Genomic DNA, 115,343 nt, shown 5'->3' with positions numbered 1-115,343 from the left:
GTTCTCTATTTTGCAAGAGACTGATGAGCACTTTACTGCAGAGCAGGCTCAACGGATCCATGACAAGCTTAGCCATATGCTGAACTACAGACCCCGTGTGGGGATCTTTGGCAAAACAGGTGCCGGCAAATCATCATTATGCAATGCATTGTTTGGCAGAGAAATTTGTCAGGTTTCAGATATCGAAGCTTGTACTCGCGCTCCGCAGGAAGTCATGTTGAATCTCGATAATGCCAAAGGCATTATCCTGATTGATGTGCCAGGAGTAGGCGAGGATCAGCAACGGGATGATGAATATGCCGCACTCTATCAGAGCCTGCTGCCTGAGCTTGATCTGGTGATATGGGTACTCAAGGCTGATGATCGTGCCTATTCGGTCGACATGGACTTTTATCATAACTTGGTCAAGCCGCACTTGGATCAAGGCAAACCCTTTATTCTGGCGTTGAACCAAGTCGACAAGATTGAGCCTTCTCGGCATTGGGATTGCCTGAATAAGGTCCCAAGCTCAGCACAGGCGGAAAATATCGACTTGAAAATTGCCGGAGTGGCGCAGAGTTTTTCCCTCAAGCGCTCAGCCGTAATTCCAGTCTCGGCTGATGAGGGATATGGCCTGTCGAAGCTGGTGGATGAAATTATTTTCTCCCTGCCGGATGAGAAAAAACTCTCAGTTGCCAAAGAGGTCCCAGCAAAAAACCTCTCAAAACAAGCAAAGCAAGAAGTCGAAATCTCGGTTTTGCGAGTGCTCACTCGGACGCTCGCCGGCGCAGCCAGTGGCGCGGCGCTAGGCGCTAAATATGGAGGCAAGCCTGGTGCAGTGATTGGCAGCATTGTGGGTGGTATTGGTGGATTTTTTGGAATTTGGTGATTATGTCTAGATTACGGTGTTTGGTAAACGTTACTCGCGATGTGTTGGAGTTGGTTCATAACAGAAAAGCATTCGCATTTTTGATCGATCGCCAGCCATTACTGTCGACGGCCTCAATATGGCAGCGTGATAATGGCAATTCTCATGATGTCCAGGTGATTGCTATTGGCAAGACGGGCTATGGTAAATCGACAACCCTGAATCAGTTGGTGGGTGAAGAGGTATTTGAAACCAATGACATTCATGGTTGCACCCGAGCCATGCAGTCTGCCGAATACCGATTTCAAACCGCCAAGGGGCAATGTTACTTCTCGCTGGCAGATCTGCCCGGCATAGGTGAAAAACCTGAACTGGATAAACGGTACATCGCCCTGTACCGACAGGCAATACAAAAGGCTCACCTTGCCATCTATTTCTTAAGGGCCGACCAGCGAGATTACTCCATTGATCTATTGGCATTTTCTGAATTATTTAAAACAGCATCCGAAAGGCGCAAGGTTATCTTAGTTATTAATGCTGTCGATAAAATTGAGCCGCTTAATAGATGCTTGTCCTTCGAATTGTCATGGGAGCAGGTGCAAAGCCTTGAGTTGAAATTGACTCAAGTCAGTGCAAAATTCGATGTGCCAGAAGATCGCATCGTGGCAGTGTCTGCCATAGAGCAATTCAACTTGGATAAACTGATACACAAAATAGCCGAGCATTTACTGCCATTCCTGCAAATTGCTTAGCAAGTGCAGGAATGGCACGCTGCGGAATATTTTGAGGATCTGTAATTTAGAAAAATGCATTTGGCTGGTAACTCGACATCCAGGAGCACAAGCCTGGTTAGTCAGCCGAGTGTGTAAAAGATTAACGCACGGTTGGAAAGTGGTCATCTTTTGACAAGCCTCATGCAACTCCCCTATTAGGACATATAATTGTGCAGGACGAGTCCGATGAGACAATTACAGTAATACCTGCTAACAACCATAGTTTGCCAAGACCGCTCATGGGGCTCAAGCAATGATATCACCACAAAACAGGTTCAGCGCTAGCATAGGCTGAAAGCTGGCGATGCGAGAGAGCATTATAGCTCCAAGCCTCAATTCATTTTTCATCTAACAACTGCCTGTATGAAAATCTTGATTGTAAAATATCAATCAATAACTTAGTGTTAGCACTACTTGGGTACATCGGAATATGCAATTTATAACGCGTGTGCCCATATCAGGTATCGTCTAGGATAGATGCAACGGCATGCAAAAAAATAACTCAACGTCCCCGCAGACAAACTTGTCAACCAACACCAGTTTCAATCCCAGGTTATATTTCGATATCAGCTAATTCGGCTTAGCTCAAAGTAATAAAAATCACAGAATGCACAAGGAAGTCACCAATTGAAATCATTGAAGCGGCATCGTAATCCCCAGTTAGCACCAAAGTATCGTCTTCAGACCTCAGTCTATTTATTGTCACCGGTCAAAATCCATATTCTCTTTCCCTTTATGTCGCAGGTGTTGATTGTTGGAGCCGCCTCACAAAAACGGATTTGAAAGAATTATTAACCTCACTTCATAAAAGGAATAAGACATGTATGTCTATCTATTCGAAGCCAAGTCGATACAAACATATTTGTTTCGAAGCGGCAGGCTTAAGGATGTTATTTCGGCCAGTGAGAGGCTGGACCGTCTAGTCGATGACAACTCCGGAAGTGTCCTTGCACTAGTATTACACTCGGCTGGACTCAAAAGTGATTTGCTAGAACCTGTATTAGTTAGCGGCCAAGTTATCGGTTTCACTCGCTGCAAAGGAGGAGCCTTTTACGCCTATTGTGAACAACAAGAACCTCTGCTCACTTTACGCAGCCTCTGGACTCTGACGGTTCAACAGCTTTTCCCAGGACTGGAGTTTGCCGATGCCCTTACCCAAGGCGAAACGTTGGCTGAAGCCATGGATGCGGGCCACCCGGCACTGGCTGCCAGTCGAAATTGCCCAACCGTCAAATTCCCTTTGGCTACGGCACCTTGTGATCACGCCCCTCGTACAGGCCTTGCAGCCGTACCACTTTCAGCTGCCGCCAAAACAGAAGTCAAGTCCAGTGAAAAAGATGAACGCATCGATCTTGATACCGAGCTTCACCGTCAAGGTTACAGGCTACTTCGGTTACGGCAAGAACCACTGCTACACAAATTTATCACCAGTATCGAAGGTGATAAGCAATTACCTGATGGTCTTAACTTCCCTCTTAATATGGAAGACTTTCCGGCGTTCAATGACCCGGATGAAGGACATTCTGTTGTTAAAGATTTGGCGCTGATCCATATTGATGGTAACGGGCTTGGTCTGTTGCTGCGTTCGCTGCAAGGGGCATTAAAAGGTATTGGTAATCAGGAGTATGGCAGAGCATTCAGAACTTTCTCTTCTGCATTGGCTAGGGCTACACAGCAGGCAGCCTTCCAAGCCAGTTATTGGCTTTATCAGGAACAAAAGCGCGGACTTGACGAAGGATGTGAGCCAGATATGCTCGCCATACGGCCCATCGTTCTCGGTGGTGATGATATCACGCTCTTTTGCCAAGCAGATCTGGCTCTTGGTTATGCAGAAACCTTTTGCATTGCCTTTAAAAGCTGTTCCGAAAGAGAACTCGCCCCTTTATATAATGACTACTTGCAAGGAACGCAACTCAAGCCATATCTCACAGCAAGTGGTGGCATCCTTTATCACAAAGCGACTCATCCTTTTGCGACCTGCCACAACCTAGTCGAGGGGTTGTGTAAAGAAGCCAAGCAACTGACACAATCTCAGGACAGTAATGTGGGGCCTGCTGCCATTTCTTTCTATCGTTTGTCACATGCTTTGGCTGAAGACATAGATACTTTCCGCACTCAAAGCCAACAATTTTTGATCGAAGACCGTCAACTGCTTACCTCTATTGGGGGTTACCTTGTCGAGGGTGAATCTCAAAATAACGTTCAGAAAGCCACTGCTTACACCCCGACCCTTAGCAAACTCAAGCTGGCGATAACTTTGTTACGTGATAAACGTTCTAGTCTTTCTATTGCCAAGTTCCGGCAGATGGCAACAGAACTGGCGCGTGGCGACATGGCTGAAGCAGAGCGCATCTACCAGCGTGCCTGCGAACAACTAAGTCCGTCAACCTTAAAAGAGTGGCAATTAATTTTAGCGTCCCTCAGCCCTAAAGCCGATACACCAAACTGGTACTGGAATAATCAGAGCTGGCTTTCTGATTTGCTTACCATCGCTCACTTTCTGCCTCAAAGTACACCTGCCACGCAAGGATCTAAGAAATGATAAAAAGTATACAAGTGATGCTGACATTCGATCTTAGAAGCGAATGGCATCTGGGTTCAGGCCGCGAAGGCGGAGCCTACGCCGATAATCTGGTGCAAAAAAGTCCAGATGGGTTGCCCATCATTAATGGAAAAACGATCAAAGGCTTGTTACGCCATGCTTTCAATGAATCGAACAAATACCAGTGGCTGCCTGATGCTGATGTCGACACTATCGAACACCTCTTTGGTCGCGAAGGCACCGACCTCATGGCCTCTGGGGCACTAAAGTGTGAAAGTGCCACCTTAAACTTGGCCGAGCAACATTATTTCAAAGAAAATCCATCGGCAATCGACCATCTTTACCGGGTACGTCATGCCACAGCCATAGACCCGCTAACTGGGACCGCCCAAGACGGTTCCCTACGGGCTATGGAGGTTGTGATCCCCATGGCAATGCAATCGCGACTGACATTGACCACTGATAACCCCAAGATCTTAATACAGTTCTCCAAGTGGCTAGATCTATCACTGCCACTGTTATGTTCGCTGGGTGGTAAGCGGCGCCGAGGATTAGGTGAGGTCATTGTTACAGCAACTTGTCAGGAGAATTGCTGATGCGCCTTTATTTTAGCCTAACGAATCTCGAACCTTTGGTCATTAGCCAATCGAGTGCTTCCACTAATAGCCATCAGTGTCTGGACCACATTCCTGGGAGCGCTATTCTAGGGGCAATAGCAAGTAAGCTCTATTCATCACTCAGTGACGAACAGAGCTTTGCCCTGTTCCATTCGGGAGCTTGCCGATTTGGCCCTGCATACCCCATGCATCATGATGAAATAGCCATGCCCATTCCGGCCTCATGGTACAAAATCAAAAACGATGGCCACACACTCTACAATCACGCCGCTGCGAACTTTAGCCGTGATAAGGAAAAACAATACCAACAGTGCCGTAACGGCTATATCACCTCTAAGAATATTGATGTGTTGGTTAAGCAAGGGCTTACCACTCGAACTGCCATTGATGAACAAACTCAAAGAGCCAGTGATGGCCAATTATACTCTTACGCCTTTATTGAGGCTGGGCAACATTTTGGCGCATGGGTCGACGTAAACGACTCATCTCTGTTAGCCATTCTGCGTCCATTGCTAAATGGTGAACTCAGCATAGGCCGTTCTCGTTCTAGCGAATTTGGTCGAGTACAACTGCACTGTCCAACCCAGCAACCTGCGACTAAACAAGCTTGTAAACTGGAGAAAAAACTGGTTATTTGGTGCTTGAGTGATGCAGAGTGTCGTGATGCGTGGGGTATGCCAACCGTCACTCCCCGAGCTGAAGATCTGCATCCAGCATTAAAAGGTGAGCTTGATACAACGCGCAGCTTTATTCGTAGCCACAAAGTTCGCCGTTTCAACCGAGCCCGCAATGGCTTTGACACTGAACAGCAACTGATCTCCCGCGGCAGCATATTGACCTTTACTCTGCAAGAAACCGCCAGTGATGACATTCTTACAGAAATGGCCAGTCAAGGGATAGGTTGTAACCGCCAACAAGGACTCGGGTGGGTCAGCGCTAACCCTCAATGGGCCAGTATGGCGCAACCGAATAGCCTTGCAATTTTTGATGCCATCACACTCACTCCCCCGCCAAAGCAAGAAACTAGCGGGGCACAAACTGAAACTCCATTACTGCGATGGATTCGAGTGAAACAGCAAGAGTCACACACCGATAAAAAGCAAAGCACCGACATTAAAGCGTTACATAAGGAAATTTTTGCTGCTTATCGCAATGCACGTCATTACCGCAATGTTCCCCGTAATTACCAAGCCGGTCCGTCATCTAGTCAGTGGCATCGACTCACTGATTTAGTGCGCAGTCGTCAAGATGAAAGCTGGTTCAAGGTGGCCTTTGTCGGCGATGCGGCAATCTGTAAGAGCAATAATGATCCAGATGGCTGGGGCATCGACTGGCAGGAACAGGGCGTCTTATTAACTTTCTCGGAAAAAATGAAAAAAATATTCGATGGAGCTGACATTCTCCTTATGCGGCAAATACTTGAAATTTTGTGTCGTTATGACCTTTCCACCAGCGATGGTCTACAACGCTTTCATAAAAACCACCTAGAGCCACATGAAGGAGGGGAATAGTCATGAGTCAAATGTATCTAACTCGCTTACTTATAGAGACTACAGCGCCTTTAGCCATCAACAGCAGTGGACGAGAAACCGGCTTTGACAGCCAGCTTGCAAGAGATGCCAATCAACTACCCTATATACCAGCCACCAGTCTGGCTGGTGTTTGGCGTCATTTAGTTCATTCATGTGTAGGGGCGGATGCCTCAAAGCACTGGTTTGGTTGTGTAGAAGATAATGGTGAAAGTTCACGATTATTTGTTCAGGACGGCCTATTGCTCGACAGCCAAGGCCACATAGTACAAGGACTGGTTGAAGCTGAACGCATTGCGGCAGACCCATTATTACAACGTCTGCAACAAACTCGACCCCATCACAGGGAAAGGGTTCGCATCAATGACCGCGGTGTCGCCAGTGACATGGGGAAATTTGATCAGATCATACTGCCAACAGGTATACGATTTTGTATCGATATTCGCTGGATGAGTGATGACATATCAGAAAGTGATCGACAAGAATGGCAACAGTTACTTAGCTACTTTGCCCACCCTGCTTTTGCCTTGGGCTCTTCGACCCGCAATGGTTTGGGACGTTTCAAGATTATTGCTGACGAACAAAACATACTCACTCTGACCAATAATCCAAGTGCTGGCGCTGCGCTGCGCAAGTTTGTCAAAAGGGAAAGCCTGCCCACCAAAGTGTCCAGTATCGCCAACGACCATCGCCCGTTCGCCCGACTAGAGATAACGGCACTCGATAGTTGGCGCTGTGGTCAAGGAAGCCGACCGTTGGGGGACAAAACAGATCAGCATACCGACAGCTTTACCTACAGTGAGCCCACCGTCCGCTGGCATAAAGGTAAAGCTCACTGGAATGATCACCCCCAAGCAATACTCTGCGGCAGTGGTATCAAAGGCATCCTGGCGCACAGGTTAGCCTACCATTATCGTCGTAGAAAGGGAGCCTATGCCGAAATCATGGCAGAAGCTTCTCACCAAGAATGGGACAGCAGACCACAGGAACTGGGCCAACTGCTGGGAAGTAGCAGAGAAAAGAATTGTGCAGGAAGCAGTGAGAAGGAAGTCGCTGGGCAGCTGTTTGTTGATGATGCTGTTATCGTTTGCGACAAGACACTTATCCGTACCCATAACAGTATCGATCGTTTTACCGGTGGCGTCCGTCAAGGAGCCCTTTTCAGCGAAGAGTTACTCTGGCAACCGAAAATAGCGCTCACCTTGCGCTTAGCGAGCAATGCCAAAATTAGCCAGACACTGGCTGATGCACTGGCCGACACGCTCGAAGATCTTAAACTCGGCCTACTTCCGCTAGGTGCAGGAAGCGGAAGAGGTAACTCTTTGGTTGAACATCAAACTGGGCAAATCTGGGATATTGACTGGGCCCAACTCACTATTCTGGCGCAGGAGTAACCTATGTCAAACTCAGAAACAATAACTATATACAACACGTTGGCGAGCAAAAGTTACACCGAACCTGAATTGCTAGGTTGTGCTTTACCTACCTTGTATGGCGGACGGATAGAGGCGCAACATCAAATCTGCAACCGGGATGAACTCAAGCTAATACTGGCCCGATGGCAAGATGCTGAAGGCTGGTATCAAAGTAGAGCCGACGTCGGCCTTGGTATGCCGGTCAATCTAAACGAACTGCTCGAAGGTCAATGGCATAGGGCAGACCAAAGCTTACATTTAGAACTTCGCAGCGAGCAGACTTACAGCCTCACCCTGTTCATTCAACATGAGGAGTCACAGGAACAATTGGTCCGTCAATGTTATAGCGATCAGCTTATCTTCCTGCGCCCCTCACTTAAGAGTCAAAATCAAACCCTGCGTTATCGCATCTGGTGGCAACAAGCTGAAACAGGACCGAACGAAGGTGGTTGGCGCCCACTATTGCAACAATTTCTTGGTCTATCTCAACATAAGGAGCAATAAGATGAGCTCACAAGTCCATGCCCCGTATCACTTCGCGCCACTGTCTAGCTGGGTTTATATGCCTGAATGGGCACATCTGGTAAGCCATGATCATCCCTTCGAAGACGGGCTCAGCGGTACCATAGAATATGAGTTAACCAACAAAACCCCTTTGCTGGTGGGTGGCGAGCAGCAAAGGGCTGATAACCAGCCCAGCAAAATCCTTTGGTCCCGAGACCCCGACGGTAAGCCAGTAATCCCAGGTTCCAGCGTAAAAGGTATGCTGCGCAGTGTGCTGGAAATTGCCTCATTCGCCAAGTTTTCCATGGTAGATGATAACCATTTTGGCTTCAGGGACATCTCCAACAGTGATTCTCGTTATGCGCAGAAAGTCCTCGATAGCGAGACTCAGGCATATTGGCTCAAATATGATGCGGATACATGCCAGTGGATGTTGCGTAAATGCCAGCACACAGTGTTATTCACCGATGACTTTAACCAATTCAGCGGACTCAGATTTCATAACCAATCATTCAAATTACCCGCCCAAGAAAAATACGATCAGTGGCCACTGAACAAACCCGCCCTTCTTTTCGAGCTAGGAGCTCGCACTATGATGGGGACCAAAGGTAAACTGGTCACAGTCACCTGCGCCCAGCAACTAGGAACAGGCAAGCTAGCAGGGGTTCCAGTCTTTACCGGCTCTCGACCAGGCAAGAATGAAGTCAAAGAACAGAGACTCAATTTCAATTACCTATTTTACGCACCTGCTGCTGAAGCGTTGCCGTTGGAAAATGGTGCTGCCAAAGTCACTAAGATGTTTGCGGCTCATGATGAGGACTTAGTCAGCCATCTCAAAAAATATGGCCACCCCGAATTAGGCATGCCCATATTTGCTAAAGAAAAACAAGGCAAAATCATCGCCATGGGCTTTGCCAAGATGCCCAAGGTGCTCTATGACAACTCCATTGGTGATATCGCCCACAAGCAACAAAAAGCCCTCAACAGTCAGTCAGTATTTGATATGCCTGGGCTGATTTTTGGCACTCTGGCTGAGTCCGGTTTTTCATTGAAAAGCCGGGTGGCATTTTCTGATGCTAGTTGCAGTCATAATGCAGGAATCGCACTGTCCAAGCCGGTGATCTTGGGGCAACCTAAGGCCAGCTATCTCAATGCCTACCTGGAGCAAAATGCCCAGAGTGATAGAGTGCGGGGTGAACTCAGCCAATATGAGAACAACAGCAAGTTGGCAGGCTGGAAACGCTACCCAGTCCAGAGTGGATTTAATGCGCCTGCCGATCTAGCCAGAAAAACATCAGTGCAAAGTCAACTGGAACTGATGAACCCCGGTAGTCGCTTCAACGGCAAACTGGTATTCCATAACCTCAAGCCGGTAGAACTCGGCGCCCTGCTGTGGGTACTGAACCCAGATGGCGACACGCGGGTATTCCATCATGCCTTGGGACACGGTAAATCCCTCGGTGCTGGCGCCGTTCAATTCAACGCCAAAATCACGATTGCCCATAGCGACCTGACTCCTGAGCTCAACGAACTGCGCAGCTTGTTTGTCGAACACATGAATACTGTCTACCCCAGCAGCCAGCCAATAGCAGATTGCTGGCTGCTAAGTCCACAAATCCGCCATCTACTTGCCTTTGGGGACAGAGGGGATAACCAAGATAAAGACCTCAGCTATATGCCGCTCAACAGCAAAGATAGCCAAGAAACAACCTATACCTCCTCGGCAAAAGGCCGGGAGAAACAATTTTTACCGGCCTTTTGCCATCAAGGGGAAGCTCTTAGCCGCAACGAGCAGCTGAAACAATCCGCCCCACTGCTGGGACGCGGACGGCTAAACCAACTGCTCGAACAGCTTGAAAAAACAGACAACATCAGTGAATTCGAGCGGGAACAGCTGGAACAGTCGAAACAGGCTACCGAGCAAGCAGCCAAAAATGCATTGTTAGCACAAGCATCGCCTCAATACAGAGAATATCTGAACATTATTGATGAGCTGACGCCTTATCGAAGCAAAAGAAGCGTCGATGCAGATAACAAACGCCAGGGCATGCGGGGACGAATCGATTCCTTGCTGGCAAATTGTTTATCGAATGAAAACGAGGCGAATGAAACAGAATTGCAGCAAATTTGTCGCTTCGCTTTCGACTTCCCCTTCTCTGGCTATATCGATCCCAGCATAAAACGCAAAGACCTCAGCAAAAAAGCTAAGGAAAAATTCGATGAGCGTAAAGCCTTGCTCGACGCCGTGCTAGGCAAATGCAAGCTTGAGGCAGCGGACATATGACACCACCGACCGTACTGCTTGATCTTGCCGAGCAATTCGAGATCCTGCACCTGCGTTGTAACTTGATACTGCAGGCAGATGGTGTACTGCCCGCATTCAAGGGCTCCCTTTGGCATGGCTGGCTGGGCCATGCCATAAAAGGCCTAGATGAACCCTTGTATCAGCTCCTTTATGGCAGTCACGCTGAACAGCAACCCAAGCCTTACCTCATTAAGGCTGGGGCTGACCACAAACAACAATGGCGAGCAGGAGAAATGTTGGAGTTTGACATTATTCTCCTAGGCAGCGCTTGCCAGTTAGGACAGCGTTTGGTCAGCGCCTTACTCTCTGGTCAGCGTCTGGGATTGGGCACAAATCGAATCCCCTTTCGAATACAAAGCCTGACTTCAGTCCTACCAATGCGACAAACTCCCGGGCTGCATGTTGCCAGACTCATCGACTGGTTGATGCCTATGGATGTGGGATTGGATTGCGAAATCGCCCTGCAACTGCACAGCCCGCTGCGCCTCAAACAGAATGGGAACATAATCAAATCTGCCACACCAGCATTGCCAGAGTTAATCAAACAGATCAGCCGGCGCATGGCACTGTTGACGCTTTTCTGGGTCAATGAAGACCCCTGTTTACAGGCTGCACTATTTAAAACATTGCCTATCCTTGGCGACTATCAGTCCGATGGCAGTCATGTCTGGTTCGAAGATTGGCAACGATTCTCCACTCGCCAACACGAACAACTGCCGTTTGGCGGACTGAAAGGTCAACTCTGCTATCGGGGCGATCTCAGTGCCGCCATTCCCTGGTTGCAATTAGGAGAGTTGTTACATATGGGTGGAAAAACAACTTTTGGTTTAGGACAATACCGGCTCATTTATTAATTTGACACAAGCTTGTCTGCCCGGCGTTTTACCACAAACACGGCATCATAAGGACAATGTCGAACAACAAGGAATAATGATGAAAACCATACATATCAATTTAGTCTCTGAGCAGTTAATCCCGAATCTCATCCCCACCTTAGGAGATCAAGACTGCATTGGGGTGGTCTTAGTGTTGGGCGATAGCAAATTTGCAGATAAAGCTGACAGGCTCGAAAATTTGTACCTGCGCAACAATATCCCAGTACTCTGGCGCAGCCAGGGCATGAGCAGCACCCGACTGTCAAAGCTGCAAGAGCAGGCCAATGCGCTTATTGACCATCTGGCTACCAACCACAGCAATTGTCACTGGGTTCTCAACGCCACTTGTGGCACTAAACCTATGGCACTGGCCTTTGCCAATGCCTTCAATCAACAGGACAAGCAACAGGCGCTGGTCATTTATACCGACACAGAGCACAAGGAAATCCCACTACTTAATCCAGGGGTAGAATTTACGCTGCCGTTTAAGTCGGTACTGAGTCTAGATGACTACCTACTGGCAAACGGCTTCGAATATGAGCAAGCCTTCAACCGCGACAATGACCAAGAGATCCATCAGCGTGCAACCCTTACCCGCTATCTAACTAAACAGCTGGCCGACAAATGTCACAAAATGATGAGCCCCTTACAGGTCATGGCAACCAATGCATCCATCGACTTTCCGCTTAGCCAAATGCAAACCATGCCAAGCGTCCCCCATGGCGATTATGCCAAGCTTTACCAACGCCTGAGCGACGAGGGCTTGCTGAGCTGGGATGGCCAAAGCATGCAGATCACTTTCCAAAGCGAGGATGCCTGCCGTTATTTAGCTGGACGCTGGTTGGAAGAGTTTACTTATCTCACCGCCCTCGATTGTGGCGCCCAGGAAGTCGCCATGAATGTCACCGGCCGCTGGCTGCAAGACAGTCGTCACTTTGACAGTGATAATATCACCAATGAATTCGACGTGCTGGTACTGCACAACAACCAGCTACTGACCATAGAATGCAAGGCCAGCAACTGGTTAAAGCAGGAAGAACATGGCAGCAAGAATCAAGATATCATCCACAAGCTCGATACACTGAGTAAAAATCTCGGCGGCCTGTTTGGCTCACCCATGCTGGTGACTGCCCAGCAACTCAGCGATGCCGCCCGCAGTCGCATCACCCATAACCGTTTTCTGTGCTGCGAACAAGCCACAGAAAAAAAACTGCAACAAGCCCTTAAGTCATGGTTGGCCATGGTGGGGTAATTAGCTCCCAGCACTAACCTAAGTACGCCGAATGGGCTTGAAGTAAAAACCGCGATCCAACTACATATTCAACCGTTTAGCATGATGGGATTGCAATTAATAGCCCTATATATGGCAACTCACTCGCTCAATATGCGTTGAGATAACACTCAATTCTTGACAATTAAAATGACCAAGACAAATTGGAATGATGAAAAATGATGGAACAAACATCAGCAATCCGCAAGAAGCACATTTTACTGGCCGTCACAGGTTCAAGCCCTCAGGTGGTAACAGAGACTCTTTATGCCATCCACAAACAAGGTCTCCCCTGGCCGGATGAAATCCAAATTATCACCACCAGCTATGGCAAAGAACAGGCCAGACTCGGCCTACTTAATAGGGATATAGGTAAGGTGTCGGTGCTGGAGCAGCTCTGTAAAGACTATCAACGCCCTTTGCCAGCTTTTAGTGTCGATAAAATCTTGGTTGTTCCTGACGCCAATGGGAAAGAAGTCGATGATGCGCGCACTAAAGAAGACCAAGAAGCGTTAGCAGATTTTATTGTTCAGCATGTAGCGCAACTGTGCAACGATGGATCTTGTCAGATCCACGCCTCCTTGGCTGGCGGGCGTAAAACCATGACCTTCTACCTAGGTTATGCCATGACCTTATTTGCCCGGCCAGAAGACAGACTCAGCCATGTGCTTATTAGCCCACAGCAATACGAAGGGCTAACCGACTTTTACTATCCGACACCATGCTCACAGGCAATAAAGGGCAAAAATGAATCCCAGCTACTGGACAGTAGTGAGGTTTCAGTATCCGTTGAGTTGTCTGAAATCCCGTTTATTCGCCACCGTAATCAAATTGAAAAATCATTACTGACCCAGTTCTCCAATGCTCATGACAAAATCAGCTATCGTCAGCTGGTCGAGTACCAAAATTTGGCGGCAGACCCCAAATGTCAGCAAGAACTGTCTCTGGAGTTTGAGCTCAAGAAATCTAGCGTCACCCTAATGCGTTCAGGCCATATACAGACTGTGATTAACTTCCAAGAAAATCCATTGGAATTAGCATTCTATGCCATGATAGCTCGCCACAATACCTGCGTTAACCCCGTTAAATTTCACCGACAAGCGGTAGCAGAATTAGAACAGCGAAATGCGGATTTATTTTTCCAAGAACTCGAACGCATGCACGGTCTGACTCCTTGCCTTGAAACCGATGCCGCGGGTTATGGCGAACGTATGCAACACAGAGATGAACGTTTTTTTAAAGACTTTTCAAAAACCATTCAAGGATTGAAAACTACGAACGGTTACATTGGCTTAAGTGATACTTTTATCGACCAACGAAAAAATACCTTGAAGAAAATTCTCTCGAAACAGTTCCCCAAAGTAATGGTTGACATCCTGCTACCTGATAGCGTGTTTATCAACGAGGATAAGGAAACAAAACCGCCCATCTATATCCTACGAACAAGCGCATCGAGTTCCAAGCAAACCGCCGCCATGGGATTGAAAGTCCGGAGTAACCTGAGCCAATAGCCTATTGCAGTCCTTCGTGACCGGCCATTGAAAACATGCAATGCCTAATTGGCATTGCATGTTTTATCGCTGAATAACACCTGCCACAACCCAACCAACAGACAAACTTGTATTACCGTCAGCCGACGGTTATCCCCATTAACATAAGCCTCATTCAAGTTGCTTCGTACGCAGAAGCGCTATTCAACATGAGGTTCATTATGAAAACACGTGTGCTGACCCGCGAAAGTGCCATGCGTCACTACCTCGAACAGGTATGGCAATTGCTACAGGACAGTTATGCCGATGTCCCCGGTGGACTGCATTTTGCTTCACGCCAGCAACTGCTGGAAACCACGGTACGCTGGAAGCTAGTGCTGCAAGACAAGCAACTGCTGGCTGTCACTGTTTACAAGGCAAAGAAGGGACTCAAGCTGGTGGCCATGGGCATCAACCAAGGCCTGCAAGCCCTAGGTAAAGCGGCATTGATCCTGATTATCAAGCAAGATCTGCCTAACTGCTGGATGGAGTTATCGGAAAAAGCCGAACGCTTTGTACTCAAATATTGCGATGGCCACAAGTACATCATCCACAGTAGCTTAGTGGCGCAATTACTGGGCAAACCCATTACACCGCACGATGCCGACAGCTACCACTATTGCCGTTTTGTGCAGCAATTGATGAAAGTCAAAATCGCTTTAGGTTCACCGCAGTTGACTCCCGCGTTAAGGGCATAAGTCACCATAGGAGTGTATAGCAAGCCGAACGACTCAAAACACAAAGCCGTTCAAACGCGCATCATCATGCACGATTACCCACTCATCCTTTTTCCCCAGATGAAAACTCTGTCCATTGGGCATAAAAGGCAACCACAACAACTTATCTTGCTCAGCATCTATCATGGCCACCAGTTTCTGCGACCATTCCTGACGCTCATTAGGTAAAGCAGCCAATACAAATACCGACTTCTGTAATCCCCATCCTTTACTGGCACAAAACTTGTGTACCCGCCGCAGGCGTTTAGTGCAGGCGATATCATAGCTGACTAACCACAATGGTTTATTCGTCATAGGCTAGCCTCACGCGCTATAGTGCGGCGTACGATACGGGCAATTCGCTTAACCCGCACCTCATGGCTAGCTGCAAACTGATGCCACGCCGGATAGAAAATGATCTGCCCCGCCGGCGTTAATCGACAGCCTGCCTCGCTGACGCTGAACAGTTCGGCACTCATAATTGCCGACAGAAACAACTTAGCCACCCACACCTCCACCCATACTCGGGTCAGTTCCTTGGTATCACAGATCAGGCTCTGACGGCGATAACCAACAGCATGATGGACACTAAGACTAATATCTAAACCCTCAGCCAATAATGCTTTACAATGCAGACCATCCTCCATAACTGACGCCAATGACAGCAGCGCATTGAGCGGATCTTTGGGCGGTCGTCGGTTTCGACCGCGAAAGCCAAACGGGCCGAATTTCAGCGACCACTGTTGCCAATACAGGTGCGACAACCTTGCCTCCTGTAACATCAAATTTTCTGACTCTACCAGCACGCTAACCTGTTTATCCCAACCTGTTGGTAACCCTAACCCCAGTTGTTGCAATGCCCATTGCTGCTGTTGTGCCTTAATGCTCACCAACTTCCGGCAAAGCTTGTCCCTGACCTCAACATGATCACAAACCCGATATTGTCTAAGGCGAATATCACTGGCAGGTGGACGCAGCCCTACCAGACAGGCCGGATGCTGCCCTTTTCCATCGATAAATATTACCGGGATCTCATGCTCGGCCAAGGCAAGCAGCACATCTGAACTCAGCTTGACCTGCCTCCCTATTAAGATTTGGGTCAGCGCCCCCCAGGGCAAACTCTTATGCCCCTTCTGTGGGTGGTCACACAACAGCATGCCGTCACGTACCGACAAGTTGTAATCTTTCTCATCCAAAATCATCAGGCTCATATCCACTCCTTTACGTTCCAACGGTATTCATCAACATGAGTGTGCTACCAATGGCGATAAAAAAGTCGCCAAACAAGTTTGTCTGCCTGCCATGACGAGCAGAACCAGGCGAAAATATGTCGGAAGTTGAAATATCAGCCTATAAAATCTAACCAGAGATAAGATATTGATAATACAGAGGGGGTTTTCTTTATGGCCCAATTTATGCTTAAATTGTCAAATGTGAGGTTGTTTAAAACACCTGTTTCAGGCAATATTTGCCTTCGTAAAAACAATGAGTTAATATTTCTTCTTGTCTAACGACACCCGCCCTGCACAAAGGGATTAAGACACAGTGCCTAAAGTGTCTAGCTCAACACTTTTACGTCTAACGACACCCGCCCTGCACAAAGGGATTAAGACGGTGCCCATTTTAATGTTTGATGTTGCGATTTTAAGTCTAACGACACCCGCCCTGCACAAAGGGATTAAGACAAATCTGCGCAGTGAATGGATCAGTAGGTGTTGGGTCTAACGACACCCGCCCTGCACAAAGGGATTAAGACCCGTTGGAACTAAACGAATTATCCCAGTTGCCATGTCTAACGACACCCGCCCTGCACAAAGGGATTAAGACTTTCAATGTACGCGCCATCGGGGAATCCCTTTAAGTCTAACGACACCCGCCCTGCACAAAGGGATTAAGACCCACCCAGAATAAGGATTTTTCGTGACATGGTTTGTCTAACGACACCCGCCCTGCACAAAGGGATTAAGACTAAAGCCGGATACCGCGTGGGTCTTTATAGTCTGGTCTAACGACACCCGCCCTGCACAAAGGGATTAAGACTAATGTTAACTAACTCGTCTGGTATACTTACGACGTCTAACGACACCCGCCCTGCACAAAGGGATTAAGACCTTCTACAGCATTGAAGAAATGGGGACATTCTAGTCTAACGACACCCGCCCTGCACAAAGGGATTAAGACATGCTAGCTGTAAGGCTTAGGATGTTTGAGCTAAGTCTAACGACACCCGCCCTGCACAAAGGGATTAAGACTAAGAAGTAATCTGCCATATCACCCATACGTCCCCGTCTAACGACACCCGCCCTGCACAAAGGGATTAAGACCTGGTGACGATGACTGAGTAAATGTATCCAATGTGGTCTAACGACACCCGCCCTGCACAAAGGGATTAAGACACGATACTACCCAGCTAAGCGTTTCTACGGCTGCGTCTAACGACACCCGCCCTGCACAAAGGGATTAAGACCTAAAGCAGACAGGAACGATTGGAACTGTTCTTGTCTAACGACACCCGCCCTGCACAAAGGGATTAAGACATAACGATCAGCATTAATTTGTGTGTGTGTTGCTGTCTAACGACACCCGCCCTGCACAAAGGGATTAAGACCATACAGAGCTAACAGAACTGTGTAGTGCATTGAGTCTAACGACACCCGCCCTGCACAAAGGGATTAAGACATTCCAAGAACCGAACGACATGACGCAAGTAACGCGTCTAACGACACCCGCCCTGCACAAAGGGATTAAGACTTGTGCTTCAGTTACTGTTTCTTCTTCTGCACGGGTCTAACGACACCCGCCCTGCACAAAGGGATTAAGACGTGTGGATCAACGCTTGCATGTGTTTCGTTACCAGTCTAACGACACCCGCCCTGCACAAAGGGATTAAGACCTTCACGTACGGTGTTAGGAAAGCGTTCTTGATGTCTAACGACACCCGCCCTGCACAAAGGGATTAAGACATGACGTCGTCCGCTTCGTATCCAGGAATTTCAGTCTAACGACACCCGCCCTGCACAAAGGGATTAAGACGAGTGCGGCTTAATGCTTCACCTGAACCATTGCTGTCTAACGACACCCGCCCTGCACAAAGGGATTAAGACTACAAACGGAGGGCCTTCTCGATGAAGAAGCCGGTCTAACGACACCCGCCCTGCACAAAGGGATTAAGACACCGCTGGGGATTTGATTTTAAGATCATTCTTAAGTCTAACGACACCCGCCCTGCACAAAGGGATTAAGACGCCTTAATCACAGCATCATTCTGGGCGGTAAGGGGTCTAACGACACCCGCCCTGCACAAAGGGATTAAGACGTATACCTTAGGTGATCTACGTTCTTGCTGATGTGTCTAACGACACCCGCCCTGCACAAAGGGATTAAGACGCATGTGATTGAGTGTGTGCGTTTGGGTTATAAGGTCTAACGACACCAGCCCTGCACAAAGGGATTAAGACTTTACAGTTTTAGCACAGTGGTTGGCCATTGTTGTCTAACGACACCAGCCCTGCACAAAGGGATTAAGACCTAGCATATCTGTGTCTTCAGCAAGAATTATTAGTCTAACGACACCCGCCCTGCACAAAAGGATTTAACTGCAGAAAACCAGCACGGCCATAGCAACAAATGGCCTTAGTTTGATTAACCCAGCCCTGCTTACCCCTGACTTCCCCTGTGCCACGACAGCTATGCTCACCGCCAAAGCCCATGTTCTCTGCCCACACCAGACAAGTTTGTTTGAGCCTTCACCTGTAAATCTATAGGTTAATATCCTTCCTATCGCAGCCACTCAATAGAATCGAGTGACAAGAAGCTGGCAAGGTGATGATTCTGGTATACGCCATCGAGTTCATCACCCGGAAAAACCAGACAAGTTTGTCTGAGCCATAGCTTCTACATCTAGAGGTTAATATCCTCACCATCGACGCAGACACAGAGGTAAGCCACATGATAACACCCAATTACAGCAGTCAGTTCAGCACCCCGATGTTTTGGTCAAGTCTAGCCAAATATATGAAGCGCCTCGGGCGCAAATCATTACTGCTGGCGTTGAAGCTTTATTATGCAGCGGCGGATGCCTCGACCCCAGCCTGGGCCAAGGGCGTGATTTATTCAGCCTTGGGCTACCTGATTTGCCCTATCGATGCCATCCCGGACATGCTCCCCGTCATCGGACTGACCGATGATCTGGCGGTACTCTCCGCCGCGCTGGCTACGGTTGCTGCCCATGTGACAGAAAGCCACCGCCTCAAAGCAGAAGCAAGTCTGCAGGCCATGTTTGGCTAGGCTAGACTGGCCCGCAGCCGCAGGCCAACTCGCAAGGAAAACCCTTTTTATATTTGAAACGAGGAAGACAAGATGAATAACATTTTTGAGATTTTTCGAGACGTGGACACCCATTTTACCCCAGAGCAAGCCGAGCGGATCCGGGAGAAATTTACCAGCATGCTTAACTACCGGCCAAGGATTGGAGTCTTCGGTAAGACAGGTGTCGGCAAGTCTTCGCTGTGCAATGCACTCTTTGGCAAATACATCTGTGCGGTCTCAGATATCGAAGCTTGCACCCGGGATCCCCAGGAAGTGATGCTGAAAATGGATAACGGCAAGGGTATCATCTTGCTGGATGTGCCCGGTGTCGGCGAAAACTTGCAACGGGATGAAGAATATTCCGAGCTCTATCGCAAGCTATTACCTGAGCTGGATGTGGTTCTTTGGGTACTGAAGGCCGATGACCGCGCCTATTCGGTAGACATAGATTTTTATACCCATGTGGTCAAACCGCACCTAGAACAAGACAAGCCCTTTATTTTGGTGCTTAATCAGGTTGATAAGATTGAGCCATTTCGTGAATGGGATGGTGAAAATCGTCTTCCTGGCCCAACTCAGGCAAAGAACATAGAACTGAAAGCCGCCAATGTTGCGACCCACTTCCAGGTTAAACGTTCACTAGTGATACCTGTGTCGGCCGATGAGAAGTTCGGCCTGACAAAGCTGGTGGATGAGATTATTTTCTCCCTGCCGGATGAGAAAAAAGTCTCGGTTGCCAAAGAGGTGCCTGCAGAAAATCTCTCAACCAAGTCAAAAACAGAGGTGAAAAGCTCGCTGTCACGGGTTCTCACCCGCACGCTCACAGGTGCGGCCAATGGTGCGGCACTGGGCAGTAAAGTAGCGGGCAAGGTTGGCGCTGTGGTTGGCGGCGTTATCGGTGGTATTGGTGGACTTTTGGGGCTTTGGTGATGACGATGACTTTACGCTGTACGATTAAAATGGAGCCACTCAACCGCAGCCAGCCCTTTGCGCTGACAACGGCGCAGCACCACAGCCTGCGGCTCAAACGGCACTCTGTTTACCAGCAGTTTGCCGTCTGCGAAAACCAAATCGTGACGCAGGCCACCGAGCAACACAACTTGGACGGACTGGTCAATAGGCTAGCCGTCGTTTTGCGGCCTTTCCGGAGCCAAGCTGGCACTCCACTGGCATATCAAGCTAATTGGACTTCACCTGTTAATGGAGCAAACTATTGAATAAGCGTATTTGGCTGGTGAGCCGCCATCCGGGGGCACAGACTTGGTTAAATCAACAAGGATTTCAGGGACAGCAGATCGCCCACCTTGATATAGATGCCATCGCAGCTGGCGATATCATCATCGGCAGCTTGCCGATCCATATGGTGGTCGCACTCACGCTGAAAAGTGCCGAATACTGGCATCTTAGCATGACAATTCCCGAATGCTGGCGAGGCACAGAGCTGACGCCGGAACAAATGCAGCTTTGTCAGATTAAGCTGCAAAAGATCACGGCTCAGGCCGAAGATTGTAGTGGCACACTAATTTTGGCCACGGCTTTAAAATCTAACCAAAATCTTCGCTCTGATTCATTTGGGCTCAATGCAGTTGTCAACTAAAAACGATAAATGACGATAAAAAATGCTAATGTAACAACTGTTCCATCAGAGTTTCGTTGACATAAACCTCAAAAAAGATCTACATCAATAGCTCAAAATAAGCAGCAAATGTAAAAAACTGAATATGCTTTGATGTCTTTGTATTCGCTTATATGAATTGTTAACTACGGCTATCTCTAGAAACCCATTACCATCATGCTTGCCTAAATAAAGCCCTTCACTCTCACTAGCAACGACAAATTTAGTGTCACTGAAACCATGTTCGATAAGCGTCTTCTTCCATCTAGCCTGGATAATATTAGACTTTTCAGGGGTTAGGTTTGCATTATGATAGCGAAAATTTAAATGCCTGGCTTTTAAATCCAACAATTGACATAGGCGGATAAACATTCTTGAAATATTTGCGTCTGGACAGCGTAAGGCGTAATTTTTACCGGGAACCGCATACCGCAAAATTTCTACCCCTAGGCGAATATTTTCTAAGGTCAATGAACCTTCACCAATGTTGTTATCCAATTTATTACATAAAAAGATAAACACACGTGTTGAATTAGCTAAATGTTTATTTTGTTGGATGTTAACAACTGAAACGTCTATACGCGGAAACTTAGGGATTAAGGGTAAGTGCCTACCTCTGCGAGGATAATTCTTATGAATAGTCTCGGCATTACTGAGTAACTTTTGTAATTGCTCTAATGGAACCACATAGTGCGCGGCAACTTCGATGGTGGATGATGTATGTAACGCATTTAATGCTTTGGCCCAAGTTAAACTACTGATAGTTAAGTCTGTTTTTATATTGACAGAGAAGTTCGCTAAACTTGGCATCACTAGGCTGACTGTTTGTTGAGCTGGTTTAATGGCAAGTTTGTGCATTACGTCCTGAGTGTAGTACGTTATGCGTTCAGCTAGACTCAATCCTGGTTCAAGAGGTTGCAGTGTCACACGACCCACGCACTCTGATGTAAAGTATTTTGTCAGTTCAAAGCGCGAATTGTGCTGCAGGTAATACAGTAGGTCTTTTAAATGAAGATAACTATTTAGCGTCGATTGCACGTCTTTATGGCCCATCATATGAGACAGAATAAACATTTTCTTGCGGGTGTTATCACTATAGCAAAGACGAGTTTGCAACCTTTTTAGATACTTTTCATCAAAAAACTCATCATTGAACAAGGTCAAATGTCGCCTGCCCGTATCTATGATGCTGGCATTCAAACGACACCAGGTCCAATTAGCAAAACTGTGTCGTAAATGATGTACACGTAAACTTTGATCTTGGGTGTAATGACGCATTAAGTCTGTTATTAAGTCATAAGCCTGATTCACTCTTCTCTGATTATCAAATAGTAAGGTGCTATTCTTAGCCCCTGCTCCATGGATGATTCGATAAGTGTATCGCAACTTACTCAATGCCGTTTTCGGCCACAAAGCGTCTAAAGGTAACTCTCTTCTGGCGGAGGTCGTTTTTAATGTCCTATGTTTATTAGGTCTCACTGAAAGCTGAACATAATCAAAGTCGTTATGGGTTGGTTCAGTCAGAGAGAATGTAAAATCCCCCCAGGTTAACTTGGCGGCTTCATTTCGACGTAATCCACTGTAAAAACAGAAACACAAAAGAAAATAGGCATCGTGGTGCGCCGGACAATGTGCCGATTGATGATCTAAATAGGACAACATGACTTGCACATGCTCATGGGAAATCAGGTTGCTATCTACCTCACTGGAGCTCCCAAACACCTCAATATCAGATAAACATAAATCTCGAACAAAGCCTGAATCACTCAGAAACTGCGCAAAATAGTAGATATATTTTTTTCGCTGTGCCGAAGAAAAATGGTCAGCAGCATCATTTAATTTCTCAGCCCAATCCTCACCAGACAATAAGTAAATATCGCTTGTGCAAAAAATGATTAGAAATGGCCGGCTTAAACTTTTGACATAATCAATAGTTGTCGAGACTTTTAGCCGCCGCTTGTGCGTACCACCTGTCTTTAGTAACGAATACAGCCATGCACATAAAATCCAAAAGTATGGATTACTCTTAGATGATTGTTGATCCAGAATGATTGCTATAGCCCCAAGACAATCGGCTCGAGGTTTGTTGCTATCTACAAGTTTACAGAGCTCGGTATATACCTTATCTAATTGTTCGAGGGTCTTTTCCATCGACACAAAAGAAGTTTTCTCGTTCGTGACAACGGACCAATCACGAAAAGCCTTGGTTTTATCAGAAATGGCTTCTGAAAGGTACGGTTCGGCGTTTGCATAAACTTTTCCTGTCAGGATACGTACAAACGCATGTGTGGGCAATGGCTGGCAAACGCCAGGTAACATGTACATACGATATTGAACCGGGCCATAACGGAGGACGTTATCAATTCGTCGCAGCACCCTTAGCTTCAATAGTGATATATCTGACCAATCGAAATACGATCCGTAATTAAGATAATGTACTAAAGCAGCTTTGAACTGACTGGGCTTTATTGCGAAAGACGCGCTATGGTGCACATTATGCCATTGCTGTAAAGCCATGACAGCCATATCACTTAGCACATACCGTGGCGAATTTATTTTGATATTTTGGCATTGCCAATAACAAATTCCTCCCACGTAGAATATGTCCTGTGGGTATTCAACCATAAGCTGTAAATGTTCAGTTTTCTCTATGTTCACTGTGTAATATAAGACGAGTAATAGTCTCCCCGACGTAGCCTTGTCATCTAAATCTCTATGAGGCGCTATCAACTCCCTGCTTAATTGAGTGTTAATGAGCTCGACTATGGGTAATTTTGTCAAATCTACCGGGGTCAACATCGGTTTATCACGTTTTAACGTGATGATTGAAGGAATGTTTGGCGAGTCTATGTCTAAGAACTTTTTGGCATAGTTGAGTATAGATTGCAGTATGAGAAGTTGTGCTTGTTTGCTTAGCACTTCAGGCTTCAATGCGGCAAGCATGTTTTCTAACTCTTCTGGTAAAAAAGCGTTATCAGAAAGTTTAATCTCCTTTTTTAGATGCCCGAGCAGATTGTGATAGGATGCAAAAAATTCGTTTTCAATTTTTTCTGACTTTTTATTTTTTACAGCAATAGATGGCGATATGCTGTTTAAAAATGCGGTGCGGCATTCTATGTATAATGGATGTAGCTTCCCCTCTTTTGATAGCTGGATTATGAAAGCACTGACTTTAGTGGTTGCCATCCTACCTCCCTGAATAACTTATCTAAGATAGGCACTAATTCATTAATGGCTTCGATATGGCTTAACGCTGAGTAATTTCCTATTGGTACTTCACCAGCTTGCCAATGACCCATTTGAAAGTTGATTAACTCAGGATCGACTCCTTGATCTAATAAACTACTTTTTAACCAGTGACGACCTGCATTGGCTGGTATAGAGTTTTTTTCCTTTAGTACGCTAATTAATTGTGAAGGAGACAAGCTGCGGGTAACAATTCCTGACTTTTGCTTTTGAAAGAAAAAAAATGGACCATGTTGACTTCGGGAGTTTCTTATCTTTGTATACCAAGCTGAGGCTTGTAAATTGTCATAGCTTAATACTTGCCGATCAACATCGATTATATTGTCTAGTTCGCTGCATAATTGTGGCATTAATAGCCGCAACAATCCGCGCAAACAGCCAAGGTGCCTTCGATATTCGACTAATTGAGCCGTTAACACTGATGGGATTGCGACAATACGTGAATGAGTAAAGTCGCTATCGTCTTTGTCGCTTATTCCCATCAAATTAAAAGAAGGTAGAAACAAAGCCAAGGTAGGTAATGGATTCCAAGCCGCACGATAGCCGGTACCAAACAGCAACATCCATGCAGTGTAAGCTACAAATGCATTATGATAGGCTAAAATATCTTCTAACCTGTGTTGAGGTGTTGGGAATAACGCCTTTGTTTGCAAAGATAAATGGATTATCAATTGCTGAATAGTGGCTTGTGTAGGAGTAAATGTCGAGCCCAAATATTGCTCGTCTTGCTGCCAGTATCTCAACTCAAATAAGCTGACTGTAAGTGGGTTACCACTGTAAACGGAGATCCCCTTTTCAACATCGTTCCAAAAATGCAATAACTGCTCACAGCGTTTTTGATCTCGAACACTTGAATAACTGCGGGCGACTCGAGTTGTATACATATTAACTGCATAACTAAAATCGATATAAATGGGATCTATCACATTTGTAGAGTTGATGTAATTGCATACAAAGTTGGTTAATCTTTTAAGACTTAAACGCCCACCACCGGAGTTGTCAGAAATTTTCGCCAGCTTTTGGGCCAATTTAGACTCAATTTTTTCAACGTCAACGTCCTCAATAAGATTGCCGACTAAACGTGCTCCCATGTGAATGGTGATTAATTTAACCAAAAAGTTTGGACACGCAGTAAAGACATCTTCAACCGTTTTTCTTAGCCCTATTTGGTTCAGACGAGGTCCTGTTGAGTGCGATAGAGGAAAACACCACCATCCATTTCCGCTAGGATCGATATAAAGACCTTGTTTTTTAGATGACAAATCACGAAACACACACAGATTTTTGACCTCTGAAACCGATTTACTGAGAATCAGCATAGTCCATAGAATTATTGCGGTTTCTCGAGTTGATCCGCGACGGCCATAAACCAATAATTTTTTAGCGAGCAGGTAGAGTTCGGCAGGCATCAATAACTGAGTATTTTGCATGCCGATGTTATGAGATCGTCTTACTCGGTTAGTAACATCAATTTCAGTCCGGTGCTTAACCATTGGATTAAAATTAATTGCAACGTCAAGCAACGCCGTTCTGTCTCGCTTTTCCGACATATCAGCATTAGCCATCACAAATGATTGCGACGGGTAGAAATCATCTTCGTCCAGACCTTCGCTATCTGGAATCATATTATCTTGTGGCAATATCGCAGATAAACCATCATCAGTCCCCACTATGGGGTCGGTAACCGGATCTCCATATCTCTTGGGTCCTCTATCTTTATCGCCATGTCCACGAGTACGGCTAATGGCGGGACACCAACTATTGCGAAAAAAATGGCGCAGAACTCTAACATGGGACGTCGGATAAATATTAAGTTTGCTATATTTTCCAGCAAAAATGCTATCGAGATTAGCTGCTATTGATTCTGGGCTATCAAGATGAGAATTCAATATGTGTACTCGACTAGCGTCGAACGTCTTATCTCCTAATTCCATCATTAATCGAAAATTACTGCATGCTTCCTCTTCTCTTGATGTCGTTTTAGTGGCAAATTCAGGATCAGTCAGCGAGTCAAGGGTATCAAAATACTGCTTGATGAAGGCGGCAAGTAACGCACAGGAATGGTAATCAACCTTATATTTCCAAGAACAGATCAAAAGCACATAAAATGGGCGTTCATGACACCATCCCTTACGATACGTGTTTCGATAAAACTCTTTGTTTATTGATAAATCGTTCACTACCATTTGGTGTGCATGGAAGGCATTATAAATGTAAGGCGCAAGACACAGCATTTTTTGAATAAAATTCGCTACTTCAGTAGAAACATTATTCACACGAGTAATTAACACAATTAATTGGAAAAAAGCGCTCAGATCATCAGGCGCATTGACCCGTTCTAAAAACTCATGGAGATCAGCTAAAATGGTCTCGGCATCGATCTCTATAGCGTTTATCTTACAATAGCCTTCTATGTGTTTTAGGACTTTTTGTTCAAGTATTGTCATTTTAACTTCACCGATTTAGTACTGATATGTAGCCATCGACATAGTTCAGTCTTTGTTTTAATCGACGGGAATAATGACTGCCATTCGGGGGAAAAAAATACTGATTGCTGATCTACACTCGTAAACAAATGGGGCAATGTATAGTTAATTGTATCGGCGCTAATATCCACAAATTCTTTTAACAGCGGCCTCACTACATCGTTCATTAAAATTAATCGTCTCAGTTGCGCCTTGGGTCTTCGAGACAGGATTAAACAAGGGACGCTTGAATCCACATTTTTAGCATATTTGGCCTTGCATAACTTCTGAAAAGTTAATAAACCTGATAACACCCGATAATGTCCTGCTTCGGTTTTATAAACCAAAAAGGGGGACTGGTAGGCATCGAGTAAAATTGTCGCTGGCGATTCGAATGAATCATCTGAGCATGGTTTCAATGAGCTAATTAAATTAAAGCTCTTAGCAAATTCCTCCACATCTTTATCAAGAGTGGTCAACTTCAAGTCGACTCTCTCTAATTGAACACCTTCAAGAAGCTTTTCCAATTCGCGCCGTATGGTTTCAACTTGATGATTCATCTGCAAACCTACCCTTTGATGGAATAGTGGTCAAAAATGACATTTACAGATTGTGCCTAAAGTGTGCCGAAATCAAGTAAATAAATGCTTGAAAATACGCCAAAGCACCTAGCAAAGTGAGTTTTAATTTGAATTTTAGCCATATAAAACATATATTTATTGAAACAATGCTAAAGTGGCTTTTATCTAATTAATGAATATTAACGTCTTGACATGGTAGGGGTCGGTGGTTCGAGTCCACTCGGGTGTACCATTTCTTATTCTGCATTTGATCTATTCGCCTGGTTAGTAATCCAATTATCAATAAAAAATTAAATCAAACCGTCTTTAAAACACATAGTCATGTCCTCCATTGCCTCTATACTTTTGATTTAGTTAAATAAACTCCAGAACATCTACACTATTCAACATCCAAAACGTAATACCCCCTACTAAACCCAATATTGGCAGCAGAATTGTTACGCCCTCTCCAATCCTTTTAAGCTAGCCGCCTAAAAATCTCTGACTAAGTACGGCATCGAACAGACACTCGAAGGTCAATGTCGCAGAATCATGCATTCATCGTCTGTTCGTTAAAAATAGCGTTAAGACAATCACCTGCAATTATCATAGTCGCTCAATAGTGAGCGATCCCATCAGCATTTAGCGAGGAACTCCCAATGTCGAATGAAGGCTTTCATGAATCCATCACTGAACTCACAGATAAAACCAAGGACATGCACAGAGCACTTACATCACTGATGGAAGAGCTCGAAGCGGTAGACTGGTATAACCAAAGAGTTGATGCGTGCAAGAATAATGAGTTGAGAGAGATACTTGAACATAATCGAGACGAAGAGAAAGAACATGCTGCAATGCTACAGGAATGGATAAGGAGACAAGACCAAAGCTTTGATAAACAGCTAAAACATTACTTATTTACAGATACACCTATTGCTCACAAATAAGCATTCAATCTGGTTGTTTGTGCGAGCGATTTGCACGAGTAAACGTCTTTAGTTACTAGGCTGCCGTTGTTGTAATACCCATTTCTGCATGTATTATTTCGCCATTTAGCTCACTTCGTACAACCTTGCTGAATACTCGCGTGCAAAGTGTATCACTACGGGCTTAGTGACTTTTATCATTATCGTAAGGACGACGCCTTAACAAGCGATCTCACGTGTAAAGTTATTTAGCAGTATGGGACATTTCAATGCCAGTATCGCGAGCACTGCTGTGCTAGAAAAACGAGCGATGCCAGTCATGTCTAAACGACTAAAAACATCACTCATTATTTGTTTACATTGAAATGACGACTCAATATTGAGGTATCACATCACTTAGGGTTTATAACTCAAATTTTACCGAGTAGAAGGAGTATAACGAGGATAAATACCACCAAACCTAATCCACCGCTTGGTCCGTACCCCCAGCTTTTACTGTGTGGCCACGTCGGTACCGCACCGATCAGCATCAGAATCAAAACAACCAATAATATTGTTCCTACCGTCATGAGAGTCTCCTAGACATTATGGATATCACTCGAACCAGAAATCTTAATCAATATGACTTGAGCACTACAGACTAAGACCCTTTTAAAAAATCACATAAAGTAGTCATACCTTATGCTTAAGGTGCTTACTTAATCGTAAAGCCTCTTACATCAACTATGTTTGTCGACATCCTTAGCCGCTTCTTTTACATTACCCATTGTTTTTTGAGTTTTACCTTTTATCTGCTTCTGAACACCTTTCACCTGTTGTTTGGGGTTTCCAACTATCTCACCTATTTTTTGCTGCGCTTTGCCTGCAGCATCTTTTATTGAACCTTCTACCAAGTCTTTGTTCATGGTCAATTTCCTTTTGAAGTGGTTGATATATTGTTTAAATAACAAATGCTCATAATCAGCTCGGAGCCAGGGTTGATTTTTAGTGAATATCTTAATGAGCAAATGCATTAGTAAAACTAGGTTAAAGGAAAGTAATATCGATTTATTAGTGTAAGATTTCACTGGCAATGCTTTACATCAAGCACATAGTATCAATTTTGATATTAATAATGATGCAAAATGAAAATAAATTCTAATATAGGAATGATTTATTGCCATATTGAACTTTATCTTGCGCGAATATCTTTGAGCGTGCTCCATTGTGAGCATGTTACCGTGAATTTAAAATTCATTACGAATTACTTTTATTATCAAACTATTTGTAACTGTGGACTAATGCTGTAGCCGAGTCACATTCACAAAGCATTAGATTAAATAACCGCAGCCATATTGGTTTATGTAAATCTTGCTAGTTGAAGATATATCAATCTAAACCTATAGCTAAACTTATACTTTCTTTAAAAGTGCGTCTGTGCGATAGCGTACAAACTGTATCAATGTAGTCGCTCACAAATCTCAAAAATAATAAATCACACTAAATCAACAAAATAAATGCACTTGATATGACTAACGTTAAATATCAATTCTCACTAGATTTCAATATGGCTTTTAACGCATCTAGTTCTATTATATAGCTAATCCCGCTATATATCAGTTTACCATCAACGCTTGAGATGAGTTAATTTCTTAACTACTGAATAAATACAGAGCCTGCTCGAACTGTAGATGCTATAAATCGTCAATTTGTTTCATGTTACGTGCCAGCAACCGCTTTTCAGCTTCTTCAAGTGATAGTATATTGCGAAGAAATTCAGTTACGGAAGGTGCAGAACTGCAATTTTGTAGATATTCAAACAGTCCAACAATATTTTTATGATATTCAAGTGTGGCTATTGCTATTTCATCCGTATCCATCTTTTCAAACGGATGCTCACCTGTTAAATGAATAGGTATGGCCGTTTTTTCATAGAAATGTCGACAATAAGTGTTAAGTGCATTGCTATTGCCATTATCTTCGAACTGTCTGATGACCCGTGCCATTTTCTGCTCGTGCGATGAAATATATTCCAGCAGTAATTCGCTACGTTCGCTATCATTTTCCAGTGCGCAATGTGCCGCAAACACATGCAGCTGTTGGTGGATATTTTTAGTCCATTGCATAACATCATAAAGCGTTTCAATTTGCATATTTATCCTCAGCATAAGGTTATTAATGATGAGTATACCCGTTTTTATTCATTGACTCTGTTCGTTGCCGCACTGATTGCGAACAGTATAATGCCTGCAAAAAATAGGGAGAAACTGCTAACCTAATGTGTTGCCCTTCCATGACTTGGTTGAACCACATCATTCTTTCACTTTCACTTTCACTTTCAACCGATAACTGTATTTTGGTACGAAGCAAAGGTTGGCTTAGTCCAACATCTATAGATGTCAGTGCTGAGTCGTTAATACGAACTAGCTCGAGCAATCAAAACATTAGCAATAATAGAATATGCAGGAGAAGTAGCCGATCACTCGGCTACCCTGTTTAGCGGAAAACTTAAAAGCGGTAATTAAAACTCAAGGTCACATTACGTGGCGTGCCATAGTGATACACGCTATAAGCTTCGGACATTGAGGATGAGGCTGACATATAAGCGTAGTATTTCTCGTCTAATAAATTCTCCACGTTAAGTTGCAGATCCATATTATCGGCGAGGTTATAACGGGCCATCAGGTTAACGAGGGAGTAAGCCTCCTGATCTATTTTTACTGTGCCGCCTTCAGAGTAACTGTCACTTTGCCAATTAATACCACCACCCACGGTTAACTCAGGCAGATAATCGACAAACTGATACGTGGTAAATAGCTTAAACTGTTTACGTGGGCTTGTGGTTGCCATGCTGTTTCCTTCCACATCTTCTGCGGTAAACTGAGAATAGCCAGCTGTGATATTCCAACCATCAATAAACTCACCCACCACTTCTAACTCGAAACCTGTACTTTCAGTACCTTGAGCAGCTTTGTAATTAGTAACGGGTTTGCCATCAATTATGACTATTCCATTTGGCGTTGCTAGGTTGTCTTGATCAATTTTAAATAGCGCGACAGTTGTGTGCAGACGATCGTCAAGATAAGCACTCTTCAGACCAATTTCATAAGCTTTACCTTTTAATGGGTCGAGATACTCTCCATAAGCATTAGTCACATTTTGCGGATTAAATATTTCGGTATAACTCGCGTAGGCACGATGTTGCTCACTAATGTCATATAAGGCACCGACATAAGGTACAAACACCCCATCATCACCAAAGTTGGTATCAGTGCCGTAGCTCACTCCTTCACGATTCCAGCTGGAAATCCGGCCGCCAGCAATGATTTTTAAGGCTTCAGTAATGGTGAAACGGGTTGCAGCGTAAAAACCTTTCTGCTCAGTGTCCATTTTAAGCTGACGATTGGCGTCCGTTGACCATTCAGGCTCTGCAAATGCATTGTTTTGCCATTCGTAAAAGTTATCTACGGGCTTGTTATCGTAACCGCTCATGTTATCGCGAATGGGTTCGAAAGTATCCGTATAGGATTTTTGTTTACTGTATAAGGCACCGACGACAAACTCATGTTCACGATTAAACAGTTGATAATCCCCTTTCAGCTGCAAATCGAAATTATCAGAGTTGCTCTCACCGTGGCTGTGATAACGCTGACCACTTAATCCTGCCCCCGTTTCTTTATCAAGCAAACCAGACATGTAGATCATTTTAGTGGTGGTTTCATACTCCATACGGTTGTAGTTCGCCACCAATTGCCAGCCATTGTTGAAATAATGATTGAGGTTTGCAAAGTAGTTTAGGTTGGTGGTTTCCCAGCGACTCCAATCTGCTGCCGTTGTAGCTGAAACATCCCAATCGGTAGGAGTGCCATCGCTGTATACGGCTTGCAATGCTCCCCACATGGCGCCTTTAGGGTTATTGTTGTTGTAACTACCCCCCACGCGCAACATAGTGTTATCTGTGATATCAGTATCGATAACACCGTAAAGAATGGTTTTGCGGTCTTGATAAAGCTCTTGGTATGAATCGCTATTGACGTATTTAGCGACCATGCGACCACGTACACTATCACTGTCATTGAGGCCATTGGAGACATCTGCGGTGATCTGTTTTTTATCCCAACTGCCCGTTGCTACATCGACATAACCCTTCAGGTCGTTGCTATCGGCATGTTTGCGTACCAAATTAATCGAAGCAGACGGATCTCCGGCACCTGTGAGTAGGCCTGTTGCCCCTCGCACCACTTCAACTCGTTCATAAAGGGATACATCAGAAACGGTTTCGCCGGCATCCCCCCCTAAACTCCAAGATAAAGGTACACCGTCAATCTGGTAATTTTGCACTGAAAATCCGCGAGCATTGAAACCATTACGCACGTTGTCAGTTTTAGATGACGATAAACCGACAGCATTATTAACGACATCAACGACGGTATTAAGCGCCTGATCTTGAATTCGCTCAGCCGTTAAAATCGACACTGACTGCGGCGTTTCCATCAACGACAATCCAAGCCCAGTGGCGGTATCGATAGTTTTGCTGACAGTGTATTTACCCATTACAGTGATTTTTTCAATATTCTGGTCTTGGAGATCAGGAGTTGACTGCTCCTCGGCTAAAACCAGTAAAGGGTTTAAGGCCAAAGCAACAGCCGCCGCAAGAGGAAGTAAATTAAATTGCATAGTTAGTTGGATAGTTTATTTAGAGTGGCAATACGGTAACACTATTGCGAATCACTTTCATTTGTATTTTAGTGATTCGGATAACATATTTGCTATTGACTCATGAAGGACAACGCAACTTGGTGTTTCATGCAATTGAAACTTGCCATTTAAGAGAAAGCTCACAGCAAGAAAAGTGATTTTTTAGCCGTATTTAAGCCCAGATGCTTAACCTTTAAAAAACACCCCCTTAGCTTGTCACTCTAAGAGGTCGTCTTTGCTGTCTGGGCTTTAGGTTTTAAACTTGTTTTAAGGTGATTTGTACTACTGCACGAGTATATCAGCGGGCAGTGGCCATTTTCCGACTTGCCACTCACCTTGCCAATTCTCTATCGAAATCCACAGACTGTCGGCCGAGGTTAACTTTTCAGATGCGATGGCGTGCACATGTTGGCCATGCTTGTTACCGTGTAAAATGCCATTCTCACTGCGTTGTAAGTCTGCTATCGGCAGAGCCTGAGTTCCAATGTTAGCGTAGCCTTGACGTATATTAGCTTTTTCACCTTTTTCAAAAACCAACATAAAATCTTTTACATAATCATCATGATGCACATAAGGTGCGTTAAGATTTAAGGGTAAAGGCGCAATGGTAAACTCGCCCAACTGCTGAGCCTTCCATGCAGGCGGAAATGTGGGTGTTAACGACTGATATAGAAATAATATCGGTAGGAGTAGAATTAACCCACTGAGTTTATATTTGTTTTTTAGCCAGAAGCTTGAGTTAGTAACAGCCATTAACATCCCTCCTCTAGGACTTCAGTTGCTGTGTTTTGAGCGCTTGCATTTTTAAATGCTCGCAGATTGCGCAATCCCCACATCATAAATCCTGTAATCGACATACCCGATAGAATTAATCCAAAAATAAACCAAATGATTTTTGTCCAAATACCGCCTAAGGTGCCGTAATGTAGAGGATCGGCAATATGCATTAGGGTTTGCATGCCCGTCATCGTCTCGGGTGATGTGGCACTGGCAACCTCCCCTGTCCAAGGATTAATACTGAGGTTGTATGAATACTGATCGTAGAAAATATGATCGCCGCTACCGCTCAGGTGATACATGTCTCGATTGTGTTCTGGTTGCATCACATAACTTGGCTGAAAATCGGGAAAACGTCTTTGCGCTAGCGTTAAGGCTTGTGCAAATGACACGCTCGGAGCCAGCTTCCCTTCATTTTCATGGACGTAGGGCAATTGTTCTACGCCGACCAATGGCGCATGGGGTTCTATATCAATATCCGCATGCCAAAAAATGGCTTGGGTTAAATACCATAACCCCGTCACGGCCATGATGGCGATAAACCAAATAGACCAGACGCCAGACAATTTATGTAAATCTGCTAATAACGTCTTTTTTCCTTGATTGAGACGTAACTTAGGAGCAAAAAAACTTCGCCAAAAACGTTTGTAAACAATCAGGCCAGTAATCAAAGATGCGAGCATGAACAGCGCCATCGAACAAACGAGGTAATAGCCCAAGCTGTAACTACTTTGCCAAGGAAATAATAACCACGCATGTAACGATCTGATGAAACCGACAAATGTCATGCCTTCATTGATCTGTTGGATTTCACCTGTGTATTGATTCACATAGGCCATGGCATAGGGTTTATCCACGTCACTGAACATCACCACATTCACCAAATATGGCTCTAAAGTCATAGCGCCAGTAACTGCCGCACTTGGGTAGGCTTTCTCAACAATCGTCATTAGCTCGCTGACTGGTTTTTCCGGTAAATCATTAGGATTCAATGCTCTGGATGCAGGATTAGTGAGCCAAGTGATCTCATGACTTAATACCGCAATCGTGCCCGTCAAACAGATAAAACAAAATAACAACCATATTGGGAGCGACACCCAACCGTGCAACATAAACCAGAACCGGTTACTGATCTTCGCCATTTGTGACTTTCCTAACACTTATCTAATACCGAGAGTGTAAAGGTAATGCAAATTGTTATCAATACGATGTACCGGTAATTGTTTTCAATTAGAATGCCGGTCACAAAATACTATGATGGGGAATCATGATGCATAAAACGTTATTAGCTACACTCATTTCAGGCCTGTTATTTGCCTCGAGTTTGTACGCTGAAGAGACAGAATCCGACGCAAATATTGAAGTGATCAGTATTAAAGGAAGTCGTTTAGATAAAGCAGCGACTGCAACGGGATTGCCTTTAACACTGCGAGATACACCCCAGTCGGTTACGATTATAGATCAAGAGTTTATTCAGAGTTTTTCACTTAACAATGTCGCCGACTTAATGTTTTTAACACCGGGTATTTCGGCTCAAAAAATAGAAACTAATCGGTACTTTTTTAGTGCCCGCGGTAATCCTATCACTAACTTTCAATTTGATGGCGTGCCAGTTAACTACTCAAGTTTCTTTAATGATGCTTCGACCGATACCGTTATCTTCGATCGCGTTGAAGTGGTGCGGGGCGCAACGGGATTATTAACCGGAGCAGGTGAACCCTCTGCCGCCATCAACCTCATTCGTAAACGTCCAAAGTCTTCACCTGGTGGTTATCTCAGTGCCAAACTAGGTTCATGGGACAGTTACCGTGTTGAAGGCGACAGTTCAGTCGACATAACAGATGATGGTGACGTTCAAGCGAGATTTGCAGCTGCCTATGAGAAATCTGACAGTTTTACCGATCTTGCTGAGGATGAAAACCTGCAAATATATGGCGTTGTTACTGCACGATTAAGTGACAGTACTTTATTCACTTTAGGAGCGGATTATAGTGACCGCGATCCTAAAGGCTCCACTTGGGGTGCGCTGCCACTCTTTTATGCCGATGGCAGTCTAGCCAATGACTTACCCCGCTCAACGACCACTGCGGCATCTTGGTCCAGTTGGAAGCGTCATGGCACGAACGTTTTCTCTACTTTAGAACACGGCTTCGATAATAATTGGGATATCAAACTCGACATTGAACATCGCGAAGACAAAATGGATGGCCACTTGTTATTTTTGTATGGCGCCCCAGATAAAACCACAGGTTTAGGTATGAGTGCATCGCCCATGATCTACCAGTCAAGCCGTAAGCAGGATGCCGCGCGATTATTTGCTTCAGGTCCATTCGAATTATTTGGTCGAGAACATAAACTGACAACCGGCCTACTCTATTCAAAACAAGATATTAGCGCTGACTCTTATTACACCACAGATACCTTGAGCGTTGGTAACTTCTTCGAGTGGGATGGCTCGATTGCAGAACCAAACTACCCATTAACCCCCACTACTCAAGAGACTGAAGAGATCCAGAAAGGCGCCTATATCGCCACTCAACTCAGTCTGCATGATCAGCTGACTCTATTACTGGGGAGTCGTATTAGCCAATACAGAATCGACCCAGGTTATGAGCACAATGATGTCATCACCCCTTATGCGGGACTCGTGTATGACATCACTAACAGCGTCTCAATCTATACCAGTTACACCGAAATCTTTCAGCCCCAAGACGCAAAAGATGCCAATAATAAACGCCTAGATCCGACAACCGGCAATAATATTGAGCTTGGTAGTAAAGCTGATTTCTTCGACGAAAGACTCACCGCCAGTGTGGCAGTATTTAAAGTTCAAAAAGAAAATGTGGCAGAAAGAGATCCTAATTTTAAAGATCCACTTCCAGATGGCAGCTTTCCAATGCGCGCAGTGGATGGCACCAGCAACCGTGGTTTTGAAATGGAGTTAACCGGAAGGCCGACGGAAGATTGGGATCTGTACTTCAGTTACACCTACAGTGAGTCTGAAAAAGCCAATGGTGAAGCCTTTGGTACGCATTTGCCTAAAAACTTAGTACGATTATCTACGCTTTATCATTTTAATGGTGCTCTCGAAGATCTCACATTGGGTGGTAACTTAAGCTGGCAGAGCAAGATTTATGTAGAAAATGCAGGTCCTAACGGCGCAAGCTCTGAACAAGACAGTTACTTCATTACTAACCTGATGGCGAGTTATCAAATTACTGACGATGCGATTGTCCGCTTGAATATTAGAAACGTGTTTGATGAAAAGTACTACTCCAGTATCGATTTCTACGATCAAGGCTTCTTCGGCGAACCGAGAAATGTCGAACTTAGTCTGAGCTACAATTTCTGATCATCTTACTCATTAGGGATACCGCGCATCGCTTTTATGCGCGACATCCCTAGGTTAGCACTATCATGTGTTAAAACATCATCCGGTAAACGACAGAGGATTAAGCCTTTGGGCTCAGGGAGATATCCATTACAATGAAGGTCATTTTGAGTCCGTGAAACAGATATTCAGCCTATGCCTAAGTCTCATACCCACATGCACCAACATTTGCAGATGCCGCATTCGCGAGTCGAACTGCACACTTTGGCGCGCGAACTTGCCTTCGAGCAAGTGACCATTATTGGGAATGCTTCTGGCAATTGGCAGCCAGCTACTACTGGCACGACATTTATCTTCAACGGCACTCAATGGAATGAGAAAAGTAACCCAAATAATCAGATAGTGAATATCGCTAATGGCGGTTTTGCCGAATCAAAATATGCTTTTGTGGTACAAGGTCACCCGCAAAATGATTTACTTACCCAAGCTTTGACACAAGTTGCGATTGAATTAACGCCTCAGCTTGGCTGCTGGCCTTCATCTGGCTTAACCACAATCGTATTGATGCAGCAGTTGTCTCAGCATGTACAAGTGCAGCGTATGTCGCTGTTTCCGAGTTTAGCAAGGCCCAATGATTTACCACTTGAAGACCACTTACCTTGTATGGTGCATAACTGGCTAGGCGAGCGGCGGATTGCGCAGACGTTCGCGCCCGCACTCGACTGGCCGGAGTTCACTCTGTCACCGGTTTTTTTAGCAAACTTAGCTACAACAGACAAAGAGAGTTCATCCCAAGCTTCGCTTATGATGAACACGGGCAATCCCTTTGATTTACTTGCGCGTTTACAAGAATCAAGCCCATCGGCAGATATGCCACATTCCGCAAAACACATGCAACTTGATTGGCTGATTGCACTGGCTCATACGCCTATCGACGTTTGGCTGCAGTTTGCGGATTCGATACAAGTCATCAATGCCGAGGCATTATTTTTTAATCACATGCCAGAATCAAAACCCAGCTATTGGTATTTAATGGATACTCAGGCGTCCCAATATCTCGATGCTATCCGCCACAGTTTGGCCTATTGCTGGCAAACACTTTCGACTAAGCAAAACGGCACGACTCACACCATCACTTATCGTTAATTCGTTAATTCGTTAATTCAGGTTTGAATTTGTCGACTTGCCAACTAAGCTCGTACTCGCATCACACTACCATTTACCGTATTTTTATCGTACTTTCAAAAGTTTAAAATCAGCCAAGTGGATGTTTACTTAATGCCATCCCTAACGGCTCGAAGTAATTGATCAAAGCTTTAAAAATCACTTTTCTGTGGGCTTCATCGGGATAAGCACCCTCCTTTGCCATTGCTGAAAAGCGTGTCCCTGACACTAAATACGGATTAGAAATATCATCATAGGATTCAATACAGGCTTCAAATGCCCGCGCCATCATTTCAGTTGGCCGTGCGAAGTAATGCATTCCATGTTTTTTATCTAAGGCAATCGCTCGGCGCACATAATTATGGGGCTCATCGCCATTACCACTCAAAAATGTCACCTTGAAGATCTCCGATAACCGTGCATTCAGTGGATGTTCTATGATGGGCAGATCCGATAACCAAAGATCGCTCGCGCATTGAAACCGCTTAGACGAAGATTTGAAGGACTTTGCGGCAATATAGTGGTCAAACGCGTGCCAAAATTCGTGGGCCAAAGCGCCAGCGCCGGCATTTTTAGCCAAGGCCAATTCCCGAGTCGCGGGCGCATAATGGGCCTGAACGCCTTTTTGACCGCCATGACCAAAAGCCAGACTCACGGTTTCGCGCAGCCCTAACGTCAAAGGTGGCAACTTTAAGATAAAGGCCAGATCGGCGAGCGAATCAAACACCAGATCCGCAGCAAGGCGCGATTCATCCCGCGTAACCCAGCGGCCAACACGTACATGACTAAAACCAAAGGTTTGTTTAACATCAAGAAATGTCACCTGCTCACCAAATCGGTAATCGGGTCCATGGCGGATATATTGCTGATTGATTAACACAGTTTCCCTTGAGTACTAATGCACTGAATGTCGAATGCTTTGTTTAGCTGGGCTTGTGGCGAGGTAACATCACCTCGTCCCATATTACCGCACGATTCCGCCCGAGGGTTTTAGCGTGATAGAGTGCTTTATCGGCCTCGGCCACCAGCTTTTCAGCATCCGAGCGACACTGACTTCCGGTTCCCACGGGCAATCCAACCTGCTCCACATCTGCAATATCAGCACTGTTATCGATTCCATGGTGAATAATCACAGGGGTTAATGCGCTAACCCCTGCTGAAAATTGATATTGAAAATCAGCCACGATTGCAGAAATATCTTCATTGGCAAGGCATGACATCATCCGCGTCACGATTTTCTGGGCCGCATCAACTGTGGTTTCTGGCAGTAACAGTGCAAACTCTTCACCGCCCAAGCGGCCAAAAATATCGTAGGGACGGGTTCGGCTGCTGATAAATTGGGTAAAATGCTGCAAGATTTTGTCACCGACTTGATGGCCATAGCGATCATTGACGAGTTTAAAGTTATCGATGTCCATCATCACTAGGCATAATGGCAACTGTAAGCGACTCAAGCGTTTGATTTCGTGCTCTAACTGCTGAAAAAAGTGCCGCCGATTGGCTATCCCCGTTAACTCATCGGTGAGCGCGAGGCGATTTAACTCCGTTTGCGCATTCCTGAGGGCAAACTCGACCTGTTTTAACTGGGTGATATCCGTGCAAACAATCACCATATCGCCATTGTGATAAACCTGCTCCGAGAGTTGCAACCAGCGACCGTCGACCAGATCCACTTCAAAACGTCTAAAAGCCGATTTACGTTGATGCGCATGAATAAGCTCGAGCCATTCCTCTATGGTTTCATGCTCAATTTTCGGTCCCTGTTTATGGGTAAAGGCAAAGCGCATCATGTCGTCAAAATGCTTGCCGACCATGTCTTGATCAACAAAACCAAACATTTTCGCAAAGGTATTATTATAAAAGATAAAATAATTATGCTTGTCTAACACCGCTAGACCATTCTCGCTCAGCCGCAAAGCTTCCGTTAAAAATGGGTAAACCAATTCAAGGGGTTTCTTATCCATCGGCATTCCTAGCAGTGACACATTTAAATAAGAACTTAGGTATGTTTAGCGTAGCAGTGTTCTGCGCGGATCACAGCGCTTCTACCATAGATTACACATTAACTGCAAAGATATTTGCAGTATTTCAGTACCAATTGGATGAAGTCAGAAAATCATATTTCTATATAACATTCAATATGTTGATGATTTACTCTTTTACCGCTAATTTGCTGAGAAAGACTTCGGCACTAAAAGGTTTCTGCATGAAATGCACCTCAGGAAACGACGCTAACTCGGGAATATCATCGCAGTCATTCGCGGAGAGCAAAAAGAAACGACAGCGATGTTCAATAGGGCTATCACTCACCAAGTTTTGTAATACTTGCTGCATCTGCCTGACCAGTTGTAAACCGTTCATTTCTTGTAAACGATAATCCACAATGACAATCTGTGGCAAATGGTTAACCAACATCTTCAGTGCTTGCTCTGTATTATCAGTACTGAAGGTTTGAAAATGATAGTGCTCCAGCATGGCGCGACAAATTTCAAGATTAAACAGATTGTCATCTACTATCAGCACCTTTTGTTGATCATATTGAAGTGTTAATCGTTCTTTCACTGCGCTGAGCTGACAGGGGAAATGCAGTAACACTGTGGTGCCTTTGCCCTTTTGACTGCGCAGCCTAAACCGACCGCCAATCTGCTCAAGCAATCGATTACACGTATAGAGCCCGAGTCCCATACCCGATGTCGCGGCAATAGGTGAGTTAGCGGCGTGCATAAAGGGATCGACTAAAGCGCGCTGCGCTTCCTTTGACATACCATCGCCAAAATCGCGGATCAGCACCCTAAGCACAGGGCGCTGATTTTTAGCATTCGCTTTAAGGTGTAAATCCATATAGCAATGCACTTCGCTACCCGTACTGTATTTGAACGCATTATTGATAATGTTGGTCATGAGTTGGAATAACTTAGTCCCATCGAGTTCGATAAACTGCGGCAAAGACTCACTTACTACAATGTGTAAACGTTTGCCGGAGGTTGCACTAAATGCACGATAATAGTCCTGAATATTGCCCACATACTCGTGTAAGTTCACCGAATGTAAATTCAGTTTTAACTGCCCAGCTTCTGCCTTACTGTAATTTAAGGTATTTTCGGCAACCGAATAGAGTAAGTTGGCAGACCAGGCCATTTTATCGACGATTTTATCCAGTTCCTGTGGTTGTGAGAGGGCTTTTTTTAGCATGCGACTATAGCCAAGAATGGCATTGATTGGGGTGCGGATCTCATGATTAATGCTCGAAAGCACGGCTAATTTAGCGCGATTGTCGAGCTTAATTTGCTCAACAACCTGCTGATTTTTAGACTTAAAGTACAAAAGGAAGGACAAAACTATGCCAAGGGCTGCAATCAGTAGGATGATCACGATAAGCTCGATAATTTCTTTTTGCGGCACTTGATATTGTACCTGTAAACTCACTCGGGTTTGATATTCAGGGATAGCTAAGGTTTGGCTATCAGAGTAATTAAATAATGAAAATAGGCCGCTGGCTAACTTAAGATTACAGAATGAGTTTTGCAGTAACGACTGCTCAAATGACTGTTCAAATTGATAGGTAATGCAAACGCCCTGCTCTTGTTCGATTCGCGCGAGTATCCGCTGATGAGAAACGGCATAAACGAGATAAGGCATATTAGGCTTATCAATGGCCACCACAGCCAAAGTGTAATTGGCAAGGCTCGCCTTAAGCTCCCCTTTAGGCTCCTTGACTAGCTCAAACTGTTTAAGCTCAGTAGCCATAGTCTGATCTGAGATATAGGCCAGTTCAAGACTGGGGGTCAGCGTAAAAGCGACGGCAGATTTGATCTTAAGTAAATCCTTGGCAAAAATCTCAAACTCCTCTGACGTCACCTTACTCGACGCGTGGAAAAAAGATTTCAGCGCATCCAACATGATCTTATGTTGTAGGAACATATCCCGCGAGGAAGTAAAAACCGCCTGCGCCTTTTTATCGTAAATAGCGTCAAACTCATACAGCGAGTGGGACAAGGTTAGCCACAGCACTAATATTGTGACCCATAAGCCACTGAACATATTGATGCAAGCACTGTATTTAACGCTCATTGGCGTAATCCATTACGGTATTAAGTAAATCGTTTAGCTGATGATTAAACTGTTCTCGCTCGCAAGAATTAGCCATAGGCACGGTATTCTTAAGCTGCAAATAGCGAGCAATCCCCACGAATTGATGTGTTATGGCCTCGATACTGTCATTGGACTTACATTTTTCTAGCTCGAGTCGCATACGCTGCAACTCTGCGATAAGTGTTGATCGCAGTCGCGATTGCTGTTCTTGGCTGTATTGCTCAAAAAATGTCGATAAGGCCAGTGTTAACTCATTATTAATTATTGACTTAGTATCCATGGGTTAGGCATTCCCTATTGTATTGCGCTATCCAATCAATAAGATAACGACCTTCAATTGGCGGGCTATATAAATAGCCTTGGGCAACATCACAGCCTAGTTCAGAGAGAATGGCTTCTATTGCACTTGTCTCAACGCCTTCGGCAACCACCTTTACGTGCATCTTCTGCGCAAGTGCTATGGTGGACTCCACAATGAGATAATGTTGGTGATTAATATCCATATCGGAGACAAAACTTTTATCAATTTTAATTTCTTTAAAGGGAATGGCATCGAGGCGATCATAAGTGGAATAACTTTTACCGAAATCATCGAGGGAAATATCAATATTGTTGATAATCAGCCGTGCAATTGAGTTAAGCACTCTATCTTGATTGATGATCTCTTGCGATTCAGTGAGCTCTAAAATCACATGGATGTGTTTATGCTCACGGCCACATTCGATGATGAATTCAATCAGTTCATCGCAGGTCAGATCGTCGGCGGTAATGTTAATCGACAGCGCAAACGCCGTCAGTAAAGGTTGACGCGACCAACATTGCAACGCCTGGGAAATGACCATCCGCGAGAACAGGCTATTCAGCCCCTGTTGATTAACCAGTGGCAAAAAAACGTCGGGATAAATATAGCCATTGGATTGATCGCAAAGCCGCGACAGCACTTCAAAACCTATGATTTCCTTGGTCTTGAGGTTGATCTTAGGTTGATAGCAGAGAATTAATTGTTCATCTTTAAGCAATTGCCGCACATTGATATTGGCCGCCCTGTTTTGCACGATCGATTGATGTTGATGCGCATGATGTCTATCCGTGGATGCTTCTAACAATGGCGTTAAAATATCATTCACGTTGATAGGCTTAGCAAATACCCCCAGCAAGTTGAGCCTCAGCACTGTGATGATATTGTCCACCAGCTCTAAAGTCCGTTTATCCGAAGAGCTGATCACCGCAATCGGAATCGCGGCAAAACGGGGCTCGGAGGCCAACATATTGATGACTGCGATTCCATCTCCTTGGTCCATCTTGAGATCTATGATGATCAAATCAAGCACCACTTCGATGTCAATAATCAGTTCTATGCCTTGATTACCATTACAGGCCTCATAGATCTGCACATTATCGTCAACCAAGAACTTATGGATATCGGCTTTCATGGTTTCTCGAATAAAGCGCTGATCATCTATGATGAGAATATTCATATAGGGGTCTCTAACTGCATGAAGAAAATGGGATCGATCGTTTGGGATTTTGATGAAGGAATGACGGAAAGCTTGAGTAGATTACGATTTGCCATCACCTCTGTGCGACTGGAAAAAAACGAATAGTTTTTTATCGGTTTGCAGCAACTTTCTATCGTTCTCACTTTGAAAATGGGTAACTTAAATTGCGTTAACTTTCGTTTTAATGACTCATCACAGATATTAAAACTTAAAAACTTGAGTGAGCGACTCGCAGCCAATTCATTGAGATAAACAGACATCATGTAGTTTTCAATATAGGGAGTCACACCAAAAGATGAGAACACCATCAAGGTATCTGGTAAGGCTTGGCTGTTATGGTTAATCACCTCGAATAAGTCCACCTCATCATTCATAAATTCGAGGGCGATTTTGCCCTGAGTGCGACAAAACAGACTATGTCCGACTATCTGATCGCCCGAGCTAAACGCAACAACTAATGACAGACCATGGAAAAACGGTTGAGATAAGTTACGGCTCACAAAGGATAAACGCGGATTACTTTCATAAACCAAACTGAGTTGCAGTAACGCCATGAAGTTATGATGGTGGCTCTCGATAAATTCGACACGATAAGGCGTATTGCGGTAGTACGGATGGTCACTGCGTTCTATGTTGGACTCAAAAAGGTTAATCAGGGCTAAGCCTTCGTTGATAAACTTTTTATCCTCCCGATAAATATCAAAGAGTTCAGAGCCAAATATTTCAACAATTTCAGACTGTTTAGCAAGGGATGGGATGTTAACCCCTCGCTCCCAACGGCTAATCGTGATGGAATCTAAGGTATCGAACAGACAACTTTTTTGCCTGAGCAAACCACATAAATCTTCTTGGGAAAGGTTATTCTCTGTGCGGGTGTGTTTTAAGAAATTGGAGAATGTCTGTGCACTTGTTTTGTTTTGATAGGAGATAGGTGTACAAATCATATCGCGTTCCATCTGTATTTTTTACTTTATCTAGCAGCTCCATATATGTCGTATGGTCGATGTCATCTATTGGCTCTGGATGTCTATATGTATAAGTAATCCAAATGCGCTTAAGTCCCTCGATGAAATAAAGTCCAGTGATATTTTCGTCACTCACCACTTAGTTGCTCCATTTCAGCTTAATGTTCACCACGTTTTTGCAATAGGAAAGTGAGTATAAATGGCATTGTTTATCTGAGACCATGGCACAGTTAAAATAGCGACAATAAAAAAGTGTCTAGGGTCTGTTGATCTTTCGAGAGTGATTTTTAGACAGCATGGCAAGACGTTATAATTTGCTTCGCCAAAAGTAACCATAACCTCAAGCCATGCCAAGACTTATGCTAACCGATGCACGCTGGGAAAAGCTATTTCATTTAATGAAAAGCACAGGCCGTGTTTATGACAAACCTGAACATAGACAAACATTCGAAGGTATTCTTTACCGGCTTAGAACAGGTATCCCTTGGCGAGATTTACCTAAAGAGTTCGGTCATTGGAGCACGGTCTTTAGACGGTTTCATTTATGGTCTAAGAAAGGCGTTCTAGCACATTTATTCAAGGCCTTAGCCAACCTTGCTGATATAGAATGGGTCTTTATTGATGGCTCGATAGTGCGGGCTCACCAGCACAGTGCAGGTGCAGCGACGCTAAATAATGAGAGTATTGGTAAAAGTCGAGGCGGTAATTCAACCAAAATTCACTTAGCCGTCGACAGCGGAGGATTACCGATTTATTTCGAATTATCAGAAGGCCAAAAACACGATATTACACACGCCCCCAGCTTAATTGAACACCTGAAGCAGGTTGATACCGTCATTGCAGATAAAGGTTATGACAGCGATGCATTTCGTGAACTTATCGCAAATAAAGGCGGGAAATCTGTTATTCCAAGGCGCCGCTATAAGAATACACCTCAAGAAAGAGTCGATTGGTGCTTATATCGGTATCGACATTTAGTGGAGAATGCTTTTGGAAGAATTAAACATTATCGAGCAATATCAACAAGGTATGACAAGCTAGCAAGAAATTACGCCAGTATGGTGTCACTGGCGTTTATGTTAATGTGGCTGCCGATGTATTGCTGAACACCATTTGTACAGCAAAGATCAACAGACCCTAGTCATTCATCCGGTAAAATCATTACCATCATCACTCGCCACTCACTCAGCGGAATCACAGTTCAGCCAGCATAACGCTTATGAGCCTTGCGCAATAACCATTAATGGTGAAATTGATTGGTTATGCGTTAAATATTCAATTATTAACATATAATGCCGACAAATTTCTCACCTAACTTCACTTTTAAGGCATAAAAATTCACGCTTTGAATAAATAAAAACAAAAAATACGCTTGAAAATGCAGACAGGACATCTTGTTACTCGCTTATGACTTAAGCCAGCCAACTGCGAAAATAGGTGGGTAATTGGCCCGTCCAGCGTTTAAAAGAACGCCTGAAATTACTGGCGTCGCTGAAGGATAATGAGTTGGCAATTGTGTGGGCGTCCTGCGAAGGTGTGGCTAAAAAATACAGGGCTTTGATTAAACGGTTTTCATCGACGAGTTGGCCAAAGCTTAAATCCATTTCAGCCAAGCGGCGCTTTAAGGTCGCTGGGCTCATCGATAGTTTTTCTGCCATCTCTGGCAAACTTAAGTTATCCCGCATCAGCGACAAACGAGTACCCGCCGCCAACCCGAGCCTATATTCACTGGCAAAAATGTATAACGGAGCGATTGAAATAGCCCTTGGCGCGGAATGACAGAATGAAAAGTAGAATGAGTCACAACGTGAGGTGCGGGTTGTGATTCAAAGCTACCGATGTTGAAGGGATTTCACTCTACCAAGGTGCGAGCATTCACGGCAAACAACAAGATTTGCTGGTGGTATCCAGTCAAGGCAATAACAGTTATCTGCTTTATCAAGCAAGCGCGCCTTACGCACAGGTGGGACGTTTCCGCATTGGCGTGAACTTGAACGGGATGGAAAACGGCCGCGAAACCAGCATCGACGGCAGCGCCGAAACCGATGGGCTAGCCGTCACGCATTTGCCCGTCGGCAGCGGTGTGTGGCAACAGGGTATGCTGGTAGTGCAGGATGGTCACAACCACTTACCCGATGCCAACCAAGCTTTTAAATGGTTACCTTGGAGCAGCATAGTCAAACAACTCAACATCCACTAAGGTCAGTTTGCTGACAAAATGGCACAGCGCAAAAAGCATCAAGTGACAAGTGACAAGAATTGACAAATGAAAAGTGTAGAAAAGGCTTTTGTGCTTTGGATGAAAGGTTTGAACTAAACCTTGGGAGCTGTACTTAGCATGAGCTTTGGCATTCGCGTTTAAAGCAAGTTTTAGGGCTGATTTCGTAAGTGAGTTATTTGAACTTGGCGTAATAGTGAGCGACTAGCGCTATCTGGCTGTAAATTGAGGTATTCACTCATTATGCGCTAGATATGCAAATCGAAAACTATAAACCCCGTAAATTTTCTAACCATCATGCAATAAATTGAATAGTTAATCATAAAAAAGAGGTTGGTCGTATTCTACGGCTAACCTCTTTTCTTTCAGTCAGGCGATAAATCAGACGTTTTATCAAACAACCAGACTCATGACTATAAACCGGCCCTTCAAAAAGCCAATCCATAGAAAAAAATCAACTCAGTGACTAAAGTCTACTCATGTAAAAGCTAACTCATACCAGAGCGACCTTAATACAACACTCATTCCTTACTAGCATGAAACAGCAAGCCGTAGAAACAACGGCAAATCGCATGCGTGAAAATAGCGAGTGCAAAACTAACGCCAGCTAAAAGCCATGTCCGCTAAATTTGGCAGACATGGGATTAGGATTAGCTGCGTTTAGTGCCCCACGGATCGTTATCATCCGTCGACGGGCCAGGTCCTGAACGCTCTGTCAGTTTTGAATCATTTCTTTGCTCGTTTCTGGGTTCGCTTCGGCGCTGGGAGCTGCTATTCGATGAACCATAGCTAGAACCTGTTCCGCGTCCACCCGCAGGTTTTTTGCCTGCGCTTTTACCCGAGCTATATCCAGAGTTTGGACGGCGGTTACCCGCTTCGTACTCGGCGCTGGCTTTGGCCTGCATTTCAGCGATAGAGGCTAATGTCAGTTCCATCGGTTTACGCGGCGCGATACCTGAGGCAAAACCTCGCTCACGTGGCTTGAGATCAAACTGCTCACCGACGGCTTTAGGCATACGCTTAAATCGGTACAGGTAGAAGTTTTCCACTTTCTCCCGCGCCCATTCGGTTTTTTTGAGGAAAATGACACTGGCCTCAATGGTCGGGTTGGTGTTAAAGCAGCCTAGCTTTAATGCCGCGAATAAAATTTTCCAACCGTAAAAATCGACTAACTCAGTGATCATTGTCTCGAGTTTGAGGCCGTGTAATGGGTTGTTTTGTTGCTCTTCTATCATGGGAATTCCAAATTCAGCCCAATTGGCTGATTTTACTGTATTAGTTTACGGTATTGAGTTATCAAATTAGTTACTGAATTCGCGACTAAACGGGCTATGACAGCTATAACATTATTTAATTAAGCCATTAAAATCACTTAAGTCATTTAAGCCATCTAGGCGAATGATGGCACTCGCTCAGCTATTCGTTTCGTTAAGTGACGGCACTAGCATGCAGCGTTATATGCTTGAATCGTTAATCTTACTAGACCCAAAACTTGCATATAGAGCAGTTAACTATTAGCCGCATAGCCGCAAAATCTGCTTTCTCAGCAAAACTGTGGGAATAATAACGGTAAATAAGCTAAACGCCTCCTTTTATTTGTTCTGGCAGGGTTTGGCATCGGCTTTAGTGCGGGGAATACGCCGCAACTCAAGTCGCCATGAAGGCTTGAATCTACCATCGGCACCTATCATTAATAGAGAGCACTACATACTTAATAGATGTCACTTCATAGATAGGCATTTTATATAGAGACTTCATAGGTAGACGCTTAGATAAGAGATACTTAACAGACCTTCACTCAGTAGCAAGCTCAAACCTGTCCCAATTTTTGCCGATAAACCGCTTACGCCTTCGCTCATCCTCAAAATAAACGCAACTGAAACGGCTCGATTTATAGCTGCGCATCACATACTTGCTCGCATCTTTAGCCCTTAGTCTGTATACTCCGCGACCTTATTATCCCAACTTTAATGTTTTGGCTTAGAGTGGGTGAAGCGCATGTTTCATTTTGAGGCTTGTTTGTCACAATCCCTGTTAGCAAATACCTAGGAAAGCTCCTTTGATCTCTACCGCGAACATCACGATGCAGTTTGGCCCTGAGCCATTGTTTGAAAACATTTCAGCGAAATTTGGCAATGGTCACCGCTATGGTTTGATCGGCGCGAATGGCTGTGGCAAATCGACCTTTATGAAGATCCTCAGCGGAGCTTTAGCGCCAACCTCTGGCAATGTGTCCATCACGCCCGGCTTAAAAGTCGGTACCCTAAGCCAAGATCAGTTCGCGTTTGAACAATACAGTGTGATCGATGCGGTGATCATGGGGGATGTTGCCCTGTGGAAAGTCAAACAGGAACGTGATGCCATTTACGCCAATCCGAATATGACTGAAGAAGATGGCATGCGCGTTGGCGATCTTGAAAGTGAATTTGCCGAAATGGATGGCTACAGCGCAGAAAGCCGCGCCGGTGAAATCCTGCTCGAAGCGGGTATTGAAGAATCTTTCCATTACGGCCTAATGCAACAAGTGGCACCGGGCTGGAAACTACGGGTGCTGTTGGCACAAGCGTTATTTGCCAATCCAGATATTCTGCTGCTCGACGAACCAACCAACAACTTGGACATCCATACCATTAGCTGGTTAGAAGCCGAGTTGAACAAACGTAAATGCACCATGATCATTATTTCCCATGATAGGCATTTCTTGAATGCTGTCTGTACCCACATGGCCGATATCGATTATGGCGAACTGCGCATTTACCCAGGTAACTACGAATACTTCCTCGCCCAATCCTCTTTGATCCGCGAGCAATTATTGTCGGGCAACGCCAAGAAAAGCGCTGAAATCGAAGAACTGCAAGACTTCGTTAACCGCTTTGGTGCCAACGCTTCTAAAGCGAAGCAAGCTAGCTCGCGTGCTAAGAAGATGGATAAGATCAAACTCGATGATGTCAAATCATCTAGCCGTATCCACCCTTCTATTCGTTTTGATGCCGGCAAAAAAATGCATCGCCAAGCGCTGATCCTCGAAGATCTCGCCCACGGGTTTGATGGCGAACAGTTATTCCAAGGCGGCGACTTGATCCTCGAAGCTGGTGCAAAATTAGCGATTATCGGCGAGAACGGCGTGGGTAAAACCACCTTCCTACGTTGCTTAGTTAATGATTTAGAACACAATAAAGGCGTGATCAAGTGGTCAGAAAACGCATCAATCGGCTACTGCCCGCAAGACAGCAGTGACGAATTTGATAATGACTACACGCTAATGGATTGGATGTCACAGTGGCGCCAACCCAAGCATAACGATCTGATGGTACGCGCCATGTTAGGCCGTCTGCTGTTCACCGAAGACGACGCTAACAAGAAGGCCCGTAATTGCTCAGGCGGAGAGAAAAACCGCTTGTTATTCGGCAAGTTAATGATGCAAGACATCAACGTGCTGATCATGGACGAACCGACCAACCACATGGACATGGAAGCCATCGAAGCATTAAATAATGCGTTGAAAGATTTTGAAGGCACTTTGATATTTGTCAGCCATGACCGTGAGTTTGTATCGTCACTCGCTACACGTATCATTGATATTAAAGATAAAAAAATAATTAACTTCCAAGGTACCTTCGATGAGTACCTTTCAAGCCAAGCTGAAATGGAAGCGAGAAAAAGCGCATAGTATTATTCGGCTAACTTACGCCAATTAACCCAGCGTTATCGTATTAAAGAGTCGTCATTGGTTATCCAGTGACGACTTTTTTATTGGGCTAAATAATGATTTAAAAACCTGAAGAGAGTCATGGCTTGCCCTGCAAACAACGTTGCATAATTTGATAAGCAATCGCATTCACTTGCTCTTGAGTGAATATAGCGGCATTCATCTTAGGAAGCGTAATAGCGACTTGCTTATGATTAATGATAGGAAACGGTGGTTTAGTTTGTGACTTCACCATCCACCCGGGAAATACGAGTACAGGCATTACCGGAATAGATTGGCCTACAGCCTTTGTGAGCCATTCACTCACCCACTTAGCTTGACGTTGAGCTTGTTCAATCGGTGCCGTTTCAGTCCAAGACGGAAACACCAATTTCCCATCACGGTAAAACAACTCATGTGCCTTATGTTGCCCTCCATTTGACTCATTCTTCTTATCACTGTACCACTTATGCCGCCCCTTAGTTTCAATGGCAAACACACCATTAATCCCCACGACTAAGTGATCAATGTTAAAACCATCGGCTTGAATATCATGGAAAACTTGATAACCCAATCCCTGCAAACGCATTAGTTCGGCTGCGGTCGCTAATTCGGCCGTATGCCCCAAACGTAACTTAGTCAATCGAGTCATACTACGATAGGTTTTGGCCACAAAATAAATTGGGCCGAGTACAATGAATCCAATAAATGCCAAAGGAAATGTTCCTTTGTCGAGGTATCCCCTTAATCCTTCAAATGCAAACGGAATGGTGACAACGATGACCGACATGAGCATTGCGCTCAAAATATCAAATTGCAGCTCTTGGATCTGTTTTTGAATGCCAAAACCAGGCAATCTGTTCAACTTTTCCCTATCAATAGGCAGCTTTACCGTTCTGTCTCTATGCCGTATAACAAAAAACATAGGGACTAAAATCGCTCCCATACCCAACAAAATAAGTGAAACTGAAAAAATCCCTTTTAGTAACTCTGTCATACCTTTCCTTTAAAAATTAGATAATTAAGATTCTGAGACTGAATAAACGCTACTTACTTCTTTGTTTCTAAATTGCTGTGCTCGATAAGTCATTATCTATCGCGTTAAAAGGCACTAAGGTTTTTTTATCGAGCCAGAGTGGTGAGCGATTTTGCCCTGCAAGCTGATAGGCCCAAGTGGTGATGGCTTCGGAGCGATCACTTTCACAGACGAAATATCGGCTGAGTTCAGAATGTAACGCTTGGCCATGCTGGATAATGTTTTGCTCATACCAGTTATCTTTGTGACGCTGTGCGGCAAGATGATCGCGTTTATTGTTATTGCAACTGCTATGAGCGAGGACAAAATTATGCCCTAAATCATTAGGATATCGTGCCCAAGGAATAAAGTGATCCACTTCGCCAGTTTCTTTTAATGACTTATGGCAATAGAAGCATTGGCCCTTTTGGATATCAAGCAGCACAGGTCTAGCGTGAGTGATCGTCTGTCGGTCACTGCCAAATAGAAACTCGCTTAAATTGCCTTTACTGCCAATAACGACCTGATTTGCGGGAAACTCGGCGACTTTCTGCACCCATTGTGTGCGAGCTAATGACACCACTAAATCATGAAATCGCCTGAAGCAGAATGCGATACCCGGATTCAACTCGATATAATTTTTAGTTTTATCATGGGGATAAAGAAAACAATCTGCGTTTCGAGACAAAATTTGTAAGCGCCATAACGGGCCCTCTTTAACGGTGCCGCGCGTTTTACTCAATAGAGCAGGATAACTAAGATGCGCTTTTAACTGGGATAAACTGTTAACGCCTTGATTACGTAGCTCAATCAAACTGTTGATTAAGGCTGATTGCTTTCCATTATTTTGAAGTAGAACAAAATGCGCATTAACAGCACCAAAAGGTAAAGAGTGTTGCCAATAGAGTTCAATAAACTTCTCTACTAGCTCATCAATACTGATTAGGGTTTTCTGTTCAGGATCGGCATTGAGTATTAATGGCCGTTCGATGCAGACATCTGCGATCGCATGCAGTAAGGCAAATTTGTATGTTGCAACAAAATCCCCTTCAACCAACAGACGTTGTAAATAGCTAATAAATTCAACTTGTCTTCTCGCATCAATCGGCATGATGACGACCCTGAATAATGGCGTTTGCTTCGGGAACAGTAACGTTTGGGACGGCTTTTGGTGTAAATACGAGGGTCTGCCAATGCACTTGCGTGCGACCGAGTTTGTCAGTTTCATCTTGACTCGAATCTTTGAGTGCTAGCTGGCAATCTGCAGCCAGTGCGAGCAATTCATCTGCACTGACTGGGTGCATAACGCGGGCATCGGGGCTTGGACCATGGCGCAAACTGATGACTAAAAGGCCCGTTGAATTGAGTAAACCTGAGAGTGTTGCTAGTGCTAGTGGGCGCTCAGAGGGAGATAAATGCATCCACACAGCGCTGAGTAAAATCAGATCGAACTGTTGTGCTAGGCCAACTACTTTTTGTAGCTGAGGTAAACCATCCTCAATCCAACGAACGGGCAGATCCAGCGTTAACATCTGCCCTATTTTCGCTAAAGCAATAGCAGGTTCGATTGCAAAAATTTGCGTCTCTTTGCTCTGTGCCTTTTTGGCTAAATAATGCACATCCCGCCCTGAGCCTGCTCCCACATCCAGTATCGATAGTTTGTCTCTCGCGAGGATCGGCAAAAGATGATGTAACCAACTTGAATGCACTTCTTCAAAGGTTTTAGACAAATACTGCGCCGAGAGTGTTACGGCATTGCCATTATAAAACGCTATGCTCACTGACAAAGATCCTTTTGCAACAAGTGATTGTTTTTAATGACGCTAACTTATCACAATCACTTTTGATACAAAATACACATCATCATTATCCTGCTGTTTTGCATAAAATATTTTGCGTTTTGCTGTTTTATACCACAACCCGAGTATTGGCGATTGAAAAAGGAAGTCTATTTAGGCGGGTGGCATCTGTGCATTTCCCCGTCGTTTTTTTCGCAGTGGTTTACACTCTATTAGTCAGTCAAAAGATACATGCAATTGATTGAATCTGTTACATCCTTCTGTTGAGAACAGTGTCAATTTAAGTATCGGTATAAACGGGTTTTATCGTCCCGAGGTAGCGACCACACGGAGAAACCTAGGGCTCAATCATTTAGGATATCTATTGCCTATGAGTTTTGAAGATTCGTTAGAGCAACTTAAACGACAGTTTTTACATGCACTGCCGGATAAAAAGAAACAAATCATTACCCTGTGGATTTCATTGCGTAAAAATTGGAATGCACACATGTTGTCGGCTGTGTATCGTGAGGTGCATAACTTAAAAGGATCGAGCGAGACCTTTGGATTGTCGGATACCAAACACATAGTCGATAAACTTGAGCTGCAGCTTAAAGGGTTGCTCAATGCGCCAGCTCCCGAACTACCAACGATCAAGGGTTTAGATACCCTCTTCCACCAGTTGTTGCAAAACAATATGCGCGGTCAACCGTCGGCGCCAGTGGTGGAGGCGCAAATGCAGCAAAGCCCCTATAAACCGGCTAAGGCGCGGCATGATCACCATATTGCCATCATAGAGGACGATGGTAATGTCGGCGCGATGATCACAAAGCAACTGCGAGAGTTCGGTTTTAGTGTGCAGCATTTTTTGAATTTCACGAGCTTTCTGGCGGTGCAAAATGAAACGCCCTTCGATCTGATTCTATTGGATTTAATTCTGCCCGATTGGACTGAAGAGGCCTTGTTCGAAGCAGCCACAGAGTTTGAGAAGAACAATACCCGAGTGTTTGTTTTATCCTCGCGGGGGGATTTTGACATGCGGTTGCTGGCCATTCGTGCCAACGTTAGCGAATATTTTGTCAAACCTGCGGAAACCACTTTATTGGTGCGCAAAATCCATCAATCTCTCAAGATGTCAGAGAAGCAGCCCTTGAAGGTGTTACTGGTGGATGATCAGCAATCTATGGTGGATTATTTTTCAAGCCTGTTACGCAGTCACGGTTTGATGGTGAAAGGGTTATCGAGCGCCGAGCAAGTCTTGCCTGCCCTTGAGCAGTTTGAACCCGATTTGTTTATCTTCGATTTATACATGCCTGAGGTGAACGGGCTTGAACTGGCAAAAATGATACGCCAACTGGATAAATACACCTCTAGCCCAATTCTCGTGTTGAGCTCTGACGATACTATGCAGAATAAAGTCAGCATCATACAAGCAGGATCGGATGACCTAATTTCGAAGCAAACCGCGCCGAGTTTATTTGTCGCGCAAGTGATATCCCGCGCCCAACGTGGCCATGATATTCGCAGTTCGGCAAGCCGCGACAGCTTAACAGGATTGTTAAACCATACCCAGATTCTGGTTGCCGCGAGGCGCTGCTATAACGTGGCAAGGCGAATTAACTCTCAGGTTTGTATCGCCATGTTCGATTTAGATCACTTCAAAAAAGTGAACGATACCTATGGCCATGCCGGTGGTGATAAGGTGTTGCTAGCCTTTGCCCATCTTTTACAACAATCCTTACGGCAAACTGACTTTACCGGTCGCTATGGCGGTGAGGAATTTATGTTAGTGCTGCCAGATATGCAAAAACCACTGGCGATCGCTAAGTTAAATGCGATCCGCGAGAGCTTTAGCCATATCGTCTTTGTCGAAGATGGCGTCGAGTTTAAGGTGACGCTCAGCGGCGGTTTAGTGTTCTCGGACGAATGTGAGGAGTTTCAAGATTGTCTGTTACTGGCGGATAAGCACTTATACGAGGCGAAACGTTTAGGCCGAAATCAATTAGTGTTTTCACCAAGTGAGCAGGATTGAACGCCATTCACTCATCCGGTGCATGAGTCTGGCCGTAATGTCATTCGTTTGGCTCACCACCATATTGATGGTTACTTTTGAACTTCATTAAAAGCAGCAATCACAGTGAGCTTAAGTGGTTGATAAGTTTGCTCGGCATCTGCGACAACTCCACCACATAATCCACCGCGCGGCACTTTATCGCTTCCCTTGGCATGCCAAATACCACACAACTTTGTTCATCTTGGGCAAAAGTGGTGACGCCTTTTTGATGCAGCGCCACCATGCCTTCGGCGCCATCTTTGCCCATGCCAGTTAAAATCATCGCGCTGATATTGGGCGCGGCACATTGGGCCAAGGTCATAAACATCACATCGACCGAAGGTCTGTGGCCACTGACCTTTTCATCTTGGGTTAATTTGACTTTATAACTACCACCCACTTTGATGATCTCAAGGTGATGATCTCCTGGTGCAACATAGGCATAACTGGGTAAGAGTCGTTCCCCATGCTCCGCTTCTTTAACAGTGATCCGTGACTGTCGGTTTAAACGTTCCGCAAAAGTGCGGGTAAACCCCGCTGGCATATGTTGGGTGATCACTATCGGTGGCATAGCCGCAGGTAAATGCTGTAATACATACAAGATGGCTTCGGTGCCGCCTGTAGAGGCGCCTATCGCAACTAGATGTTGTGTCAGGGTTGCATTGGCCAATACCGGCCGCTTACTCGACACTGGTCGTACTGGCTCAACAAATTTCTGCGGCTTGATGATTTTGGCTTTCGCGGCGGATTTGATTTTATCTAAAATAAAATCCTGATAATCATGGATACCTTGGGGCGAGTCTAATTTTGGTTTAGGGATAAAATCCACCGCGCCTAAGGCCAAGGCATTAAAGGTCGCATCCGCGCCCTGCTCGGTTAACGAGGAAATCATCACTACCGCTGTGGGTCTGGCTTTCATCAAGCGGTCCAGAAAGGTTAAGCCATCCACTTTAGGCATTTCGATGTCTAAGGTGATCACATCGGGGCGAAATTGATTCACCAGATCCTTGGCCTCAAAGGCATCGGCAGCTTGCCCAACCAGAGACAGTTCAGGATCAGCCTCAATCATTTTACCGAGTAGGCTGCGCATCAGCGCGGAATCATCAACAACTAGCACTTTGATCGTCATAACTTAATCACCAAATAGTTCAACGTCACCGCCCGTGGGGAGATTACGAACCCGTAAGCGGTACTCGCTTTCTCGGTCAAGAATCGTGCTGTTATGCATGGTTTTAATTTTGCGAACTTTCACTTTGCCCGTATGGGGGAAAAAATACACTTTGCGCGGATACACATCGAGTAAATCGGCGGCCATTATGGGGATGTTTTCCAGATTGAGGTATTCAATCACAAACTCGGCATTACGCTCGCCAATGTTGTGCACGGTAAAGCCACGTAACATATTGCCCCCCCCAAACACTTTCGCTTCGAGTGAATTGCGCTGCGCGCCAAGCTTGAGCAAGTCATTGATTAATAGCTCCATTGCATATACACCGTAACGTGCTGAGTCAGCGAGTACCCCAGTGCAATTGCTGTTATCGCTTGGCAATAAAAAGTGATTCATCCCGCCAATTTTGAGCTTAGGATCATACAAACACACGGACACGCAGGAGCCAAGCACTGTCACTATCATGGTGTCTTCACGGGTCGCAAAATATTCGCCGGGTAAGATTTTCACCGCATCGCAACCAAAATGATGGTCATGATAGCGATTCGGCTCTGTAATGGCATATTCGATATTAGGTTTTAGCACTCATGAGCCCCTTCACTGGCCGATAGGTTGTTTGGCCAACGGCAGTGATGATTTGCGGGAACATGTTAAAATTTTCCGAATGTCCCGCTATATAAAGCCCATCCTCGCTGAGGGAGTTCATCATGTGTTTTAAAATGACTTCCTGTGTTTCTTTATCGAAATAAATCATCACATTACGGCAAAAAATCACATCGATTGGCGTTTTTAACGGCCAAAATGAATCGAGTAAATTGATGCGGGTGAACTTGAGCATTTGTTTTAATTCGGGCACCACGCGCACATTGCCCAACTGTGAACCGCGTCCGCGGTGAAAAAAACGTTTCTTGCGGATATCGCTAACAGTATCAATCCGGTCTAAGGGATAAATACCCATTTCAGCCTTTTTTAGTACGCCGCTGTCGATATCGGAGGCAATGATCTCGATAGGCGTTTTAAAACTATTAAAATGCTCAGCGACAGCAATGGCGATCGAGTATGGTTCTTCTCCTGTGCTACTGGCCGCACACCAGATCCTGCGGGTATCTGGATTATCGATTAAATATTGCTTTAACACCTCAAAGTGATGCGGTTCCCTGAAAAAAGCCGTTTGATTGGTGGTTAACGCATTAATAAATTCTTGGTGTTCGTTTTCATGGCTTAACAGATACTCAAAATAAGCCGAGAATCCGGCTAATTTCAATGTCCTGATCCGCCGCACTAAACGGCTATACACCATAGCATCCTTGCTATCGGCGAGTTTGATCCCTGCTAAGCGGTACAGCGTCGTCCGCGCAGTATTAAAGTGCACCGAGGTATAGGCAAACTCTCGCTCCAATGGTTTGTTTTCGCTCAATTAAAATTCTTCCCATTCATCTTGATCTTGCTTCATGGGCTTCATCGCATTGGTTTTAGGTTTCTCTGTCACCCTTGATTTTGCCATAGGTTGAAGCTGCTTCATGGGTTTCATCGCCTTAGCTTTGGGCGCCGCTAATCTCGCGTTGCTCTGCCTTGGGGCTTCATCCTCATCGTCTACACGAAAACTTGCAACACTGTCTGAGAGTTGCTGTGCTTGGGATTGCATGCTTTCAGCGGCGGCGGCCGCTTCTTCAACCAATGCCGCATTTTGCTGTGTCATTTCATCCATTTGCACCACAGCTTTGCTGATTTCATCAATACCGATTGCCTGCTCATTAGACGCTGAGGCGATTTCCGCCATGATGTCGTTCACCCGTTTAATGGCGATGACGATTTCCTTCATGGTATCGCCGGACTTACCGACAAGGCTGTTGCCACTCTCGATTTTAGACACGGAATCCGAGATCAATGCCTTGATATCTTTAGCGGCATTGGCCGAGCGTTGGGCTAAACTGCGCACTTCTGATGCGACTACAGCAAAGCCACGCCCTTGCTCACCCGCCCGCGCAGCTTCAACAGCGGCATTAAGCGCTAAGATATTGGTTTGGAATGCAATGCCATCGATAACACCAATGATGTCGGCAATCTTACGCGCCGATTCATTAATCGATGCCATGGTCTGTACGACTTGCTGGATAAGCTCACCACCGTCCACTGCCACTTCCGAAGCTTTAGAGGCTAAGGCATTGGCTTGGCTGGCGTTATCCGCATTGAGTTTCACTGTACCTGTGAGTTCCTCCATGCTGGCGGAAGTTTCTTCTAGGCTCGAAGCTTGCTCTTCGGTGCGGCTGGATAAATCGGCGTTGCCTTGGGCAATTTCTGCTGAGGCAGTATTAATGGTATCCGCCGCTCGTTGAATATCTTGGATCATGAAGGATAGCTTTTCAGCGGTTTGATTTGAGTAGTTTTTCAAATCATTAAAAGTGCCTTCATAATCGTTATAAATGCGGGTAGTCAGATCGCCATCCGCCAGCGCCATCAGTACGCGCGCCACATCTTGCAGTCCACGGTCCGAGGTTTCAATTAACGAATTCAAGTTGTTCGCCAGCATCAGGAAGAAACCTTGCTTGCCTTCGGTGTCCGCCCTTTGGGAGAAATCACCCGCTGCTGCTGCGGTCACAATGCGGGAAATCTCTTGCTCAGTTTGCACTTCAATGGTGCGGTCGAGCCATTCAACCACAGTCCCTAAGCGCTCGCCTTCTTTTGACACTATGGGGCTAGCCGTTAAACGGAAATGGCAACTAGCGACCTTAATCAGCGATTCATATTTACGGTCTAATTTATCAAGTAAACTCGCTTGGTGGGCAGGATTACGATGGAAGATATCCATCGAGCTGCCGAGGATTTTATCCACGGAAAAGTGTGGTAAGGCCTGCCTAATTTCGTGTTCAGACTGGCGTAACATGGCTTCGACCGAGCGATTCATATAAATGATCGTACGGTTAGCATCGGCGATCATGACGTTGGTACTGGTATTGTTGAGCGCTTCCATAATGCGCTGGGTTGCGCGCTCGGCTTCAATACTTTCGGTGCGATCTATCCACTCGACACCTGTGCCTAAATGCTTATTTTCAGCCGTGATAATCGGCGTCAGAATCAACCTAAAGGTACGCTTGCCAATGGTGATTTGTGCAGTATGGGACTGAGTCAAACGCTCTAATAGGTTGCGTTGATGCGCTGGATTTTTATGGAAAATATCAATATTACTGCCGATCAGTTTAGCGACCGAGAATTGGGGTAACTCTTTACGAATATCGTCCTCGGCCTCTTGAAGCAAGCGGACGACGGCTTTATTCGCATAGATGATATTGCGCTGACTGTCAGCAATCATGAAGCTGTTGCCACTGTTATCGAGTAGCTGAAAATAGCGCTGACGCTCTTCATCCCTTTGTTCACGCGCTTCATCATTGCCAAAAAATTTGAAGATACTCATTATTGTTACTCCTGATCAGTCAGACTATTTGCATCAATTAGACCCAGCTCATCACTGCTGATCAGAGCCTGAATATTTACTAAAATGATCATCTTATCCTCGACTGTGGCTAAGCCTTTGAGATAGCGACTATCGAACGCCACACCAAATTCTGGTGCGGGTAAGATCTCCTCCGCTGATAGCTTAATCACATCGGATACGGCATCGACCACTATGCCGACAATGCGCTCGAACACGTTGAGCATAATGACGATAGTGAACTCGTTATAAGTGACTGCTCCAACAGCAAATTTCATCCGTAAATCCACTATGGGCACTATGTCACCGCGTAGATTAATCACGCCTTTTATAAAGCTAGGGGCGTTGGCAATTTTGGTGACTGACTCATAACCGCGAATTTCTTTCACAGACATAATATCGAGGGCATAGTGCTCTTCGCCCAGCATAAAACTCAAAAACTCCACCTCATCATGGGAGTTGTATTCCACTTTGGCAGTCATAGTTGATCGACTCTCCATGGCTATTTCCTTAATTTTTTATGTGCAGAGCGAGCGATTCGACATCGAGGATCAAAGCGACGCTGCCATCGCCCATGATGGTGGCGCCGGAAACTCCGGGGATCCTGCGATAATGTTTTTCAAGACTCTTGATCACGACTTGCTGCTGGCCAACTAAGGCATCAACGCACAGGCCAAAGCGCTTGTGGTTGCTTTCGAGCAATACCACTATGCCCTCTTCAGGGCTCTTCGCATTGGGCTCAATTTCCATCAGCTGATAAAGGTTAAGTAGAGGTAAGTATTCTTCACGTACTTTTAAGAGTCTTTCTTTGGCTAGAAATTTGAGTTGTTCAGTTTGCGGCTGAATGGATTCAATGATGTGCACTAAGGGCAAAATGTAGATCTGATTTCCCACAGAAACTGTCATACCATCGACAATCGCCAGCGTAAGTGGCAATTGGATTTCAAAGGTTGAACCTTGACCCTCAGTGGACTCAATATCAATGCGTCCGCCTAAGGCTTCAATATTACGGCGCACCACATCCATACCGACACCGCGGCCAGACACATCTGTGACTTCCAGCGCGGTTGAAAATCCTGCGGCAAAAATCAATTGCCAAATTTGCTTGTCGCTACTGTTATCAGCCACTTGCAAACCGTTTTCCCGCGCCTTTTGAATAATGCGCTCACGGTTTAACCCCGCGCCATTATCATGCACAGCGATAACAATATTGCCACCCCTTTGGCTGGCTTTTAGGGACAATACGCCCACTTCGGATTTACCCGCTGCTAGTCGTTTCTCTGGTTTTTCGATGCCGTGATCTAAGCTATTGCGCACTAAATGGGTCAGCGGATCGACAAGCTTTTCAATCATGCCCTTATCAATTTCTGTGTTGCCACCTTCAATCACGAGATTGACGTTTTTACCCAGTTGCTCAGAAAGATCCCTCACCAAACGATTGAAACGGTTAAACACAAAAGATACCGGCAGCATACGCACCGACATCACAGCTTCTTGCATCTCACGGGTATTACGTTCCAATTCATTAAGTGCAGTCTTAAGGCGTTCGCCTAAATCGCCCGTCATTTCATTGCCAATAAGCGTTAGCATGGACTGAGTGATCACCAGCTCGCCCGCTAGATTGACCAGAGTATCTATTTTAGAAGTTTCGACCCTTAAGGTGGCATCCTGAGCCGACGCGGCTGGTTTTTTAGCCGCTGCTTTCACTTCTGGAGGCGTATTTTTTGGTATAGCGGATGAACTGAGTGCCGCATTTGAATTTGTTGCATTTGAATGGGGTACAGCAGGCGAGCTAGGGTTTACAGAAACACTCGCGGGAACACTTACAGCAGGCGACACTTTGGCGTCAGTAACGCTCTCTTTTTCTTTAAATATGCGGTGTTTTGCTTGGCAGCTATCTGCGTTGACTTCAGCTTGATTGGCAACTGTGGTGGGTTTAACTACCTTAGGCGCTACTGGCTTTGAGCTCAGTAACTCGATTTCATTGGCGAAGGATTCCGGCGTTAATGCCTCAAAAAAGCCAAAGCCTAATTCATCATCGGATGTGAAATCAATGGGCTCTGCCGCTTTCTCAGTATTGCTTACATCATTTATGACACTTTGTGCGCTGATTTCTTCGGCTTGATAAGCCTCTTCAAAAAAGCCAAAGTCTTCACCTTCAATAGCAATATCGCGAGCCATTTCATCTTCAAAGAATCCAAAACCCTGATCTTCCACCTTCTCCACTGACTCGGCTTGGATAATGGGAAAAATCGGAGCATTAGCAGCATCAGTGCCATTGCGTACTGCAACCGATGAGCTAAAAGACTCGCCATTTAACGCTGCGACCAGCTGACTTTTACTGTACTCCACCTCCTGCCAATCAATCTGTTCTTCTTCGCGGTACAGGCTCAATATATGAGATAGCGTATCAACGGTACTCAGCAGTAAATCGATAATCGATGAGGTGAGTTGGAAGTTGCCCTTACGGGTTTTATCTAGCAGGTTTTCCATCACATGGGTGACACTGGTCAGTGCGGTAAAACCAAAAATACCGCTGCCACCTTTAATCGAGTGGGCGGCACGGAAAATAGTGTTCAGTTCTTCAGGATCGGGAGAAGCAAGGTCCAATGCCAATAGCAATTGTTCCATATTTTCAAGATGTTCATGACTTTCTTCAAAAAAGACCTGATGGAACTCGGCCATATTGATGGACATAGTGCACCCCGTTGCAGTTAACCCAGCACTTTTGCCGTAATAGCCAACAGCTTTTGAGGATCAAAGGGTTTTACCATCCATCCCGTCGCACCTGCCGCTTTTCCTTGCGCCTTCATGTCATCGCCCGCTTCCGTCGTAAGCATAATGATCGGAGTTCGCATAAATGCCGACATAGCACGTAAGGATTTAATTAAGGTCAGCCCATCCATTCGCGGCATATTCTGATCAGTAAGAATAAAATCAAATTTTTGCCCGTTACAGATATCGAGGGCTTCTCGACCATCTTTGGCCAGCACCACTTGATAGTTAGCCGATTTAAGGGTCGCTTCGACCATTTGTCGAATCGCAGCGGAATCATCAACAATTAATATTTTTTTACTCATGCGCTATTCCATTATGACTTTAGTTATATTCCCTGGGGGTACTAATTCGTAGGTCTTAGATAATGTTTTCACCAGTGAGAGACCGCGACCAGACAACTGAGGAATGTCAGCAATGATGTTCTCATTACCCGTAAAACCTTTTCCACTGTCGCTCACACTAATATGTAACTCGTTTTTCGATGAGCGCCAGATAATGCTCACTTTCACCCAATCGTTTGATGTAAGTCTGTCAGCAAAACTGTCCCTAATACTATGGTACAGTTCGAAGCCTTCTGGATCGTTTTTTAGCCGTGAATCTAATTTTAGTACACCATGGTCAATGGCGTTGCTAAATAACTCTGCGACGACAGTAAAAACCCGTTGGCAGAAATGAGTGGCAAAGCCAAATATGCTTAAAAATTGATTTAATGAGCTTAAATAGTCAGCGCTGAGTAACATAGGTCCGGCGATGCTGACATCCCAACAAAACTCACCGTCCATAATAGATTGCACTCGGCTGACTTCTCGACTTTGATGCCAACGGCTTAGTTTCTCGAAATCTAAAGTGCAAATCGTAATATCATCTGCAATATTTTCAGCAGAGCAGTACTCATGCATATTTTCATTCAAATAATGGGTAAGACCACCGGATAAATTAATAAACAACGCTTTTAATTTATCAATACCAAATGGGCGTTCTTCATGGGTATATTGCTCAATTAAACCGTCACTAAAAAGACAGGCATGGCCATTAATCGGTAAATCAACGGTAAAAATATCAGCAATAAAAGTATGTGGCGGCAATATACCCAGTGCCATATTGGTCGATTTAAATTGTTCTATCGCTTTATGGCTATCTGAACTTAAAATATGTCGTTCTTCAATATCAGTATTCGGTAACTTGGCGTGTTCATCAGCCTGAATATACACAGGCGGCATACCGCCATTCCAAATGTGTAATTTATTGCGATTAAAATCGGCTTCCAAAATAATACAGGCTACGAATCTGTCTTCTGGATTCTCGCGATGAACCTTAGCATTCAGCTCGTAGATCAGCGTTATTAAAGAAAACCCCTTTGAAACCATGGCTCTAAATGTGCTCGCGACGCGCATAATCGGCATGGCTGCACTCAGGCCATGACCCGTTGAATCGGCGAGAATTAAGAAGAAATTGCCATTAGGTGCCATGCCATTAAGGATAATATCACCACTAAAATTGGCACTTGCTTGGCAGTAGGTCTGCACAAAATCAAAATCAGTATTATCAATATTAACTAAGTGCTCAAACAAATGCCGGGCCATGTGTTCTTCTCTGGCCTTCTCATAAAGCATTTTTTCGAGTTCAATTCTTTGTTGTTCGACTTTATGTTGTAGTTGCACACGGCTAAGTAAGCATTCAACTTTATACCAAAATATTTCAACGTTGATCGGTTTAACGACAAAATCTAATACCCCCATACTAAAACACGCTAACACGTTTTGGCTTTCTTTAGTCTCACTCATCACAATAACAGGCGTTTCTTGTTTTTCCTCGTTCAACTTATTCAGTAACGCTAGTGCAGTGCCATCTTTGAGCCAGTAGTTAATCAGGATTAAATCAACCGTATTTTGCGTTATTTCAAAAAATACCTCCTCGAGATCATTACAAACAATCACGTTGTAACCTTTACTATGAATAAAGTCACTGATCCTCTGACTCGCAATAGCATCATCATCGACAACTAATATAAAATGTTCAGGCTGAGTAAGTGATACCATAACGAGTGTTACTCTATGATGTATATTTTCTGCATATTGGCGATGTCTAGGATTTCATTCGCCTGTCCATGTGCCCCTTTGACAGATGTTGAAATATGTAATTCCTGCGCCTTTCGATGCAGCAGTACCATCATGCCTAAAGCAGAACTGTCCAAATAAAGCACTCGGCTAAAATCTAAAATAATATGATTAACCTCTGGGAGGGTTAACATCTCTTGATAATCACTGGTAAATTTCTTGTGGTAATAAAAGTCAAAGCGCTCTGGCAATGAAATAACTTTAATATTTGACATTATGCTATCCCTAATTAAAAGAGTTCAATTTCACCACAGGTTATTTGATCCCTCGATACGGGATTATGCGTCTCCTGGCGTCGGCGACTCATTTGTGTCGAAATGTCATCACCTTGAATGCCAAACTCCTGTTGTGACATAGTGGCAACACGATTGAGGGACTCTTTTAAATGGCTTAAGGATTGATTGGTATAAATCAGACTTTGGGAGGTGATATCACTGAACTGCAAGCCACGGATCGTATCTGAAATGGCCTGTTCGAGTTCATGTGCCGATGAATCTATGCGTTCGATCACTTGAGAATCCTTCTCTGCTTTAACGATAATCTGCCTTAGCGCAGTATCAATATCCTTCTTTGCATCTATGATATAAGTCATATCTTGTGCAGCAACTTTACTTACGTGTACGGTTAATTGCTCAATCTGAGTTTGAATCGATCTAAGCTGTTTTTGAATGCCTTCACTAAAGCCTGCACTGCGAGTGGATAAAGCCCGCACCTCATCGGCCACAACCGCAAATCCCCTGCCCGCATCACCCGCCCGCGCCGCTTCAATTGCCGCATTTAAGGCGAGTAAATTGGTCTGGGAAGAGATCTGATCTATATCCTGCAAAGCTTTCATCGCTTGGGGCATAGACTCATAGATGAGGTTCACTTTCTCCAACAACTCCATGGTCGATGCCGACATTTCTATGGTGGATTGAATAAAGCGCTCTAACGTCATAGAGGTATTATTGGCAAATTGTTTCATTTGGTCTGAATGGAATAACTCAGCATCGTCAGTGCTTTGAACAAGAGCTGAAATGAACCCTGTTTGCTCGGTCATTAATCGCCCTAAGCCATCAAACGATTCTCCCAGCAGATTGACCGCATCGCCCTGCACCGCAAGTACGCTGTCAATATTAGATCCACAACTGTTGAGTGTGGTGATCGTTTCTTGATATAGACTGACGTGAGCTTGCCAATCGGCGGCAAGTTGGTTGTTTGAAGACTTATCATCATGCTGTTGAACTGACTGCATTTGCTTGTGCTGATAAAATTGCCACAGCAACATAATCAACACAGAAATAATCGGCCCCATCGCCCACAAGGTGATTAAACTCAGCAAATATCCAAAGCTTGCCGCGAGCAACGCAACGACCCCATCCTTGTATGTCATATGGACTTCACAATAATTGTACAGTGATTAAAAAGTAGTTTCATATTGGGTGATTTTCAAACATGAAAGTGAAATTTTTCACATTGTTACGTGTCGCAATGTGGAAAATGCAGTTATCCCGCTTGAAATCCTCAGTATTGGGCACCAATCCTCAGTAAATCGCTGTAAATTCATGATTTACTAATAAACTTGCCTTTATAGAACCCGAAACTTAACTGTGCAGTATTCATACCCTAGGTTACACTGGAAGCGTCATTGATTGGGATGGAATCGCTTATGAGTCAACGTACATTACACTCCTTATTTAAACCGACTTCCGTAGCCATTATCGGCGCTTCGAATACCGAGAAACGCGCGGGTAATGTGCTGATGAAAAACCTGCTCTCCAGTGGTTTTTCTGGGCCTATCATGCCAGTCACCCCTAAATATCGGGCTGTGATGGGCGTGCTCGCCTATCCCAATATTGAAGCGTTACCCATCAAACCCGATTTAGCCGTTATCTGTACCCGCGCTTGCCGTGTGCCCGCCATCGTTGAAACCCTGGCGCAATTTGGTTGTAAAGTGGCGATTATTATGGCGTCGGGCATGGCGCAGGAATTTAACGAAGATGGCGTGAGTCTGCTCGACCTGACCATGCAAAATGCCAAGCGTTACGGGATGCGTATTCTGGGGCCAAACAGCTTAGGTATGTTGCTGCCGCCATTGGGATTAAATGCCAGTTTAGCCCATGCCAGCGCCCTACCGGGTAAAATTGCCTTCGTGTCTCAATCGGCCGCCATTTGTACAACAGTACTCGATTGGGCTAATAACAAAGGTATTGGCTTTTCGTCCTTTATCTCTCTGGGCGATGCCACCGACATTAACTTTGACGAATTGCTCGATTACCTTGGCCGCGACAGTCGCACCAGTGCCATCATGCTTTATATCGATTCTGTGAATGAGAAACGCCATTTTCTCTCCGCTGCCCGAGCCGCCTCACGCAATAAACCGATTTTGGTGATTAAATCTGGCCGCAGCGCCGAAGGTGCCCGCGCCGCAAAATTGCATACGGGCGGTGTTGGCGGTAACGATGCCGTGTATGAAGCGGCATTTCGCCGTGCGGGTATGCTGCGGGTTAACGACTTAATTGAACTGTTTGCCGCGGTTGAAAGCCTTGCGCATTCCAATCCGCTGCAAGGTGAACGCTTAGGGATTATCAGTAATGGTGGTGGCCCCGCGGTATTAGCGGTGGATGAACTCATTATGCGCGGCGGTAAATTGGCTGAATTGTCAGATGACACCATAGCGAAATTAGAGGCCGTGTTACCTAATACTTGGTCAAGGCAAAATCCCATCGATATTATTGGTGATGCGAACGCGTCACGATATGCTAAAGCCTTGACTATCTTGATGGATTCCAATGAGCTGGATGCCATTTTGGTATTACACTCACCTTCGGCGCTCGGTGAAAGCGTTGAAATCGCCGATGCCTTGATTAGCGTGATCCACGCGCACCCGAAAAAGAATCGCCTTAATATTTTGACCAACTGGAGCGGCGAAGACTCAGCCTATCAGGCGCGAAAACGCTTCACTAAGGGCGGCATATCCACCTATCGTACGCCCGAAGGCGCCGTGGGTGCTTTTATGCATATGGTTGAATACCGCCGTAACCAAAAACTGCTGCAAGAAGTACCGCAATCGATCCCCGACAATATTCCTACCGATAGCCACACGGCGCGCAAATTACTGCAAGCGGCTCAAGCGAAAGGTAAATCTGTACTCGAAACCCACGAGGCAAGTCCTATTTTGCGTGCCTATGGGCTTAACACGATAGACACTTGGTTTGTGAAAGATGCCGATGAAGCGGTCGCCATCGCTAATGAAGCGGGCTATCCCTTAGCATTAAAAGTGCAGTCTCCGAATATCTTGCATAAGTCCGATGTGCACGGGGTGATGCTCAATTTAACCTCGGCCGAAGATATCCGCCACGCCGCGAGTGCCATTACCCAGAGGGTGCATCAAGCCAATCCTGAAGCCATTATCGAAGGCATGATAGTGCAAAAGATGGCGTTGACCGCTGGCGCACAGGAAATCCGTGTTGCCGTGATAAGCGATCCTGTCTTTGGTCCAGCGATTTGTTTGGGTGAAGGCGGTTCTGAATGGGACCCTACAAATGACGCCGCCGTTGCCCTGCCGCCACTGAATATGGCACTGGCGCGTTACATGGTGATCCAAGCGTTAAAGACCCATAAGTTGAAGGACAGGCATTTACCGCTCGGTTTAGACATGAATGCCCTGTGCGTGATGCTAACGCAAATATCCCACATCATTATCGATTGCCCCGAAATCGCTTCGTTGGATTTAAACCCAGTATTAGCCGCGGGTGAAAACATCACTCTGCTCGATGTGAATATCCGTTTGCACGATGCCAATGCCGACAGTTCATCGCGCATGGCCATCATGCCGTATCCGAAGGAATTAGAAGAAGTTGCCGAGCTTAAAAATGGCCTAAAGGTGATGCTAAGACCGATTCTTCCCGAAGATGAGCCCAAGCATTTGGCCTTTGATAATTCGTTATCCGATGAAGACAGATACAAACGTTATTTTGGGGTGCGATCGAAAATGACCCATGAAGAAATGGCGGTATTAACTCAAATCGATTACGCCCGTGAGATGGCCTTTATCGCCACCGCCAAAGGCCCCGATGGGGATGACATCACCTTAGGTGCAGTACGGGCTTCCATCGACCCCGACAATACCGAGGCCGAGTTTGCCATGGCAGTGCGCGGCGATCATCAAGGTATAGGTTTAGGTAAGTTGTTGCTCGAAAAACTGATTAAGTATTACCAAGCTAACTACACGCCTGTGCTCACCGGCTTTACCATGTTCGAGAATCGCAATATGGCCAGCCTTGCCAAGAGTCTCGGTTTTAAGGTGACCTTCGACATGGAGGAGCATTTGATCAAAATGCATATGGATTTAAAACCGCCCAGTGATAAATAGCGGCTATCTGTAGTGATGTGATGGACGCCTCAGCACCTAAGCTTGCAGTATTATGCCAAGCTTGAAGCTGACAAATAGTTCTGGAGGTTTCCATCATGGATATTAAAGTTATTGGTATCGATTTAGCCAAAAATGTTTTTCAAGTTTGTGTTTGTCTTATGGATAACTCAGTCATGACTAACAAAAAGGTTAACAGAAACAAGCTGCTCGATAAAATTAGACAATTCCCCGAAGGTAGTCTTATTGCTATGGAGGCCTGTGGTACGGCGCATTACTGGGGAAGACAATTTCAAGCTCTTGGTTATCAAGTGCAATTGATCCCTGCTCAACATGTTAAGCCATTTGTTGCAAACCAAAAGAATGATGCCAACGATGCCCTCGCTATATGCGAAGCGGTTTTCAGACCTAATATCCACATGGTTCCAGTTAAAACTGTTGAGCAACAAGACATTAAAGCATTACGTTGTGTACGTAGTCGTCTCGTTCAAAATCGAACCGCCATGGTCAATCAAATTCGAAGCCTAGCGAGCGAGTCTGGTGTGATCTTCTCTGTCGGCAGGTTGCAATTACAAGCGTCACTTAGCCGTATTTTAGCAAATAATGAGCATGAACTGTCTCATACGCTTCATTACCTGTTAAAACTTTTATATGAAGATTTATGTGTTTTAAATGAGAGAATTAATCAAATCGAGCGCGACATTAAAGCGCTATGTCAAATCCAACCTCGCTACAATGCATTGCTGTCGATCCCTGGCTTTGGACCATTAGTCACAGCAAGCTTTATGAGTGAATTAGGTTCGGGTCATCAATTTAAAAATGGCCGGCAATTATCTGCATGGTGTGGCTTAGTGCCATCGCAATCGAGTTCTGGTGGAAAAGTTCGACTAGGATCGATCACGAAAAATGGCAGCTCAGAACTACGTGTTTTACTCATCCATGGCGCCAGAGCCGTTGGCCGATTTGCGAGCAAACGTGATGATAGACTTGGGCGATGGTTTAATGCACTTGCGTTAAGGCAAGGTCGACACAAAGCCGTTGTCGCATTGGCCAATAAAATAGCGCGTATAGGATGGCGGATCCTCACGAGTAACGATAATTTCGACGTTAATAAAGCGTTTGCGTAAGACGTTAAGCATCACGTAAAAGTTTACATGCACTGATGAATAAACGGTCAACCGTACCTATTAGAGCCTGACTTGACCAAGGCATTAAATGCCGATGTAGTGATAAGGTAATAGGTTTCGGATTTACATCATGGCGCGGGTAAAAAGCCTATTTAGACGCCGAATATATGGTAGTGAACCAATCATTCAAAAGTGTTGTAAAAGCTGAGGCGTCCATATATGGTCAAGTAAAATTGGCCACGGTTTTAGAGTCATTCCAATATAAACGTTCTGACTCATTTGGCGTTAACCCACCATTATATTGATGGGGTCTGGTCTCACTGTAATATCCAGTGATGTAATTTGTGATCTCTTTATCTGCTTCTGTAAAATTCCCATAACCACTTGCGGGTATCCACTCAGATTTCAAACTTCTAAAGAAACGCTCCATTGGTGCGTTATCCCAACAATTCCCGCGACGACTCATACTTTGCTCAATCTGAAGACGCCATATTAATTGTCTGAATTTCAAGCTCGTGTAATGTGAACCTTGATCGCTGTGATATATCACATTCTCAGGCTTACCCCTTAACTCAAATGCCATTTTCAAAGCTTTACAGGTCAGCTCACTATCTGGTGATAATGACAAAGCCCATCCAACAGGTTTGCGGGAAAATAAGTCTAAAACAACGGCTAGATAGGCCCAACGATTACCGACCCAAACATACGTCACGTCGCCACACCACACTTGATCTGGTTGAGTTACTGCAAATTGTCGATTAAGCGTATTGGGGATTGCAACATGCTCTTGTGTCGCTTTCCGATAAGAATGCTTAGGCTGCTGACAGCTTAATAACCCAAGCTTTTTCATTAGATTACGGGCTCGATAACGACTGAGGCCAATCCCTTTGTTAGTCACTAATTGCGCTATCGTTCGCGCACCGGCAGAGCCATGACTAATACGATGTGCGGCCTTCACTTCACTGCATAAAATAGTAAAGTCTGCATCAATATGTTCTTTTCTTTTTAGCCAATACTTATAGCTACTTCGATGCACTTTGAATGCATTACAAATTGTGAGAATAGAGTGGCTCTGCTTGAGTGCGCTGATTAGCGTAAATTGTTCATCGAGTCTGACATCAAGAGAGCGGTAGCCTTTTTTAGGATAAGATTGTGCTCCTCAAGACGAGCTATTTGCTTCTTCAGCTCACGGATTTCAATTTGTTCAGGGGTAATCGGAGATGCTTTTGGTATGCCACCCTGGCGTTCTAGTTTTAACTGTCTCACCCATTTATCCATAGTGGATTTACCTACGTTCATCGCCTTTGCAGCTTCGATGATGCTATGGTTTTTATCGAGGACTAATTGGGCTGCTTCAAGTTTGAATTCAGCACTAAATGTTTTTCTGGTTGTCGATCTCATGTGTTCACCTAAAGTCATCTACGAGGTAATAATATCACCTCTATTTAGGTGGCCAAAATTAGTGTGCCACTACAATCCAAACTGACAAAAACGCCGCAATGATTTGCGGCGTTTTTTTATCACATCTGCTGAAATCCATAGTACAACTACATAGTTCAATTTTTATGTAACTTAGTCTTATCGATTAATCACTTCAAATGTCAGGATGCTTGAGAAGAGTATGGGTAATGAGCCAAGGCCGTGAACCGTTGGCTGAATAAATGCAGCAAAATCAACAGGTTAACTGTAACTGAACCAGCAAAAACTCAATCACGATTCAACCTATCTGATTAACCTCTCACGCAGTTACGGCCTTCAGCCTTCGCTTGATACAGCGCTTTGTCGGCGCGACTGAATAGGGTTTCTGCATCGTCGCCTTGCTGTAATGAAGCGAGACCAATCGAAACAGTAATTGCGCCAAGGGAAAGCTTTTTGTCTTTTCCTATGGTTAAGCGGCGCTCAGATATACGTTCCCGTAAATTTTCAGCCACTTGTAATGCATCGTGAAAATGAGTGTTCGGTAACACCACCACAAATTCTTCGCCGCCATAGCGCGCCACAAAGTCATCCCCTCGCACACATTGTTTTAAGGCTAATGCGACATAGGCCAACACTTTATCGCCGGTCAAATGGCCATAGGTGTCGTTAAAGGCTTTAAAATTATCGATATCGATCAGCAAAAGACTGCAACGGGTTTGATGATCTTGGGAGAGGTAGATTTGATCTTGAATACTCAATTTATAGGCACGGCGATTGTGCAGCGAGGTTAATTGGTCTGTCATCGCTGCTAGGCTCAGGTTTTCCATTTCCGATTTAAGATTTTGCACTTCTTGGCCCATGGTGCACAGGCTTTGCTCCATCTCACGGTTGTTGATGAGTAGCATCTGCATTTCATCGACTACACCGTCAACCAGCTCGTTTAAGGTATTAATGTCGGGATTCGTCTGTAGGCGTAAACCAAACTCGGCTAATGAACCTGAAAACGCCGCGGTGCCTTGACTCAACTGGCTGATTTTACTTAACAAACTATTGATCAGGATTTGCGTTTCAATCTGCACATTTTCAATCACTTCGGGTGACTGTTCTTGAATAAAGTTCTTATACAGGCTGGTATTGACCTCCTTAGTAAAAGAGACCGAATTTGCCAGAAAGCCATCAATCGCACGGTTTAAATCGAGATTTGTCCCTGCAAAATATTCATACCAAACAGTGTAGTTTTCAGGTGTAACGGGGATATCGAGGGCAGACATTTGCGGTACGGCCAAACGCAAAATTTGCGCGGCAGGATCAAGCTCTTTATTTTCTGCAGTAGAAGACATAAATCGCGAACCATAGACTTGTTATGTTTTTGTATGCATTAAGTTAACTCAAGTGCTTCAGTTTGGATATGGGAGAAATCAATTATTATGATAGGGAGCAAAAGAAAAGAGGATGTTGCCATCCTCTTTGAAGTTCATACTTGGATCGACTACACCAAACTAACGAGGTATCACTCAATAACTTGTGGTCAGTAGATCATACTTAATCACAAGATAACATTGAGTCGCACGATAATGTTAGCGACTCAATATTGATGAGTTAATAGGTTGATTAACCTCGGCAACTGGCAAAGATATCTAACTTAGGTTGATATACCTCGGTCTTGACATTCATTAGGCCTAAAAGACTGTCGAATAAATTGTCATGGGAGAAACCGCCCTTCGCCGCGTGCTCAGCTAAACAGGCCATGTCTAAGTGGTTATCTTTACTAAAATCCTCAGATACCCAAGCAAGCATAGGAATACTCGTCTGTTCGATTGGCGCAATGCTGTAAGGTGCGCCATGTAAATACATGCCCTTCTCACCTAAAGACTCGCCGTGGTCGCTGAGATACAACATAGCGGGATCAAATTTATCTTGCTGATTTTGTAACTTTTTCACTACTTCGCTGATGATGTAGTCAGTATACAAAATGGTGTTGTCGTAGGTGTTCATCAGCTCATCTGGGCTACAGTTTTGGATATCGCTGCGCTGACAATCCGGTGTGAACTTACGGTGCTCCGGTGGATAACGTAAGAAATACGTCGGTCCATGGCTACCAATCACATGCAACACAATCACAGTATCTTTGCGTTCTGCAGTGGCCAAGGTTTCATCTAATTTGTTGAGTAACACTTGGTCGAAACAATATTGGCCAGTACACAACTCAGGATCGCTGTTCAAATCAATCGAAATGTTTTCAACTTGATCGCACACCCCTTTACAGCCAGAGTCGTTATCAAACCATTGCACTTTAATCCCGCCATGGTTCAACACATCTACCGCAGTATCTTGGGCATAGGCACGGCGAGAATCGTAATCTTCCCGTCCCATGCGCGAGAACATGCAAGGAAGAGAAACAGCCGTTGCCGTGCCACATGAACTGGTATCTTTAAAGACAATTAAGCCTTGATCTTGGGTATGGGCGTTGGTTGGCTTGTCGTAACCATAATACTGATAACTCATCGAACGCGCAGTTTCACCGACCACAAGCACTAATAAGTTAGGTTTACCATTAGGGTTGGCACTGACATTTTTAGCATCGAGACCCAGTGGCTGATATTCAATCGGCGTTTGTAAGTAGTGCACATTAATGTACTTAGACGCAGCGCCAATAAAATACGTCGGCACGATATAACGTTTTAGCTCGTCGTTGTTACGGCCAAAGGCGGCGTAATCTTGGAAATAAAAGAAAGCAATAATGCCGAGTCCCGCCAACATCGCCAGCATAAACAGCACTTTATGTAGTAACTCTTTGAAAAAAGGCTGGTACTGAATATCGGCCTTATAGATAAGGTACGCAGGTAAAATCCCTGTCAGTAACATATTCATTATCGAAGCGAAATTCACATACATCAGCGCTTCAGCATGATTGGTTTGAAAGGTGTTTTCTATCATGCCGTAATCAAACACGACATTGTATTGATAGGCGGCGAAGAACACACTCGATGACAGCAAGGTGAGTATGATGAAAAACGGCTTAACGAGGTACTTCACCGTAAATAAGGAAAACACAAAGCTGAGGGCAAAGGCTAAAAACAACGGCATAGTGGCGATGAAGATAGGATCGACATCTGGTTGTTTTTCTATGCCTTTTTTAATGATGCCGAATAGTGGGATATTGAAGATACAAACGTAAAATAACGCTGTGATAAAAGTGAATCGATTCACCGATAGAGTCTTAAATCTTGCTAGCACTGATAGCTCTCACTCAAATTAGTTGTTTGTCGAGACTAACTTAATATTCTTAAGGTAATCTTAGGCTGTAACAGTCAAATTTTTTGCCATAGTAGCAAGCTCTTGGTAATGGCTCAAATTATCTGTGGTTAATGCTCACATTTTAAAAACAAACTTAAAAAAACGGCCGAACCTCAATGAGTTCGACCGTTTTTTGCTCCCCAACCTATTAGGGCCTTGCTCGGTTTTATCACCAACGAATTAACAATTCATGTTAACCCTGCGGTGATTATCGTAACTGCTGTAATAAGTAGGCAAACGCCATTGAATTAAGTTCCGCAGCTTGATTATTATCTGCAGCGCCGGCGTGGCCACCTTCGATATTTTCGTAGTACAACACATCAATCCCCATGTCTTTCATCTTAGCGACCATCTTACGGGCGTGACCTGGGTGAACCCTGTCGTCACGGGTAGAAGTGGTGAAAAAGACCTTTGGATAATGCACGTCTTTATGCAGGTTATGATAAGGCGAGTAGGTTTTAATGTACGCCCATTCTTCTGGAATATCAGGGTTACCGTATTCACCCATCCAGCTGGCACCCGCTAGCAACTTATTGAATCTAAACATATCAAGTAAAGGTACTTGGCACACGACAGCATTATAAAGATCTGGTCTGCGGGTAAATGCCGCGCCCATTAACAGGCCGCCGTTGCTGCCGCCTTGGATGCCTAAATGTTTGCTTGAGGTGATTTTACGGGCAATCAAATCTTCAGCGATTGCCTCAAAATCCTCATAGGCTTTATGTCGATTTTGCTTTAACGCCGCTTGATGCCAAGCAGGGCCGTATTCGCCACCGCCACGAATGTTGGATAACACATAGACGCCGCCCTGCTCCAACCAGTTCTTACCAATGGTGGCCGAATAAGATGGACGCAGCGACACTTCAAACCCGCCGTAACCGTAAAGTAGCGTGGGATTAGTGCCATCTAACTTAAGATCCTTTGCCATCACCACAAAATACGGTACTTTAGTGCCATCTTTAGACGTCGCAAAATATTGCTCAGTTTTAAACTTGTCCGCAGCAAACTGTTGCGGCATACCTTTAATTTTCTTTGGATTTAAGGTTTTGGCATTCACAGTGTAGAGACTTGAAGGCTCAAGAAAACTAGTGTAATTCACGAAGAAATCATCACTGTCTTGCTCAACGTCCATTACAGTCAAGGCGCCATTCGCTTCAAACGGTACGTGAGTGCTCTGCCAAGCGCTCTTTTCGTCTTGCTCATAACGCACTAATTTGCTTTTCACGTTATCGAGCCAATTAACGAAAATTGCACTCTTGCTAAAACTGAGCTGCGCAATCGATGCGGTTTGAGTCGGGCTCACAAATAAACTGAACTTGGCTTTTTGGGCGATAAGATCCGCCACATCGGCATACACGACCGCGCCTTGCTTAAAGTTACCGTCTTGATTGGTTAAATCACTCTTTAACTCAATGAATAACTTACCTTTGAAATAACCTTTAATCTCTGCATCTGGCGGTAAAGGTAATCCAATGAGTTTACCGTCTTGGTACACATATTGGCTGGCGGTATAAAAGGTATGCGCCTCGGTCACTAAACTCAGTGGGGTTTTATCATCGAATAACACCCAGCCAGAGACTGCAACTGAAGCCTTGTCGCCGGTGAAAACAGGCTTAGCTTGGTCAAGTGGCGTGCCGCGTTGCCACAGTTTAACGCCCCGGGGATAACCCGAGTCCGTCATGCTTTGACCATCACCAAAATCAGTACCGACAAAGGCGTGATCTTTATCTATCCAGCTCAGGCTCGATTTGGCTTCTTTTAAAAAGAATGGCTTATCTTTGGCAGCAACAAAGGATTTAGTGTTGAGATTAAATTCACGCACTTCCACCGCATCGGCACCGCCGCGAGACAATGAGACAAAACAGCGCTCATTTTCAGGATATTGACAGCTAATATCCTTAAATACCCAATTGACGGCTTCGGCTTTACCTAAGGCATCGATATCAAGCACGGTTTCCCATTTAGGATCGGCCTTGGCATATTCTTCCATTGTGGTGCGACGGTAAATGCCGCGCACATGGGTGTCATCCTTCCAAAAGTTATATAACTTGTCGCCAATATGGGTGGCGTAGGGAATGCGTTCTTTATCGTTCAGGATGGCAAGACTGTTCGCCACTAAGGTATCAAAACCTTTGAAGGCTTTAATTTCGGCGGCAGATGCGGCATTTTGGGTTTTCACCCATTCCATTGGTTTAGCGCCTTCAACATCTTCCAACCAAATATATTTATCTTCTTCTGCGTGAAGTTGACCGCTCATTCCGAGCACTCCTGCAATGCACCAAGGCAGTAATTTATTATTCATTCTATTCCTTTTATACAAAGTCCATCTTGAGATCTGCCCTTACATTACCTTAATTAATATCCAGTTCAACTATTAATCCAACAAGAATGTAACAAAAGGTAAGATATTGTAATGGCTGATGATTAATCTAGAATGAATCGCGTTTTTAAAGATGTCGTGCTATAAAAAAGCGTCCACGAGGGACGCTTTTTTAGTAGATGAAATAGGGTAAATTAAAACTCGTTATTCATGCGTGACAGTAAATTTAGCAGCACAATTCGCTCCTCACTGCTCATTTTAGCGGTGAGATCTGTGGTGAGCTGTAGATGCAATGCATCATGTTCGAGGAATAAAGCTTGTCCCTTTTCGGTTAACTCCACCAGAATCGAACGGCGATCGGTTTCATGGGGCCGACGTACTACCCACTGTGCCTCTACCATTTTATCGATCTGCACGGTTAGCGTACCGGTCGTGACGCCAATTTTGTCAGCCAGTTCTTTCATCCGCATAGCGCCGTGCACGCCAAGTAACTCAATCGTGTGCACCTGCGACAGACTAAAACCTTTGTCACGTACAATGGCGTGCTCCCAAGACGACAGCTTTTCGTAAAATTCAATAATCACATGATTTAATGCATTATCGGTTGAATGCGCGGCCGTTGAATGTCCAGCTGTTGAGTGAGCAGTCGAATGTGGCTCACTTGAATGCAAGTTTGATGAATGATGATGTTCAACAGTCATTAGGCTTCCTTAGCCATACACTCGCGCTGACGGCAAGTATGGAGTTCGATGGTGATATGGGCCAATTCAGGAAATTGTGACAATAACTGATTAAAATAACTGACATCTTTCGGTGAATGGGACACGATGGACACCATAATAGCATGGTGATCGGCGCTCACTCGCCAAAGATGTAAATCGGCCACTTGATGATCTGTTACAGCTTCAATGGTTTGCGTGACTTTACGTTGTAATGATGCTTTAACGCCGCCGTCCAGCAAAATAGGGCTCGTTTGCTGAATAAGTCCCCAAGACCAACGGCTGATAATCACAGCGCCGACAATCCCCATAATCGGGTCGAGCCAAGTTAGTCCCATGTATTTACCAAACAACAAGGCAGCGATGGCCAGCACTGACGTTAACGCATCGGCTAGTACGTGAAAATAGGCCGCGCGTAGGTTGTGATCATGGCTACCGTGGGCCTTCTGGCTCTTGTGCTCATGCTCATGCTCATGCTCATGCTCATGCTCATGCTCATGCTCATGCTCATGCTCAGCACTATGTTGATGGTCCTGTTCATGTTGGCAATGACTATGATCATGATGACTTTCATCGTGTGCATGTGAGTCATGGTGCGGGTGCGGATCCACATCATGTGAATGCGCGGTATGGGCATGATCGTCATGGGTGTGTGCTTGGCTGTTATGATGCGCGTGAGCATGTTCGTCTTCATGATCATGGTCGTGACTATGATCATGTCCATGCCCGTGGTGATGCCCGTGATCGTGGGTATGATGATCTTTAAGTAAAAACACACTCAGTATATTGACGCTTAAACCAATAACGGCCACAAAAATAGCTTCGTTGAAATGAATTTGCTCAGGACTAATCAGCCGCATTCCCGATTCAATCAACATCACCAATGCCACTAAACCTAAGGCTATTGCACTGGTGTAACCGCCAAGAACACTCACCTTACCTGTGCCAAAGGCAAAGGCAGGATCGTTAGCGTGTTTACGGGCATAGGAATAGGCAAACAGTGTGATCATAAAGGCCGCTGCATGGGTGCCCATGTGCCAACCGTCGGCGAGCAATGCCATAGAACCGTAAATGGTTCCGGCAGCAATTTCGGCCACCATAGTGATCACTGTTAAATACAGTACATAGCGTGTGTTTTTTTCGCCATCGCGGTTCTGATTCGAAAACTCATGGGAGTGTTGCCATTGGGCGAGTGAGTGCCCTTGGCGGTGGGCTGAAGCTTGATGCCCTGTCGCTTGCTCGGCTGTAGTTGATTTCATTGTGTAATTCCTACTCCATGTCCATCGCTATCAATGATAAAAAACGTGTTACCTGAATTATAGTTTGAAAATCAAAATATATGAAGATCAAATTAACTATTTATCAAGATATACCGTTTTCAAACTTTTAAACATGCATGTGGATCCCCATAATGCATCTGTACTCCTGTCACGAGTCGAGACGCTGATATGTGAATTAAGATCGGCAGCTAGACTAGGCAAAGCATATCAGGCAAGGTTTAATGGATTAGCGTTTGATTTATGTGTGAAAACAGCTGATTCAGCAGAGTAAGATTGGCTTTATTGCAGCCTTACGCAGTTGTAGAAAGACTCAGAATCGGTTTTTCAGAACGAGTTGAAATCCAAGTTTTAAGGTTTTTATCTAGGCTGTTTCGTATATTTTTCGCATGCTATGAGTCATTAAATCGCCACAGCAAAGAATTGAAATAGTAGCGAACTTAACGAAATAAGTCATTTAAAAGCAAAATTAACCCTTATTATTCAGGTGGATAAAAATTATTTGTGTAAAAATCGATTTTTTATTGAATAAATTGACCCTTTTTTATCTCTGCCGCGTTTATAGGGAGCAGAACATCGACAAACTTGTCGACATCCATTCAGTTCGATTAGGAGAAACAAGATGAAATTGAAGACCTTATTTAGCGTAAGCACTGTTCCCCTTACATTTGCATTATTGTCATTCAATGCTGCGGCAGTTAGCCCGCCACACCCAACAGGATTAGATGCGCCTATGATCAGCATTCAACGTTTTGACCCAAAAGATTACAGCGCACAGGAAGCGACTAAGATGTTCCCTGCTCCGGCGGCCGGTATGGTGCAGCACATCCTGAGTTTACCTAAGTTAGAAAACGAAGATGACTACATGATCGAAATCCAAATTGGCCAGACTCAAATGGTCGATTGCAATAAGCATGGATTAAACGGGGAATTGAAGGAACTGACAATACAAGGTTGGGGTTATAACTACTATCAAGTGGATGAAATCGCTGAAGGGCCGAGCACTATGATGGCCTGTTTCGAACTGGCGAAGAAAGAGGCTTTTGTACGTATTCCGGGTGAACTGAAAATGCGCTACGACAGTCGTTTACCTAAGGTATTTTATCTACCAGAAGGCGCGGAACTGCGTTTCAGAACGTGGAAAGTGGATTCAACCTATCAATATTCCAAGTAGGTAGCACGATTTTAACGCTCGAGTCATCAATCGAATGCGCTTCGAGTCTTTGCTGATTGATAAAAGCAAAGACTCGAAGAACATTAACTAGAATCGTTTAATTCTAACGACCTGCATGATTTCTATCTCAAAACCCGCCACAGTTTCTGTCTCTGGGTAATAGATGACATTGATCTTTTGCCCTTGCAGATTACGATATTTTTTCACCCGTCTAAATTTAAACGGCACATCACAATCTTCAATCATAACAGTATGTTGTACCCACTCTGCCTTTTCCCTTTGCATATGGGAAACCACAGTCACACCTTCAGAGTGAACTAAATGTTCATGGGTGGCTAACATCTTTTTTACGGCCTTATTCATGTTCAACTCTTTTATCATCTAGTTGCGACAACAGTGACTCAACTTTCTGTTTAATTTCAGCATATCTCAATTTTTCACAGCGGCCGAAACCACTTAACTTACGCACTTGAAAACGACTCACCAAAGGAACCGACATGCCTGCGAGGCAACGACAATAGGTATCGAGTGACAAAGCATCAATCCCTTTAGCCGTTAAATGATGTTTCAACTCACGCAAATCAGCCAATATCTGCTGATCTGTCGGCCAAGTTGGTTCCGTCGAATAGCGCAACTTAGCAATATTGCCGCGGCAAACACTGCAATGACCGCAGACCGCTGGCGTCTCATTATCATCAAAATAACGGGATAAATTGTGGCTTAAGCACGTCTCAAGTTCAAAAAAGCGGACTAACTGCGCGATTCGCGCAATTTCTTTCTGCTCTTTATCGATAAAATAATGGTACAGCTCATCGATGAGTTCGGGACGCGCTAATGCGGCAACATCCACCCGATACACATCGGTAATTCGTTTAGTTTCTAATTCAATCAACTGATGTTCAGCTAAATATTCCAGCGCGGCTAACACGCGGCTGCGCTCATGACCCGTTGCACTGTACAAGGCATCAAAATCTAACGCGCCCCATATTTTCTTCATCTGCGTATGATTAAAAATCTGCGTCAAAAACGCCTGCCGCTCGGGATTAAATCGGCTGAGAATGGCGTGTTTGTCGACCAAAAACTTGTAATTAACGTCAGCGTAGTAAGCGAATAACGGCTTGACTACACCTAAAATTTCCAATTGAACGAGTAACGTTTTTAACGGTAACTGGCGAATATTACTCGCCGTCGAGACGCCATTGAGCTGACATTCCCACTGACCGGAATCTTGTTCAAGTCGAATAGCCTCAATAACTTGTGCTATACCTTCTCGCTCCGGCGTATCGCCATACACAAAATTCTCAACGGTATTGAGCCCGTCAAGATTGGCCAAAGTGACACAATGGGATAACGCACCATCACGCCCAGCTCTACCGATTTCTTGGCTGTAGTTTTCAATAGATTTAGGCAAATCGTAGTGGATCACAAAACGAATATTGCTCTTATCGATTCCCATGCCAAAAGCGATGGTTGCCACCACCACTTGCAGCTTATCCTGCATAAAATCATTTTGAATTTGTTGACGTTTTTCATCTTCAAATCCAGCATGATAGGCACTGGCGACTATCCCTTGTTGGCTCAAAAGTCGTGCGACCGTTTCGGCAGTTTGCTGCAAAGTTACATACACAATGCCGGCACCTGAGAATGATGCTATCTGCATAACCAGTAAGGCATTCTTCTCTTGCGTTGACACTGGCAGAACAGTCAAATCTAAATTGGGTCGATAAAATCCCGTTTGTACTATGTGTTCAGGCGCAATATCAAAGCGCTTAGCCATATCCAGTTTCACTTTACGTGTTGCTGTGGCCGTCAATAACAGTACCAATGGGATCTCAAGCTCACGCCGATAGTCGGGTAATTTAAGATAATCGGGCCGAAAATTATGGCCCCACTCTGAAATACAATGCGCCTCATCGACGACCAGCATGGACAGCGGAACCGATTGAATAAATTGCCGAAAACGTTCATTTTTGAAACGCTCCACCGACACCATCAAGATTTTCAGCTTGCCAGAGCGCGCATCAGCCATCACTTGCTGACTCTGCTCGGCGCTTAAGGTTGAATCTATGCTGGCCGCATGAATTCCCTTAGATTGTAAAAATTCCAGCTGATCTTTCATCAAGGCGAGTAAAGGCGAAATCACTAAACTCAAATGGGGTAACTGCAATGCTGTAAATTGATAACAAAGGGATTTACCGGAACCCGTCGGAAAAATCGCTAAACTTGACTTCCCCGCCAACAGTTGTGTTATCGTTTGCGCTTGGCCTGGGCGAAATTCAGAAAACCCGAAATCCTGCTGCAACAAACTAATGTATGGATTGGTTTCTGGAATGGGATTGAACATCAACCGTCCTTTACACTCATCCTTACCACCCAAAAAATTCGGGTATACCGCAAGAAAAAGATTCAGCATTAAGTGAGTCGACTAGTCTAGCAAATTTTGAGGTACTTTACGGAGTTAATTACCGACAACTGAGTTTTGGAGCTGAATTTATCGGTTGAAAACCATGATGCCGCAGATAAAGTGTGACGGTTAATCTATTGATTTTATAAGAAGTAATTGGCTATTCTTATAAAAAATTAAATGCAAAAATAAAAACGGCTTTAAAAAATGAGCGATGGATAATTTAAGCGCCGAGGCTAGAGCTTAGGTTAATCTCGGCAACATGCAGTATTCCGTTTAAGGTTTTCTCGCAAGGTATAAATTAATTAGCGAGGTGAGTTTATCCTGAAATCTTTCTTCAAAACTATCAATATCACGTCCGATAGAGACAAGATATTTAGTCGCTTGTTCGCGGGAAAGTAATTTATTGGCAACACTGTATTGCATCTCTTCCAAGGTTTTATCGTATCTTGGGATCAGCAACCAAGTGCCAACATCGACGTCGAAATGTTGCATTGCTTTCTGGGCCAAAGCACAAAAAGCCTCAATATGATCCACACCATCTGGTCCGAGACAGCCAGGCTCAATTCGGCACAGGACAGCAATTTTCCTATCATTTTCAATGCTTACACTCATTTCTGATGCCCCATGTTACCGAGTCTTAAACTTAAAATATCCCTTTAAACTTAACAGCAATTTTACGTGTCTGCACAGATAAGTCACGGCTTACTTGCTCATTTAAGCGATTATTAACAAATCCATTTTAGGCGATATTGCGACGTCAAAATAAAGGTCTACAAAACTTAACTCTCCCCATTTTATTTCAGGACGAGATAAGCTCGAGATTATTAATCAAGCATGTCGCCGACACTCATATTGTCATCTGGATGCAGTAAATGGCTTTGTGAGTTATCGGCATCATGTTCTGACAATAAGTTATCAATCGCCTGATCAAAACTGTCTAACTTTTGTGTCTCCATATAACGCTTTAATCTCTGAATAATATCCCTACTTACCTCGATATGGGATTTTTTCTGACGCTTTTTTATTTGAGATAGCTCTTTACGAACCATACGCCAACCCAAATCAGTAAAATACTGATTGAGCATTTTGTTTACGTTCATGAGCTCGTTGTCGAGTCGATGTGTCTTTTTACGTAATCGGACCAATTCATTTAATTGTGTCACCAACTCAGTATAGGAAACCGTTTGTAACTCAGCGTCACAAAACCAATCTGGCTTAGATGCCACAGCTTCAGGATTGATAAGGCGATAAATTAAGGGTAAGGCAAAAATTAATTCTGCTTCCTCAAGCAATAATAATTTTCTTCCTGCTGTCGGTTTGTCTTGTTGATATATCCAAGCTTGCGGTTCCATAAATACGTTTCTTTAGTTAAGCATGCGTTTAATGCGGATGAAATAAATGGGACCTCATGCTAGTACAAATCGATAAGCATTAATATATGGTTCAACCATTTTATTGGCTGGGAATCGCTCCCTTATGCTTCTATTTTGCCTTTGGCAGAAATAGCTCAATGCATATCACGTCAAGTACCAGATAAGCGGTTGTCGTTATTAGCTTAAATTTCACCCGACACACAAGCCAAGTTTAGCGGCATGCCATTGATGCAAACCAAAAGAATGGTTAAACCATTCTTTAAAATTATACGTCTGTGGCTAACCAAGTTCGAAACCACCTCATATATAAAGTATAAATTTCATACTATTATTGCCTTTAATTTTATATCCGCTTAATTAATCGCCATTGTTAGAATAGGTTTATTTTGGCTGTTTTTTAAACTAAATAATCCAGCTAAATGTTATTTAATGCCCCTCCTCTGATAAAAGATGATTATTTAAACAAATAAGCACTCTACCAGTGATAATGACGATTATCACTGGTAGGTATAGCTATAATTTGCGTATAATTACGCCTTCTTAAATCGATATCAGGTGACTTCTACGGCATGTCTAAAATGATCCGGACAAATAGTAATGCTCAAAATAACGCCAATATATCGAATGAAAGAGCGACTGGCTCAGATCATCACCATAATAACCGTGTTGAACAGCCACGTTTTTTTGAAGAGACTTTCCTACCACAATCTGTTCGAAGTGATTATTTAAGCGCCGCCGAAGAAACTGAATACGAAATTTCAGTGAACACTCGCCGTGTTTATAATACGAGCTTTAATGTATTTAGCCGTTATTGTGCCGAGCACCAACTTCAGGCCCTGCCCGCAGATCCACGAAGCGTAATTTCATTTATTGGTCATCAAAAAGAATTGATCCAAGAAAGCACTGGCGTTCAACTTTCAAAGCAAACATTAACCACAAGGTTGGCAGCAATTCGCTACCATCATATTCAAGCGGGATTTCATTCGCCCACCGAACATCCACTGGTGATCAGAGTAATGCGCGGTTTGAGCAGAAATCAATCTCGCCATGTGAGTGACTATGATCAGCAACCCATTATGTATGATGAAGTGGAAATGTTGATCCAGGCTATCGATGAACAAGTGCAGCCATTAACCCGAGCGCGGGACAAAGCGATTATTCAATTAGGATTACAAGGTGGGTTTCGTCGTTCTGAACTGGCAGATATAAAAGTTCAGTATGTCAGTTTTCTGCGTAACAAATTAAAAGTGCGCCTGCCCTATTCGAAGAGTAATCAGCAAGGCCAACGGGAATGGAAAGACCTGCCAGACCATGAACCCTTTGCAGCACTCGACGCAGTGAAAAATTGGTTATCGTTAGCCAATATTGAAGACGGACATTTATTTAGATCGCTTTCCCGTGATGGAAAAAATTTACGTCCGTATCAAATGAAAGACCGACATTGCGGATCTAGTTCATTACTGAATAAAAATAGTGGTTTCCTTACCGGCGATGATATTTATCGGATCATAAAAAAATATTGTACTAAAGCAGGACTGCCCGCCAAATTTTATGGCGCTCACAGTTTGCGCAGTGGTTGCGTAACACAACTGCATGAAAATAATAAAGATCACTTGTACATCATGGCCAGAACCGGACATACCGATCCGCGCTCACTTCGTCACTATTTAAAACCAAAAGACTGAAACTTAACGATCACAGGTCAAGCATTAACTTCTCGTTTTAGCCTGAATTTTAAACTGAGAAATAGACCTCACTTGATTCTTCTAAGCAGGAAAAGGATTTCATTCAAAGGACATTAATGTACAGAACTAATAAGTATTAATGGAAACACATTAGATAATTATATAAATTAACAATTTAAGTTATATTAAAAACATCAAATTAGAGCAATAAATCTAATTAATGTTATTTTAAGATTGATGTATTTCCAACCTAAAATACTTATCACATCCAATTTAACATTCTTAAAAAATATAAGCTTGGTTAGTATGTAAATTATTCCTGTAATATAAAATCAGCTTTATTGTCATATTGGTACTTTAGCCTTAGGCACGAAATTTAATTCATCGTACTAGCCGGAGTAAAATATGAGTAAGGCCACCTTTGATCCTACACTTTATAATAAAAGTAATAATGAACCCTTTAATCAAGTGTTGGATAAGCATTTATCTCGCCGTAATTTCGTAAAAAGTGGCTTAGGCCTCAGCGCTATGACAGCTTTTGCCAGTGTTGGCTTAACCGCTTGTAGTTCAGACAATGAAGCTGTTCCTAAACCTGTCGATCCAGTCACACCAGTGCCACCGACTAAAAGTAGTGCCAAGCTTAACTTTACATCGGTTGCGGGTTCTCGCTTAGATGCGGTTGTCGTGCCAGAAGGTTACACAGCGCAGGTGTTAGCACCTTGGGGCACGCCATTAAACGCAAAAGCGGCGCCATGGAAAAACGATGGTAGTAACACGGCCGATGACCAAGCCAACTCAGTGGGCATGCACCACGATGGCATGCATTTCTTCCCATTAAATGATGCGGGTGATGACGGTCTACTCTGCATTAACCACGAATACATTGACGAAGATGCTTTGCATCCTACGGGCCAGACATTTGACCCCACTTCTGGTCTTCGCACTGTGATTGATGAAGTGCGCAAAGAAATTAACGCCCATGGCGTGTCGGTTGTACGTATAAAACTGATGAATAATCAATGGGAAGTCGTCAGTAATGATGGTCATAACCGTCGATTTACTGGCGCGACTGTGATGGATATCAGCGGTCCTCTGGCCTACTCTTCGCTACTCGAAACACGCTATTCTCCCGATGGCAGCCAAGCACGCGGCACCTTAAATAACTGTGGTAATGGCTACACGCCTTGGGGCACTTACCTGACATGTGAAGAAAATTGGCCAGGCTATTTTGCCAATCGTGGCAGCTTAACCGCCGATCAGAGTCGCATCGGGATCAGTAAAACCAGTACACGTTATGGCTGGGACAATCTTGCGGGTCATGATGAAGAACGTCTCGATGAATTTGCCCGTTTCGATGTCACGCCATCGGGCACAAGTGCTCAGGATGACTACCGTAACGAAGCAAACGGCCACGGTTATATTGTGGAAATCGACCCGTACAACGCCACCTCTCGTGCGGTAAAACGTACAGCACTTGGTCGTTTCCGCCATGAAGGTTGTACCTTTGGTAAATTGACAGAAGGCAAGCCCGTGGTGTTCTATTCTGGCCACGATTCGCAATTCGAATACCTCTATAAATTTGTTTCAAATGCGGCCTGGGATGCAAAGGATGCTGACAGCAGCAACCGCCTGCAAACAGGCGATAAGTACATGAATGAAGGTACTTTATACGCGGCTAAATTCAATGAAAATGGTGGCGGTATTTGGTTACCTTTGACGTTAGATAGCCAAACCACTGACGGCAAAACCCTAGGCGATAGCTTCGCAACTTTGGCCGAGATTATTTTAAACACCGCGGGCGCAGCGGATTTAGTCGGCGCAACACCTATGGACCGACCTGAGTGGTGCGCGGTCGATCCATTCACAGGCTCTGCTTATTTGACCCTGACCAACAACTCAAAACGTACCGAAGCGAATCCTGCCAACCCAAGATTGAAAAACTACTTCGGCCATATTATTCGTTGGGATGAAGGTGACAAAGCGACTGAATTTACATGGGATATTTTTGTTTTTGGATCACCCAGCGATGGCAATGCTGAGACCAACTTGTCAGGCTTAACTGATCTCAATCAATTTGCCAGCCCAGATGGTTTAGCCTTTGATAAACGCGGTATCTTGTGGGTTCAAACCGACAACGGCGCAAAAGAAGTTGCCGAAGAAACTAACGATCAAATGCTCGCAATAGTGCCTTCAACACTGGTAGATGGCCAAGAGAAACAAGTAGGCGTAACCGCCGATAATCAAATGGAATTAAAGCGTTTCTTTGTCGGCCCCAACGACTGTGAAGTGACAGGTTTTGCCATTAGCCCTGATTACACTTCGGTATTTGCTAACATTCAGCATCCCGGTAACTGGCCTTATTCGTCTAATGCCGCTGAACAAACACCAGCCGGAATCACATTACGGCCTCGCGCCGCCACTGTGGTTATTCGAAAATTAGATGGAAAAGAAGTTGCAGTTTAAGACGTTATTTAGGGAATATATTTGCTTTAGTTAAAGCGCAAATAAAGCTTTCTTGCCAGAGCAAACTTTAGCCTATATAAAATTCCCCTCAAGTGAGGGGAGTTTTTATTTAAGTTAGTCGCTGACTTAAATCTTTATATTACCCATTCATTTCGAAGATTAATTAACTCTTGCCGTAATTGGCTTGTTCGAAGGCAAGTTCAAAGGCATTGGTAAAATCTGTGATTGGCAGAAGATCTTCGCGGCAACGACGATTACGACCCAGTAATGATGATTCGACAAACAAATCAAACCATGTACTTAAGGCTTTGCCATTAGCCGCTTCGCCAATCGCCCCTAAAGCTAATGATGCCACCTCGGCGGTGCCAAGTTGAAAGTCATGGCTGCCTTTACGCAATGCATAGGTTGCCAGCGTGTCGGGATCGAAGGAAAGCAGTGGCAAAGAATGCAAGTATGGACTCTTACGGAACATTTTAATCGCTTCACGCCAACTGCCATCGAGCATGATTAGCAGCGGCCGTTTGCCTTCGGCTAACATCGACATAGGTACCTGATTTAGTACCGTTTGTCCTTGCTCCGCATATTGGGCAGGAAACACTAAATAGGGTTGATATTGCGGCGAATTGAGTAAGGTAAGTAATGCCGCTTCAGGTTCAGTGCGCGACCAAATATAGGCGTGTGTATCTGGGATAAGATCCGCAATCAAGCGCCCACTGTTAGTTGGTTTTAGCACTTCATCGTTGTACATGATCAGCAGAAAACTCGCTTGAGTCTGTAACTGACGACGCAGCGCACAGGTACAGAACTGCTCACCTAAAAGACATAATGGACAGCGGATCAGTTTTTTACCACGGGCACCAAAGGGCTTAGTCGATAGAGACTTTCGGTACTGATATAAATGGTGCACTGCATGTGGGGCTAAAGCCATAAAACCTATTCTCTTTCAAACTTATTAGGGGTTACGGCTAAATTATTCAGCACTTTCCTCTCGCGGTGGCGCAGTTTATCCCTTGGCCGTAAATGGCGCAATCTGCGCAATGCATTATCGCGATAAAAGGCATTAGTGTCGGTGTTTGATGGTATAAGCTGCTGACTAAACTTTGCATTATGATTAAGGAAACCTCTTAGAATACCGCAACAGCTGTAATGCAAAACTCCATGCCATCACGCAGCATTTAACACTCGATTAGCGAGGTTAACCTTTCAGTTACTTACAGAGGGAATATTGACGCTAAATATCAGTAAGGACTTAACTTAATGGGGAATTACCGTAATATCGTGTTCAATCTCTACTCTATAAATGCAATTTCGATAAAAGGTCAATTATGCAACGACATACCCTGCTCGCTACTATGCCGTTATTAAGCGGTGTGCTGCTTACTGCAACGCTTTTTTCTAATGTCACTACGGCCCAAACGCTTAATTCCAAAGACATCCAGTCACTTGTTGATTCCGCAGTCAAACCTCTGATGGCCGAGTACGGTATTCCCGGTGCGGTGATTGGCATCACCATTGAGGGTAAACAGTATTTTTACCAATATGGGGTCAGTTCTAAAACCACAGGGCAAAGTGTGACTGAAGATACCCTGTTCGAGATAGGCTCTATCAGTAAAACCTTTACCGCAACACTGGCTAACTACGCACAGGGCGAAGGTAAATTAACACTCACGGATATGGCCAGTGATTATGTTCCAGCATTAAAAGGCAGCCATTTTGATAAGATTAGTCTCATCAATTTAGCCACCCACACAGCGGGTGATTTGCCGATGCAAGTTCCTGATAAGGTCACTAATAACGCAGAGTTAATGGATTACCTTAAGCATTGGCAACCGTCATTTGCCCCAGGGACTCACAGGAATTACGCGAACCCAACCATTGGCCTGCTCGGCATGATTGCCGCACAGAGTTTAAATAAAACGTTTCAACAAGCACTTGAGCAAACGCTATTTCCACAATTGGGTATGACAAGCAGCTACATTAACGTTCCGAGCAGTAAAATGGCCGATTATGCCCAAGGCTACGATAAGCAAGACATGCCAGTGCGGGTCAATCCCGGTGTATTAGCCGATGAAGCCTATGGCGTTAAAACCACAGCCACGGATCTGCTGCATTTTGTGGAGGCCAATATGCAAATGCACCCGCTAGCTAAGCCACTGCAAGCGGCACTCGATGAGACCCACACGGGATACTTTGATGTGGGCATGATGACCCAAGATATGATTTGGGAACATTACTCCTATCCTATTGATCTTGATAAAATACTTATGGGTCATACTCAGGAAGTGGTGTTTGGCAGTACGCCAGTTAAACCTATAGTGCCGCCCCTCGCGCCGCAGCAAAATGTGTGGATTAATAAAACCGGCTCAACCGGCGGTTTTGCCGCTTATGCAGCATTTATTCCTGCGCAAAAGCTTGGCATAGTATTGTTAAGCAATAAAAATTATCCCGTTCCGCCACGGGTGACTGTGGGGTATCAGATTTTAACGGGCATAGAAAAACTACAAAAATAGCATCTTGCTAGTCGCGACTATTAAGGGAGATAGGCCGATTTGCTATCTCCTTTCTTATTTGTTCCTTATGCATATTTTTAGCGTGATTTTTTTAGGGTGGCTTGTATTAGGCACCTTATCCACTTGCTTACCTCCAATCTCTTAATAGCCACTATTTTTAAGCAAACTCCCATGTAAGAAAATAGGCAGTTCAGGGTTAATCTGAGTATTAATCCATTTGCAATTATTCGACCTAGTTAACAGACAAATAACCCTACGTAAGTTTAGCTTTACATCTAAAAATGAAGAGAAAAACTTATGCGTCGCATTAAAAAATATTTCATCAAATCAATATGATTGACACTTGAAGTTACGCTTTTAGGGAGTAAGATGCGCGCAAATACCTTAAGTGACCTTTTTCGGAAATATCATGTCAGTCACGCCACACTCTCCTATTCATCACAATGTCGCTCCAGCGGCGAGTCAGTCTAGTTTACTGTTAATGATTGTCTTTATGGTCGCCTGTGGCCAAATGGCGCAAACGATTTTTGTGCCTGCCCTTCCGCAAATTGCACTCGGGCTCCATGTGGACGCCAGTCAGCTACAAGCCGTGATGGCCTGTTACTTACTCTCCTATGGGATGTTTCAATTTGTGTATGGCCCAGTTTCAGATCGCGTTGGTCGTAAAATGCCACTCGTCGTGGGTATCGCTATTTTTATTATAGGTGCAGTGTTTGCGGCTCAGGCCACAAGCTTTAACCAACTGATTATGGCGAGCCTTATCCAAGGATTAGGCACAGCCAGCGCGGGCGCTTTATGCCGGAGCATTCCCCGCGATCATTACTTTGGCGACCGACTGGTTAAATTTAATAGTTATGTTTCTATGGCCGTAGTGTTTTTACCTTTACTGGCACCATTTATCGGCAGCGCCAGTGCGGCCTACTTCGGCTGGCAAGCCGTATACTGGGTGTTAGCAGGATTCGGTGCCGTGGTCTGGCTGTTATTGATATTCGCCTTTAAAGAGTCGTTACCTAAGGCGCAGCGGGAACATCAAGCCGTTATCGCATCCTATCAACATGTCCTGCGCCATAGAGCATTTCGAGCTTATCTGTTTTCATTGATCGCAACCTTTGCGGGTATTGCGGCGTTTGAAGCCATTGCCGGCGTACTCTATGGCCAATATCTTGGACTGACGCCCTTCATGGTCAGTTGTTATTTTGTGGCGCCGATTCCAGGCTATTTATTGGGCGCGCTGATTGCAGGTCGACAAAATAAGCCACGAAGAGTTATTTATCAAGGTGTTGCGCTGCTTGGCGCTGGCGCCTTATTCATATTGATCCCGGGGCTTTTCAATTTAGTCGTCGGTTGGAGTTTACTGGTTGGATCGATTTTATTCTTCAGTGGCGCCGGCATGCTGTTCCCTACCCTGACCTCGGCGGCTTTAGAGCCATTTCCACGTCAAGCAGGAATTGCGGGGGCATTACTGGGAGGATTACAAAATTTTGGTGCCGGACTTGCCGCATTGACTATGTCTTTAGTGCCTATGGGCGGCCAGTTGAGCATAGGTTTATTAAGCGCTGTCATGGTGGTGTTAGTGATTTTGTCTTTGTATTACGCCAGAGATCAAAATGACACTCACCACAATTTGATGCCACAGATTTAATACCCTAAATTTATGATCCTAGATTTAAAACCATAGATTTAATGCCGAAAAATTGAAGCGATAGCGTTCTTAGCTTAAGCAAAATCTATTATCGCAATTTAACAAAAAAGCCCACATTGATGTGGGCTTTTTTAATCGGTAACAAACTGTACTTAAACAGAAATATTGGTAAATACGTTGTGCTATAGAACCCAGCGTTACAGAATACGACGCAGTAAAAAGTCGGCTTTAAGGCGACGAATTCGGGTCATGATCTTCTTCACTGGCGCAGGATAACTCTGCAAGGTATCCACTTGGCTGTAGTGATATAACCGCTGCGTATGCTCAAGAATATGCGTCTGCTCGGCTTCAAACTGGGCTTTCCAGCAGCCAATTTCATCTTGGATCAACAAACCATTCTCAAGATCCAGCGCCCAAGCTCTTGGATTCAGGTTAGAGCCGGTGATCAAATGCTTATTACCGTCGGCACTGATGCCCTTAAGGTGATAACTGTTGATGCCGTGTTTCCACAGATGGATATTCAGTTGACCATTATCAATCGCCCACTGTTGGCGTTTAGCAAACTTACGCAATGATTGCTCATACATATAGGGCAAGGCACCTATAGTGGAGAAATCCTGCTCAGGCGGAATATAAAAATCGTTAGCCGTCTTGTCGCCCACTACGATGTCAATGCGTTTGCCATTGCGCAAATGCTTAGCCAAGGCGCGCACTAAAATATACGGCGGATTAAAATAGGGCGTGCAGATAAACAGCGAGTCTTTTGACTCTTCCACCAAGGCGACAACCACTTTATTGAGTAAGTTTTTCTTGCGGCCCAGCCCAAGTAACGGCGTGATGCGGTTGCCATCACGGGTTTCCTTAAACTGGTACTCAGCGTCAGACAATCTCAGCTTAAAGCTGCGCATGTCCGTCTTAGGCGGCAGTACTTCTTGTTCAGCGTCTTGGGTTAACGAACACACTGCAGGATCAGCAATGATGTTTTTCTGGATCATCGCGCGCATACTGCGGGCTAATTCGGCCGACTCAATCAAGTGATAACGGTCGAAACGGTACTTATCATTTTGTTGTAAATAGATATTATTGAGACTGGCACCGCTATAGATCACCGCATCATCGATAATAAAGCCCTTAAGATGCAGTACGCCCATAAATTCACGGGACTTAACGGGGACACCTAAGATATCGATGGGATGTTCGGCTTCAGCCATCACTCTGCGGTACATCAAATAGTTACCGCTATCGCCTTTATGGCCAATCAAGCCGCGTCTTGCGCGGTGAAAGTCCACTAATACTTTGACATCAAGCGCTGGATTTGCCGCTTTGGCATCCATTAACGCTTGTAATACTTCACGGCCAGCTTCGTCATCTTCTAAATACAGCGCCGCAATATAAATACTGTGCTTGGCGCTCGCGATACGAGCGAGTAATTCTGCCTTGAAACGGCATGGCGTGAGCAACCACGTTAAAGCCTCGGGTTGAACGGCTATTCCACCAAGCTTATCTAGCAAGGCATCCTCCTTTAATCATGCTAACCACCCCGATAGGAAGCACTGGGGTTCAATGATAAAAACATCACAGCAATATGTGTTAACTCTGGATAGGCCTCTGTCACTGCCTGCCTGATCGTTTGTTCTACTTTAAGATGGATATCAGGGTCCTTAGGGAACCAGAGTAACTCAACTTGGACGAAGCGTTGATCAATTTTTCCATTTCGAAAACTGATGCTTGGGATCCAATCTAACGTGAAACTCTCTGCATTACCTTTACATATATCCGCCAATGACTGCAGTAATGTTTGGCTGAACGCTGCAACGACCGCTTGTGGTAAGCCGCGCATACTAATATGTGGCATGGTTTAGTTGTTACCTAAGAACCTAAAATCGTAAGGGGTAGAAATTACCGACTTCACCTCGTCTCGGCAAGACTTTTCTCCCAAAAGCCTCCTTAAACCTCGCGGTTTTGCTGGTAATTTGACCTCACGCGATGTAATCCCGCCGTAGCGCCACTATTTAGCTAAAAATCACATCTTTTAGGCTAGGATTACAACCACATTTAAGGGCTGTTTTTTCGGCACACATATCATGTTAAGGGCAATGTAAAAGTGTGAATATTAACGGTTCTATATTAATCGGACAGTTCCTGAATTAAGTGATGTTTAACGCGACGAGCCCATACCAACCATCGCAGGTTTTACTGAAGATCCGCTAAAATGTCGGCCAAATCACAAAATAATCTTCAAACCTATTTCGTTTACCCCGAACCCAGTGATTTAGCGTAAACTAAAACGCCTATTTGCGATTAAACCAACACGATAAAAGACGAAGACCATGAACAAAAAAATTCTGCTGACGTTAGCGCTGACACTGCTGTTTGCTTGGGGTATTTTCCATTTTAAAGCTCAGTTGGGATTACTGATCCTGCCACTGTTTATCGGACTGGTATTGTTTGTTACCCTACGTTTATATCGCTTGATGGAAAAGGATGACGGCAGCAGTGAGGATTAGCCCCACATTGTATCGAACTTAACCTGCAGGCCCATGATGTTCTTAATAAAAATGGCCAATCGCTAACATGGAAACGTTACTGAAAACCACTCTGTATGCCAGCCTACTCCTAGCGACGAGCCACAATATCGCCCGCGCTGAGCAAATCGACGCTGGAGCGATAGAGACCCAAACCACTTCGCTCAGCCAAGCGGTCAGCAAAATCAGCCCTCGGCACTCGCAAATTGCACTGCTGGCGATGGACATGTCGAGCAATCAAGTGATCTTTAGCCAACAGGCCGAGACGCTGTTTATTCCCGCCAGCACGCAAAAATTACTCACCGCTGTGAGTGCCATGACTCAGCTTGGGCCTGATTTTCGTTATGTCACTGAATTATGGACGGACGCACCAATACGCAAGGGCCATATCGCCGGCAGCGCTTATCTGCGTTTTAGTGGCGATCCGACGTTCACTCAAGCCGATCTCAAGGCCATTTTTGCCAGTCTCGTGAAACAAGGCATTAATCGCATTGATGGACATCTGTATTTGCTCGGCGATAAACAAGAGCAAATGCAAGCCCCTGGTTGGGTTTGGGATGACTTAGGCATTTGTTTTGCCGCGCCTGTGTCGAGTTACATTATCAATCAAAACTGCGTCTATGGTCAGTTCAACCCCAGCACGGCCAACAAACCTTCACAGGTGAGCCTGCGCACGGGGAGTTATGGGGTAAAAGTCAGCAGCGATGCGGTATTTGATCCCAAGGCGAGTCGTGAATTTTGCCAGCTCGATTTGGTGCGACTAGGCCAAAACAACTATCATCTGCGTGGTTGTTATCCGGGAGGTGAAGCGATTGGACTGGCGATTGCGGTCAGCGATCCGTTCAAATTTGCCCAAGATAACCTCACCTCGCTGCTCAAAGGTGAGATGTCACTGGCGGGTAAAGTTAAGCTCGGCACTAGCTTGCCCAAAAAGGCGAAACTGATTGCCAGCCATAGCTCGGCGCCTCTGCCTGAATTGCTCGATACTATGCTGCTCAAGTCGGATAATTTGATTGCTGATAGCCTGTTTAAACAGCTTGGCAAAAGTTATTTCAATGCCCAAGGTAGCTTTACCAATGGCGCGGCAGCCATGCAGCGGATTTTAACGGAGTTAGGCGTCGATCTGAGTAACGCTAACATTGTCGATGGTTCAGGGCTGTCACGCTATAACTTGCTCAATGCCCAGCAGTTAGCGGCGGTATTGGCACTCATCCATAAGGACAGCCGCTTTAGCCCGTTAATGACCAGTCTGCCGCAAGCAGGAATAAGCGGCACCTTAAGGTATCGCATGGGTTACAACAAGCCGCCGCTGAAACAGCAAATTTTTGCTAAAACAGGCTCGATGCAAGGCGTGTCTAACTTAGCGGGGTTTATCCGTTTGCCTGAGCACAGTGACACCCTGTTTGTGGTGCTTGAGAATGGCATGAGTCCCGAGCTTAAACATCAGCATAAACCATCGTTTAATGCCGAGTTTCTCAAGCAATTGATTTCAGTGCTGCAAGTGCCATCCCCCACCACAGCAGCGCTTAGTACCGCAGCTCACTCGGTCCAAGATTAAATACTGCCGAGTTGAAATAGCATGATATAAAACAAAAAAGCACTGAGTCATCAGTGCTTTTCTCGTTTTTATTTCGTTTCTATTTAAACGAATCTATCAAAGCCTTGTTAAAACAACTCTGCAGGCATCGCCATAGTGGTCGCATCACCGGCTCTGACTTGAGCGATATGGTAATCCGCTTTAGGCAGTAACTTATCAAAATAGAACTTAGCTAAATAGGCTTTCTGCTCGGCGAACGCTTTATCTTCATGATCAGCGACTTTATCGACCATAGCCAACCAGTAGAAACCATACAGGGTGTAACCAAAGGCATCTAAGAAGTCGACTGCGCAAGCATTGATAAGCGCAGGTTGAGCGACTTTGTGCTCATTAATCGACTCAGCGACTATGACTAATGCATCTAAACGTGCGCATACTGCGGCCACTTTCACCGCATCAACGTGAGTAAATGCGCGCATTTGTGCTTTCAAGTCAGCGACAAATTCATTTAATGCGGCAAGATTATCGCCCGTGACTTTACGGCCGAGGAAATCGATGGCTTGAATGCCATTGGTGCCTTCATAAATCTGTGCGATACGGGTATCACGGACTAATTGCTCAATACCCGTTTCACGAATATAACCATGTCCACCAAAAACTTGCTGCGCCATGATCGTCGCATCAAGACCGCGATCGGTTAAAAAGGCTTTAGCGACTGGCGTTAATAAACCCACATAACGCGCCGCTTTGGCTTTAACTTCATCTTGAGCATATTTGGCCAAATCTAGCTGTTGCCCAGTAAACACAGACAAAGCACGGCCCGCTTCTGTCATCGCTCGAATGGTCAACAACATACGGCGCACATCGCCGTGGACGATAATAGGATCTGATTCACTGCCCGTCGGCGAGCCGCCAGCGGCAACGCCTTGATTACGCTCTTTAGCATAATCGGCTGCCATCTGATACGCCGCCTGAGCACTGCCCAGCCCTTGAATACCAATCGCTAAGCGCTCGTAGTTCATCATAGTGAACATGCACACGAGACCGCGATTGGGTTCACCAATCAAGAAACCTTGGGCATTATCAAAGTTCATCACACACGTTGCTGAACCTTTAAGGCCCATCTTGTGCTCGATGGAACCCACAGATACACCATTCGCATTCGCTAAGCTGCCATCGGTATTTACCGATATTTTAGGCACAAGGAAGAGTGAAATCCCTTTGCTATCCGGTAGCTTGGCAAGCACTAAGTGGATAACGTTTTCAGTTAAATCGTGATCGCCACCCGTGATAAAAATCTTGCTGCCCGTGATGGCATAACTACCATCATCCTGCGGTAAAGCTCGAGTACGAATATTACGCAGATCAGAACCCGCTTGCGGCTCTGTCATATCCATAGCACCCGCCCATTCGCCGGAATATAACTTAGGCAAATAAGCTTGTTTTAATTCTTCGCTGCCGTGGGCATTGATACATAAAGCCGCACCCGCAGTTAACGAGCCATAAAGCGTAAATGCATTACAGGCACTGTAAGCCATTTCGTCGACTAAGATCCCCAGCATCTTTGGCATGCCCATGCCACCAAATTCAGGATCGCCACACAAGCCAATCCAACCGCCCTGCGAATACTGTTCATAAACGGCTTTGTAGCCATCAGGAGTAATCACTTGATTATCTTGATGTAACACGCCCTGCTCATCGCCAGTCCGGTTCAGCGGATGGATCAACTCACTGCTGATCTTGGCTGCTTCTTCAAGAATGGCATTGGCCGTGTCGATATCGACCATTTCAGCAATCTCAGGCAATTGTGCCCAAGTGTTTGGGGCATCAAATACCTGTTCCAGTAGGAAACGCATATCCGTTAACGGGGCTTGATAAGGGTTCATTGGTAGACTCTTAAACGTAGGATTAAAACAGTTGTTTTAATTTATACCAGTTCACTGTAGAAAACAATCTCATTACAAATACAGCCGCGAATAATATGGAGGTACGTGAGCAAAGTATAAATTCAACCCATAAAAAAACCCTTAAGCTTGAACTTAAGGGTCTCTATTTTAGAAGCTTTACCACAGGATTGTCGCAGCGTTAGTTCACAAGCTTGTGCTTATTACCACATTAAATCATCTGGGATCGCATAATCCGCATAGGGATCATCTTCAACCACCACAGCTTTAGATTCATCCTGCTGCCACAGATAACCACACCACTGCTGCACCAGCAGTTTCACTCGCTCGGCTAACTTATGTGGTACTAAGTAACTCTTATCTTCGTAACGTACTATGCCTAACTGCCCTTTGAGCAATTCTGCCTGCAGTTTTTCATCTATGTATAAAGAATAGATTTTATTATCAAGAGTATAGTTAAACTTCAGTTCGGCATAAGTTGGGATCTTAATCGCAGACTTAGTGAACTCAGTGATTAAACCGCGCACCTGTCCACGCTCTGATGCCTCTGCAAAACGTTGCTCGTTCAGCGCTTTATCTTTTAGCGCCTGCAAACGTTTTTGCTCGGCCACTTCTTGCTTAAAAGCACTGGAGCCATCATCTATTCGTGATTTTTTATCACGGCGTTTTTGGGTCTTAACGTCGCGAACCTTTTGTTTACTGGCAAGCCCTGCTTTGAGTAGCTGCTCTTGTAATGCATTAGCCATGGATCATTACCTACTTAATCTATATAAAATCAAAGTTCTCGATTTTGAATATCAAACATCTAAAACCAAACTACATTTTTGCGGCCAATTCGCCAAGCTCTGTCATCGCAATACTGGCGCCGCCAAGTGACCAACCGCCATCAACTGGCAGCACAACTCCCGTAATATAAGACGCCAATTCGGAGCCTAAGAATAACGCTGCATTGGCGATATCCTGACCAGCGCCGTTGCGTTTTAATGGAACGGATTGGGCAACCTTCTGCTGTAATGCGGCGCTGGGTGCAAGGCGATTAAAGCCTTCAGTGTTTGCTATGGGGCCTGGCATAATCGAATTAATTCTCAGCCCCTCACAGCCCCACTCTAACGCTAAGGTTCGCGTCAGCATATCCACGCCCGCTTTAGCGGCACACACATGTACTTGCATGGGCATAGCAATCGAAGCCTGCGGCGCCGAAATCTGAATAATATTGCCATTGGGGCGACGTAGCAAAGGATAAGCCTGCTTTAGCACTTGAAAACTGCCGAGCAAATCAATGTCCATCACCGACTTAAAACCATTGGCCGAAAGCTTTGCGGCGCTGGCAGGGAAATTACCCGCCGCGCCGCTAACCAGCACATCGATAAAACCAAACTCAGAAGCTATTTTATCAAAACCGACTTCAAGGGCGCTAAGATCGCGTACATCAAAACTCACACCTAAATGAATACCATCAGGATTGGCCTGTTGCAGCTGCAATACCGCGGCATCAACTTTATCTTGGCTGCGACTCGCGACTGCGACATTGGCGCCAGCCTGCGCGAACGCAATTGCAATGGCGAGATTTATCCCACTGGTGCCACCGACAACGACAACATTCTTACCTTGATAGTTAAACATCGTAGCATTAAACATGGGCGTTCTCCGTGAACTGTGAGATATGCACTCAGGGTGTGATTAATTATTTTATGTTGTCATTCAAGATACTATTTCAATTTTTATTAATCATATCAAGGATACCAACCAGCGATTCCAAGCTTTTTTATTCAAACGACGGTCAAACCGCGATTGAGACTACTATTGAAACGTCTATGCCAATGATTGGTGAATCGCTTGCAATGCCGCTAATGGATCGGCGGCTTTGGTGATCGGACGGCCTATCACTAGGTAATCTGAGCCCGCTGCTATCGCTTGAGGTGGCGTCATCACCCGGTGTTGATCGCCAGCATCACTACCAACTGGGCGGATCCCCGGCGTCACGAGTTTGAAATCCTGACCTAACAGTGATTTTAACGCTGTTGCTTCTTGGGCTGAACACACCACGCCGTCGAGTCCTGCTTGCTGCGTCAGTTTAGCTAAACGCTGCACATGCTCAAATGCAGGCACATTGATGCCGAGTAATTTAAGATCATCATCACTCATGGAGGTTAATACCGTCACAGCGATCAGCATAGGCGCTTTGTCGCCGTATGGCAGCAAGGCCTTTTTGGCCGCTTCCATCATGGCTAAACCACCACTGGCATGCACGTTCGTCATCCATACACCCAGCTCTGCGGCAGCGGCCACGGCTTTGGCGACAGTATTGGGAATATCGTGAAATTTCAAATCAAGGAACAAATCAAAGCCACGATCATGGATATCTTTCACTAATTGCGGGCCAAACAGGGTAAACATTTCTTTCCCGACTTTAAGGCGGCACATGTTGGGATCGAGTTTTTCTATCAGTTGTAAAGCGTGGTTTTTATTATCGTAATCAAGCGCTACGAGGATAGGTTTAGTCGTCATCATCTCTCCAACGGGGTTACACTAACATAGATATTATCTTATTTACTCGCCGTCTAAGCCTCTGATCCGCTTGATACTGCCCCAGTTTTTACAGGAAGGACAATGCCAGTAAAGTGCATGTGAAGGGAAACCACACTCTTTACAACGGTAGCTCGGACGGAATTTAATTTGTTGCTCAACGAGCTGCTCTAGCATAGTTAAACTTTGCTTGGCTTGCCCTTCCTCTGCTTGACGCAAATGCATCTGCATCAAGTGCTGAAAACCTTTCATGGTCGGATGGCGATATAGGGCATCGAGCACCATGGTCTCTGCCGCTTTAATCTCATCCAGACTTATCATGTGCTGCGCTAAGGCGACAACCACTGAAGCCCCCGCGCCATCGGCCATGGCGCCCGCCAGTAACTCTTGGAAGCCTTCTTTGTCTTGTGTGTCGCGATAAACTTGTTTGGCCGTGGGGATTGCATCGGCAAAAAGCTCGATATCGGCTTTTTTCAGTTGCAGCAGCATTTGCTTGCACTGGGCATAATCTTGAATATCGAGGTATTTTTTCGCTAAGGTCAATAACGCACGACCGCATTGCTGATCTTGCTTCAGCGCCTGTTGCAGCAGTTTAATCTTCTGTGAATCGTCACTGGCTTCATCGGCTAACTGGCAATAGAAATGCGCCGTTAACGGCTTTAAGACTTGCTGACGTTTACGACTTAGACGCTTAGTGATATCAATGGCTTTTTGCCACTCTTTAATCACTTGATAGATAGCAATCAGCTGAGTTTCAGATTCTTCGCTGTGATCATCTTGGCTAACCAAGTTGATAAAGATTTCTTCGGCCCTGTCGTAAAAACCCGCGGCCAGATAATCTTTACCCAGCTCCATCATAGCGATGTCGCGCTGCTCATTGGCTAGGTTTGGACGGGCAATTAAATTCTGATGGATACGGATGGAGCGGTCGACCTCGCCTCGCTTACGAAACAGCGAACCGAGTGACAGATGGGTATCTATGGTTTCATCGTCAACATCTAGCATACTGATAAACAAATCAACGGCTTTATCCGATTCGTTCGACAGTAAGAAATTGAGGCCAGTAAAGTAGTCCCGGCTCAATTGTTTACGTTGATTGCTTTGATTCTGCCTTATGCTCCGTCGCCCCATATACCAACCGTAGGCGGCAGCAATGGGAAGCAACAGAAAGAGTATCTCAAGCATATTAGGCGTCTACATCCTGAGGGGCTTTAGCCATCACTTGGTTTAGTTTCTTTCTCGTTGTCGCTAAGCTCAATTTCAAGCGCACGATATAATAGCTTGCAACTAACCAGCTCAAGATGAAACCAGCAAAAAAGACGATCGCTAGCACAACAGGTAAACGATATTCACCCTGTGCGACAAAATAGCTGATGGTCACCACTTGTTCGTTACGCGCGCCAAAAATCAACGCCAGAATAAATAACAGTGCCACAAGCACAGTTGCTACAAATGATTTCACGCTGCACTCCCTAAACGCGTTTCAATTTAATGATTATCCAAGAAATTCACTGAGCTGACCAGCATTGCCTTGCAATAGATACAAAAAAGCCTCCTAACGGAGGCTTTTTACTATGCGGTCAATCACACATTAACGGCGTCAACACGCTCGCGCAGTTCTTTGCCTGGCTTAAAGTGCGGGACGTATTTACCTTCCAAATCGACTGATGAACCAGTCTTTGGATTACGGCCAGTCCGCGGTGCACGATAGTGAAGCGAGAAACTACCAAAGCCACGGATCTCAATACGATCACCGCTTTCTAATGTTGTTGCCATTTGCTCCAACATTTCTTTGATTGCGCCTTCAACCTCTTTCGCCGACAGCTGCGACTGCCTGGTGGCGAGTTTTTCGATAAGTTCAGATTTCGTCATCCTAGCTATCCCCTATTATCAAGCCAAACACAGTCGCCTAATGGGGAGAGAAGTCTCCCCAAACAACAGGCGATTATTTACGAGCTGCTTTAAACGCTTCAGCCATTGCATTGCTAATAACAGCGTCATCTTGTTTGTTCAGAGTCGCCATTACTTCTTTCTCTTCAGCTTCGTCTTTCGCTTTGATTGACAGGCTGATAGAGCGGTTCTTACGGTCAACACCCATGAACTTAGCTTCGATTGCATCACCTACATTATAGACAGTAGATGCATCTTCGATACGCTCACGTGAAATGTCAGCTACACGGATGTAACCTTCAACAGTGTCAGCCAGTTCAACAGTTACACCTTTAGCATCAACAGCAGAAACAGTACCGTTTACGATAGTACCTTTCTTCTTGTCAGCCAAGTATGCGTTGAATGGATCATCTTCAGTTTGCTTAACACCTAAGCTGATGCGCTCACGCTCTGGATCTACAGACAGAACCACTGCATGGATTTCATCGCCTTTCTTGTATTCAGAAACTGCGTCTTCGCCAGTACCGTTCCAAGAGATGTCAGACAGGTGAACTAGACCATCGATACCGCCGTCAAGACCGATAAAGATACCGAAGTCAGTGATTGACTTGATCTTACCAGAAACCTTGTCGCCTTTGTTGTAACGAGTTGCGAAGTCATCCCATGGATTGGTCTTACATTGTTTCAGACCAAGAGAAATACGACGACGCTCTTCATCGATGTCCAGAACCAGAACTTCAACTTCATCACCTAAGTTAACAACTTTAGATGGGTGAATGTTCTTGTTAGTCCAATCCATTTCAGAAACGTGAACCAGACCTTCAACGCCTTCTTCGATTTCTACGAAGCAACCGTAGTCAGTTAGGTTAGTAACGCGACCAGTTAAACGTGTGTTTTCTGGGTAGCGTTTGCTGATTTCTAACCATGGATCTTCGCCAAGTTGTTTCAGACCTAGAGACACACGAGTGCGCTCACGATCGTACTTCAGTACTTTAACGTTGATTTCATCGCCAACATTGACGATTTCTGATGGATGTTTAACACGTTTCCACGCCATATCTGTGATATGTAGCAGACCGTCAACACCACCTAAATCTACGAATGCACCGTAGTCAGTCAGGTTCTTAACGATACCCTTAACTGCTTGACCTTCTTGCAGGTTTTCTAACAGTGCATCACGCTCAGCGCTGCTTTCTGATTCGATAACTGCACGACGAGAAACAACAACGTTGTTACGCTTCTGGTCTAGCTTGATAACTTTGAATTCTAATTCTTTGTACTCTAAGTGAGCGGTGTCGCGAACTGGGCGCACGTCAACTAGAGAACCTGGTAAGAAGGCACGGATACCGTTTAATTCAACAGTGAAACCGCCTTTAACTTTACCATTGATGATACCGATTACAGTTTCAGCATCTTCATAAGCTTTTTCCAGAACGATCCAAGCTTCATGACGTTTCGCTTTTTCGCGAGACAGTTGAGTCTCACCGAAGCCGTCTTCAACAGAGTCAAGAGCTACGTCAACTTCATCACCAACAGCGATTTCTAAAACACCTTGAGCGTTTTTGAATTGTTCAGCTGGGATTGGGCTTTCAGACTTCAGACCCGCGTCAACCAGTACCATACCGTTTTTGATTGATACAACAGTACCACGAACGATAGAACCTGGACGGAATTCCAGAGTTTGAAGGGATTGTTCAAATAGATCAGCAAAAGATTCAGTCATGTTTAGGTTACTTTCTTTATTAAACCACTGTCCGTCCTAGACGTGGAGTCAGTCAAATTATCCGTATCATCCATAATACGAATACCTATCCGGTGGGCTAACTTAGTTAGTGTCGGATAATTTTTGGTTGATAAAGTTAAGCGCAAGCGCTAACACTTCATCAATACCCTTTCCGCTTGTATCGATAATGAGCGCGTCCTCGGCGGGGACTAAAGGAGCCACCGGACGATTCATATCGCGGTCATCACGTTCGATAATTTCACTTAAAAGGCGCTCGATATTAACATCGAAGCCCTTGTCCTGCAACTGATTATAGCGTCTTTGGGCACGCTCTTCAGCTGAGGCGGTTAAATATAATTTTGCCGGCGCACTTGGGAAAACCACAGTTCCCATGTCGCGACCATCGGCAATTAATCCTGGCGCCGTTTTAAAGGCCCGTTGACGACGTAATAATGCTTCTCTCACCCGTGGAAACGCGGCGACTTTTGAAGCGGCATTCGAGCACTCTTGAGTGCGAATGTCGGTGGTGACGTCTTCACCTTCCAATATCACTTGAACCGGATCGGTATCATTGCCTGTTAAAAACTTCACATCGAGGTGTGCCGCTAACAGCGTGATCGATTCTTCATTTTCCAGTTCAACGTTGTGATGAATTGCAGCAAGCGCAAGAACTCGGTAAATAGCACCACTATCAAGTAGTTGCCAACCTAGATGCTGAGCCAATAATTGACTAATTGTACCTTTGCCAGCACCACTTGGGCCGTCGATTGTGACTACAGGAGCCCGTTCAGACATACATTCCTCCGCAAAAAATAACCATCATCCGTGAGTTCATCAAGTGAGCCCCCGAAAATGAGCGCGCAGCATTGTACAACAAAAGACAAACAAAATCCGTGGATTTTTTATGAAGATTAGCAGCCGCGTAAATACGGCTGACTATTCTTGACATCACTTGTTGTTACAATAACGAAACAAACGGACTTAGCCTTGCAGACTCGCAAACTGCTTAAAGTAGTCGGGGAATGTTTTAGAAGTGCAATCAGGATCATTGATGGTAATACCGCAATCGGCAAATGCCAGCATAGAAAAACACATGGCCATGCGGTGATCGTTGTAGGTATCAATTTCTGCGGTGTTAATCACCGCAGGCGGGGTGATTTTAATGTAATCGTTACCCTCTTCAACCTCGGCGCCGACTTTACGTAATTCCGTCGCCATAGCCGCTAAGCGGTCGGTCTCTTTAATACGCCAGTTATAGATATTGCGAATAACCGTCGTGCCTTTAGCAAATAAGGCGGCGGTTGCAATGGTCATGGCCGCATCGGGAATGTGGTTCATGTCTAAATCAACGGCCGTTAACTGAGAGCCACGGGCAATAATATAGTCATCGCCCCACTCGATATCTGCGCCCATTTTTTCAAGCACATCGGCAAATTTCACATCGCCTTGAATACTTAAACGACCCACACCGGTGACTTTGACTTCACCGCCCTTAATCGCCCCTGCGGCGAGGAAATACGATGCCGATGACGCATCGCCTTCGACCAGCACTTTACCCGGTGATACATAACGCTGGCCTGCAACAATCTCAAAACGGGCATAGTCATGGTTGATGACAGTTACGCCAAATTGCGCCATCAGGGCCAGTGTAATATCAATATACGGCTTAGAAACTAACTCGCCTTTGACATGGATATTCACACTGCCCTTTGCAAGCGGCGCCACCATCAATAATGCGGTTAAAAATTGGCTTGATAAGTCACCCGCAATCTCAACATCGCCGCCATTAAGACCCGTTGCATTAATCGTCAGCGGTGGGAAACCGTCATTTTTAAGATAAACGACATTGGCACCGAGTTGCCTTAAGGCATCGACTAAGTCGCCAATCGGGCGCTCTTCCATGCGCGGTTCGCCCATGAGGGTAAATTCGCCTTGGCCTAAGGTTAAGGCGGCGCACAAGGGGCGCATTGCTGTGCCCGCATTGCCTAAAAACAATTCCTGCGCAGATTCTGAGGAAATCACACCGCCTAAGCCATCAAGTTCACACACAGTATTGTTTTGCGATAAACGATAGTTCACCCCTAACTGCTTGAGGGAGGCCAGCATGTGGCGAATATCATCTGAGTCGAGCAGATTGGTGAGCGTGGTCGTGCCTTGGGCTAAGGTGGCCAATAATAAGGCACGATTTGAAATACTTTTTGAGCCCGGAATATTGATCTCACCGCGGACTTGCACAACAGGTTCAAGACGTAATTGCTTCATGAATAAATCTTCTTTCTCTATAGGGCGTCATCATCACGATCACGCGGACTGAATACGCAAAATGGCAACTTCACGCTACACAGCGTCAAGTTAAGATTACAAATAAAAGGAGATTGGGGCCTTGTTGGTGCTTCGTCGTTATAAAATTACCGATTGTCGCTAAGGATTCAACCGTTTTTTCGAGAAAAATGGCTTTTTGGTCAGATTATTTACTGAGTTCAGTGTAAAAATAACAAAAACGCAAAATTTAAGCGGTTAATTTAGGATTTAACCGTATTTTTGGCAGGCTTTTTTGCCAAGATAACTGGCGTGTAATCACAGTTTTCACTTTAAATACTTTACCTTTCCGCGCTATTCTAAGCCCCAAACGATAAATAACGCATATCTGATACAAACAATCACGTTTGCACTATAACCAGAAAGGTAGATGGAGCTATGTTTAACTCACTCATCGCAATGCCAGCAGATCCCATCCTTGGCTTGTTGACTCAGTACCGCGAAGACACCCACCCACAAAAAGTTGATTTAGGTGTGGGCGTTTATAAAGACCCTACAGGCGTGACCCCGATCCTTAGCTGCGTGAAAAAAGCCGAGAAATTCCGTCTCGATACCGAAACCACCAAAGTGTATATCGGTCCAACGGGCTCGCCACAATTCAACACTTTAATGACAGAATTAGCCTTTGGTGCAAATCACAGTGCTATTCTCGCCAATCGTATCCGTACCGTTTCTACACCCGGTGGTACTGGCGCACTGCGCGTGGCAGGAGATTTTATCAAACGCTGCAACCCGAATGCGGTGTTATGGGTAAGCGACCCAACTTGGGCAAACCACATAGGTTTGTTTGAAGCGGCTGGCATTACCGTTAAAACCTATCCGTATTATGACTACGATAGCAAATCATTGAAATTTGATGAGATGCTTGCTGCACTATCGCAAGTGAGTCCAGATGATGTGGTGTTATTCCACGCCTGTTGCCATAACCCTAGCGGAATGGATTTAACTACAGAACAATGGGACAAAGTGGTTGCCCTGACAAAAGAGCAAGGCTTTACCCCACTGATTGACATGGCATACCAAGGCTTTGGTGATGGCGTTGATATTGATGCCTACGGCGTGCGCAAAATGGCGGCAGCGGTCGATAATATGATCCTGTGCAGCTCATGCTCGAAAAACTTCGGTTTGTACCGTGAGCGTATCGGTTCGTGTTCTGTGATTGCCAAAGATGCCAATACCGCCAATGTCGCGCAATCTGTGCTGCTTTATGTGGTTCGCTGCCTTTACTCTATGCCGCCAGCCCACGGTGCCGCGATTGTTGAAACGATTTTAGGATCGGCAGAATTGACCCAAGAATGGCTTGATGAGCTGAAAGTAATGCGCGATCGCATTAACGGCAACCGCGCCATTTTAGTCGATAAACTTAAAGCCAATGGCGTAGACCGTGACTTTAGCTTTATCGCCCGCCAAAAAGGCATGTTCTCCTTCCTCGGGGTGAATCCAGAGCAAGTGGCTCGCCTGCAAAAAGAATTCAGCATTTATATGGTCGGTTCAAGCCGCATCAGTATTGCTGGGATCAGTGAAGATAACGTCGATTACTTAGCCCAATCGATCGCCAAAGTGCTTTAAGCACGACTGAGTTTATCTGCACAGTTCACTCTGCTGTATTGCTACGATTCAGGATGCAGCAGAGTTTATTTACCCCTTACAAGCTTAAAGCTTTGCAATCATGCCACTGCATCAGAGCTAACAAACCTTCCCTTCGGTTCTAAATCCCCAAAACCTTATCAAGCAACGCCAAATCTCACTGTTCAAGCTTTTATTTTCAATGGTAAAAACTACTTTCTCGCGTTTAAAAAACAGTCGTTTAATGCAATAAATCGCAAGTTGTGATCTCGGTCGGCGGATTTCCATTTCATCAATCAGGGCTGCGGCTATTTTCACTTTTTAAAGCCAGAGCCGCCCAGTAGATTAGTTGTCATTATAGAACTTGTGGATATTCCGCCATGCTATTACAAGATAAATTAGTGCAAATCGTCACCAACCCGCAGCTTTCACCTAAGCAAAAATCCAACTATTTAGCGTTGGAGGCAGAGGCGAGCTTGCCCTATATGCCGATATCGACTGAAGTAAAAGCCGCGATGAATGACGGTATTATTTGCGATATGTTTGAAGGCCATGCGCCTTTTAAACCGCGCTATGTGTTGCCAGATTATGCCCGCTATCTAAAGCAAGGTTCAGAATATTTAGAGCTTTCACCGGCGCAGGATTTAGATGAAGCCCTCAATGCTTTAACCATCCTTTATCACCACGTGCCATCGGTGACTAACATTCCAGTGTATCTAGGTCAGCTGGATGAAATATTAATGCCTTTCACCGAGGGAATGGATGCAGAGGCACTTTATCGTAAACTTAAACTGTTCTGGATCATACTCGACAGGACGTTGCCTGACGCCTTTATGCACGTGAATATTGGTCCTACCGATAACCTAGTTTGCCGCACCTTACTGCGCATTGATGCCGAATTAAAACAAGTTGCCCCCAATTTGACCTTTATGTACGACCCAAGCATCACGCCAGATGATTTGTTGCTGCTTGCGACCACCAATATTTGTCAGTGCAGTAAGCCGCATATCGCGAATTACCCACTGCATGCCAGTGCGTTTGATGAGCGCGGGTTTGGTATTGTCAGTTGCTACAATGCCTTGCCGTTAGCGGGCGGCGCCAATACCTTGGTTCGACTCAATCTTAAAGAGGTCGCGTTAAAGGCCGATTCAATCAGTGATTTTTTTGATGCTGTCTTGCCCTATTACAGCTCGCTCACCTTTGAACTTATCGAGGCGCGCTCGGTATTTTTGCATCAAGAGTCACACTTCTTTGACAGCTTCTTAGTTAAAGAACAATTGATTGATGAGTCGCGTTTTGCGCCTATGTTTGGCATTTACGGTATGGCGGAAGCGGTGAATATTCTGCAATCATTAACAGCCAGTGGAGAAGTTAAGCAAACTAAACGAGCTAGCAATGGTCTTGAATATGGCCATGAAATGGATGCAAATCAGCTGGGCTATCGTATTTCTGCAACGCTCGATGCCATAGTGAAATCCACACCCGTCGCGTATGGTTACCATGGGCGAGCACTGCTGCATTCACAGGGCGGCATCAGTATCGATAAAGACGTGACCCCAGGTGTTCGCATTCCCTATGGTACTGAACCTAATCCCATCGCTCACATTCAAGCCTTAGCGCAACATCATCAGTTTTATACGGCGGGGATTAGCGATATTTTGACTATCGATGAAACCGTAAAATCCAATCCGCAAGCCATGTTCCAACTGTGTAAAGCAGCGCTTGAGTTAGGTTTTAGGGAATTTACCGCCAATGTCGCCTCTAACGATTTAATGCGCGTGACCGGCTATATGGTAAAACGCTCGGACATTGAAGCATTTAAGCAATGTGGCTCACGCCTCAATACCACAGGCTTAGCCGCAGAAGCGGCGGTTAATACGGGAATATTACAACGCCAAGCAAGAGTCATCGCCCATGAACACTCCCCTTGTGTATTTGAATAGGCAAGTAATGGTCAGTCAGCTATTGCCCTTTTCCTGCGTCGACGGGCCTGGCAGCAGGCTCGTATTATTCCTGCAGGGCTGCAACTACCAATGCAAAAACTGTCACAACCCACATACCATAGGGTTGTGCGATGCCTGTGGCGATTGTGTCGCTACCTGCCCTGACAATGCGCTGACATTGATAAACCTCAATAACAAGCCTCGTATTCGCTGGGATAGTGAGCGTTGTAGCCAATGCGATACCTGTCTTGCCGTATGCCCGAAACAAGCGAGCCCTAAGGTCACGCATTACACTGTTGAAGAAATACTAGGGATTCTGCACAGTCAGCGTCACTTTATTAATGGTATTACCGTGAGCGGCGGCGAAGCGAGCCTGCAACTACCGTTTATTCTTGCGTTGTTTAAAGGAATTAAGGCGACAGAGTCGTTATCACACTTGAGTTGCATGCTCGACACCAATGGCAGTTTGAATCTAACCGGTTGGCATAAACTGCTGCCGTTTTTAGATGGCGCTATGGTGGATCTTAAAGCGTGGCAGCAAGATACCCATAGATACATTACTGGTCGGGACAACCATGCCGTGTTCAAATCCATTCAGCTATTGGCGCAGCAGCAAAAACTGTATGAGGTGAGATTGCTGCACATTCCGAGTATCACAGATTATGAACAGGAAATAGAAGCGCTGGCGACCTATTTGCTTCAGCTAGGTGCGGATACACGGGTCAAGTTAAATGCCTTTCACCACCATGGCGTTGTCGACGACGCGTTAACGTGGCCAAGCTGCACACAAGCCGATATTGAACGCTTAGCCGCAAAGCTTGCAAAGCGAGGCGTCACCAATCTTATCTTACCCTCTTGCTATATTTAGCGACTGCAAAGCAAAATTTGCTCGTAAAGCCAGCGCAGCGCGGGATCCTTCATGCTTTGTCGATGCCAAACGAGACTGTAAGCCACTTTGCCATATTCTATCGGTAAGGACTTGACGGTTAAGCCTTTAGCTTGGCTGGCAATAGATGCCCAACGGCGCGAGCAGGTGAAAAGCAGTTCACTGTGGTGACACATTAACGCTGCGCTACCAAAGTCAGGGACCGAAATGGGTACGGCGCGTTTTTTAGATTGCTGGGCGAGCAAAATATCAAAAAATGGCGTACTCAAATCTGTGTCCGTAATGCCGATATGGCGATAACTCAGATAATCATCGAAGCTAATCTGCGGCTGTTTAGCCAAGGGATGGGATGAATTCATCAGGCAGACCATTTCATCGCTGAATAAGGTTTCCCACACCAGATCGTCTTGAAGATAATTAGGTTGGCTCAGATCGTGAGGTAACAGCACAAAATCTAACGAGCCTTTGATAAGTCCATCGAAACCGATATTGTCTTTGCCATAAATATCGAGATGGATATTAGGAGCCAAGCTCAGAATATGGGCACTTAATTTGGCGGCCAGCAGTTCAAAGGTGCTTTCGCGCATCGCAAGCGAAAAACGCCCCTCAAAATGGGCTGGATTAAACGCATCTTGACTCATGATCTGATTCATATCATTGATCATTTGCTGCACGCTTGGGCCTAATCGTCTTGCCAAAGGTGTGGCAACCAGTGAGTTGCCGTTACGGTAGAACAGTTCATCGTTCAAACTGTCCCTGAGCTGGCTTAAGGTTTTACTGACGGATGAGGGGCTAAGACATAATCGTTCGGCGCTGGCGGTTACGCTCAGAGTATCGAGCATCACATGCAAAGTGATCAAATGCTTCATACTAATGCGCGAAAGCTTGGCCAAATCCATCTGTAACATCCTATTGGTTTATCTTCTATGCACACTCAAACGCGTACTTTTAAGCATGATAAACAATAGCATCCAACCAACCAAACATATTGCTGAGAATATTCCCCAGTAATGCGCGTCAGCTCACAGGCTTGCTCACTGCTCTCTCTAATTCAAGCCATGTCTAATCCAAGTTATCTTTAATATAAGGTTCTTCCCAAGGTCATCTTGCTTAACGCCAATAATCGATAAATTACAGCCAACAAAAAAGCGAATGCATTTGAGCATTCGCTTTTGGATGTCTAACTTTGGATAGCTAACTTGGAATGGCTAGCAGATGATAAACATTCAATAAGCATAACGTTTATCTGCAGGCAGCAAAGCCTAGGCACTAAGCGCCGCAAGCTAGTGAGTGACTATATAGATAGCTAAGCCTAGCTATGTTTCGCCGCAAACTCGTTCATAAACTTGACCAAGGCAACTATGCCATCGAGTGGCATCGCATTGTAAAGGCTAGCACGCATGCCGCCTACGATACGATGGCCCTTTAAGGCAACGAGTCCAGCTATTTGGGCTTGCTTTAGGAACTCACTATCGAGCGCTTCGTTGACCAATTGGAAAGTCACGTTCATTTGTGAGCGATTCGCTGCAACAACACCATTACGGTAGAAAGCATTACCATCAATGCATTGATACAACATCTGCGCTTTTTGTTGATTAATTTTCGCAATACTCGAAATACCGCCAGTCGATTTCAGCCAAGCAAAGACTTCAGCGGCAAGGTACCAAGCAAAGGTTGGTGGCGTGTTGAACATAGAATCATGCTCGACGGCTAGACGATAGTCCATGATGGACGACTGCGGTAAACTCGGCAGTTTTAACATGTCATCGCGTACTATCACTATCGACAGACCCGATGGACCTATGTTCTTTTGCGCACCGGCGTAAATCAAGCCGTAGCGGCTGACGTCGATTTCACGGGACATGATTGTTGATGATAAATCGGCAACAATCGGCCATGGTGAGTCTAATTCATCAAAAATTTCGATACCATCTACAGTCTCATTTGGACAGTAGTGAACATAGCGATAATCGGCATCGATTTTATGTAAGTCAGGTAAGACAACCGCATTGAGTCCATTGTGTTTTTCAACAATATTCAGACTATCAATCTGTGCTTCACCCGCCAGTTTTTGCGCTTCTGCTAACGCGGCTGATGACCATTGACCACTGACTAAATACAGGGCTTTACCCTGCTCACCGAGAAAATTATTCACGACAGCAGAGAACTGTCCGCGACCACCGCCGTGCATAAATAGCACATGGTAATTTGCAGGGATCTGCATCAGTTCACGTAAATCGGACTCGGCTTGCTCGGTCAGCGCGATGAACTCTTTACTTCGGTGGCTGATTTCCATCACGGAAACGCCTTGGCCATTCCAATCAAGTAATTCCTGTTGTGCTTTTTTCATTACCGCTGCGGGTAACATTGCAGGTCCAGCACAGAAATTATAAATCGCGCTCACTGACACTCTCCTTAATCCCAACCATCATGTATGTATTGATAAAACGAAATCATTCTAAAACGAATAATGCTACCAACAATCAATGCCATTAAAAAAACGAGCGTCCAATTGGACGCTCGTTAATATGGCACTTAATTACTCTTCGTCTTGCTCATCATCAGCAAGCTCGTCTTCATCTTCGTCCAACTCTTCTTCGTCATCCAGCTCTTCATCAAGAGCCTCGTCGGCTAATTCGCCTTCGATAATGACAGGAACAATCGGTAAACCGTTTTCATCCAGCTCGACTTCATCTTCATCACTTTGGATTTCGTCGATACGTTGCAGGCCAACCACTTTCTCGTCGCCCGCAGTGCGGATAATCGTCACACCTTGCGTGTTACGGCCAATGATAGACACGCCGCCCGCTGGTGTACGCACTAAGGTGCCTTTATCACTGATGAGCATAAGTTCGTCGTTAAGACCCACTTGCACTGCGCCAACAACTGCGCCGTTACGCTCACTCACCTTGATAGAAACCACACCTTTAGTCGCACGGCTCTTCGCTGGGTATTCAGACAATTGAGTCCGTTTACCGTAACCGTTTTCAGTTACCGTCAGAATCGCGCCATCGCCTTTGGGTACGATAAGCGACACAACTTTTTGACCTTCTTCTAAACGGATACCACGAACGCCTGTTGCAGTACGGCCCATAGGACGTAAGGACAAGACTTCTTCACCAGTTTCAGGATCGGTTTTCACTTCGCCTGTTTCAGAATCACGGACTTTCTCACCAAAGCGAACAACTTTACCTTCGTTCGAGAACAACATGATTTCGTCATCACCGTTAGTGATATCGACACCGATCAGTTGGTCACCGTCTTTGAGGTTAACGGCGATAATGCCGTTTGCACGTGGGTTGCTATAAGCTGTTAGTGCGGTTTTCTTCACAGTACCGTGTGAGGTCGCCATGATGATGTACTTGTCAGCCGCGTATTCACGTACTGGTAGAATCGCAGTAATGCGCTCGCCATCGGATAAAGGCAGCAAGTTAACAATTGGACGACCACGAGCCGTACGGCTCGCTAGTGGCAATTGATACACTTTGAGCCAGTACATCTTACCAAAGTCAGAGAAGCACAAAATGGTGTCATGGGTATTGGCAACTAACAGTTTTTCAACGAAATCTTCGTCTTTTACTTTAGTTGCCGCTTTACCTTTACCACCACGGCGCTGGGCTTGGTAATCGGTCAATGGTTGATACTTGGCATAACCTAAGTGCGACAGTGTCACGACAACGTCTTCTTCGTTGATCAAGTCTTCAAGACTCATATCGACTTCGTTGGCATTGATCACGGTACGGCGAGCATCACCGTATTCATCAAGGATTTGAACTAACTCTTCCTTGATGACTTCCATCAAACGCTCAGGACTGCGCAGAATAAACAGCAGACCCGCGATAAATTCGAGCAGCTCTTCGTATTCGGCGATGATCTTATCGTGTTCAAGACCGGTTAAACGGTGTAAACGCAGTTCCAGAATCGCCTGAGCTTGTTGCTCAGTCAGGAAATATTGACCGTCACGGATA

General features: G+C 44.9%; 92 protein-coding genes, 1 pseudogene and 1 CRISPR repeat array (2 of these 94 running past the window's edge). Of the genes and pseudogenes, 35 read left to right on the top strand and 58 right to left on the bottom strand.

Going from position 1 to position 115,343, the window contains the following annotated elements:
• From DYH48_RS09255 to DYH48_RS09205, 12 genes are all read left to right on the top strand, one after another.
• Window positions 1-868: the 3' portion of a GTPase family protein gene (locus DYH48_RS09255; protein WP_115334597.1), read on the top strand. The gene continues 11 nt to the left of window position 1, outside the view; 868 of the gene's 879 nt are visible here — the last part of the coding sequence; its start codon lies beyond the left edge, outside the window; the stop codon is at window positions 866-868.
• Between the two features lie 20 nt (window positions 869-888).
• On the top strand, window positions 889-1,599 hold the full coding sequence (locus tag DYH48_RS09250) for a GTPase family protein (protein ID WP_172481173.1): 711 nt from the start codon (window positions 889-891) through the stop codon (window positions 1,597-1,599).
• Between the two features lie 841 nt (window positions 1,600-2,440).
• Entirely contained in the window at window positions 2,441-4,162 is a 1,722-nt protein-coding gene (locus tag DYH48_RS09245; protein ID WP_115334595.1) for a Cas10/Cmr2 second palm domain-containing protein, read from the top strand.
• Window positions 4,159-4,758, top strand: a complete 600-nt coding sequence (locus tag DYH48_RS09240) for an RAMP superfamily CRISPR-associated protein (RefSeq protein WP_115334594.1) — start codon at window positions 4,159-4,161, stop codon at window positions 4,756-4,758. Before DYH48_RS09245 ends, DYH48_RS09240 begins: the two co-directional genes overlap by 4 nt.
• Window positions 4,758-6,290, top strand: a complete 1,533-nt coding sequence (locus tag DYH48_RS09235) for a hypothetical protein (RefSeq protein ID WP_115334593.1) — start codon at window positions 4,758-4,760, stop codon at window positions 6,288-6,290. The genes DYH48_RS09240 and DYH48_RS09235 overlap by 1 nt, the downstream gene beginning before the upstream one ends.
• A gap of 2 nt (window positions 6,291-6,292) precedes the next feature.
• Window positions 6,293-7,702, top strand: coding sequence for an RAMP superfamily CRISPR-associated protein (locus tag DYH48_RS09230; protein WP_115334592.1), 1,410 nt, complete (start codon window positions 6,293-6,295; stop codon window positions 7,700-7,702).
• A gap of 3 nt (window positions 7,703-7,705) precedes the next feature.
• A complete protein-coding gene (locus tag DYH48_RS23675) occupies window positions 7,706-8,227 on the top strand; it encodes a hypothetical protein (RefSeq protein ID WP_172481172.1) in 522 nt (173 codons plus the stop codon).
• Between the two features lies 1 nt (window position 8,228).
• Window positions 8,229-10,511: an RAMP superfamily CRISPR-associated protein gene (locus DYH48_RS09225; protein WP_172481171.1), complete on the top strand. Its 2,283-nt coding sequence runs from the start codon at window positions 8,229-8,231 to the stop codon at window positions 10,509-10,511.
• A complete protein-coding gene (gene cas6, locus DYH48_RS09220; RefSeq protein WP_115334590.1) occupies window positions 10,508-11,386 on the top strand; it encodes a CRISPR system precrRNA processing endoribonuclease RAMP protein Cas6 in 879 nt (292 codons plus the stop codon). Before DYH48_RS09225 ends, cas6 begins: the two co-directional genes overlap by 4 nt.
• A 79-nt stretch (window positions 11,387-11,465) precedes the next feature.
• Window positions 11,466-12,659, top strand: coding sequence for a Card1-like endonuclease domain-containing protein (locus DYH48_RS09215; RefSeq protein WP_172481170.1), 1,194 nt, complete (start codon window positions 11,466-11,468; stop codon window positions 12,657-12,659).
• A gap of 197 nt (window positions 12,660-12,856) precedes the next feature.
• Complete coding sequence (gene csm6, locus DYH48_RS09210) at window positions 12,857-14,188, top strand: CRISPR-associated ring nuclease Csm6 (protein WP_115334588.1); 1,332 nt, start codon at window positions 12,857-12,859, stop codon at window positions 14,186-14,188.
• A gap of 200 nt (window positions 14,189-14,388) precedes the next feature.
• Window positions 14,389-14,904: a hypothetical protein gene (locus DYH48_RS09205; protein ID WP_115334587.1), complete on the top strand. Its 516-nt coding sequence runs from the start codon at window positions 14,389-14,391 to the stop codon at window positions 14,902-14,904.
• Between the two features lie 33 nt (window positions 14,905-14,937).
• Here the strand turns inward: DYH48_RS09205 and cas2 are convergent, their stop codons facing one another.
• Together cas2 and cas1 are read right to left on the bottom strand one after the other, a co-directional pair.
• Complete coding sequence (gene cas2, locus DYH48_RS09200) at window positions 14,938-15,237, bottom strand: CRISPR-associated endonuclease Cas2 (protein ID WP_115334586.1); 300 nt, start codon at window positions 15,235-15,237, stop codon at window positions 14,938-14,940.
• A complete protein-coding gene (cas1, locus tag DYH48_RS09195) occupies window positions 15,234-16,133 on the bottom strand; it encodes a CRISPR-associated endonuclease Cas1 (protein ID WP_115334585.1) in 900 nt (299 codons plus the stop codon). Before cas1 ends, cas2 begins: the two co-directional genes overlap by 4 nt.
• Window positions 16,134-16,427: 294 nt before the next feature.
• Window positions 16,428-18,520: a CRISPR direct-repeat array (repeat unit 37 nt; unit sequence GTCTAACGACACCCGCCCTGCACAAAGGGATTAAGAC).
• A gap of 350 nt (window positions 18,521-18,870) precedes the next feature.
• Between cas1 and DYH48_RS09190 the strand changes: the two genes are divergently transcribed.
• From DYH48_RS09190 to csx16, 4 genes are all read left to right on the top strand, one after another.
• The gene (locus tag DYH48_RS09190) at window positions 18,871-19,209 is read left to right on the top strand and encodes a YkvA family protein (protein WP_115334584.1); all 339 of its coding nucleotides are present in this window, start codon (window positions 18,871-18,873) and stop codon (window positions 19,207-19,209) included.
• A 72-nt stretch (window positions 19,210-19,281) separates the two neighbouring features.
• Window positions 19,282-20,160: a GTPase family protein gene (locus tag DYH48_RS09185; protein ID WP_115334583.1), complete on the top strand. Its 879-nt coding sequence runs from the start codon at window positions 19,282-19,284 to the stop codon at window positions 20,158-20,160.
• 5 nt (window positions 20,161-20,165) lie between these two features.
• Window positions 20,166-20,447, top strand: coding sequence for a hypothetical protein (locus tag DYH48_RS09180; RefSeq protein ID WP_147287766.1), 282 nt, complete (start codon window positions 20,166-20,168; stop codon window positions 20,445-20,447).
• Complete coding sequence (gene csx16 / locus DYH48_RS09175; RefSeq protein WP_218565649.1) at window positions 20,444-20,827, top strand: CRISPR-associated protein Csx16; 384 nt, start codon at window positions 20,444-20,446, stop codon at window positions 20,825-20,827. Before DYH48_RS09180 ends, csx16 begins: the two co-directional genes overlap by 4 nt.
• Window positions 20,828-20,911: 84 nt before the next feature.
• On the opposite strand, the gene DYH48_RS09170 is transcribed toward csx16, so the two are convergent.
• Genes DYH48_RS09170 through DYH48_RS09160 form a run of 3 tightly spaced genes read right to left on the bottom strand, consistent with a single transcriptional unit; the run spans window position 20,912 to window position 27,116 of the window.
• Entirely contained in the window at window positions 20,912-24,031 is a 3,120-nt protein-coding gene (locus DYH48_RS09170; RefSeq protein ID WP_115334581.1) for a site-specific integrase, read from the bottom strand.
• Window positions 24,001-26,538, bottom strand: coding sequence for a site-specific integrase (locus DYH48_RS09165; RefSeq protein WP_115334580.1), 2,538 nt, complete (start codon window positions 26,536-26,538; stop codon window positions 24,001-24,003). Before DYH48_RS09165 ends, DYH48_RS09170 begins: the two co-directional genes overlap by 31 nt.
• Complete coding sequence (locus DYH48_RS09160) at window positions 26,535-27,116, bottom strand: hypothetical protein (protein ID WP_115334579.1); 582 nt, start codon at window positions 27,114-27,116, stop codon at window positions 26,535-26,537. Before DYH48_RS09160 ends, DYH48_RS09165 begins: the two co-directional genes overlap by 4 nt.
• Window positions 27,117-27,775: 659 nt before the next feature.
• Between DYH48_RS09160 and DYH48_RS09155 the strand changes: the two genes are divergently transcribed.
• Window positions 27,776-28,063, top strand: a complete 288-nt coding sequence (locus DYH48_RS09155) for an encapsulin-associated ferritin-like protein (protein ID WP_012587635.1) — start codon at window positions 27,776-27,778, stop codon at window positions 28,061-28,063.
• Window positions 28,064-28,452: 389 nt separating this feature from the next.
• Here the strand turns inward: DYH48_RS09155 and DYH48_RS09150 are convergent, their stop codons facing one another.
• The 6 genes from DYH48_RS09150 to DYH48_RS09125 all read right to left on the bottom strand — a co-directional run bounded on the left by DYH48_RS09150 (window position 28,453) and on the right by DYH48_RS09125 (window position 34,638).
• Complete coding sequence (locus tag DYH48_RS09150) at window positions 28,453-28,611, bottom strand: DUF3309 family protein (RefSeq protein WP_006081661.1); 159 nt, start codon at window positions 28,609-28,611, stop codon at window positions 28,453-28,455.
• 150 nt (window positions 28,612-28,761) lie between these two features.
• The gene (locus DYH48_RS09145; protein ID WP_115336116.1) at window positions 28,762-28,947 is read right to left on the bottom strand and encodes a CsbD family protein; all 186 of its coding nucleotides are present in this window, start codon (window positions 28,945-28,947) and stop codon (window positions 28,762-28,764) included.
• Window positions 28,948-29,715: 768 nt separating this feature from the next.
• Complete coding sequence (locus DYH48_RS09140; protein ID WP_115334578.1) at window positions 29,716-30,174, bottom strand: hypothetical protein; 459 nt, start codon at window positions 30,172-30,174, stop codon at window positions 29,716-29,718.
• 355 nt (window positions 30,175-30,529) lie between these two features.
• Entirely contained in the window at window positions 30,530-32,698 is a 2,169-nt protein-coding gene (locus DYH48_RS09135; RefSeq protein WP_115334577.1) for a TonB-dependent siderophore receptor, read from the bottom strand.
• 303 nt (window positions 32,699-33,001) lie between these two features.
• On the bottom strand, window positions 33,002-33,472 hold the full coding sequence (locus DYH48_RS09130; protein ID WP_115334576.1) for a PA2404 family protein: 471 nt from the start codon (window positions 33,470-33,472) through the stop codon (window positions 33,002-33,004).
• The gene (locus DYH48_RS09125) at window positions 33,472-34,638 is read right to left on the bottom strand and encodes a PepSY-associated TM helix domain-containing protein (RefSeq protein WP_115334575.1); all 1,167 of its coding nucleotides are present in this window, start codon (window positions 34,636-34,638) and stop codon (window positions 33,472-33,474) included. The genes DYH48_RS09130 and DYH48_RS09125 overlap by 1 nt, the downstream gene beginning before the upstream one ends.
• 128 nt (window positions 34,639-34,766) lie before the next feature.
• On the opposite strand from DYH48_RS09125, the gene DYH48_RS09120 reads away from it, so the two are divergent.
• Together DYH48_RS09120 and DYH48_RS09115 are read left to right on the top strand one after the other, a co-directional pair.
• Complete coding sequence (locus DYH48_RS09120; protein ID WP_115334574.1) at window positions 34,767-36,848, top strand: TonB-dependent siderophore receptor; 2,082 nt, start codon at window positions 34,767-34,769, stop codon at window positions 36,846-36,848.
• Between the two features lie 174 nt (window positions 36,849-37,022).
• On the top strand, window positions 37,023-37,973 hold the full coding sequence (locus DYH48_RS09115) for a hypothetical protein (protein WP_115334573.1): 951 nt from the start codon (window positions 37,023-37,025) through the stop codon (window positions 37,971-37,973).
• Window positions 37,974-38,082: 109 nt separating this feature from the next.
• On the opposite strand, the gene DYH48_RS09110 is transcribed toward DYH48_RS09115, so the two are convergent.
• The 6 genes from DYH48_RS09110 to DYH48_RS09085 all read right to left on the bottom strand — a co-directional run bounded on the left by DYH48_RS09110 (window position 38,083) and on the right by DYH48_RS09085 (window position 44,526).
• Window positions 38,083-38,871, bottom strand: a complete 789-nt coding sequence (locus DYH48_RS09110) for a CLCA_X family protein (RefSeq protein WP_115334572.1) — start codon at window positions 38,869-38,871, stop codon at window positions 38,083-38,085.
• Window positions 38,872-38,914: 43 nt separating this feature from the next.
• Window positions 38,915-39,955: a sensor domain-containing diguanylate cyclase gene (locus tag DYH48_RS09105; protein WP_115334571.1), complete on the bottom strand. Its 1,041-nt coding sequence runs from the start codon at window positions 39,953-39,955 to the stop codon at window positions 38,915-38,917.
• Window positions 39,956-40,142: 187 nt separating this feature from the next.
• The gene (locus tag DYH48_RS09100; protein WP_012089247.1) at window positions 40,143-42,062 is read right to left on the bottom strand and encodes a hybrid sensor histidine kinase/response regulator; all 1,920 of its coding nucleotides are present in this window, start codon (window positions 42,060-42,062) and stop codon (window positions 40,143-40,145) included.
• Window positions 42,052-42,363, bottom strand: a complete 312-nt coding sequence (locus DYH48_RS09095) for a hypothetical protein (RefSeq protein ID WP_012089248.1) — start codon at window positions 42,361-42,363, stop codon at window positions 42,052-42,054. Before DYH48_RS09095 ends, DYH48_RS09100 begins: the two co-directional genes overlap by 11 nt.
• Window positions 42,353-43,561 (bottom strand): EAL domain-containing response regulator, encoded by a 1,209-nt coding sequence (locus DYH48_RS09090; RefSeq protein ID WP_012089249.1) that lies wholly within the window; start codon window positions 43,559-43,561, stop codon window positions 42,353-42,355. The genes DYH48_RS09095 and DYH48_RS09090 overlap by 11 nt, the downstream gene beginning before the upstream one ends.
• Window positions 43,558-44,526, bottom strand: coding sequence for a helix-turn-helix transcriptional regulator (locus tag DYH48_RS09085; protein ID WP_041411446.1), 969 nt, complete (start codon window positions 44,524-44,526; stop codon window positions 43,558-43,560). Before DYH48_RS09085 ends, DYH48_RS09090 begins: the two co-directional genes overlap by 4 nt.
• 368 nt (window positions 44,527-44,894) lie before the next feature.
• Here DYH48_RS09085 and DYH48_RS09080 point away from each other — a divergent pair, with 368 nt between their 5' ends.
• On the top strand, window positions 44,895-45,653 hold the full coding sequence (locus tag DYH48_RS09080) for an IS5-like element ISSod6 family transposase (protein ID WP_087486575.1): 759 nt from the start codon (window positions 44,895-44,897) through the stop codon (window positions 45,651-45,653).
• A gap of 306 nt (window positions 45,654-45,959) precedes the next feature.
• Here the strand turns inward: DYH48_RS09080 and DYH48_RS09075 are convergent, their stop codons facing one another.
• A complete protein-coding gene (locus tag DYH48_RS09075) occupies window positions 45,960-46,259 on the bottom strand; it encodes a helix-turn-helix transcriptional regulator (RefSeq protein ID WP_012089251.1) in 300 nt (99 codons plus the stop codon).
• Window positions 46,260-46,441: 182 nt separating this feature from the next.
• Here DYH48_RS09075 and DYH48_RS09070 point away from each other — a divergent pair, with 182 nt between their 5' ends.
• The gene (locus tag DYH48_RS09070) at window positions 46,442-46,747 is read left to right on the top strand and encodes a phytase (RefSeq protein ID WP_370452672.1); all 306 of its coding nucleotides are present in this window, start codon (window positions 46,442-46,444) and stop codon (window positions 46,745-46,747) included.
• Between the two features lie 668 nt (window positions 46,748-47,415).
• On the opposite strand, the gene DYH48_RS09065 is transcribed toward DYH48_RS09070, so the two are convergent.
• On the bottom strand, window positions 47,416-48,000 hold the full coding sequence (locus DYH48_RS09065; protein WP_115334570.1) for a VF530 family protein: 585 nt from the start codon (window positions 47,998-48,000) through the stop codon (window positions 47,416-47,418).
• An 824-nt stretch (window positions 48,001-48,824) separates the two neighbouring features.
• Between DYH48_RS09065 and DYH48_RS09060 the strand changes: the two genes are divergently transcribed.
• Window positions 48,825-50,435: an ABC-F family ATPase gene (locus DYH48_RS09060; RefSeq protein WP_006081677.1), complete on the top strand. Its 1,611-nt coding sequence runs from the start codon at window positions 48,825-48,827 to the stop codon at window positions 50,433-50,435.
• Between the two features lie 118 nt (window positions 50,436-50,553).
• On the opposite strand, the gene DYH48_RS09055 is transcribed toward DYH48_RS09060, so the two are convergent.
• From DYH48_RS09055 to DYH48_RS09045, 3 genes are all read right to left on the bottom strand, one after another.
• Entirely contained in the window at window positions 50,554-51,450 is an 897-nt protein-coding gene (locus tag DYH48_RS09055) for a nuclease-related domain-containing protein (protein ID WP_012089253.1), read from the bottom strand.
• Window positions 51,451-51,517: 67 nt separating this feature from the next.
• A complete protein-coding gene (locus DYH48_RS09050; protein WP_012089254.1) occupies window positions 51,518-52,579 on the bottom strand; it encodes an HNH endonuclease in 1,062 nt (353 codons plus the stop codon).
• Window positions 52,569-53,249, bottom strand: coding sequence for a class I SAM-dependent methyltransferase (locus DYH48_RS09045; RefSeq protein ID WP_012089255.1), 681 nt, complete (start codon window positions 53,247-53,249; stop codon window positions 52,569-52,571). Before DYH48_RS09045 ends, DYH48_RS09050 begins: the two co-directional genes overlap by 11 nt.
• A gap of 388 nt (window positions 53,250-53,637) precedes the next feature.
• On the opposite strand from DYH48_RS09045, the gene DYH48_RS09040 reads away from it, so the two are divergent.
• Window positions 53,638-55,278, top strand: coding sequence for a diguanylate cyclase (locus DYH48_RS09040; RefSeq protein ID WP_115334569.1), 1,641 nt, complete (start codon window positions 53,638-53,640; stop codon window positions 55,276-55,278).
• 100 nt (window positions 55,279-55,378) lie between these two features.
• Here the strand turns inward: DYH48_RS09040 and DYH48_RS09035 are convergent, their stop codons facing one another.
• From DYH48_RS09035 to DYH48_RS24070, 10 genes are read right to left on the bottom strand one after another with little or no spacing between them, the layout of a single operon-like run.
• The gene (locus DYH48_RS09035) at window positions 55,379-56,428 is read right to left on the bottom strand and encodes a protein-glutamate methylesterase/protein-glutamine glutaminase (RefSeq protein ID WP_115334568.1); all 1,050 of its coding nucleotides are present in this window, start codon (window positions 56,426-56,428) and stop codon (window positions 55,379-55,381) included.
• Window positions 56,429-56,431: 3 nt separating this feature from the next.
• Window positions 56,432-57,052: a chemoreceptor glutamine deamidase CheD gene (gene cheD / locus DYH48_RS09030; RefSeq protein ID WP_006081683.1), complete on the bottom strand. Its 621-nt coding sequence runs from the start codon at window positions 57,050-57,052 to the stop codon at window positions 56,432-56,434.
• A complete protein-coding gene (locus tag DYH48_RS09025; RefSeq protein WP_172481169.1) occupies window positions 57,039-57,884 on the bottom strand; it encodes a CheR family methyltransferase in 846 nt (281 codons plus the stop codon). Before DYH48_RS09025 ends, cheD begins: the two co-directional genes overlap by 14 nt.
• Window positions 57,885-59,879: a methyl-accepting chemotaxis protein gene (locus DYH48_RS09020; protein WP_115334567.1), complete on the bottom strand. Its 1,995-nt coding sequence runs from the start codon at window positions 59,877-59,879 to the stop codon at window positions 57,885-57,887.
• A gap of 5 nt (window positions 59,880-59,884) precedes the next feature.
• Complete coding sequence (locus tag DYH48_RS09015) at window positions 59,885-60,397, bottom strand: chemotaxis protein CheW (protein WP_006086733.1); 513 nt, start codon at window positions 60,395-60,397, stop codon at window positions 59,885-59,887.
• A gap of 10 nt (window positions 60,398-60,407) precedes the next feature.
• Window positions 60,408-62,594, bottom strand: a complete 2,187-nt coding sequence (locus tag DYH48_RS09010; protein ID WP_115334566.1) for a chemotaxis protein CheA — start codon at window positions 62,592-62,594, stop codon at window positions 60,408-60,410.
• Window positions 62,595-62,611: 17 nt separating this feature from the next.
• Entirely contained in the window at window positions 62,612-62,977 is a 366-nt protein-coding gene (locus DYH48_RS09005) for a response regulator (RefSeq protein WP_006086735.1), read from the bottom strand.
• A gap of 3 nt (window positions 62,978-62,980) precedes the next feature.
• Window positions 62,981-64,714, bottom strand: a complete 1,734-nt coding sequence (locus DYH48_RS09000) for a SpoIIE family protein phosphatase (RefSeq protein ID WP_115334565.1) — start codon at window positions 64,712-64,714, stop codon at window positions 62,981-62,983.
• Between the two features lie 8 nt (window positions 64,715-64,722).
• Window positions 64,723-65,007: an STAS domain-containing protein gene (locus DYH48_RS08995; protein ID WP_006086737.1), complete on the bottom strand. Its 285-nt coding sequence runs from the start codon at window positions 65,005-65,007 to the stop codon at window positions 64,723-64,725.
• Between the two features lie 14 nt (window positions 65,008-65,021).
• A complete protein-coding gene (locus DYH48_RS24070) occupies window positions 65,022-66,164 on the bottom strand; it encodes a methyl-accepting chemotaxis protein (protein ID WP_115334564.1) in 1,143 nt (380 codons plus the stop codon).
• A 276-nt stretch (window positions 66,165-66,440) separates the two neighbouring features.
• Here DYH48_RS24070 and DYH48_RS08985 point away from each other — a divergent pair, with 276 nt between their 5' ends.
• Both DYH48_RS08985 and DYH48_RS08980 read left to right on the top strand, forming a co-directional pair.
• Entirely contained in the window at window positions 66,441-69,146 is a 2,706-nt protein-coding gene (locus DYH48_RS08985; RefSeq protein WP_115334563.1) for an acetate--CoA ligase family protein, read from the top strand.
• Window positions 69,147-69,241: 95 nt separating this feature from the next.
• Window positions 69,242-70,270 (top strand): IS110 family RNA-guided transposase, encoded by a 1,029-nt coding sequence (locus tag DYH48_RS08980; RefSeq protein ID WP_011979494.1) that lies wholly within the window; start codon window positions 69,242-69,244, stop codon window positions 70,268-70,270.
• A gap of 223 nt (window positions 70,271-70,493) precedes the next feature.
• Here the strand turns inward: DYH48_RS08980 and DYH48_RS08975 are convergent.
• From DYH48_RS08975 to DYH48_RS08950, 6 genes are all read right to left on the bottom strand, one after another.
• Window positions 70,494-71,671, bottom strand: a protein-coding gene (locus tag DYH48_RS08975; protein ID WP_086012033.1) for an IS3-like element ISSba5 family transposase whose coding sequence is annotated in 2 segments (ribosomal slippage) — window positions 70,494-71,413 and window positions 71,413-71,671 — 1,179 coding nt in all. Because the reading frame shifts where the segments join, the coding sequence is not laid out codon by codon here.
• A gap of 329 nt (window positions 71,672-72,000) precedes the next feature.
• Window positions 72,001-73,029, bottom strand: coding sequence for a GGDEF domain-containing protein (locus tag DYH48_RS08970; protein ID WP_115334562.1), 1,029 nt, complete (start codon window positions 73,027-73,029; stop codon window positions 72,001-72,003).
• A 271-nt stretch (window positions 73,030-73,300) separates the two neighbouring features.
• Complete coding sequence (locus DYH48_RS08965) at window positions 73,301-74,926, bottom strand: phosphoethanolamine transferase (RefSeq protein WP_012587610.1); 1,626 nt, start codon at window positions 74,924-74,926, stop codon at window positions 73,301-73,303.
• 268 nt (window positions 74,927-75,194) lie between these two features.
• On the bottom strand, window positions 75,195-77,288 hold the full coding sequence (locus tag DYH48_RS08960) for a prolyl oligopeptidase family serine peptidase (RefSeq protein ID WP_115334561.1): 2,094 nt from the start codon (window positions 77,286-77,288) through the stop codon (window positions 75,195-75,197).
• 212 nt (window positions 77,289-77,500) lie between these two features.
• Entirely contained in the window at window positions 77,501-78,007 is a 507-nt protein-coding gene (locus tag DYH48_RS08955; protein ID WP_172481168.1) for a MarR family winged helix-turn-helix transcriptional regulator, read from the bottom strand.
• Window positions 78,007-79,284, bottom strand: a complete 1,278-nt coding sequence (locus DYH48_RS08950; protein WP_115334560.1) for a cation diffusion facilitator family transporter — start codon at window positions 79,282-79,284, stop codon at window positions 78,007-78,009. Before DYH48_RS08950 ends, DYH48_RS08955 begins: the two co-directional genes overlap by 1 nt.
• A gap of 640 nt (window positions 79,285-79,924) precedes the next feature.
• On the opposite strand from DYH48_RS08950, the gene eco reads away from it, so the two are divergent.
• Window positions 79,925-80,476 carry a serine protease inhibitor ecotin gene (gene eco, locus DYH48_RS08945; protein ID WP_115334559.1) on the top strand — a complete coding sequence of 184 codons (552 nt, stop codon included), beginning with the start codon at window positions 79,925-79,927 and terminating at the stop codon, window positions 80,474-80,476.
• Window positions 80,477-80,563: 87 nt separating this feature from the next.
• On the opposite strand, the gene DYH48_RS08940 is transcribed toward eco, so the two are convergent.
• From DYH48_RS08940 to DYH48_RS08925, 4 genes are all read right to left on the bottom strand, one after another.
• Window positions 80,564-80,839, bottom strand: coding sequence for a hypothetical protein (locus tag DYH48_RS08940; protein WP_006081699.1), 276 nt, complete (start codon window positions 80,837-80,839; stop codon window positions 80,564-80,566).
• Window positions 80,832-82,820 carry a RecQ family ATP-dependent DNA helicase gene (locus tag DYH48_RS08935; RefSeq protein ID WP_115334558.1) on the bottom strand — a complete coding sequence of 663 codons (1,989 nt, stop codon included), beginning with the start codon at window positions 82,818-82,820 and terminating at the stop codon, window positions 80,832-80,834. Before DYH48_RS08935 ends, DYH48_RS08940 begins: the two co-directional genes overlap by 8 nt.
• Before the next feature lie 336 nt (window positions 82,821-83,156).
• The gene (locus DYH48_RS08930; RefSeq protein ID WP_006081701.1) at window positions 83,157-83,495 is read right to left on the bottom strand and encodes a hypothetical protein; all 339 of its coding nucleotides are present in this window, start codon (window positions 83,493-83,495) and stop codon (window positions 83,157-83,159) included.
• Between the two features lie 212 nt (window positions 83,496-83,707).
• On the bottom strand, window positions 83,708-84,235 hold the full coding sequence (locus DYH48_RS08925; protein WP_115334557.1) for a hypothetical protein: 528 nt from the start codon (window positions 84,233-84,235) through the stop codon (window positions 83,708-83,710).
• Window positions 84,236-84,825: 590 nt separating this feature from the next.
• Here DYH48_RS08925 and DYH48_RS08920 point away from each other — a divergent pair.
• A complete protein-coding gene (locus DYH48_RS08920) occupies window positions 84,826-85,941 on the top strand; it encodes a tyrosine-type recombinase/integrase (RefSeq protein WP_115334556.1) in 1,116 nt (371 codons plus the stop codon).
• Window positions 85,942-86,346: 405 nt separating this feature from the next.
• Window positions 86,347-88,404 (top strand): PhoX family protein, encoded by a 2,058-nt coding sequence (locus DYH48_RS08915; RefSeq protein ID WP_115334555.1) that lies wholly within the window; start codon window positions 86,347-86,349, stop codon window positions 88,402-88,404.
• Window positions 88,405-88,567: 163 nt separating this feature from the next.
• Here DYH48_RS08915 and DYH48_RS08910 read toward each other — a convergent pair whose 3' ends face one another.
• Window positions 88,568-89,332 carry a tRNA-uridine aminocarboxypropyltransferase gene (locus DYH48_RS08910; protein WP_107404563.1) on the bottom strand — a complete coding sequence of 255 codons (765 nt, stop codon included), beginning with the start codon at window positions 89,330-89,332 and terminating at the stop codon, window positions 88,568-88,570.
• Window positions 89,333-89,729: 397 nt separating this feature from the next.
• Between DYH48_RS08910 and ampC the strand changes: the two genes are divergently transcribed.
• Together ampC and emrD are read left to right on the top strand one after the other, a co-directional pair.
• Complete coding sequence (gene ampC, locus DYH48_RS08905) at window positions 89,730-90,914, top strand: class C beta-lactamase (RefSeq protein WP_115334554.1); 1,185 nt, start codon at window positions 89,730-89,732, stop codon at window positions 90,912-90,914.
• Window positions 90,915-91,323: 409 nt separating this feature from the next.
• Window positions 91,324-92,556 (top strand): multidrug efflux MFS transporter EmrD, encoded by a 1,233-nt coding sequence (gene emrD / locus DYH48_RS08900; RefSeq protein WP_115334553.1) that lies wholly within the window; start codon window positions 91,324-91,326, stop codon window positions 92,554-92,556.
• A gap of 197 nt (window positions 92,557-92,753) precedes the next feature.
• Here the strand turns inward: emrD and pssA are convergent, their stop codons facing one another.
• Together pssA and DYH48_RS08890 are read right to left on the bottom strand one after the other, a co-directional pair.
• A complete protein-coding gene (pssA, locus tag DYH48_RS08895) occupies window positions 92,754-94,067 on the bottom strand; it encodes a CDP-diacylglycerol--serine O-phosphatidyltransferase (protein ID WP_011846782.1) in 1,314 nt (437 codons plus the stop codon).
• 20 nt (window positions 94,068-94,087) lie between these two features.
• The gene (locus DYH48_RS08890) at window positions 94,088-94,411 is read right to left on the bottom strand and encodes a DUF1904 domain-containing protein (protein WP_115334552.1); all 324 of its coding nucleotides are present in this window, start codon (window positions 94,409-94,411) and stop codon (window positions 94,088-94,090) included.
• Window positions 94,412-94,886: 475 nt separating this feature from the next.
• Between DYH48_RS08890 and DYH48_RS08885 the strand changes: the two genes are divergently transcribed.
• Complete coding sequence (locus DYH48_RS08885; protein WP_006086754.1) at window positions 94,887-95,063, top strand: hypothetical protein; 177 nt, start codon at window positions 94,887-94,889, stop codon at window positions 95,061-95,063.
• A 67-nt stretch (window positions 95,064-95,130) separates the two neighbouring features.
• Complete coding sequence (gene dacB / locus DYH48_RS08880) at window positions 95,131-96,639, top strand: D-alanyl-D-alanine carboxypeptidase/D-alanyl-D-alanine endopeptidase (protein ID WP_115334551.1); 1,509 nt, start codon at window positions 95,131-95,133, stop codon at window positions 96,637-96,639.
• A gap of 107 nt (window positions 96,640-96,746) precedes the next feature.
• Here the strand turns inward: dacB and DYH48_RS08875 are convergent, their stop codons facing one another.
• The 10 genes and pseudogenes from DYH48_RS08875 to aroA all read right to left on the bottom strand — a co-directional run bounded on the left by DYH48_RS08875 (window position 96,747) and on the right by aroA (window position 106,923).
• Window positions 96,747-98,504, bottom strand: a complete 1,758-nt coding sequence (locus DYH48_RS08875; protein ID WP_006081712.1) for an acyl-CoA dehydrogenase family protein — start codon at window positions 98,502-98,504, stop codon at window positions 96,747-96,749.
• Between the two features lie 221 nt (window positions 98,505-98,725).
• Window positions 98,726-99,268: a DUF2058 domain-containing protein gene (locus DYH48_RS08870; protein ID WP_115334550.1), complete on the bottom strand. Its 543-nt coding sequence runs from the start codon at window positions 99,266-99,268 to the stop codon at window positions 98,726-98,728.
• Window positions 99,269-99,338: 70 nt separating this feature from the next.
• Entirely contained in the window at window positions 99,339-100,160 is an 822-nt protein-coding gene (locus tag DYH48_RS08865; RefSeq protein WP_107947624.1) for an SDR family oxidoreductase, read from the bottom strand.
• Window positions 100,161-100,334: 174 nt separating this feature from the next.
• The gene (gene pyrF, locus DYH48_RS08860; protein WP_011846776.1) at window positions 100,335-101,030 is read right to left on the bottom strand and encodes an orotidine-5'-phosphate decarboxylase; all 696 of its coding nucleotides are present in this window, start codon (window positions 101,028-101,030) and stop codon (window positions 100,335-100,337) included.
• A 42-nt stretch (window positions 101,031-101,072) separates the two neighbouring features.
• A complete protein-coding gene (gene lapB / locus DYH48_RS08855) occupies window positions 101,073-102,233 on the bottom strand; it encodes a lipopolysaccharide assembly protein LapB (RefSeq protein WP_115334549.1) in 1,161 nt (386 codons plus the stop codon).
• A gap of 1 nt (window position 102,234) precedes the next feature.
• Window positions 102,235-102,510, bottom strand: coding sequence for a LapA family protein (locus DYH48_RS08850; RefSeq protein ID WP_006081717.1), 276 nt, complete (start codon window positions 102,508-102,510; stop codon window positions 102,235-102,237).
• Window positions 102,511-102,632: 122 nt separating this feature from the next.
• Window positions 102,633-102,920, bottom strand: coding sequence for an integration host factor subunit beta (gene ihfB, locus DYH48_RS08845; protein ID WP_006081718.1), 288 nt, complete (start codon window positions 102,918-102,920; stop codon window positions 102,633-102,635).
• 73 nt (window positions 102,921-102,993) lie between these two features.
• Window positions 102,994-104,664, bottom strand: a pseudogene (gene rpsA, locus DYH48_RS08840) (30S ribosomal protein S1); the annotation flags it as partial.
• 99 nt (window positions 104,665-104,763) lie between these two features.
• Window positions 104,764-105,456 carry a (d)CMP kinase gene (gene cmk / locus DYH48_RS08835; protein ID WP_006081720.1) on the bottom strand — a complete coding sequence of 231 codons (693 nt, stop codon included), beginning with the start codon at window positions 105,454-105,456 and terminating at the stop codon, window positions 104,764-104,766.
• Window positions 105,457-105,642: 186 nt separating this feature from the next.
• Complete coding sequence (gene aroA, locus DYH48_RS08830; RefSeq protein WP_115334548.1) at window positions 105,643-106,923, bottom strand: 3-phosphoshikimate 1-carboxyvinyltransferase; 1,281 nt, start codon at window positions 106,921-106,923, stop codon at window positions 105,643-105,645.
• A 435-nt stretch (window positions 106,924-107,358) separates the two neighbouring features.
• Between aroA and DYH48_RS08825 the strand changes: the two genes are divergently transcribed.
• The 3 genes from DYH48_RS08825 (at window position 107,359) to DYH48_RS08815 (ending at window position 111,357) form a co-directional block, all read left to right on the top strand.
• Window positions 107,359-108,549, top strand: a complete 1,191-nt coding sequence (locus DYH48_RS08825; protein WP_115334547.1) for an amino acid aminotransferase — start codon at window positions 107,359-107,361, stop codon at window positions 108,547-108,549.
• 377 nt (window positions 108,550-108,926) lie between these two features.
• Window positions 108,927-110,489, top strand: a complete 1,563-nt coding sequence (locus DYH48_RS08820; protein WP_115334546.1) for a YjjI family glycine radical enzyme — start codon at window positions 108,927-108,929, stop codon at window positions 110,487-110,489.
• A complete protein-coding gene (locus tag DYH48_RS08815) occupies window positions 110,461-111,357 on the top strand; it encodes a YjjW family glycine radical enzyme activase (RefSeq protein WP_172481167.1) in 897 nt (298 codons plus the stop codon). The genes DYH48_RS08820 and DYH48_RS08815 overlap by 29 nt, the downstream gene beginning before the upstream one ends.
• Here the strand turns inward: DYH48_RS08815 and DYH48_RS08810 are convergent.
• The 3 genes from DYH48_RS08810 to gyrA all read right to left on the bottom strand — a co-directional run.
• Window positions 111,354-112,274: a LysR family transcriptional regulator gene (locus tag DYH48_RS08810; protein WP_115334544.1), complete on the bottom strand. Its 921-nt coding sequence runs from the start codon at window positions 112,272-112,274 to the stop codon at window positions 111,354-111,356. The genes DYH48_RS08815 and DYH48_RS08810 overlap by 4 nt on opposite strands.
• A 413-nt stretch (window positions 112,275-112,687) precedes the next feature.
• A complete protein-coding gene (serC, locus tag DYH48_RS08805; protein ID WP_011846769.1) occupies window positions 112,688-113,779 on the bottom strand; it encodes a 3-phosphoserine/phosphohydroxythreonine transaminase in 1,092 nt (363 codons plus the stop codon).
• 135 nt (window positions 113,780-113,914) lie between these two features.
• A protein-coding gene (gene gyrA, locus DYH48_RS08800) for a DNA gyrase subunit A (protein ID WP_006086767.1) crosses the window boundary here: on the bottom strand, window positions 113,915-115,343 show its 3' portion. Its footprint extends 1,322 nt past the window's final position; 1,429 of the gene's 2,751 nt are visible here — the last part of the coding sequence; its start codon lies beyond the right edge, outside the window — the gene reads right to left on this strand; it ends in the stop codon at window positions 113,915-113,917.

Origin of the sequence: Shewanella baltica, assembly GCF_900456975.1 — a bacterium.
Classification (GTDB): domain Bacteria; phylum Pseudomonadota; class Gammaproteobacteria; order Enterobacterales; family Shewanellaceae; genus Shewanella; species Shewanella baltica.
Note: the sequence above shows the minus strand (reverse complement) of the source record. Positions and strands in the feature narration are given on the sequence as shown.

Coding starts and splice junctions, on each gene's coding strand:
- DYH48_RS08875 (WP_006081712.1), bottom strand. CDS start 98,504: ATGAACCCTTATCAAGCCCCGTTAACGGATATGCGTTTCCTACTGGAA.
- dacB (WP_115334551.1), top strand. CDS start 95,131: ATGGAAACGTTACTGAAAACCACTCTGTATGCCAGCCTACTCCTAGCG.
- DYH48_RS09235 (WP_115334593.1), top strand. CDS start 4,758: ATGCGCCTTTATTTTAGCCTAACGAATCTCGAACCTTTGGTCATTAGC.
- DYH48_RS24070 (WP_115334564.1), bottom strand. CDS start 66,164: ATGACATACAAGGATGGGGTCGTTGCGTTGCTCGCGGCAAGCTTTGGA.
- DYH48_RS09065 (WP_115334570.1), bottom strand. CDS start 48,000: ATGATAGAAGAGCAACAAAACAACCCATTACACGGCCTCAAACTCGAG.
- DYH48_RS09165 (WP_115334580.1), bottom strand. CDS start 26,538: ATGACAATACTTGAACAAAAAGTCCTAAAACACATAGAAGGCTATTGT.
- aroA (WP_115334548.1), bottom strand. CDS start 106,923: ATGAAGCAATTACGTCTTGAACCTGTTGTGCAAGTCCGCGGTGAGATC.
- cas6 (WP_115334590.1), top strand. CDS start 10,508: ATGACACCACCGACCGTACTGCTTGATCTTGCCGAGCAATTCGAGATC.
- DYH48_RS08820 (WP_115334546.1), top strand. CDS start 108,927: ATGCTATTACAAGATAAATTAGTGCAAATCGTCACCAACCCGCAGCTT.
- DYH48_RS09185 (WP_115334583.1), top strand. CDS start 19,282: ATGAATAACATTTTTGAGATTTTTCGAGACGTGGACACCCATTTTACC.
- DYH48_RS09090 (WP_012089249.1), bottom strand. CDS start 43,561: ATGAATATTCTCATCATAGATGATCAGCGCTTTATTCGAGAAACCATG.
- DYH48_RS09100 (WP_012089247.1), bottom strand. CDS start 42,062: ATGAGCGTTAAATACAGTGCTTGCATCAATATGTTCAGTGGCTTATGG.
- DYH48_RS09050 (WP_012089254.1), bottom strand. CDS start 52,579: ATGCCGATTGATGCGAGAAGACAAGTTGAATTTATTAGCTATTTACAA.
- DYH48_RS09135 (WP_115334577.1), bottom strand. CDS start 32,698: ATGCAATTTAATTTACTTCCTCTTGCGGCGGCTGTTGCTTTGGCCTTA.
- DYH48_RS08885 (WP_006086754.1), top strand. CDS start 94,887: ATGAACAAAAAAATTCTGCTGACGTTAGCGCTGACACTGCTGTTTGCT.
- DYH48_RS09085 (WP_041411446.1), bottom strand. CDS start 44,526: ATGATTTGTACACCTATCTCCTATCAAAACAAAACAAGTGCACAGACA.
- DYH48_RS09040 (WP_115334569.1), top strand. CDS start 53,638: ATGAGTTTTGAAGATTCGTTAGAGCAACTTAAACGACAGTTTTTACAT.
- DYH48_RS09140 (WP_115334578.1), bottom strand. CDS start 30,174: ATGCAAATTGAAACGCTTTATGATGTTATGCAATGGACTAAAAATATC.
- DYH48_RS08910 (WP_107404563.1), bottom strand. CDS start 89,332: ATGGCTTTAGCCCCACATGCAGTGCACCATTTATATCAGTACCGAAAG.
- DYH48_RS09120 (WP_115334574.1), top strand. CDS start 34,767: ATGCATAAAACGTTATTAGCTACACTCATTTCAGGCCTGTTATTTGCC.
- DYH48_RS08815 (WP_172481167.1), top strand. CDS start 110,461: ATGAACACTCCCCTTGTGTATTTGAATAGGCAAGTAATGGTCAGTCAG.
- DYH48_RS09000 (WP_115334565.1), bottom strand. CDS start 64,714: ATGGTATCACTTACTCAGCCTGAACATTTTATATTAGTTGTCGATGAT.
- DYH48_RS09155 (WP_012587635.1), top strand. CDS start 27,776: ATGTCGAATGAAGGCTTTCATGAATCCATCACTGAACTCACAGATAAA.
- DYH48_RS08950 (WP_115334560.1), bottom strand. CDS start 79,284: ATGAAATCAACTACAGCCGAGCAAGCGACAGGGCATCAAGCTTCAGCC.
- DYH48_RS08980 (WP_011979494.1), top strand. CDS start 69,242: ATGGATATTAAAGTTATTGGTATCGATTTAGCCAAAAATGTTTTTCAA.
- DYH48_RS09130 (WP_115334576.1), bottom strand. CDS start 33,472: ATGGCTGTTACTAACTCAAGCTTCTGGCTAAAAAACAAATATAAACTC.
- DYH48_RS09105 (WP_115334571.1), bottom strand. CDS start 39,955: ATGGATAAGAAACCCCTTGAATTGGTTTACCCATTTTTAACGGAAGCT.
- DYH48_RS09095 (WP_012089248.1), bottom strand. CDS start 42,363: ATGGATACTAAGTCAATAATTAATAATGAGTTAACACTGGCCTTATCG.
- DYH48_RS08925 (WP_115334557.1), bottom strand. CDS start 84,235: ATGGAACCGCAAGCTTGGATATATCAACAAGACAAACCGACAGCAGGA.
- DYH48_RS09125 (WP_115334575.1), bottom strand. CDS start 34,638: ATGGCGAAGATCAGTAACCGGTTCTGGTTTATGTTGCACGGTTGGGTG.
- DYH48_RS09225 (WP_172481171.1), top strand. CDS start 8,229: ATGAGCTCACAAGTCCATGCCCCGTATCACTTCGCGCCACTGTCTAGC.
- cmk (WP_006081720.1), bottom strand. CDS start 105,456: ATGTCTGAACGGGCTCCTGTAGTCACAATCGACGGCCCAAGTGGTGCT.
- DYH48_RS08930 (WP_006081701.1), bottom strand. CDS start 83,495: ATGAGTGTAAGCATTGAAAATGATAGGAAAATTGCTGTCCTGTGCCGA.
- DYH48_RS08970 (WP_115334562.1), bottom strand. CDS start 73,029: ATGTCTTCTACTGCAGAAAATAAAGAGCTTGATCCTGCCGCGCAAATT.
- DYH48_RS09215 (WP_172481170.1), top strand. CDS start 11,466: ATGAAAACCATACATATCAATTTAGTCTCTGAGCAGTTAATCCCGAAT.
- DYH48_RS09115 (WP_115334573.1), top strand. CDS start 37,023: ATGCCTAAGTCTCATACCCACATGCACCAACATTTGCAGATGCCGCAT.
- DYH48_RS09190 (WP_115334584.1), top strand. CDS start 18,871: ATGATAACACCCAATTACAGCAGTCAGTTCAGCACCCCGATGTTTTGG.
- DYH48_RS09240 (WP_115334594.1), top strand. CDS start 4,159: ATGATAAAAAGTATACAAGTGATGCTGACATTCGATCTTAGAAGCGAA.
- DYH48_RS09145 (WP_115336116.1), bottom strand. CDS start 28,947: ATGAACAAAGACTTGGTAGAAGGTTCAATAAAAGATGCTGCAGGCAAA.
- DYH48_RS09055 (WP_012089253.1), bottom strand. CDS start 51,450: ATGACAGAGTTACTAAAAGGGATTTTTTCAGTTTCACTTATTTTGTTG.
- DYH48_RS09035 (WP_115334568.1), bottom strand. CDS start 56,428: ATGACGATCAAAGTGCTAGTTGTTGATGATTCCGCGCTGATGCGCAGC.
- DYH48_RS08960 (WP_115334561.1), bottom strand. CDS start 77,288: ATGAATAATAAATTACTGCCTTGGTGCATTGCAGGAGTGCTCGGAATG.
- csm6 (WP_115334588.1), top strand. CDS start 12,857: ATGATGGAACAAACATCAGCAATCCGCAAGAAGCACATTTTACTGGCC.
- DYH48_RS08985 (WP_115334563.1), top strand. CDS start 66,441: ATGAGTCAACGTACATTACACTCCTTATTTAAACCGACTTCCGTAGCC.
- DYH48_RS09170 (WP_115334581.1), bottom strand. CDS start 24,031: ATGGCAACCACTAAAGTCAGTGCTTTCATAATCCAGCTATCAAAAGAG.
- DYH48_RS09015 (WP_006086733.1), bottom strand. CDS start 60,397: ATGGAGAGTCGATCAACTATGACTGCCAAAGTGGAATACAACTCCCAT.
- DYH48_RS09020 (WP_115334567.1), bottom strand. CDS start 59,879: ATGAGTATCTTCAAATTTTTTGGCAATGATGAAGCGCGTGAACAAAGG.
- ampC (WP_115334554.1), top strand. CDS start 89,730: ATGCAACGACATACCCTGCTCGCTACTATGCCGTTATTAAGCGGTGTG.
- DYH48_RS08870 (WP_115334550.1), bottom strand. CDS start 99,268: ATGGCTAATGCATTACAAGAGCAGCTACTCAAAGCAGGGCTTGCCAGT.
- pyrF (WP_011846776.1), bottom strand. CDS start 101,030: ATGACGACTAAACCTATCCTCGTAGCGCTTGATTACGATAATAAAAAC.
- DYH48_RS09245 (WP_115334595.1), top strand. CDS start 2,441: ATGTATGTCTATCTATTCGAAGCCAAGTCGATACAAACATATTTGTTT.
- DYH48_RS08915 (WP_115334555.1), top strand. CDS start 86,347: ATGAGTAAGGCCACCTTTGATCCTACACTTTATAATAAAAGTAATAAT.
- eco (WP_115334559.1), top strand. CDS start 79,925: ATGAAATTGAAGACCTTATTTAGCGTAAGCACTGTTCCCCTTACATTT.
- DYH48_RS08825 (WP_115334547.1), top strand. CDS start 107,359: ATGTTTAACTCACTCATCGCAATGCCAGCAGATCCCATCCTTGGCTTG.
- DYH48_RS09205 (WP_115334587.1), top strand. CDS start 14,389: ATGAAAACACGTGTGCTGACCCGCGAAAGTGCCATGCGTCACTACCTC.
- DYH48_RS09005 (WP_006086735.1), bottom strand. CDS start 62,977: ATGAGTAAAAAAATATTAATTGTTGATGATTCCGCTGCGATTCGACAA.
- DYH48_RS09010 (WP_115334566.1), bottom strand. CDS start 62,594: ATGTCCATCAATATGGCCGAGTTCCATCAGGTCTTTTTTGAAGAAAGT.
- DYH48_RS08920 (WP_115334556.1), top strand. CDS start 84,826: ATGTCTAAAATGATCCGGACAAATAGTAATGCTCAAAATAACGCCAAT.
- ihfB (WP_006081718.1), bottom strand. CDS start 102,920: ATGACGAAATCTGAACTTATCGAAAAACTCGCCACCAGGCAGTCGCAG.
- DYH48_RS09160 (WP_115334579.1), bottom strand. CDS start 27,116: ATGAATCATCAAGTTGAAACCATACGGCGCGAATTGGAAAAGCTTCTT.
- DYH48_RS23675 (WP_172481172.1), top strand. CDS start 7,706: ATGTCAAACTCAGAAACAATAACTATATACAACACGTTGGCGAGCAAA.
- lapB (WP_115334549.1), bottom strand. CDS start 102,233: ATGCTTGAGATACTCTTTCTGTTGCTTCCCATTGCTGCCGCCTACGGT.
- cas1 (WP_115334585.1), bottom strand. CDS start 16,133: ATGAGCCTGATGATTTTGGATGAGAAAGATTACAACTTGTCGGTACGT.
- cas2 (WP_115334586.1), bottom strand. CDS start 15,237: ATGACGAATAAACCATTGTGGTTAGTCAGCTATGATATCGCCTGCACT.
- DYH48_RS09230 (WP_115334592.1), top strand. CDS start 6,293: ATGAGTCAAATGTATCTAACTCGCTTACTTATAGAGACTACAGCGCCT.
- DYH48_RS08890 (WP_115334552.1), bottom strand. CDS start 94,411: ATGCCACATATTAGTATGCGCGGCTTACCACAAGCGGTCGTTGCAGCG.
- DYH48_RS09150 (WP_006081661.1), bottom strand. CDS start 28,611: ATGACGGTAGGAACAATATTATTGGTTGTTTTGATTCTGATGCTGATC.
- DYH48_RS08810 (WP_115334544.1), bottom strand. CDS start 112,274: ATGGATTTGGCCAAGCTTTCGCGCATTAGTATGAAGCATTTGATCACT.
- DYH48_RS08955 (WP_172481168.1), bottom strand. CDS start 78,007: ATGACTGTTGAACATCATCATTCATCAAACTTGCATTCAAGTGAGCCA.
- DYH48_RS08935 (WP_115334558.1), bottom strand. CDS start 82,820: ATGTTCAATCCCATTCCAGAAACCAATCCATACATTAGTTTGTTGCAG.
- DYH48_RS08940 (WP_006081699.1), bottom strand. CDS start 80,839: ATGAATAAGGCCGTAAAAAAGATGTTAGCCACCCATGAACATTTAGTT.
- DYH48_RS08995 (WP_006086737.1), bottom strand. CDS start 65,007: ATGTCAAATATTAAAGTTATTTCATTGCCAGAGCGCTTTGACTTTTAT.
- DYH48_RS09080 (WP_087486575.1), top strand. CDS start 44,895: ATGCCAAGACTTATGCTAACCGATGCACGCTGGGAAAAGCTATTTCAT.
- DYH48_RS09180 (WP_147287766.1), top strand. CDS start 20,166: ATGACTTTACGCTGTACGATTAAAATGGAGCCACTCAACCGCAGCCAG.
- emrD (WP_115334553.1), top strand. CDS start 91,324: ATGTCAGTCACGCCACACTCTCCTATTCATCACAATGTCGCTCCAGCG.
- DYH48_RS08865 (WP_107947624.1), bottom strand. CDS start 100,160: ATGTTTAATGCTACGATGTTTAACTATCAAGGTAAGAATGTTGTCGTT.